103 protein-coding genes (2 of these 103 only partly in view) are annotated in these 111,046 nt (G+C 68.0%); 41 read left to right on the plus strand and 62 right to left on the minus strand.

Annotated features, from left to right (window positions below; translation table 11 throughout):
- Positions 1–299 carry the 3' end of an SDR family NAD(P)-dependent oxidoreductase gene (locus ACIPRI_RS09905; protein WP_446621264.1) on the plus strand. The gene continues 484 nt to the left of window position 1, outside the view, so only the last 299 of its 783 coding nucleotides appear in the window; its start codon lies beyond the left edge, outside the window; it ends in the stop codon at positions 297–299.
- Between the two features lie 12 nt (positions 300–311).
- On the opposite strand, the gene ACIPRI_RS09910 is transcribed toward ACIPRI_RS09905, so the two are convergent.
- From ACIPRI_RS09910 to ACIPRI_RS09960, 11 genes are all read right to left on the minus strand, one after another.
- Positions 312–914 carry an SOS response-associated peptidase family protein gene (locus ACIPRI_RS09910; protein ID WP_446621693.1) on the minus strand — a complete coding sequence of 201 codons (603 nt, stop codon included), beginning with the start codon at positions 912–914 and terminating at the stop codon, positions 312–314.
- Positions 915–985: 71 nt separating this feature from the next.
- A complete protein-coding gene (locus tag ACIPRI_RS09915; RefSeq protein ID WP_446621265.1) occupies positions 986–1,477 on the minus strand; it encodes a MarR family winged helix-turn-helix transcriptional regulator in 492 nt (163 codons plus the stop codon).
- 18 nt (positions 1,478–1,495) lie between these two features.
- A complete protein-coding gene (locus ACIPRI_RS09920; protein WP_446621266.1) occupies positions 1,496–2,299 on the minus strand; it encodes a hypothetical protein in 804 nt (267 codons plus the stop codon).
- Between the two features lies 1 nt (position 2,300).
- Positions 2,301–3,044, minus strand: coding sequence for an ABC transporter ATP-binding protein (locus ACIPRI_RS09925; protein ID WP_446621267.1), 744 nt, complete (start codon positions 3,042–3,044; stop codon positions 2,301–2,303).
- Entirely contained in the window at positions 3,044–4,873 is a 1,830-nt protein-coding gene (locus tag ACIPRI_RS09930; RefSeq protein WP_446621268.1) for a branched-chain amino acid ABC transporter ATP-binding protein/permease, read from the minus strand. The genes ACIPRI_RS09925 and ACIPRI_RS09930 overlap by 1 nt, the downstream gene beginning before the upstream one ends.
- Complete coding sequence (locus tag ACIPRI_RS09935; protein WP_446621269.1) at positions 4,860–5,900, minus strand: branched-chain amino acid ABC transporter permease; 1,041 nt, start codon at positions 5,898–5,900, stop codon at positions 4,860–4,862. The genes ACIPRI_RS09930 and ACIPRI_RS09935 overlap by 14 nt, the downstream gene beginning before the upstream one ends.
- Before the next feature lie 130 nt (positions 5,901–6,030).
- Complete coding sequence (locus tag ACIPRI_RS09940; protein ID WP_446621270.1) at positions 6,031–7,170, minus strand: ABC transporter substrate-binding protein; 1,140 nt, start codon at positions 7,168–7,170, stop codon at positions 6,031–6,033.
- A 31-nt stretch (positions 7,171–7,201) separates the two neighbouring features.
- On the minus strand, positions 7,202–7,966 hold the full coding sequence (locus ACIPRI_RS09945; protein ID WP_446621271.1) for an SDR family NAD(P)-dependent oxidoreductase: 765 nt from the start codon (positions 7,964–7,966) through the stop codon (positions 7,202–7,204).
- Positions 7,967–7,994: 28 nt separating this feature from the next.
- Positions 7,995–8,393 carry a nuclear transport factor 2 family protein gene (locus ACIPRI_RS09950; RefSeq protein WP_446621272.1) on the minus strand — a complete coding sequence of 133 codons (399 nt, stop codon included), beginning with the start codon at positions 8,391–8,393 and terminating at the stop codon, positions 7,995–7,997.
- On the minus strand, positions 8,390–10,261 hold the full coding sequence (locus tag ACIPRI_RS09955) for a feruloyl-CoA synthase (protein ID WP_446621273.1): 1,872 nt from the start codon (positions 10,259–10,261) through the stop codon (positions 8,390–8,392). The genes ACIPRI_RS09950 and ACIPRI_RS09955 overlap by 4 nt, the downstream gene beginning before the upstream one ends.
- Before the next feature lie 5 nt (positions 10,262–10,266).
- A complete protein-coding gene (locus ACIPRI_RS09960; protein ID WP_446621274.1) occupies positions 10,267–11,040 on the minus strand; it encodes a crotonase/enoyl-CoA hydratase family protein in 774 nt (257 codons plus the stop codon).
- Positions 11,041–11,146: 106 nt separating this feature from the next.
- Between ACIPRI_RS09960 and ACIPRI_RS09965 the strand changes: the two genes are divergently transcribed.
- Entirely contained in the window at positions 11,147–12,010 is an 864-nt protein-coding gene (locus tag ACIPRI_RS09965) for an amidohydrolase family protein (RefSeq protein WP_446621275.1), read from the plus strand.
- Positions 12,011–12,024: 14 nt separating this feature from the next.
- On the opposite strand, the gene kefC is transcribed toward ACIPRI_RS09965, so the two are convergent.
- Positions 12,025–13,854, minus strand: a complete 1,830-nt coding sequence (kefC, locus tag ACIPRI_RS09970) for a glutathione-regulated potassium-efflux system protein KefC (RefSeq protein ID WP_446621276.1) — start codon at positions 13,852–13,854, stop codon at positions 12,025–12,027.
- 5 nt (positions 13,855–13,859) lie between these two features.
- On the minus strand, positions 13,860–14,519 hold the full coding sequence (gene kefF, locus ACIPRI_RS09975; protein ID WP_446621277.1) for a glutathione-regulated potassium-efflux system oxidoreductase KefF: 660 nt from the start codon (positions 14,517–14,519) through the stop codon (positions 13,860–13,862).
- Positions 14,520–14,595: 76 nt separating this feature from the next.
- Here kefF and ACIPRI_RS09980 point away from each other — a divergent pair, with 76 nt between their 5' ends.
- Positions 14,596–15,216, plus strand: a complete 621-nt coding sequence (locus tag ACIPRI_RS09980; RefSeq protein ID WP_446621278.1) for a ParA family protein — start codon at positions 14,596–14,598, stop codon at positions 15,214–15,216.
- Positions 15,217–15,276: 60 nt separating this feature from the next.
- Positions 15,277–15,747, plus strand: coding sequence for a MaoC family dehydratase (locus ACIPRI_RS09985; RefSeq protein WP_446621279.1), 471 nt, complete (start codon positions 15,277–15,279; stop codon positions 15,745–15,747).
- An 11-nt stretch (positions 15,748–15,758) separates the two neighbouring features.
- Here the strand turns inward: ACIPRI_RS09985 and ACIPRI_RS09990 are convergent, their stop codons facing one another.
- A complete protein-coding gene (locus ACIPRI_RS09990; RefSeq protein ID WP_446621280.1) occupies positions 15,759–16,508 on the minus strand; it encodes a TerC family protein in 750 nt (249 codons plus the stop codon).
- A gap of 250 nt (positions 16,509–16,758) precedes the next feature.
- On the opposite strand from ACIPRI_RS09990, the gene ACIPRI_RS09995 reads away from it, so the two are divergent.
- The 4 genes from ACIPRI_RS09995 to ACIPRI_RS10010 are packed head-to-tail and all read left to right on the plus strand — an operon-like array spanning position 16,759 to position 20,339.
- Complete coding sequence (locus ACIPRI_RS09995; protein WP_446621281.1) at positions 16,759–17,154, plus strand: response regulator transcription factor; 396 nt, start codon at positions 16,759–16,761, stop codon at positions 17,152–17,154.
- Positions 17,151–17,909, plus strand: coding sequence for a YaiO family outer membrane beta-barrel protein (locus ACIPRI_RS10000; protein ID WP_446621282.1), 759 nt, complete (start codon positions 17,151–17,153; stop codon positions 17,907–17,909). Before ACIPRI_RS09995 ends, ACIPRI_RS10000 begins: the two co-directional genes overlap by 4 nt.
- A gap of 43 nt (positions 17,910–17,952) precedes the next feature.
- The gene (locus tag ACIPRI_RS10005) at positions 17,953–18,939 is read left to right on the plus strand and encodes a HEAT repeat domain-containing protein (protein WP_446621283.1); all 987 of its coding nucleotides are present in this window, start codon (positions 17,953–17,955) and stop codon (positions 18,937–18,939) included.
- Positions 18,939–20,339, plus strand: coding sequence for a glycosyltransferase family 2 protein (locus ACIPRI_RS10010; protein WP_446621284.1), 1,401 nt, complete (start codon positions 18,939–18,941; stop codon positions 20,337–20,339). Before ACIPRI_RS10005 ends, ACIPRI_RS10010 begins: the two co-directional genes overlap by 1 nt.
- 15 nt (positions 20,340–20,354) lie before the next feature.
- Here the strand turns inward: ACIPRI_RS10010 and ACIPRI_RS10015 are convergent, their stop codons facing one another.
- Genes ACIPRI_RS10015 through ACIPRI_RS10025 form a run of 3 tightly spaced genes read right to left on the minus strand, consistent with a single transcriptional unit; the run spans position 20,355 to position 24,317 of the window.
- Positions 20,355–23,078, minus strand: coding sequence for a CHASE domain-containing protein (locus ACIPRI_RS10015; RefSeq protein WP_446621285.1), 2,724 nt, complete (start codon positions 23,076–23,078; stop codon positions 20,355–20,357).
- Between the two features lie 19 nt (positions 23,079–23,097).
- A complete protein-coding gene (gene trmL, locus ACIPRI_RS10020; protein ID WP_446621286.1) occupies positions 23,098–23,580 on the minus strand; it encodes a tRNA (uridine(34)/cytosine(34)/5-carboxymethylaminomethyluridine(34)-2'-O)-methyltransferase TrmL in 483 nt (160 codons plus the stop codon).
- Positions 23,581–23,603: 23 nt separating this feature from the next.
- Complete coding sequence (locus tag ACIPRI_RS10025) at positions 23,604–24,317, minus strand: phosphoribosyltransferase family protein (protein ID WP_446621287.1); 714 nt, start codon at positions 24,315–24,317, stop codon at positions 23,604–23,606.
- A gap of 22 nt (positions 24,318–24,339) precedes the next feature.
- On the opposite strand from ACIPRI_RS10025, the gene ACIPRI_RS10030 reads away from it, so the two are divergent.
- The 8 genes from ACIPRI_RS10030 (at position 24,340) to ACIPRI_RS10065 (ending at position 30,737) form a co-directional block, all read left to right on the plus strand.
- Positions 24,340–25,257: a methyltransferase domain-containing protein gene (locus ACIPRI_RS10030; RefSeq protein WP_446621288.1), complete on the plus strand. Its 918-nt coding sequence runs from the start codon at positions 24,340–24,342 to the stop codon at positions 25,255–25,257.
- Positions 25,258–25,390: 133 nt separating this feature from the next.
- Positions 25,391–25,867: a DUF2244 domain-containing protein gene (locus ACIPRI_RS10035; RefSeq protein ID WP_446621289.1), complete on the plus strand. Its 477-nt coding sequence runs from the start codon at positions 25,391–25,393 to the stop codon at positions 25,865–25,867.
- A gap of 76 nt (positions 25,868–25,943) precedes the next feature.
- Positions 25,944–27,125, plus strand: coding sequence for a cytochrome c oxidase subunit II (coxB, locus tag ACIPRI_RS10040; RefSeq protein WP_446621290.1), 1,182 nt, complete (start codon positions 25,944–25,946; stop codon positions 27,123–27,125).
- Between the two features lie 43 nt (positions 27,126–27,168).
- Entirely contained in the window at positions 27,169–28,797 is a 1,629-nt protein-coding gene (ctaD, locus tag ACIPRI_RS10045) for a cytochrome c oxidase subunit I (protein ID WP_446621291.1), read from the plus strand.
- A gap of 23 nt (positions 28,798–28,820) precedes the next feature.
- Positions 28,821–28,931 carry a cytochrome oxidase small assembly protein gene (locus ACIPRI_RS10050; RefSeq protein ID WP_446621292.1) on the plus strand — a complete coding sequence of 37 codons (111 nt, stop codon included), beginning with the start codon at positions 28,821–28,823 and terminating at the stop codon, positions 28,929–28,931.
- 11 nt (positions 28,932–28,942) lie between these two features.
- Positions 28,943–29,569 carry a cytochrome c oxidase assembly protein gene (locus ACIPRI_RS10055; protein WP_446621293.1) on the plus strand — a complete coding sequence of 209 codons (627 nt, stop codon included), beginning with the start codon at positions 28,943–28,945 and terminating at the stop codon, positions 29,567–29,569.
- Positions 29,569–29,796, plus strand: a complete 228-nt coding sequence (locus ACIPRI_RS10060) for a DUF2970 domain-containing protein (RefSeq protein ID WP_446621294.1) — start codon at positions 29,569–29,571, stop codon at positions 29,794–29,796. Before ACIPRI_RS10055 ends, ACIPRI_RS10060 begins: the two co-directional genes overlap by 1 nt.
- A 59-nt stretch (positions 29,797–29,855) precedes the next feature.
- Positions 29,856–30,737, plus strand: a complete 882-nt coding sequence (locus ACIPRI_RS10065; protein ID WP_446621295.1) for a cytochrome c oxidase subunit 3 — start codon at positions 29,856–29,858, stop codon at positions 30,735–30,737.
- An 86-nt stretch (positions 30,738–30,823) separates the two neighbouring features.
- Here ACIPRI_RS10065 and ACIPRI_RS10070 read toward each other — a convergent pair whose 3' ends face one another.
- On the minus strand, positions 30,824–31,063 hold the full coding sequence (locus ACIPRI_RS10070; RefSeq protein ID WP_446621296.1) for a twin transmembrane helix small protein: 240 nt from the start codon (positions 31,061–31,063) through the stop codon (positions 30,824–30,826).
- 27 nt (positions 31,064–31,090) lie between these two features.
- Here ACIPRI_RS10070 and ACIPRI_RS10075 point away from each other — a divergent pair, with 27 nt between their 5' ends.
- The 6 genes from ACIPRI_RS10075 to ACIPRI_RS10100 are packed head-to-tail and all read left to right on the plus strand — an operon-like array spanning position 31,091 to position 36,201.
- The gene (locus tag ACIPRI_RS10075) at positions 31,091–31,888 is read left to right on the plus strand and encodes an SURF1 family protein (RefSeq protein WP_446621297.1); all 798 of its coding nucleotides are present in this window, start codon (positions 31,091–31,093) and stop codon (positions 31,886–31,888) included.
- Positions 31,881–32,546, plus strand: coding sequence for an SCO family protein (locus ACIPRI_RS10080; RefSeq protein ID WP_446621298.1), 666 nt, complete (start codon positions 31,881–31,883; stop codon positions 32,544–32,546). The genes ACIPRI_RS10075 and ACIPRI_RS10080 overlap by 8 nt, the downstream gene beginning before the upstream one ends.
- Positions 32,547–32,551: 5 nt before the next feature.
- Complete coding sequence (locus tag ACIPRI_RS10085) at positions 32,552–33,847, plus strand: COX15/CtaA family protein (protein ID WP_446621694.1); 1,296 nt, start codon at positions 32,552–32,554, stop codon at positions 33,845–33,847.
- Positions 33,844–34,752 (plus strand): heme o synthase, encoded by a 909-nt coding sequence (gene cyoE, locus ACIPRI_RS10090; protein ID WP_446621299.1) that lies wholly within the window; start codon positions 33,844–33,846, stop codon positions 34,750–34,752. The genes ACIPRI_RS10085 and cyoE overlap by 4 nt, the downstream gene beginning before the upstream one ends.
- Before the next feature lie 20 nt (positions 34,753–34,772).
- Positions 34,773–35,366 (plus strand): SCO family protein, encoded by a 594-nt coding sequence (locus ACIPRI_RS10095; RefSeq protein WP_446621695.1) that lies wholly within the window; start codon positions 34,773–34,775, stop codon positions 35,364–35,366.
- A 7-nt stretch (positions 35,367–35,373) separates the two neighbouring features.
- The gene (locus ACIPRI_RS10100; protein ID WP_446621300.1) at positions 35,374–36,201 is read left to right on the plus strand and encodes a DNA alkylation repair protein; all 828 of its coding nucleotides are present in this window, start codon (positions 35,374–35,376) and stop codon (positions 36,199–36,201) included.
- Between the two features lie 50 nt (positions 36,202–36,251).
- Here ACIPRI_RS10100 and ACIPRI_RS10105 read toward each other — a convergent pair whose 3' ends face one another.
- Positions 36,252–36,980, minus strand: a complete 729-nt coding sequence (locus ACIPRI_RS10105; protein WP_446621301.1) for a glutathione S-transferase family protein — start codon at positions 36,978–36,980, stop codon at positions 36,252–36,254.
- 97 nt (positions 36,981–37,077) lie between these two features.
- Between ACIPRI_RS10105 and ACIPRI_RS10110 the strand changes: the two genes are divergently transcribed.
- Entirely contained in the window at positions 37,078–37,986 is a 909-nt protein-coding gene (locus ACIPRI_RS10110; RefSeq protein WP_446621302.1) for a LysR family transcriptional regulator, read from the plus strand.
- Between the two features lie 56 nt (positions 37,987–38,042).
- On the opposite strand, the gene mdoH is transcribed toward ACIPRI_RS10110, so the two are convergent.
- From mdoH to ACIPRI_RS10145, 7 genes are all read right to left on the minus strand, one after another.
- Entirely contained in the window at positions 38,043–40,061 is a 2,019-nt protein-coding gene (mdoH, locus tag ACIPRI_RS10115) for a glucans biosynthesis glucosyltransferase MdoH (RefSeq protein WP_446621303.1), read from the minus strand.
- A 14-nt stretch (positions 40,062–40,075) separates the two neighbouring features.
- The gene (locus tag ACIPRI_RS10120) at positions 40,076–40,279 is read right to left on the minus strand and encodes a hypothetical protein (protein ID WP_446621304.1); all 204 of its coding nucleotides are present in this window, start codon (positions 40,277–40,279) and stop codon (positions 40,076–40,078) included.
- A 193-nt stretch (positions 40,280–40,472) separates the two neighbouring features.
- Positions 40,473–41,876 carry a sigma 54-interacting transcriptional regulator gene (locus tag ACIPRI_RS10125; protein WP_446621696.1) on the minus strand — a complete coding sequence of 468 codons (1,404 nt, stop codon included), beginning with the start codon at positions 41,874–41,876 and terminating at the stop codon, positions 40,473–40,475.
- Between the two features lie 2 nt (positions 41,877–41,878).
- Positions 41,879–42,499, minus strand: a complete 621-nt coding sequence (locus tag ACIPRI_RS10130; protein ID WP_446621305.1) for a hypothetical protein — start codon at positions 42,497–42,499, stop codon at positions 41,879–41,881.
- A gap of 77 nt (positions 42,500–42,576) precedes the next feature.
- Positions 42,577–44,004, minus strand: a complete 1,428-nt coding sequence (locus tag ACIPRI_RS10135; protein ID WP_446621306.1) for a sensor histidine kinase — start codon at positions 44,002–44,004, stop codon at positions 42,577–42,579.
- Positions 44,004–45,371 carry a tRNA (N6-isopentenyl adenosine(37)-C2)-methylthiotransferase MiaB gene (miaB, locus tag ACIPRI_RS10140; protein WP_446621307.1) on the minus strand — a complete coding sequence of 456 codons (1,368 nt, stop codon included), beginning with the start codon at positions 45,369–45,371 and terminating at the stop codon, positions 44,004–44,006. The genes ACIPRI_RS10135 and miaB overlap by 1 nt, the downstream gene beginning before the upstream one ends.
- Before the next feature lie 131 nt (positions 45,372–45,502).
- On the minus strand, positions 45,503–45,991 hold the full coding sequence (locus tag ACIPRI_RS10145; protein ID WP_446621308.1) for a hypothetical protein: 489 nt from the start codon (positions 45,989–45,991) through the stop codon (positions 45,503–45,505).
- A 192-nt stretch (positions 45,992–46,183) separates the two neighbouring features.
- On the opposite strand from ACIPRI_RS10145, the gene ACIPRI_RS10150 reads away from it, so the two are divergent.
- Complete coding sequence (locus ACIPRI_RS10150; protein ID WP_446621309.1) at positions 46,184–47,434, plus strand: efflux RND transporter periplasmic adaptor subunit; 1,251 nt, start codon at positions 46,184–46,186, stop codon at positions 47,432–47,434.
- A 55-nt stretch (positions 47,435–47,489) separates the two neighbouring features.
- Positions 47,490–50,639 carry an efflux RND transporter permease subunit gene (locus tag ACIPRI_RS10155; protein WP_446621310.1) on the plus strand — a complete coding sequence of 1,050 codons (3,150 nt, stop codon included), beginning with the start codon at positions 47,490–47,492 and terminating at the stop codon, positions 50,637–50,639.
- 14 nt (positions 50,640–50,653) lie between these two features.
- On the opposite strand, the gene ACIPRI_RS10160 is transcribed toward ACIPRI_RS10155, so the two are convergent.
- From ACIPRI_RS10160 to ACIPRI_RS10205, 10 genes are all read right to left on the minus strand, one after another.
- Positions 50,654–51,682, minus strand: a complete 1,029-nt coding sequence (locus ACIPRI_RS10160; protein ID WP_446621311.1) for an alpha/beta fold hydrolase — start codon at positions 51,680–51,682, stop codon at positions 50,654–50,656.
- Positions 51,675–52,502 (minus strand): serine aminopeptidase domain-containing protein, encoded by an 828-nt coding sequence (locus ACIPRI_RS10165; protein WP_446621312.1) that lies wholly within the window; start codon positions 52,500–52,502, stop codon positions 51,675–51,677. Before ACIPRI_RS10165 ends, ACIPRI_RS10160 begins: the two co-directional genes overlap by 8 nt.
- Before the next feature lies 1 nt (position 52,503).
- The gene (locus ACIPRI_RS10170) at positions 52,504–53,253 is read right to left on the minus strand and encodes a 4'-phosphopantetheinyl transferase family protein (RefSeq protein WP_446621313.1); all 750 of its coding nucleotides are present in this window, start codon (positions 53,251–53,253) and stop codon (positions 52,504–52,506) included.
- A 19-nt stretch (positions 53,254–53,272) separates the two neighbouring features.
- On the minus strand, positions 53,273–58,240 hold the full coding sequence (locus tag ACIPRI_RS10175; protein ID WP_446621314.1) for an amino acid adenylation domain-containing protein: 4,968 nt from the start codon (positions 58,238–58,240) through the stop codon (positions 53,273–53,275).
- A gap of 25 nt (positions 58,241–58,265) precedes the next feature.
- Positions 58,266–65,579, minus strand: a complete 7,314-nt coding sequence (locus ACIPRI_RS10180; protein ID WP_446621315.1) for an amino acid adenylation domain-containing protein — start codon at positions 65,577–65,579, stop codon at positions 58,266–58,268.
- A 363-nt stretch (positions 65,580–65,942) separates the two neighbouring features.
- A complete protein-coding gene (locus tag ACIPRI_RS10185; RefSeq protein ID WP_446621316.1) occupies positions 65,943–66,587 on the minus strand; it encodes a histidine phosphatase family protein in 645 nt (214 codons plus the stop codon).
- Between the two features lie 8 nt (positions 66,588–66,595).
- Positions 66,596–67,291 carry a DUF4136 domain-containing protein gene (locus tag ACIPRI_RS10190; RefSeq protein ID WP_446621317.1) on the minus strand — a complete coding sequence of 232 codons (696 nt, stop codon included), beginning with the start codon at positions 67,289–67,291 and terminating at the stop codon, positions 66,596–66,598.
- Positions 67,292–67,323: 32 nt separating this feature from the next.
- Positions 67,324–68,259 carry a tRNA 2-thiocytidine(32) synthetase TtcA gene (ttcA, locus tag ACIPRI_RS10195; protein WP_446621697.1) on the minus strand — a complete coding sequence of 312 codons (936 nt, stop codon included), beginning with the start codon at positions 68,257–68,259 and terminating at the stop codon, positions 67,324–67,326.
- An 80-nt stretch (positions 68,260–68,339) separates the two neighbouring features.
- Positions 68,340–68,741, minus strand: a complete 402-nt coding sequence (locus ACIPRI_RS10200) for a dihydroneopterin aldolase (protein WP_446621318.1) — start codon at positions 68,739–68,741, stop codon at positions 68,340–68,342.
- Positions 68,738–69,529, minus strand: coding sequence for an SDR family oxidoreductase (locus ACIPRI_RS10205; protein ID WP_446621319.1), 792 nt, complete (start codon positions 69,527–69,529; stop codon positions 68,738–68,740). Before ACIPRI_RS10205 ends, ACIPRI_RS10200 begins: the two co-directional genes overlap by 4 nt.
- A gap of 28 nt (positions 69,530–69,557) precedes the next feature.
- Here ACIPRI_RS10205 and ACIPRI_RS10210 point away from each other — a divergent pair, with 28 nt between their 5' ends.
- Positions 69,558–70,661: a class I SAM-dependent methyltransferase gene (locus ACIPRI_RS10210; protein ID WP_446621320.1), complete on the plus strand. Its 1,104-nt coding sequence runs from the start codon at positions 69,558–69,560 to the stop codon at positions 70,659–70,661.
- On the opposite strand, the gene ACIPRI_RS10215 is transcribed toward ACIPRI_RS10210, so the two are convergent.
- Genes ACIPRI_RS10215 through ACIPRI_RS10245 form a run of 7 tightly spaced genes read right to left on the minus strand, consistent with a single transcriptional unit; the run spans position 70,658 to position 74,519 of the window.
- Positions 70,658–70,912 (minus strand): DUF1653 domain-containing protein, encoded by a 255-nt coding sequence (locus ACIPRI_RS10215; protein WP_446621321.1) that lies wholly within the window; start codon positions 70,910–70,912, stop codon positions 70,658–70,660. The genes ACIPRI_RS10210 and ACIPRI_RS10215 overlap by 4 nt on opposite strands.
- Positions 70,905–71,330, minus strand: coding sequence for a VOC family protein (locus ACIPRI_RS10220; RefSeq protein WP_446621322.1), 426 nt, complete (start codon positions 71,328–71,330; stop codon positions 70,905–70,907). The genes ACIPRI_RS10215 and ACIPRI_RS10220 overlap by 8 nt, the downstream gene beginning before the upstream one ends.
- A 7-nt stretch (positions 71,331–71,337) precedes the next feature.
- Positions 71,338–71,793 carry a GNAT family N-acetyltransferase gene (locus tag ACIPRI_RS10225; protein ID WP_446621323.1) on the minus strand — a complete coding sequence of 152 codons (456 nt, stop codon included), beginning with the start codon at positions 71,791–71,793 and terminating at the stop codon, positions 71,338–71,340.
- Positions 71,794–71,798: 5 nt separating this feature from the next.
- Complete coding sequence (locus ACIPRI_RS10230) at positions 71,799–72,191, minus strand: VOC family protein (RefSeq protein ID WP_446621324.1); 393 nt, start codon at positions 72,189–72,191, stop codon at positions 71,799–71,801.
- Positions 72,192–72,214: 23 nt separating this feature from the next.
- A complete protein-coding gene (locus ACIPRI_RS10235) occupies positions 72,215–73,363 on the minus strand; it encodes a BamA/TamA family outer membrane protein (protein WP_446621325.1) in 1,149 nt (382 codons plus the stop codon).
- Positions 73,363–74,067 (minus strand): GNAT family N-acetyltransferase, encoded by a 705-nt coding sequence (locus ACIPRI_RS10240; RefSeq protein ID WP_446621326.1) that lies wholly within the window; start codon positions 74,065–74,067, stop codon positions 73,363–73,365. Before ACIPRI_RS10240 ends, ACIPRI_RS10235 begins: the two co-directional genes overlap by 1 nt.
- Complete coding sequence (locus ACIPRI_RS10245) at positions 74,064–74,519, minus strand: GNAT family N-acetyltransferase (RefSeq protein ID WP_446621698.1); 456 nt, start codon at positions 74,517–74,519, stop codon at positions 74,064–74,066. The genes ACIPRI_RS10240 and ACIPRI_RS10245 overlap by 4 nt, the downstream gene beginning before the upstream one ends.
- Positions 74,520–74,643: 124 nt before the next feature.
- On the opposite strand from ACIPRI_RS10245, the gene hisN reads away from it, so the two are divergent.
- The 3 genes from hisN to ACIPRI_RS10260 are packed head-to-tail and all read left to right on the plus strand — an operon-like array spanning position 74,644 to position 76,582.
- Entirely contained in the window at positions 74,644–75,432 is a 789-nt protein-coding gene (gene hisN, locus ACIPRI_RS10250) for a histidinol-phosphatase (RefSeq protein WP_446621327.1), read from the plus strand.
- Positions 75,433–75,441: 9 nt separating this feature from the next.
- Entirely contained in the window at positions 75,442–75,639 is a 198-nt protein-coding gene (locus ACIPRI_RS10255; protein WP_446621328.1) for a DUF2905 domain-containing protein, read from the plus strand.
- 16 nt (positions 75,640–75,655) lie between these two features.
- Positions 75,656–76,582, plus strand: a complete 927-nt coding sequence (locus ACIPRI_RS10260) for an ROK family protein (protein WP_446621329.1) — start codon at positions 75,656–75,658, stop codon at positions 76,580–76,582.
- A 21-nt stretch (positions 76,583–76,603) separates the two neighbouring features.
- Here the strand turns inward: ACIPRI_RS10260 and ACIPRI_RS10265 are convergent, their stop codons facing one another.
- The 9 genes from ACIPRI_RS10265 to ACIPRI_RS10305 form a co-directional block, all read right to left on the minus strand.
- Positions 76,604–77,497: an alpha/beta fold hydrolase gene (locus ACIPRI_RS10265; RefSeq protein ID WP_446621330.1), complete on the minus strand. Its 894-nt coding sequence runs from the start codon at positions 77,495–77,497 to the stop codon at positions 76,604–76,606.
- 219 nt (positions 77,498–77,716) lie between these two features.
- Entirely contained in the window at positions 77,717–78,319 is a 603-nt protein-coding gene (locus tag ACIPRI_RS10270; protein WP_446621331.1) for a TetR/AcrR family transcriptional regulator, read from the minus strand.
- A 60-nt stretch (positions 78,320–78,379) separates the two neighbouring features.
- Positions 78,380–79,777, minus strand: a complete 1,398-nt coding sequence (locus tag ACIPRI_RS10275; RefSeq protein ID WP_446621332.1) for an alpha,alpha-trehalose-phosphate synthase (UDP-forming) — start codon at positions 79,775–79,777, stop codon at positions 78,380–78,382.
- A complete protein-coding gene (locus ACIPRI_RS10280; RefSeq protein WP_446621699.1) occupies positions 79,774–81,618 on the minus strand; it encodes a glycoside hydrolase family 15 protein in 1,845 nt (614 codons plus the stop codon). The genes ACIPRI_RS10275 and ACIPRI_RS10280 overlap by 4 nt, the downstream gene beginning before the upstream one ends.
- 26 nt (positions 81,619–81,644) lie before the next feature.
- On the minus strand, positions 81,645–82,430 hold the full coding sequence (gene otsB / locus ACIPRI_RS10285) for a trehalose-phosphatase (protein WP_446621333.1): 786 nt from the start codon (positions 82,428–82,430) through the stop codon (positions 81,645–81,647).
- 79 nt (positions 82,431–82,509) lie between these two features.
- On the minus strand, positions 82,510–83,760 hold the full coding sequence (locus tag ACIPRI_RS10290; protein ID WP_446621334.1) for a multifunctional CCA addition/repair protein: 1,251 nt from the start codon (positions 83,758–83,760) through the stop codon (positions 82,510–82,512).
- A gap of 43 nt (positions 83,761–83,803) precedes the next feature.
- Positions 83,804–84,523: a glutathione S-transferase family protein gene (locus ACIPRI_RS10295; protein ID WP_446621335.1), complete on the minus strand. Its 720-nt coding sequence runs from the start codon at positions 84,521–84,523 to the stop codon at positions 83,804–83,806.
- Positions 84,524–84,629: 106 nt separating this feature from the next.
- Entirely contained in the window at positions 84,630–85,175 is a 546-nt protein-coding gene (locus ACIPRI_RS10300; RefSeq protein ID WP_446621336.1) for an MgtC/SapB family protein, read from the minus strand.
- Positions 85,172–87,166: a transglycosylase SLT domain-containing protein gene (locus ACIPRI_RS10305; protein WP_446621337.1), complete on the minus strand. Its 1,995-nt coding sequence runs from the start codon at positions 87,164–87,166 to the stop codon at positions 85,172–85,174. Before ACIPRI_RS10305 ends, ACIPRI_RS10300 begins: the two co-directional genes overlap by 4 nt.
- 9 nt (positions 87,167–87,175) lie before the next feature.
- Between ACIPRI_RS10305 and ACIPRI_RS10310 the strand changes: the two genes are divergently transcribed.
- On the plus strand, positions 87,176–87,793 hold the full coding sequence (locus ACIPRI_RS10310; protein WP_446621338.1) for a 5-formyltetrahydrofolate cyclo-ligase: 618 nt from the start codon (positions 87,176–87,178) through the stop codon (positions 87,791–87,793).
- 12 nt (positions 87,794–87,805) lie between these two features.
- Here ACIPRI_RS10310 and ACIPRI_RS10315 read toward each other — a convergent pair whose 3' ends face one another.
- Positions 87,806–88,786: a LysR substrate-binding domain-containing protein gene (locus ACIPRI_RS10315; protein ID WP_446621339.1), complete on the minus strand. Its 981-nt coding sequence runs from the start codon at positions 88,784–88,786 to the stop codon at positions 87,806–87,808.
- A gap of 141 nt (positions 88,787–88,927) precedes the next feature.
- Between ACIPRI_RS10315 and ACIPRI_RS10320 the strand changes: the two genes are divergently transcribed.
- From ACIPRI_RS10320 to ACIPRI_RS10330, 3 genes are all read left to right on the plus strand, one after another.
- Positions 88,928–89,233 (plus strand): DUF2917 domain-containing protein, encoded by a 306-nt coding sequence (locus tag ACIPRI_RS10320; protein ID WP_446621340.1) that lies wholly within the window; start codon positions 88,928–88,930, stop codon positions 89,231–89,233.
- A 151-nt stretch (positions 89,234–89,384) separates the two neighbouring features.
- Positions 89,385–90,659, plus strand: a complete 1,275-nt coding sequence (locus ACIPRI_RS10325; protein WP_446621341.1) for a hypothetical protein — start codon at positions 89,385–89,387, stop codon at positions 90,657–90,659.
- 97 nt (positions 90,660–90,756) lie between these two features.
- On the plus strand, positions 90,757–91,833 hold the full coding sequence (locus ACIPRI_RS10330) for a hypothetical protein (protein WP_446621342.1): 1,077 nt from the start codon (positions 90,757–90,759) through the stop codon (positions 91,831–91,833).
- Between the two features lie 15 nt (positions 91,834–91,848).
- Here ACIPRI_RS10330 and ACIPRI_RS10335 read toward each other — a convergent pair whose 3' ends face one another.
- Positions 91,849–92,778 (minus strand): hypothetical protein, encoded by a 930-nt coding sequence (locus tag ACIPRI_RS10335; RefSeq protein WP_446621343.1) that lies wholly within the window; start codon positions 92,776–92,778, stop codon positions 91,849–91,851.
- A gap of 105 nt (positions 92,779–92,883) precedes the next feature.
- Positions 92,884–93,783, minus strand: a complete 900-nt coding sequence (locus ACIPRI_RS10340; RefSeq protein ID WP_446621344.1) for a DUF6279 family lipoprotein — start codon at positions 93,781–93,783, stop codon at positions 92,884–92,886.
- Between ACIPRI_RS10340 and glmU the strand changes: the two genes are divergently transcribed.
- On the plus strand, positions 93,782–95,197 hold the full coding sequence (gene glmU, locus ACIPRI_RS10345; protein ID WP_446621345.1) for a bifunctional UDP-N-acetylglucosamine diphosphorylase/glucosamine-1-phosphate N-acetyltransferase GlmU: 1,416 nt from the start codon (positions 93,782–93,784) through the stop codon (positions 95,195–95,197). The genes ACIPRI_RS10340 and glmU overlap by 2 nt on opposite strands.
- A gap of 61 nt (positions 95,198–95,258) precedes the next feature.
- Positions 95,259–95,762, plus strand: coding sequence for a nucleoside deaminase (locus tag ACIPRI_RS10350; RefSeq protein WP_446621346.1), 504 nt, complete (start codon positions 95,259–95,261; stop codon positions 95,760–95,762).
- 9 nt (positions 95,763–95,771) lie between these two features.
- Here the strand turns inward: ACIPRI_RS10350 and ACIPRI_RS10355 are convergent, their stop codons facing one another.
- Complete coding sequence (locus ACIPRI_RS10355; RefSeq protein ID WP_446621347.1) at positions 95,772–96,272, minus strand: Lrp/AsnC family transcriptional regulator; 501 nt, start codon at positions 96,270–96,272, stop codon at positions 95,772–95,774.
- Between the two features lie 147 nt (positions 96,273–96,419).
- On the opposite strand from ACIPRI_RS10355, the gene glmS reads away from it, so the two are divergent.
- Both glmS and ACIPRI_RS10365 read left to right on the plus strand, forming a co-directional pair.
- Positions 96,420–98,300, plus strand: a complete 1,881-nt coding sequence (gene glmS / locus ACIPRI_RS10360; protein WP_446621348.1) for a glutamine--fructose-6-phosphate transaminase (isomerizing) — start codon at positions 96,420–96,422, stop codon at positions 98,298–98,300.
- A 255-nt stretch (positions 98,301–98,555) separates the two neighbouring features.
- Positions 98,556–99,014 (plus strand): hypothetical protein, encoded by a 459-nt coding sequence (locus ACIPRI_RS10365; RefSeq protein ID WP_446621349.1) that lies wholly within the window; start codon positions 98,556–98,558, stop codon positions 99,012–99,014.
- A 99-nt stretch (positions 99,015–99,113) separates the two neighbouring features.
- Here ACIPRI_RS10365 and ACIPRI_RS10370 read toward each other — a convergent pair whose 3' ends face one another.
- From ACIPRI_RS10370 to ACIPRI_RS10390, 5 genes are all read right to left on the minus strand, one after another.
- Complete coding sequence (locus tag ACIPRI_RS10370) at positions 99,114–100,190, minus strand: YeiH family protein (RefSeq protein WP_446621350.1); 1,077 nt, start codon at positions 100,188–100,190, stop codon at positions 99,114–99,116.
- Positions 100,183–102,474, minus strand: a complete 2,292-nt coding sequence (locus ACIPRI_RS10375) for a molybdopterin guanine dinucleotide-containing S/N-oxide reductase (protein WP_446621351.1) — start codon at positions 102,472–102,474, stop codon at positions 100,183–100,185. The genes ACIPRI_RS10370 and ACIPRI_RS10375 overlap by 8 nt, the downstream gene beginning before the upstream one ends.
- Positions 102,475–102,482: 8 nt before the next feature.
- Positions 102,483–103,511 carry a Bug family tripartite tricarboxylate transporter substrate binding protein gene (locus tag ACIPRI_RS10380; RefSeq protein ID WP_446621352.1) on the minus strand — a complete coding sequence of 343 codons (1,029 nt, stop codon included), beginning with the start codon at positions 103,509–103,511 and terminating at the stop codon, positions 102,483–102,485.
- Between the two features lie 77 nt (positions 103,512–103,588).
- Positions 103,589–104,536 carry a M14 family metallopeptidase gene (locus ACIPRI_RS10385; protein WP_446621353.1) on the minus strand — a complete coding sequence of 316 codons (948 nt, stop codon included), beginning with the start codon at positions 104,534–104,536 and terminating at the stop codon, positions 103,589–103,591.
- A gap of 241 nt (positions 104,537–104,777) precedes the next feature.
- Complete coding sequence (locus ACIPRI_RS10390; protein ID WP_446621354.1) at positions 104,778–105,668, minus strand: LysR substrate-binding domain-containing protein; 891 nt, start codon at positions 105,666–105,668, stop codon at positions 104,778–104,780.
- Positions 105,669–105,819: 151 nt separating this feature from the next.
- Here ACIPRI_RS10390 and ACIPRI_RS10395 point away from each other — a divergent pair, with 151 nt between their 5' ends.
- From ACIPRI_RS10395 to metC, 4 genes are all read left to right on the plus strand, one after another.
- Entirely contained in the window at positions 105,820–106,356 is a 537-nt protein-coding gene (locus ACIPRI_RS10395) for a hypothetical protein (RefSeq protein WP_446621700.1), read from the plus strand.
- A 102-nt stretch (positions 106,357–106,458) separates the two neighbouring features.
- Positions 106,459–108,042, plus strand: a complete 1,584-nt coding sequence (locus tag ACIPRI_RS10400) for a rhodanese-like domain-containing protein (protein ID WP_446621355.1) — start codon at positions 106,459–106,461, stop codon at positions 108,040–108,042.
- Positions 108,043–108,166: 124 nt separating this feature from the next.
- Positions 108,167–109,114, plus strand: a complete 948-nt coding sequence (locus ACIPRI_RS10405; RefSeq protein WP_446621701.1) for a Bug family tripartite tricarboxylate transporter substrate binding protein — start codon at positions 108,167–108,169, stop codon at positions 109,112–109,114.
- A gap of 24 nt (positions 109,115–109,138) precedes the next feature.
- Positions 109,139–110,338, plus strand: a complete 1,200-nt coding sequence (metC, locus tag ACIPRI_RS10410) for a cystathionine beta-lyase (RefSeq protein ID WP_446621356.1) — start codon at positions 109,139–109,141, stop codon at positions 110,336–110,338.
- Between the two features lie 47 nt (positions 110,339–110,385).
- On the opposite strand, the gene ACIPRI_RS10415 is transcribed toward metC, so the two are convergent.
- Positions 110,386–111,046, minus strand: the end of a protein-coding gene (locus ACIPRI_RS10415; RefSeq protein WP_446621357.1) for a branched-chain amino acid ABC transporter ATP-binding protein/permease. 1,820 nt of this gene lie beyond the right edge of the window; 661 of the gene's 2,481 nt are visible here — the last part of the coding sequence; its start codon lies off the right edge, out of view — the gene reads right to left on this strand; the stop codon is at positions 110,386–110,388.

The raw sequence follows: 111,046 nt of genomic DNA on the forward strand, positions 1-111,046 counted from the left end.
CGCCGTACTGCGCGGCCAAGGCCGGCATGGACCATTTTTCCCGTGCGCTGGCATTGGAAGAGGCGCCGTTGGCCCATGGCGCACGCGTGGTCTCGCTGGCCCCGGGCGTGATCGACACCGACATGCAGATCGAACTGCGCGGCGGCGATCCGGCCAAGTTTCCAGACCGCGAGCGCTTCACCCGCATGCAGTCCGAAGGGATGCTGGCAACACCGGCCGCCGCGGCTGCGCGGGTGCTGGCCTATCTGGACCGGGCCGATTTCGGCAGCCAGCCAGTGGCCGACGTGCGCGACGCCTAGGCCACACGGACTTCAGGCGACTTCGCGCCTGAGCAGATCCGACGCCGGCACATAGGGCCGCAGGTAGGCGGCGGTTTCCTCCACCGGGCAGGCCAGCCAATCCTCGAGCCAGGCGTCGTGCAACAGGGCCGCATGGCGCTGCCCGTTTTCGGCGCTCACCGTGAAGATGGCAAAGCTCTCGACGCATTGGCCTTGCGGCGAGCGCCAGGCGTTCCACAAGCCGGCAATGGCCAGCACCTTGCCGTCGGCGCGTGAGAGCCGCTGCGTGCTTGCGCCCTCGCCTTGCTCGAACAGCACATCGGCCAGCACCACGCAACGATGGCCGCGCTTCCATGGCTGAAGGTAGTTGCGCTCGCCGGCGGCGCTTTCTGCCGGTGCTTCGAACAGCGGGTCTTCACCGTCTTTGGAGAACAGCGGAATCAGGCCCCAGCGGCCGGTGACCGCCTCGAAGTCGCAGGGGGATTGGAGGTTGCCCAGCTGATCGGCGCGCGGACGGCGCACGAAGACGCCCGGTTGGCCGGGCCGCACTTCCAACTGTGGCCCCGGCTGGAAGGCAATACCAAAGCGCGCTGCATAGGGGTCTGGCTCCCTTGCGCTCTGGTAGTGATGAATCATGGAAGCCACTATACGGCGCGCTCCTACGCGCTGTATGTCGGGCTGGCGGCTTGGAACCGGTTGCAGTAGCGCTAAAGATACAGTTTCTGCAAGAGGCGGATCAGCGTCTCGCGGTCGCGGGCGCTCAGCCGGGCGCTGGCCTCCAGCTCCAGTTCCACCACCGCCTGCTCGGCCTCCCGCGTCAGCTTCTCGCCGGCCGGCGTCAGGTACAGGCCGACGGCGCGGCCGTCGCGCGGGTGCGGGCGGCGTTCGATCAGGCCGCGGCTGTCCAGCGCGGCGATCAGGTTCACCAGGTTGGGCGGCAGGATGTCCAGGGTGGCGCACAGCTGGCGCGAGGTGGCGCCGGGGTTGTGCGCCAAGAGCGAGAGCACCGAGAAATCCACCTGCTTGAGGCCATAGGGCGCCATGCGTTCGGAGAACACGGCGCTGATCTGCGACCAGGCACGCCGGGCGTTGTAGCCCACCAGGGTTTCCAGGAAGCCGTTGTCCAGCCGCTCGCCGGCACGCCCGGTGGCGGGGCCGGCCCGGTCGCTCTTTGCAATCGGCTTGAATTCGCGCGTCATGGCCGTCAGCCTAACGCCTTAACGCGCTGCCGCACTGTCGCAAGCACGCTTGACCATGCCCAGGCGCATCTCGAACTCCGGCAACACGAAGCGCCGGAAGGCCTGCGCCGGCGCCGCCCAGCGCGCATCGCCCGCCGGTGCGGCGCGCTCGATGCGGGCCCAGGCCCAACCGAGCACGGTCAGCATGGCCACCCGCAGGTAGTCGTCGGCCACCTCGTAAGGCAGTTGCGGATCGGCCTTGGCCGCCAGCGCGATCGAGGTGCCCAGGTAGCGCAGCTGCGCCATGCGGCGCTGCGCCTCGGCCTCGTGCTCGCGGGCAGCATCCAGCTCGTCGCGCAGTTCCAGCAGGCAGGCGGCAAAGGCGGCGCCGGCATCGGGCAGCACCTTGCGCACCAGCAGGTCGATCGCCTGGATCTCGCTATCGCCCTCGCTGCCGCCCTGGAAGGCCTGCGGCGTGCGGACGGCTTTCAGCACCGGGGTCATGAAGCTGCACCAGCGCTCGGCTTTCTTGCGCTGCGCTGCGTCCTGTGCATGCCGGGCGACGTCGAGCTGCTGCGCCGTGCGGTAGATCAGCAGGTGTGCGCCGTCGATCCAGGCGCGTCGGGTGTCCCGGATGCGATGCATCGCGAAGCGCCGGCCGGTCTCGTCGTCATCACGATTCAGCGGCGCGATTGCTTCGGCGAACTTGCCGGCTTCCTCGAGCCCCTGCGTCATCAGCGCATCGCCGACTTCCGAAAAGGCCGGCAGTGCGCGCAGTGCGCTTGGGAGCTGCAGCACCTCCTGCTGCAGGAAGCGGAGGTCTTCGGGACGCGCGTAGTCCATGTCAGGCCGCTGCCGTTGTCGAGCGCGCGGCGCCCAGGTAGGTGTCGATCACGCGGGCGTCGCCGGCCAGCGCCTTGGCCGGGCCTTGCAGGCTGACGCCGCCCATCTCCAGCACGTAGCCGTGGTCGGCCACTTCCAGCGCGGCGCGCGCGTTCTGCTCGACCAGCAGGATGGTGACGCCGGTGGCGCGCAGCGCGCTCACCGTGCGGAAGATCTCCTGCACCACCAGCGGTGCCAGGCCCAGGCTGGGCTCGTCCAGCATCAGAAGCTTGGGCCGCGACATCAGTGCGCGGCCCACCGCCAGCATCTGGCGCTCGCCGCCCGACAGCGTGCCGGCCAATTGCGTGCGGCGCTCCTTCAGGCGCGGGAACAGCGCATACACCGTCTCCAGTTCGTCGCGCCAGCGCGCATTGCGCAGGCGAACCTGGCGGAAGGCGCCGAGCACCAGGTTGTCTTCCACCGGCATCGTGCCGAACAGCTCGCGCTTCTCGGGCACCAGGGCGATGCCCAGCATCACCCGTTCTTCCAGCGTCAGCGCGCCGATCGGCTGGCCTTGGAATTCGATGGCGCCGCGCGATGGCAGCACGCCCATCAATGCGTTGAGCAGGGTGGACTTGCCGGCGCCGTTGGGGCCGATCACGGTGATCACGCTGCCTTCGGGCGCGTCCAGCGCGATGCCGTGCAGCACCTCGGCGCGGCCGTAGCCGGCATGCAGGTCCTGGACGCGAAGTAGGAGGCTTGTCATCAGTGTTCCGTTCCCAGGTACGCGGCCCGTACCTTGTCGCTCTGCTGAACTTCGGTCGGCGTGCCTTCCATCAGGTGCGTGCCGAACTCCATCACCACGATGTGCTCGCACACGTCCATCACCAGGCTCATGTCGTGTTCCACCAGGAGGATGCTCATGCCTTCGACGCGCAGGCTGCGCAGCACGTCGGCCAGGGCCTGCTTTTCCTTGTGGCGAAGGCCGGCGGCGGGTTCGTCCAGCAGCAACAGGGCCGGGTCGGCGCACAGCGCCCGCGCGATTTCCAGCAGGCGCTGCTGGCCCATCGCCAGGTTGCCGGCCTGCTCGTGCAGCAGCTCGCCCATGCCGACGCGCTGCAGCTGGCGTTCGGCTTCGCGGAACAGCTGCCTTTCCTCGTTGCGGTCCATGCGCGCCATGGCCGCCAGCGGGCCACGCTGGCCACGCAGGTGCGCGCCCAGCGCGACGTTTTCCAGCACCGTCATCTCGGGCACCAGCTTCACGTGCTGAAAGGTGCGCGACATGCCCTCGCGCGCGATGCGGCGCGACGGCAGGCCGTCGACCCGCTTGCCGCGAAAGCACACCTCGCCGCCCGACAGGCGCAGCACGCCGGTGATCAGGTTGAAGGTGGTGGACTTGCCGGCGCCATTGGGGCCGATCAGGCCGACGATCTGGCCGGCCCGGGTCTGGAAGCTGATGTCGTTCACCGCCACCAGGCCGCCGAAGGTCTTGCGCACGGCCTTCACGTCGAGCACCAGCTCGCCGGCGGCCGGCTTGGGCCGCGCCGGCAGTGGCGCGGCATCTTGCCAGTCGACCACCCGTGGCGCACGCGGCAGGCGCCGGTCGATGAAAGCCCACAGGCCGTCCGGCAGGTACTTGAGCACCAGCACGATCAGGATGCCGAACACGATCACCTCGTAGCTGCCGGCGGTGCCGATCAGCTTGGGCAGGAGCACCTGCAGCTGGTCTTCCAGCAGCTTGACGATTCCCGAGCCGGCGATGGCGCCCCACACGTGCGCTGCGCCGCCGAGCACGACCATGAACAGGTACTCGATGCCCATCTTGATGCCGAAGGGCGAGGGGTTCACCGTGCGCTGGAAATGCGCGAACAGCCAGCCCGAGACCGAGGCCAGCATGGCCGCCAGCACGAAGATGCCAACCTTGTGGCGCAGGGTGTCGATGCCCATCGCCTCGGCCATCTGCGAGCCGCGCGCCAGGGCGCGGATGGCACGCCCGCTGCGCGAATCGAGCAGCCGCAGGAGCGCGAAGGAGGCGGCCAGCACGAAGGCCCAGACCAGGGCGTAGAACACCCGGCGCTGCCCGACCTCCAGGCCGAAGATCGACAAGCCCTTCACGCCCAGGATGCCGTCGTACTTGCCCAGCGCGTCGAGGTTGCCCATCAGGTAGTACAGCGACAGCGCCCAGGCAATGGTGGCCAGCGGCAGGTAGTGGCCCGACATGCGCAGGGTGATGGCGCCGATCACGGCCGCGCTGACGCCGGTGAGCGCCAGGCCGATGAAGAGCGTGATCCAGGGCGAGAGCCCGGTGTTCACCGTGAGGTAGGCGGTGGTGTAGGCGCCGATGCCCACGAAGGCCGCCTGCCCGAAGGAGGTGAGCCCGGCCACGCCGGTGAGCAGCACCAGGCCCAGCACCGGCAGCGCGTACAGGCCGATGTAGTTGAGCTGGATGATCCAGAAGTCGGGCAGCGGCAGCAAAGGCAATGCGATCAGCACCGCGATGAGGGCCAGCGGGCCCCACTGGCGCAAGGCGCTTCCCTTGGCCGCCTGCACGGTGGCAGCGGTTGAAACGATAGCGCTCACTTCAATGTTCCTCATCTGAGTGGCCCGATGCCAGCGAGCGCCACAGCAGCACCGGCAGGATGATGGTGAAGACGATCACTTCCTTGAAGGCGCTGGCCCAGAAGGAGCCGAAGGCCTCGATCACACCCACCGACAGCGCACCGATCAGCGCGCCCGGGTAGCTGGCCAGGCCGCCGATCACGCCGGCCACGAAGCCCTTGAGGCCGATCAGGAAGCCTGAGTCATAGAAGACGGTGGTGGTCGGCCCGATGAGCAGGCCCGAGAGCGCGCCGAGGAATGCCGCCAGCGCAAAGCTCAGGCGGCCGGCGCCCTGGGTCGAGATGCCCATCAGCCGCGCGCCCAGCCGGTTCACCGCGGTGGCGCGCAGTGCCTTGCCGTACAGGCTGCGCTCGAAGAAGAGCCACAGCACCACGATGAGCGCAGCCGACACGCCGAAGATCACCAGGGCCTGGCCGCTGACGTTGAGCGGCCCCAGCGGCATGCGCATGTCCCAGAAGGAGGGATTGCGAAAGCCCTCGGCGCCGAAGAAAAGGAGGCCCAGGCCGGTCATCGCGAAATGCACGCCGACCGAGACGATCAAGAGCACCAGCGTGCTGGCGCCGGCCAGCGACTGGTAGGCCACGCGGTACACCAGCGGCCCGAAGGCGGTGACGATGCACACCGTGAGCAGCGCCTGCACCAGCAGTGGAAAGCCGCGCGGCGCGGCCCATGCCGAGATGCCGGCCACGACGGCGGCCGGCACGAAGGTGCGCAGCGCCGCCACGAAAGCCGGCGCGGCGCGGCCGCGGTGCCGCCACTCGCTGGCCAGTTCCATCAGGGCGGCGGCCGCTGCCAGGATCAGCAGCAGCCACACCGTGCCCGGCACCTGCCCGGTCTGGAAGATGGCGAGCGTGAGCGCGCCGTAGGCCACGAACTCCCCCTGCGGGATGAAGATGACACGGGTCACCGTGAAGACCAGCACGATGCACATGCCCAGCAGGGCATAGATCGCGCCGTTGGTGAGGCCGTCCAGCAACAGGATGCTGGCGATGGAGAAGTCCATTTTCAGCGGCCTTTGAAATGGGCGTGGTACCTAGGTGAACCACCGCGGAACCGGCTTTGCCGGGCCGCTGGTGGTGCCCCCGGTCGGGGGTTGGCGGAGCGACACGAAGTGCGCGAAGCCTGGGGGCGAGTCATGGAATCACCTTGAACTGGCCGTTCACCACTTGCAGCATCACACCGGTCTCGTTGGTGTAGCCCCAGTGGTCTTGCGCGGTCCAGTTGAGCACGCCGTGCGCCAGCACCGTGCGGCCCATGGTCTCGAAGGCGTCGCGCAGCGCGGCGCGGAACTCGGGCGTGCCGGGCTGGCCCTTCTTCAGCGCGATCGGCACCGCCTTTTCCAGCACGATGTAGGCATCGGTGCCGTGGCCGGCGAACTGGTTGCGCGTGCCCGCGCCATAGGCCTTTTCGTACTGCTCGACGAAGGCCAGCGCCGCCTTCTTCGACGGATTGTTCTCGGGCAGCTGGGCGCCGTGCATGGCCGGGCCGGAGACGACGAAGGTGCCTTCGGCGTCCTTGCCGGCGGTGCGCATCAGGTCCGGCGTGGCGGCGGCGTGCGTCTGGTAGATCTTGCCCTTGTAGCCGCGCTCGACGATGGCCTTTTGCGGCATGCCGGCGCCGCTGCCCGAGGCCACGATCAGGATCGCGTCCGGGTTGGCGCCGCTGAGCTTGAGCGCCTGCGCCGTCACGCTGGTGTCGGCGCGGGCGAAGCGCTCGGTGCCCACCACCTTGATGCCGGCCTTGGTGGCCTCCTCGGTGATGGCCTTCAGCCACAGCTCGCCGTAGGCGTCGGTGTAGCCCAGGAAGCCGATGGTCTTCACGCCTTGCTTCTTCATGTGCTCGACGACCGCGTAGGCCATCACGCCGTTCGATTGCGGCAGGCGGAACAGCCACTTGTCCTTGCCGGGCGGCAGGCCGGCCGGCGAGGTGGCCAGCTGCGGCGTGGCGGCCTCGGCCGTGACGTCGGCCATCGGGATCGCGACCGGGGTGGCGGACGAGCCGATGATCAGGTCCACCTTGTCTTCGGTCACCAGGCGCTGCGCTGCCTTGACGCCGGCCGTCGGATCGCTGGCGTCGTCCAGGATCACCAGCTTGATGTTCTGGCCGGCCACCGTCTTGGGCCAGGTCTGGATCGCGTTCTTCACCGGGATGCCCAGGCCGGAGGCCGGGCCGGTGAGGGGCTGCACCACGCCGACGGTGATGTCGGCATGGGCGCTGGTGCCCAGCAGCGCGAACGCGAACAGGCTGGCGAGCATCGTCTTCTTGAATTTCATGGCTTGTCTCCTCGGTCGTTGTTGAAAGGGGTCAGCGCGGCGCCATGCGCAGCGCGCCATCGAGGCGAATGACTTCGCCATTGAGGTGCCCGTTGGTCACGACGTGGCAGGCCAGCTCGGCAAATTCCGAGGGCTTGCCCAGGCGCGGCGGGAAGGGAATGGAGGCGGCCAGCGACTGCTGCACGGCTTCCGGCAGCTCCATCAGGAGCGGCGTGGCAAAGAGGCCCGGCGCAATGGTGCAGACGCGGATGCCGTGCTGCGCCAAGTCGCGCGCCATCGGCAAGGTCATGCCCACCAACCCGCTCTTGGAGGCGCTGTAGGCCTGCTGGCCGACCTGGCCGTCGAAGGCCGCGACGGAGGCGGTGAACAGGATCACGCCGCGTTCGCCGCCTTCGTTGGGTTCCAGCTTGGCGCAAGTGGCGGCGAACAGGCGCGTGACGTTGTAGGCGCCCACCAGGTTGACGTTGACCACGCGCTGGAAGTCTTCCAGCGGCGCCGGATTGCCGTCCTTGCCGACCACGCGCTTGGCCGTGCCGATGCCGGCGACGTTCATCAGGATGCGTGCCGGGCCGTGCGCGGCCGCCGCCTTCTCGAGCGCCGCCGTCACGCTGGCGGTGTCGGTGATGTCGCAGGCGCAGGCCACGCCGCCGATCTCGCTGGCCACCTTCTGCGCCAGCTCGCCATTTCGGTCGAGCACCGCCACCTTGGCACCCAGTCGGGCCAGTTCGCGGGCGGTGGCTTCGCCCAGGCCCGATGCGCCGCCGGTCACGAGGGCGGCTTGTCCGTCGATCTTCATGCTCTGTCTCCTTGGGTATGGGGTTGTGTCAGGCGTACTTGTCGCCCACTTCCTCGCGCAGAGGATGGGTGTCGTAGACGATGCTCATGCTGGCGATGCGTTCGCTGCCGCCTTGAAACTCGAACACGTCGACGCAGGTGAAGGTGACGACCTTGCCGTCCTTCAAGGTCCAGTCGTAGCGAAAGTAGGCCGCCACGCGGTGCACGGCGCCATCGGCTTTTACGCTCTCGAACAGGTCGATGGGTGTGATCACGCTCTGCGTGGAGGCGCCGGCCAGCTTGGGGAAGAAGTCGCGCGCCTTCATGGTGCCCAGGAAGGGCGAATGAACGACGCCCTCGGGCTCGAAGCAGTCCACCAGCCCCGGCACATCGGTCGCATGCAGGCACTTCAGGTAGCGGCGGATGGTGTCGGTATGGGCCCGGCTCATGGTTGCTGCTCCTTGCGCGGAACGATGGTGAAAGGCAGTGCGCCGGCATGCAGCGCCTCGACCAGCGCCGCGCGGTGCTGCAGCACGGAGCGCTGGTTGATCGAGCCCTTGTCGGTGACCTCGCCCTTGTCGATGGAGGGCGGCTCGGCCATCAGGTGGGCGCGGGCGACGCGGCTGGCGCTGCCGGTGGCGCTGGCGGCCAGGCGGTCGACCACGCCCTGGAAATGCGCCTGCACCGGCGCGCTTTCCAGCACCTGGCGCATCGGTGCGTCGGCCGGCAGGCCGGCCAGTTCGCGCACCTTCTGCGTCGGAAAGAGCAGCGCGCCCACCTCCTTCATGTTCAGGCCGGTGAGCACGGCGTCCTGCACGTAGGGCGCGCCGGCCGCAATGATCTTGGCGCGCAGCGGGCCCACGCTGACGAAGGTGCCGGTGGCGAGCTTGAAGTCTTCCGCGATGCGGCCGTCGAAGCGCAGGCCGCGGTGGATGTTGGACGGGTCGATCCAGGTCACCGCGTCGCCGGTGCAAAAGTAACCTTCCTCGTCGAAGGCCTCGGCCGTGGCTTCGGGCGCCCGCCAGTAGCCGGGCGTGACATTGGGGCCGCAGTAGCGCACCTCGGTCTTGCCGCCCGTGTCGACCAGCTTGAGCGACAAGCCGGGCGTCGGCAGGCCGAGGTCGCCGGAGCTGACGTCGGGGCCGGTGATGTACAGCGCGAAGGGGCCCGATTCGGTCATGCCCAGGCCGGTGCCCATCACGATGCGCTCGCCGATCTCGGCTTCCTGCGTGCGGTGCAGGCTGTCCCACACCGGCTGCGGCAGGGCGGCGCCGGCATAGAAGAACATCCTCACGCGCGACAGCAGCGTCTTGCGCAGCTGCGCATCGGTCTGCATGGCGTGGGCGATGGCCTCGAAGCCGGTCGGCACGTTGAAGTAGATGGTGGGCGCGATCTCGCGCAGGTTGCGCAAGGTCTCGGCGATGCCGGCCGGGGTCGGCTTGCCGTCGTCGATGTAGAGCGTGCCGCCGTTGTTGAGCACGAGCCCCACGTTGTGGTTGCCGCCGAAGGTATGGTTCCAGGGCAGCCAGTCGACCAGCACCGGGGGCTCGTCCATCAGCACCGGAATCGACTGGCGCAGCTGCTGCTGGTTGGCGCACCACATGCGGTGCGTGTTGATCACCGCCTTGGGCAGCTTGGTCGAGCCCGAGGTGAAGAGAAACTTGGTGATGGTGTCCGGCCCGGTGGCGCGCATGGCGGCGTCCACCGCGGGCGTGGCCTGCGTGGCCAGCAGTTGCGCGAAGCTGCTGCAGTTCTTGCGGCCTTCGACGTGGCCGTCCACCAGCATCACTTCGCATTGCTGCGGCACGGCCTCGCGGATGGCGCGGCCGTAGCGTGCCTCGTCGCCGGCAAAGACCAGGCCGGGCGTCAGCGTGGCCAGCACGTGGCGCAGCTTCTCGTAGTCCTGGCTGACGATGGAGTAGGGCGGCGAGACGGAGCAATGCGGCACGCCGGCATACAGGCAGCCCAGCACCATCAGCGCATGCTCGAGGCCGTTCTCCGACAGGATGGCAACCGGCCGCTCGGCGCCGAGGCCGCGGTCGAGCAGGCCCTGGCCGATGCGGCGCGCCTGCTCGAGTGCCTGCGCGTAGCTGATGCGGATCCAGTCGCCGGTGCTGCCGTCCGGCATGCGCTGGCGGCGCGCGATGAAGGTGCGCTGGGGCGCGGCCTCGGCCCAGTGCAGCAGGCGCTCGGTGATGCGCTCGCAGTAGGGTTCGAGCGGCGTTTCAGCCTCCAGGTAGCGCACGCCGGGCGCGCCTTCGCGCAGCACGCCCCGTGTGACGCCAAACTTCAATGGGCGATAACGCGCACCAGTCACAGCGTTCACTCCTTGCTCACCTTCGCCGCACGGCCTTCGAGGAAGTCGCGCAGCCGGCCCTTGGCCTCGGGCGCGGCCTGGGCAATGGCGCAGATCAGCGATTCGGTGAAGAAGCCGTGGTCGGCCGGCTGCTCGGCGATGCGCGGCAGCGCGTGCATCAGCGCGTAGTTGGTGAGTGGCGCGTTCTCGGCAACGCGGCGCGCCAGCTCCATCGCCTTGTCGAAGGTGGTGCCCTCGGGCACCAGGTACTGGGCGAAGCCGGCGCGCTCGCCGTCCTCGGCGCCGTAGACGCGGCCTGTGAGCATCATGTCGGTCATGCGCGCCACGCCGATCAGCTTGGGGATGCGCACCGAGCCGCCACCGCCAACGAAGATGCCGCGCGAGCCTTCGGGCAGGGCATAGAAGGTCGACGTGTCGGCCACGCGGATGTGGCAGGCGCTGGCCAGTTCCAGCCCGCCGCCCACCACCGCGCCGTGCAGCGCAGCGATGACCGGCACCGGGCCGTGCTGGATGCGGTCCAGCGCCGCATGCCACATGCGCGAGTGGTGCATGCCCTGGGCGGCGTCGCGCTCCTTCAGTTCGGACAGGTCGAGGCCGGCGCAGAAGTGCGGCCCGTCGCCGTCGATGACGGCGGCGCGCACCGTGGCGGGCAGCTTTTCGAAGACATCGCGCAGGGCCAGAATGAGTCCGTCGGACAAGGCGTTGCGCTTGGCTGCGCGCATCAGGCGAACGACGGCGATTTCGTCCACCAGTTCAATGTGAAGGTCGGGGTAGGTCATGGTTTGCATCCGCGGTATGAATCGATTATGGTTATGAAAAATAACCATTTCAAGAACAGAACAGCCACTTGGGCCTAGTACTTACCCGAAAGCCGGAGACGCCACCATGGACATCGCGAACCTGATCGCCATCGACACCCACACGCACGCCGAAGTGAGCTGCTGGAATCCTTTCGACAACTACGGCGAAGAGTACGACCGCGCGGCCGACAAGTACTTCCGATCGAGCCGGCGTCCGACGATCCAGGAAAGCATCGACTACTACCGTGAACGCAAGATCGGCTTCGTGATGTTCGGCGTCGACGCCGAGGCGAACATGGGCCGCCGCCGCATTCCCAACGAGGAGATCGCCGAGGCGGCGCAGAAGAATCCGGACGTGATGATTGCCTTTGCCAGCATCGATCCGCACAAGGGAAAGATGGGCGCGCGCGAGGCGCGGCGGCTGATCGAGCAGCACGGCGTCAAGGGCTTCAAGTTCCACCCGACGGTGCAGGCCTATCACCCCTACGACCGGATGGCCTGGCCGCTCTATGAAGTGATTGCGGAACACAAGCTGCCGGCCGTGTTCCACACCGGCCACAGCGGCATCGGTTCGGGCATGCGCTGCGGCGGCGGGCTGCGGCTGGAATACAGCAACCCGATGCACCTGGACGACGTGGCGATCGACTTTCCCGACATGCAGATCATCATGGCCCACCCCAGCTTCCCCTGGCAGGATGAAGCGCTGTCGGTGGCCACCCACAAGCCCAACGTCTGGATCGATCTGTCAGGCTGGAGTCCCAAGTATTTTCCCAAGCAGCTGGTGCAGTACGCCAACACCTTGCTGAAGGACCGCATCCTGTTCGGCAGCGACTACCCCCTCATCACGCCGGACCGCTGGATGAAGGATTTCGAAGAGGCCGGCTTCAAGCCGGAGGTGATGCCCGGCATCCTCAAGGGCAACGCGGTGCGGCTGCTCGGCCTGGCCTGACGACGGCCAGGCTCCTAAGACGCGTCGCTCCAGCTCGTGTGAGCGCGCTTCTTGCGCTCCTCCCGCTCCTTCGCCATCTGCTCTTCCATCTGCGCCCGCCCGGCCTTGGCAGCGCTGATGAGTTGTGCGCGGTCCTTGTACATCGGGTGCGATTCCTCCGCGAACTGGATGTTGAGCTGGCGAAAGCGCATGGCGCTCTCGCGCGCCTCGTGCGCCGGCCAGCCCAGCAGCTCCAGCACCTGGCGCGCACTGCGCAGCGATGACTCGAACACCTCGCGCTCGGCCAGGTGCACGTCGCGGTCGCGCAGCTGGTACCAGTGATTGAGGTTGCGCGCGCGGGCTACGATCTTCGTGTCCGGGAAGTGCTCGCGCGCCAGGTCGACGATCTCCAGCGACTGCTCGATGTCGTCCACCGCCACCACCAGCACCTTGGCGGTGGCGGCGCCGGCGGTGCGCAGCAGATCCAGCCGCGTGGCGTCGCCGTAGAACACCCGAAAGCCGAACTGGCGCAGGCCCTCGACCGTGTCGGGGTCATGGTCGAGCACGGTCACCTGCAGGCCCTGGGCGCTCATCATGCGGCCGATGATCTGGCCGTAGCGGCCGAATCCGCAGATCACCACGTTGGCGTTCTGCTGCTCGGAAATCTCTTCCAGCGCGCGCGTGTCGGCGGCGCTCCAGTGGGGCATCACCCACTTGTCGATGGCCACCAGCAAGAGCGGCGACAGCAGCATCGACAAGGCCACCGCACCGATCAGGAAAGACGCCATCTCGCGTGGCAGCACGCTCGGCCCGGCCGCCTGGAACACCACGAAGGCGAACTCGCCGCCCTGGGCCAGCAGCAGGGTGAAGATGGGGCGCTCCTGCACCGGCAGCCCCATCAGCCTGGACAAGCCATAGATGGCAATCGACTTCACCACCATGAAGCCCAGCACCACCAGCGCCATCCGGCCGGGGTTCGCCAGCAGCACGCCGAAGTCGATGCTCATGCCCACCGCGATGAAGAACAGGCCCAGCAAGAGGCCCTTGAAAGGCTCGATGTCGGTTTCCAGCTCGCGCCGGTATTCGCTCTCGGCCAGCAGCACGCCGGCCAGGAAGGCGCCCAGCGCCATCGACAGGCCCACCAACTGCATCAGCGCGGCAATGGCCACCACCAGCAGCAGCGAGGCGGCGGTGAAGATCTCGGGTGTTCTGCTGCGCGCGATCCAGCGCAGCAGCGGGCGCAGCAGCAGGCGGCCGCCGAGCACGATGCCGGCAATCACGCCGATGATCTTCAGCGCCTCGAGGGTGCGGGCCCATCCGCCGGTGGCCTCGGCAGCGTCGGCGCCGGTGGCCAGCAGCGGCAGCAACGCCAGGATCGGGATGGCCGCCACGTCCTGGAACAGCAGGATCGAGAAGCCCGCCTGGCCGCTGTCGGTGCGCATCAGGTTGCGCTCGCCGAAGACCTGCAGCGCGATGGCGGTGGACGACAGCGCCAGCCCCAGCGCCGCCACCAGCGACACGCGCCACGACAGCCCGGCCGCCATGCCCGCGGCCAGCAGCAACGCGGCGCACAGCAGCACCTGCGCCGAACCCCATCCGAAGATCGGCCGGCGCAGGCTCCACAGGCGCTTGGGCTCCAGCTCCAGCCCGACCAGGAACAGCATCAGCACCACGCCGAACTCGGCGAAGTGCAGGATGTCTTCCACGTTGCTCACCAGTCCCAGGCCCCAGGGCCCGATGGCGATGCCGGCGGCCAGGTAGCCGATGATCGAGCCCAGGCCCAGGGCCTTGGAAAGCGGCACCACCAGCACCGCGGCGCCGAGGTAGATGAGCGAGTTGGTGAGCCAGGCGGGTGCGTGTTCCATGATGCTCAGGCCCTCTCGCTCGCGACGATGGCTTCTTCTTCATGCGGCCGGTCGGTCTCCGGCACGATGCAGCGCGGGCAGGGTTCGATCTCGTCCATCTCGGGCCAATGGGGGTAGCTCGCCAGCCGGTCGCAGAAGGTGTTGACGTGCGCCGACACCTCTTCGGCACTGCTGGTGCGCGCGCCGTGCAGCAAGAGCGGCGGCAGAAAGCGCATGCCGCACAGCGCGGCGGTCTGTTCGTAGGGCGGCAGGAAGGCGTCGAAGAAATAGCGGTTGTAGCTTTGCGGGTGGTAGCTCGCCTCGGGCCCGCCGGTGCTGGCCACCAGCCAGAAGTCCTTGCCCTGGAGCGCGGTGCCGTGCGTGCCGTAGGCCCAATCGTAGGCCAGCACCTCGTCGAGCCACAGCTTCTGCAGGGGCGGCATCGAATACCACTGGATCGGATGCATCAGCACCAGCAGGTCGGCCCGCGCCAGGCGCCGCTGCTCGGCCGCGATGTCGATCACGTAGTCGGGGTAGCTCGAATAGAGATCGTTCACGTCCACCTGCGCCACCTCGCGCGCCGCTGCCAGCAGCCGGCGGTTGATGCGCGAATCGCGCCAGTGGGGATGGGCCGCGATCAGGTAGATGCGGGGCGCGGCGTTGTCGTCTTTGGCGGGGCTTGGCATGGCCGCGAACATAGCGCAACTGGTCGCCTGTAACATTTCGCTCGGATTCTCAACACACATACGCGAGGAGCCTCTCATGCCGGTGGTCCTGGTCGCCAATCCCAAGGGCGGTGTCGGAAAGTCAACCCTGGCGACCAACGTCGCCGGCTACTTCGCCAGCCGCGGCCATGCCGTGATGCTGGGCGACGTGGACCGGCAGCAGTCGGCACGTCTCTGGCTGGGCCTGCGGCCGCCGGCCGCGGCGCCGATCTCGACCTGGGAGGCGGTGGGCGAAGGCAGCGTGGTGCGACCGCCCAAGGGCACCACGCACGCGGTGCTCGATTCGCCGGCCGGCCTGCACGGCTGGCGCTTCAAGGACGTGCTGGCGCTGGCCGACAAGGTGATCGTGCCGCTGCAGCCCAGCATCTTCGACATCTACGCCACGCGCGATTTCCTGGATCGGCTGAAGGAGCAGCGCAGTGCCGCGAAGACGCAGATCGGTTTGATCGGCATGCGAGTGGACGCGCGCACGCTCTCGGCGGACCGGCTGCATGAGTTCGTTGCCGGCCTGGGCGTGCCGGTGATCGGCGAGGTGCGCGACACCCAGAACTACGTGCAGCTGGCGGCGCGTGGCCTGACCCTGTTCGACATCGCGCCGGGGCGGGTGGCGCGCGACCTGACGCAGTGGCAGCCGATTTGCCAATGGCTGGAGGCCTGATTAGGGTTAGCGCGAGTTTGTCGCGCGGCCGACACGCTCGCCCCACGCAGCCCGGCTAGAGTGCCGCGCATGACCAAGAAGACTTTTCAGACCCTTCAGGATCTGGCCGCCTGCGTCGGCCAGGAAGTCGCCGTGAGCGACTGGATCACCATCACCCAGCAGCAGGTGAACCAGTTTGCCGAGGCCACCGGCGACCATCAATGGATCCATGTGGACGTCGAGCGGGCCAAGGCCGGCCCCTTCGGCGGGCCGATTGCGCACGGCTTTCTGACTTTGTCGCTGCTGCCCAAGTTCTTCGAGAGCGCCCTCGAAGTGGTCGAGTCGCGCATGGGCGTGAACTACGGACTGAACCGGGTGCGCTTCATGGCACCGGTGCCGGTGGGCAGCCGGCTGCGCGCGCGGATGAAGCTGGTGTCGAGCGAGGCCATCGACAACCAGGGCTTGCAGATGGTGTGGGAGACCACCATCGAGCTGGAAGGGGCGAGCAAGCCGGCCTGCGTGGCGGAGTCGGTGGTGCGGCGCTACCCCTGAGCCGCTGCCGCTCAGGACGCACGCCTGGCGGCCGCCAGCGCCTGACGCTTGGCGCGCGCCCGGATGTTCAGCGCTTCCACCGCCAGCGAGAACGCCATCGCGGCATAGATGTAGCCCTTGGGCACGTGCTGGTCGAAGGCCTCGGCCGTCAGCGCCATGCCGACCATCACCAGGAAGGCCAGCGCCAGCACCTTGACCGAGGGGTGGCGCACGACGAATTCGCCGATCGGCTTGGCTGCCATCAGCATCACGGCCACCGAAGCGACCACGGCCGCCACCATCACCGCGATCTCGTCGACCATGCCGACGGCGGTGATGACCGAGTCGAGCGAGAACACGATGTCGATCATGCCGATCTGCCCGATCACGCCCCAGAACCTGGCGCTGCCTGCGCCAGCCGATGCTTCCGGTGCGTCTTCTTCGCGCGCCTCCACCTCGACAAAGATCTCGCGCGAGGCCTTGTAGAGCAGGAACAGGCCGCCAAGCAGCAGCACGAGGTCGCGCCCGCTGATGCCCTGGCCCACAACGGTGAACAGGTCCGCCGTCAGCCCCATGACCCAGCTCAGCGACATCAGCAGAAGCAGGCGCGTCGCCATGGCAAAGCCGAGCCCCAGCCGGCGCGCCTTGTCGCGCTGCGCCGGCGGAAGGCGCCCCACCAGAATGGAGATGAAGATGATGTTGTCGATGCCCAGGACGATTTCCAGGGCGGTCAGCATCGCAAAGGCGATCCAGACGTTCGGATCCAGAAGCATGGCGGTCATGTGGGCTCCCGGCGCGGGTGGAAGTGCGGCGCAGTGTCCACGATCTTGCAGCTGTGGCGCCATTTGTGGCCAGTCCGGTCCGCTCAGGTATGCGGCGCGGCGAGGGCTTCGGGGCTTGTAACAGAGGTCGTTTGAGTACCTATGCTTGACATACCTTGATTTTCGCCGGCAGATCTTTTTGAGATGATCGCCGGATTCGAATCCGACGCCGCATCGGGATGCCGCATCCCACTGCAGAATCCCCCTTGAGATGAATTCAATCCAGCCGAAGCGCCCCGGGGCGTTGGTCGTCGAGGACGACGAGAACATTGCCTATCTGCTGCAGTTCATGCTCGAACGCGAGCACTATCGCGTCGCGCTGCAACGTGAAGGCCGTAGCGCCGATGCCTTCATTCGAACCCAGCCGCCGGTCGACATCGTGCTCCTCGATGTGATGCTGCCCTTTGTCGATGGCTTTCAACTGGTGGAGCTGATCCGCGCGACGCCGGCGTGGCGCGCCGTTCCGGTAATCATGCTGACCGCCAAGACGCGTGAGCAGGACGCGGTGCGGGCGCTCGATGCCGGCGCGAGCGACTACATCCACAAACCTTTTGCACCGAACGAGCTCATGGCCCGCGTGCGACGCCATACGAAAGCGGCGTCGTGAGGTGTGTCGTTGCGGGCGTCGCGCTGGCACTGAGCACCCCCTTGCTGGCCGGCGCCCAGACCGCCAAGTTGCCGACCTCGCTCGATCTGGGCTACTCACGCGAGTCGCTCAGCAATGATTCGCCCGACTGGCAGGACACGGGCATCGACATCTCGCACCGCTTCGACGCCCGGGAGTATCTGGGTGTGTCGCTCCACGACGTGAAGCGCTTCGGTGTCGAAGACGTCAGCGCTGCCGCCTTCTACCTTCGGCCGCTGACCGAGCGCGTGGCCGCCTCCATCGAAGGCAGCCTGAGTCCCGGTGCCAGTTTTCTGGCGCGCAGTTCACTGGCGGCGGCGCTTCAGTACGAGTTCGCGCCAGCCTGGTTGCTGCATGGAGGGCTGAAGTCGGCGACATACGCGGAGGACCACGTCACCGAAGGCACCCTGAAGCTCGAGCGCTATGTGTCCGACTTCAGCTGGTCGGTGGCCTGGAAGCCCGTGCACGCGCTCGGCAGCTACGCACAGAGCTTTGAAGTGCGGGGAAATTACTACTACGGCGAGCGCAACATGGTTGGCGTCATTGCGGCCTACGGCCGCGAGGCGACGTCGGTGGCGCCCGACGAAGTGGTGCTGGCCGACGTGCGCTCGATCGCCCTCCTGGGGCGCCACCACCTGACCGAGCGCTGGGCGCTGACCTACGCCGTCACCCGGGTCGAGCAAGGCACCTTCTACACGCGCACCGGAGGTCGGCTCGGTGTTCAGTACTCGTTCTGACATCTTCCTGCAGGCTGCACTGGCTTTGGCGGCCACCGACGCCATGCTCACCGTGGCGCTGCTGGGTCTGATCATGGTGCTGCGATGGCGCCGGGCGCACGCGCTGCGGCGTGCCCATGCCTTCGAGCTGCGCTGGCGTCCCGTCCTGATGGCCGCGTCGATGGAGCCCGCCGGCAAGGACCTGCCTGCCCTGGCGGCACGTGACCAGTTCGCATTCCTCAAGCTGTGGAACTACCTGCATGAATCGCTGCACGGCGAGGCTTCCCAGCACCTCAACGGACTGGCGCGCCGCCTGCAATGCGACGAGGCGGCCCGGCGCATGATCGACAGCCGAGTTCGGGCCGCGCGCCTGCTTGCGATCCTCACGCTGGGCCATCTGCGCGAGGTCTCGGCCTGGCAAGCCTTGCGCGGCGCTGCCGCGGCCGCGGACACGGTGCTGTCCTTGTTGGCAGCGCGGGCGCTCATCCAGATCGATGCCCGCGGGGGGGCGGAAAGCCTGTTTCCTCTCATCCTGTCGCGGCGCGACTGGGACATCGCTCGCCTGGCGCGCATCCTCGCGCCCGCTCGCGATGCCTGCCGGACGCTGATCGCCGAGGTGATGCCGCGCCTGGGTTATCCGGCCCGGCTGCGCGCGCTCAAGCTGATCGCAGCCTTGCGTGCCGACCTGCCCGCGCAGCAGCTTGATCTGTTGATACGGCCCGAGCAGCCGCCCGAGGTGATCGCCGCCGCGTTGCGGCTGGTGCGCCATCCCAGGCACCTGCCGGCGATTCGAGGCCTGCTGCGTCACGCCGACTGGCATGTGCGATGCGAAGGCATCGCCGCGGTCGCTCGCCTTGGCGAGGCCGACGACGTTCGCGCGCTGGCGCCGCTGCTGCGGGACGCGCATTGGTGGGTGCGCTACGGGGCTGCGCAGGCGCTGGTGGACTCGCCGCTGCTGGCCCCCGGCGAACTTGACGAATTGCGCGCCGCCGCCAGTCCCGAGGCGAAAGGCATCCTGTCGCATGTGATCGCGGAACGGAGTCTCGCTTGATGTCGACCCTCGTCGACGCCGCGACCTGGTTCGTGCTGGGCTATTTCGTGCTGCTCAATGCGGGCTACTTCGCGCTCAACTGGCTTGCGATCGCCTCGCTCTACCGAAACAACCAGGAACGGTTGCTGGAGGAGCTGCCGCAGGCCTATTCGGGTCTGGAGCCCTCCATCAGCGTGCTCATGCCGGCGTTCAACGAGCAGGCGACGATCGTGGCGTCCGTGCGGTCCATGCTGCAGCTCACCTACGCCGATTTCGAGGTGATCGTGATCAACGACGGCTCGCGCGACGCGACCCTGCGCGTGCTGCGCGAAGCCTTCGCCCTGGCGCCGTTCCCTGAATCCCATGCCGGCCGCCTGCCGACGCAGCCGGTGCATGCCGTCTATCGATCGACCGTGCATCCGAACCTGCGCGTGATCGACAAGGAGAACGGTGGCAAGGCGGACTCGCTGAATGCCGGCATCAACGTGGCGCGCCACCCGCTGTTCTGCGGCGTCGATGCCGATTCGATCCTGGCGCGAGACAGCCTGCAGCGCGTCGTCAAACCCTTTTTGCGTGATCCGGACATGGTGGCCAGCGGCGGCACCGTGCGGGTGGCCAATGGCTGCGTGGTTCGGGATGGCCATCTCCTGAGCGTCGGCTTGCCGAAGAACGGCTGGGCGCTGTTTCAGGTGGTCGAGTATCTGCGTGCCTTCCTGTTCGGCCGACTCGGCTGGTCTCGACTCAATGCCCTGCTGGTCATCTCCGGCGCCTTCGGCCTGTTTCGCACCGAGACGGTGGTGGACGTGGGCGGCTATCGAACGCGCTCCATCGGCGAAGACATGGAGCTGGTGGTGCGGATGCACCATCACCTGCGCATGCAGGGCGTGCCGTACCGCATGGAGTTCGTGCCGGAGCCGGTGTGCTGGACCGAGGTGCCGGAAGACTACGCCAGCCTGCGCAATCAACGGGTTCGCTGGCAACGGGGCTTGGGGGAGAGCCTGGCGGCGCACTGGGGGCTGATGTTCAACCGGGATGGCGGCCCTCCCGGCTGGCTGGCCTTTCCCTTCATGGTGATGTTCGAATGGCTGGGGCCGCTGATCGAGGTGGGGGGCTACCTCTTCATGGTCCTGGCCTTTGCCTACGGTCTGATCTCCTGGGCCGCTTTCTTCGCCCTTCTGCTGGCCGCCATCGGCCTCGGCATTCTTTTTTCCGTCTCGAGCCTGCTGCTCGAGGAGATGTCCTTCCACCTCTATCCGAAGTACCGGCAGCTTGCCGTCCTTGCGCTGGTCGCGGTGGTCGAGAACTTCGGCTATCGCCAGCTCAACAGCCTTTGGCGGCTCAAGGGGCTGTGGCTGTGGGCCAGCGGCCGGCAAAGCCAGTGGGGTGCCATGAAGCGCAGGGGATCGTGGCAGGGGCCCTAGGAAGACGCTGATCGCTCACGGTCTTTCGACGACGGGCAGCTCGAAATAGAACTCGCTGCCTTGCCCCGCGACGCTGACGTAGTCGATGTGCCCGCCATGCTCGGTGATGATGCTGCGGCAGATGTTCAAGCCGAGACCGGTGCCGCCCTTCTGCCGGCGATCGGAGCCGTCGGCCTGTGAAAATCGCTCGAACACCCGCGAGCGGAAGGACTCGGGAATGCCGATCCCGTCGTCGATCACCGAGATCCGCACGCTCGATTCGGTTGCGCTCGTCCGGATCGACACACGCTTGCTCGGCCCCGCGAATTTGACGGCGTTGGAAAGCAGGTTGATGACGACTTGCACAATGCGGTCGGCGTCGGCCAGTATGCGCACGGCATCGTGCTGCGCCCGCAGATCGAATTCGACGCCATGCTGCTGCGCATACGCGCGGGTTGCGTCGATGGCCTGATCGACCAGGGGCGCCAGCGGCTGCGCGGTCATCGTGTAGCGCATCAGCCGCGCCTCGATGCGCTCGACATCGAGCACGTCGTTGATGAGCCGCACCAGCCGTTCGCTGCTTTGATGCGAGCGCGCGACGAGTTCCTGCGCCCCTTCCGGCAGCGGCCCGGCGACGCCGGAGGCCAGCAGGCTCAGGGTGCCGTGGATGGACGTCATCGGCGTTCGCAACTCATGCGTGACGGTCGAGACGAACTCGCTCTTGAGGCGTTCCATGTGGCGCCGCTCGGTGATGTCCATGTAGGTGGTCACGAAGCCGCCGCCGGGCATCGGCGCGCTGCGCACCTCGAGCGCCCGGCCATCGGGCAGCTGGCGTTCCGATCGCATGTGCTTCGGGACCTGCGCGGCCGCCACCAGGCGGTCCACGATCTCGTCGACCGTCCCCGGCCCATAGTCGCCGCGCGCGGCGTTGTGCCGGATGATGGCGGCAAAGGTGGGCTCTGGCCCGAGGACCAGCTCCGGCGGCAGATCCAGCAACTCGCGGTAGGCCGCGTTGTGTGCCGCCAGTTTCAGGTCCGCGTCGAAGACGCTCAGTCCGCAGGGGAGGTTGTCGAGGATGCTGCGCAGCAGGGCATTGCTGCGCCGAAGTTCCTCGCGCACGCGGTGCATCGCGGAGATGTCCTGGCCGATCTCCATGAAGCCGACCAGCTTGCCCTGCTCGTCATGACGCGGCTGGATCTCCAGATCGACCCAGTATTCGCTTCCGTCCTTGGCCCGGTTGACGACCACTACCCGGCAGCTCCGTCCAGCCGCATCGGCGGCGTCGATCGCGGCCAGGGTCGCCGGCTCGGTGCGGCCGCTGCCCAGCAATTGCGCAGGCGTGGCCCCCAGCGCCTCCTCCATGGAATAGCCATAGACGCGGGTGAAGCCTGCGTTCACCCAGACGATCCTGCGCGCCCGGTCGGTGACCACCACCGCGTTCGACGTGTGCCGGACGACCTCCGCCATTCTTCGCAGGTCAGCCGTCATGCGCTGGGCCAGTGCCCGTGCGCGCGCCTCTCCGGACGCCAGCAACCACGCGGCCAGGGCCAACAGGGCCGAGATGCAGATGCCCGTGACGCGAAGCAGGCTCGGCGACCAATAGTCGAGCGCGGGCCAGAAGTCGGCGGCGGGCGCCGCGCGAAGCCAGAATTGCCGGCCCCCGATGACCAACGAATCCAGACTGGGCTCGGCCATGGGCAGCGGTCGCCAGGCCAGGCGGTCGAGCAGGGAAGGCATCGGCGGCTTCCCCGTCGAGAAAAAGGCGTGATCAGGTCCTTCGGCGCCATCGAGCAGGCTGAAGACAAGCTGCGCGTCGATGCTGTCCAGGGTGCCGTGCAACAACTCGGCGACCACGATGGGTGCGTAGACGAGCACGTTCAGCGCGGCTTCGCGCTCCGCAGGCGTGGCGGGAACAGTGCCGCCGCGATACACCGGAACCATGTACAGGAAGCCGGAACCTTGCGCCTTGTCCTGGACGAGCGCGATGCGTTCGCTGAGCGTGGGTTGCCCTGTCCTGACCGCCTGCTCGATGGCGCGGCGCCGGGTCGGCTCGGACCCGGCATCCAGGCCAAGCGCCGACCGGTTGCTGTCCAGGGGTTCGACGTACTTGATGACGTACAGCTCGGCCTCGACCTTTCCGGCCGTGCGCAATTCGAAATCGGGCTGGTCCTCCAGGCGCCGGGCGGCGACAAAGCGATCGATCTCGCTTCGAGGCACGCGCTCGATCACGCCAAAGCCACGGACGCCCGGAAACTCCTCGGTGAGCTTGCGTGATCCGACGTAGCCCTGCCACGCCGCCTTGTCGACCCGTGCACCCGCGGCGTAGACGCCGCGTCCACCCATCATGCCGTAGACCGGCTGCAGGAAGCGTCGCTGAATCTCGGACGCGAGGCGCTCCTTCTGGCGTTCGTACTTGGCTTCGGCGGCCGCGCCGATGGTGCGCTGCAGCCAGTGCGCAGTGAGCATGGTGCACACGATGCCCGCGAGCAATACCAGAAGCGCAAGCGCTTGCGGAGATCGCCCGAAGCGACTCGCTTGAGCGGATGCCGATGCCGCCTTGCGGTCTTGCAAGGCCGCGGATCGCCAGCGAATCCACAGGCCGACTGCGGCGACTTCCAGCGCTGTTTGCCACACGACGTCGAACCACGTCGATCCGCCGCTTCCGCTCAGTGCCATCCAGCCCAGCAGGAGGGCCTCGGTCGCGACGATCAAGAGACCGGCCTCGAGCCCCAGGCGAAGAATTCCAACTCTCGAAGTCATGCTGTCTCCTGGCGGCTCGTCAGGGCGCGGACGGAGCAGCGCCGGCAAAGCCGCATTGCCGCCACGCCTCGAACACTGTCACTGCCACCGCGTTCGACAGATTGAGGCTGCGCTGGCCCTCGCGCATCGGCAGGCGCAGGCGCTGGGCCAGGGGAAAGCTGTCGCGCAGCTCGGGCGCCAGCCCGCGCGTCTCGGCGCCGAAGATGAACCAGTCGCCGGCGGCAAAGTTCAACGCGTGCACCGGCCGGCTGCCACGGGTGGTGAGCGCGAACATGCGCTCATGCGGTGGCTGCTCCGCATCCAGCAGCGCCTGCCAGCTGGCGTGCCGCTTCACCTGCGCAAACTCGTGATAGTCCAGCCCGGCACGGCGCAGCAGCCGGTCTTCCATCGAGAAACCCAGTGGCTCCACCAGGTGCAGCGTGCAGCCGGTGTTGGCGGCCAGGCGGATGACGTTGCCGGTGTTGGGCGGGATTTCCGGTTCGACCAGGACGATGTGAAACATGAGGCGATTGTCGCGGGAGGCGCTCAGGCATCGCGCCAGGGCCGGTCGGTGCGGGCGAAGACGATGGCGGCGATGTGCGCCGCACCCGCGTCGCGCAGCACCTGGGCCGCGGCGAAGAGCGATGCGCCGCTGGTCATCACGTCATCCACCAGCACCACCCGCCGGCCGCGCAGTTCATGGGCGCGCGTCGGCTCCAGGGCGAAGGCGCCGCGCAGGTTCGACAGGCGCTGGGCACGCGGCAGGCCGCTTTGGGCCGGCGTCTCGCGGGTGCGCAGCAGCAGCCGGGCCTGGACCTTGGCGGGCGCCAGGTGGCGTGCCAGTTCCAGTGCCTGGTTGAAGCCGCGTTCGCGCAGGCGTGCCGGTGCCAGCGGCATGGGCAGCACGTGCTGGGCCTGCTCCAGGGTCGGCTCGACCCAGGGCGTGCTGCGCATCAGGGTGGCCAGGGTGGCCGCCCAGCCCGCCTCGCCCTGGAATTTAAAGCGGCCGATGTGGCCGGGCCAGGGCCAGGCGTAGTCGCAACAGGCCATGCAGGCATCCAGCGGCGGCGGGTGCAAGAGGCATTCGCCACACTGCGCCACGCCTTCGGGCACCGGCAGGGCGCAGCTGGCGCAGCGTGGCACCGGCGGGGCGAAGCGGGCCACACAGGCCTCGCACACCGGCCGCGACGGCCAGCTGGCGCAGACCGCGCAGCGGCTGGGCAGGCGCTCGCGCCAGTGCGAGAAGAAGGAGCCGGTCATGGCTCAATATACTGGCCGCCCCATGCCTTCCCACGAGTCCACGCGGCGTCCGCCGACCATCGATGCCGCCGCCGCTGCCCGCTGGGCGCGCACCTTGCCAGCCAGCAACTCGCCCTGGCTGCACGAGGAAGTCGGCCGGCGCATGGAAGACCGGCTTCAGTGGATCAAGGCGCAGCCGCGCAGTTGGGCCGACTGGTCGCCCCTGCGCGGCGGATTGGAGGCGCATGCCCTGGTGGCGCGCCGCTATCGCGAGGCGGCTTCCCATGTCGTCGAGCCGGAGCCCCCGCTGCAGGCCGCCACCGCCCAGGCTCTGGCCGTGCCCTGGTGGAGCGCGCGCCGCTGGAATTCGGCCAAGGCCCGCTTCGGTGCCGAAGCGGTGCCGGAGGAAGGCGTGGACCTGGTCTGGGCCAACATGGCGCTGCACAACGCCGCCGACCCGCAGGGGCTGATCGAGCGCTGGCATCGGCTGGTGGCCACCAACGGCTTCCTGATGTTCTCTTGCCTGGGCCCCGACACCCTGCGCGAGTTGCGCGGCCTCTATGCGCAGCAGGGCTGGGCGCCGGCCGGCCACGAGTTCACCGACATGCACGACTGGGGCGACATGCTGGTGGGCGCCGGATTTGCCGAGCCGGTGATGGACATGGAGCACATCGAGCTCACCTGGAGCACGCCCGAAGCCCTGCTGGCCGAGCTGCGCGGCCTGGGCCGCAACCTGCACCCGGCCCGCTTTGCCGGCCTGCGCGGCCGGGGCTGGCAGGCTGCGCTGCGAAGGGCGCTGGATGCACGCAAGAACCTGGAGGGCCGCATCTCGATGACCTTCGAGATCATCTACGGCCATGCCTTCAAGCCGCAGCCGCGAGTGGCGCTGTCGCCGGAAAGCGCGGTGTCGCTGCGCGACATGCGCAGCATGTTGCAGGGGCGCCGCGATCGGCAGGGTTAGACCGTCTATAGAGACAAACCCGGGCCAACCACACAGCTACAATTCTTCGTTGCGCGAATAGTGTCCACGTTTACAGGCCCGAGCGACAACAGTTTTGAAGGCCGCCAACGCATCGATTGACTGAGCTTCGCCCGTGCCGAATTCCGTGTTTCGTTTTGCCACCGTCTCAGGCCAGGGCATCCGCTGGTTCCTGAGGCGCAACTGCTCGGTCACCCCGAGTCAGCTGGGTTGGCTCTACGCCTCGCTGTGTCTGGTGTCACTGGGGATCGGTGCCGGCTTCTGGCTGCACGGAGCTCCGCTCGTGCTGCCTTTTGCCTGGCTCGAACTGACGGCGGTCGGCGTTGCGTTCCTGATCTATGCCAGGCACGCGACGGACGGCGAGATGATCGAGCTCGCGGCCGGAAGGCTGGTCGTCGAGCTGGAAAACGGGGGGCACTACGAGCGTACGGAGTTTTTGCCGCACCAGGTGCGGGTCGAGCCGGAAGTCAGCGACCGTTCGCTGATCGAGGTCTCGGGTCAGGGTCGTTCGGTGAAGGTGGGCCGCTACGTGCGGCCCGAGCTTCGTGCGGCGCTGGCGCGGGAGATCCGCATGGCGCTGCGCGATGCTTGAAGGGAAGCGTTGCGCGCTGCGCTCCAAGCCGACGGTCTGGCCGATGGGTTAACTGGAAAATGAAGAAGTGAACACGATGAAGAGCAATTGGTATACGCCGGCAAACCTGCTCATGGTGACCGGCACGGCAATTGGCGCGGCATTTTCTGGCGCTGCGCACGCGGTCAACGACCTGGCCGGCGGCCCCGAGGTTCGCCAGCTCAATCTGCCGGTTGGCGTCACCAAGATCGCGCAAGAGCAGTACTTCCTGCACAACGCGATGATGATCCTGTGCACGGTCATCTTCATCGCCGTGTTCTCGGTCATGTTCTATTCCATCTGGAAGCACCGCAAGTCGGTGGGCCACAAGGCCGCCAACTTCCATGAATCGGTGGTCGTCGAAGTGGTCTGGACGATCGTCCCCTTCATCATCGTGATCCTGATGGCGCTGCCCGCCACCAAGGTGCTGGTGGCCCAGAAGGACACCACCAACGCCGACCTGACCATCAAGGCCACCGGCTACCAGTGGAAGTGGGGCTACGACTACATCAAGGGCGAAGGCGAGGGCCTGGGCTTCATCTCCACCCTGAAGGCCGATCACCGCGCCTTCTCCGACGCCGGCGCCAAGGGCGCGGTGCCCGACAACTACCTGTTCGCCGTGGACAACCCGCTGGTGGTGCCGGTCGACCGCAAGATCCGCATCATCACCACGGCCAACGACGTGATCCACGCCTTTGCCGTGCCGCAGTTCGGCATCAAGCAGGACGCCATCCCCGGCTTCGTGCGCGACACCTGGTTCCGCGCCGAGACGGTGGGCGACTACTACGGCCAGTGCCAGGAGCTGTGCGGCAAGGAGCACGCCTACATGCCGATCCACGTGAAGGTGGTCTCGGCGGCCGACTACAGCGCCTGGGTCGACGGCAAGCGCAAGGAAGCCGCCGCCAAGCAGGACGACCCGAACAAGGTCTGGGCTCTGCCCGAAATCCTGGCACGCGGCGAGAAGGTCTATGCCTCCAACTGCGCCGCCTGCCACCAGGCCAACGGCAAGGGCGCCGGCCCGATCAAGCCGCTCGACGGCTCGGCCATCGTGACCGACGCCGACCACAACAAGCAGATCGCCGTGGTGCTCAACGGCGCCGCCAACGGCGCCATGCCGGCCTGGAAGCAGCTGAGCGACACCGACATCGCCGCCGTCGTCAGCTTCACCAAGAACAGCTGGTCGAACAAGACCGGCCAGCTGGTGCAGCCTGCCGAAGTGCTGGCCGCCCGTGGCAAGTAAGCAAGCCCACCCCGAAGAAACCGCGAGAAGAAGGTAGATCGACATGAGTGCAGTCCTCGACAGCCACGGGCACGAACATGCGCACGACGACCATCACGACCACCATGCCCCCACCGGCTGGCGTCGCTGGGTCTTTGCGACCAATCACAAGGACATCGGCACGCTGTACCTGCTGTTTTCCTTCACCATGCTGATGGTCGGCGGCGTCCTGGCGCTGGGCATCCGCGCCGAGCTGTTCCAGCCCGGCCTGCAGCTGGTGAACCCCGAGCTCTTCAACCAGCTCACCACCATGCACGGCCTGATCATGGTGTTCGGCGCCATCATGCCGGCCTTCGTGGGCTTCGCGAACTGGATGATCCCGCTGCAGATCGGCGCATCCGACATGGCCTTCGCGCGCATGAACAACCTGAGCTTCTGGCTCCTGATCCCGGCGGCGCTGATGCTGGCGGGTTCCTTCTTCATGCCCGGCGGCGCGCCCGCGGCCGGCTGGACGCTCTACGCACCGCTCACGCTGCAGATGGGCCCCTCGATGGACGCCGGCATCTTCGCCATGCACATCATGGGCGCCAGCTCGATCATGGGCTCGATCAACATCATCGTCACCATCCTGAACATGCGCGCCCCCGGCATGACCTTGATGAAGATGCCGATGTTCTGCTGGACCTGGCTCATCACCGCCTACCTGCTGATCGCCGTGATGCCTGTGCTGGCCGGCGCCATCACCATGACGCTGACGGATCGCCACTTCGGCACCAGCTTCTTCAACCCCGCCGGCGGCGGCGACCCGGTGATGTACCAGCACATCTTCTGGTTCTTCGGCCACCCCGAGGTCTACATCATGATCTTGCCGGCCTTCGGCATCGTCAGCCAGATCGTGCCGGCCTTTGCCCGCAAGAAGCTGTTCGGCTATGCCTCGATGGTGTATGCCACCAGCTCGATCGCCATCCTGTCCTTCATCGTGTGGGCGCACCACATGTTCTCCACCGGCATGCCGGTGACGGGCCAGCTGTTCTTCATGTACGCGACCATGCTGATCGCGGTGCCCACGGCCGTGAAGATCTTCAACTGGATCGCCACCATGTGGCAGGGCTCGATGACCTTCGAGACGCCGATGCTGTTTGCCGTCGGCTTCATCTTCGTGTTCACCATGGGCGGCTTCACCGGCCTGATCCTGGCCGTGGCGCCGATCGACATCCAGCTGCAGGATACCTACTACGTGGTGGCCCACTTCCACTACGTGCTGGTGGCCGGCTCGCTGTACGCGATGTTCGCCGGCTACTACTACTGGGCGCCGAAGTGGACCGGCGTGATGTATGACGAGATGCGCGGCAAGATCCACTTCTGGTGGTCGCTGATCTCCTTCAACGTCACCTTCTTCCCGATGCACTTCCTGGGCCTGGCCGGCATGCCGCGCCGCTACGCCGACTACCCGATGCAGTTCGCCGACTTCAACGCGATCGCCTCGGTCGGCGCCTTCGCCTTCGGCCTGGCGCAGGTTTACTTCTTCGTCTTCATCGTCTGGCCGGGCATGCGCGGCAAGGGCGAGCCTGCACCGCAGAAGCCCTGGGAAGCGGCTGAGGGCCTGGAATGGGAAGTGCCCTCGCCGGCGCCCTTCCACACCTTCGAGACCCCGCCCAAGCTGGACGCCACCGCGACCAAGGTCATCGGCTGATCCTGCCGCAAGCGATTCGAGACATGACGCCCGAACAGAAGAAGAACAACCGCCGCATGGGCCTCGTCCTGGCCTCCATCGCCGTGGTGTTCTTCATCGGCTTCATCGCCCGCATGCTGCTGCTGCGCGGCTGAAATCAAGAGCCATGGCCCTGCCCGAGCGCACCCGTCGCCACAACCTGCGCATGGTGGGCAAGCTCGCCGTCATCACGGCCGGCATGTTCGCCTTCGGCTATGCGCTGGTGCCGATGTACCGCGCCATCTGCGAAGTGACCGGCATCAACATCCTGTCGCTGTCCGAGCTGCAGGTGCCCGGTGGCGCCGCCGGCGGCAAGGACGTGCGGGTGGACAACACGCAGGTCGACAAGAGCCGCACCATCACGGTGGAGTTCGACGCCAACGTGCGCGGCCTGTGGATGTTCAAGCCGGCGCAGCGCTCGATGCAGGTGCATCCAGGCGAACTGAACACGGTGATGTACGAGTTCCAGAACACGCAGAACCGGCGCATGGCGGCGCAGGCCATTCCCAGCTACGCGCCGCAGCAGGCCGCGCCCTACTTCAACAAGCTGGAGTGCTTCTGCTTCAACCAGTACACGCTGGATGCCGGCGAGAAGAAAGAGTGGCCGGTCGCCTTCGTGATCGATCCAAAGCTGTCCAAGGACGTGAAGACCATCACCTTGTCCTACACCTTCTTCGAGGTGGGCAGCCCGGTGCCGGCGGCGCCGGCCAAGTCGGCGGCAGCACCCGAGAAGGCGGCGCAGCCGCAATCGTGATGAACAACGCTCAGCAATTGCCTCCCGGTGGCCAGCGGCCCAAGCCCTCGCTGTGGCGCACCTTCAAGGCGGTGGCCTGGGGCTTCTTCGGCGTGCGCAAGGACAGCAGCTACAAGGAAGACATCGCCCGGCTGACGCCCCTGCACATCATCGGCGTCGGCCTGGTGGCGGTGGTGCTGTTCGTGGTTGCGCTGATCGTGCTGGTGAAATTCGTGGTGTTGTCCTAGAGGGGCAGGCCATGGAAAGCAAAGAGATTGACGAGAAAGAAGAGAAAGCAGGAGCCCAAATGAGTTCAACCGCCCACGGCGCCACGCCCTACTACTTCGTGCCGGCCCCCTCGGCCTACCCGGTGCTTTCCGCTGCCGGCCTGTTGCTGGTCATCCTGGGCGCCGCCCAGTGGATCAACGGCCACGGCTGGGGCGCCTGGTCGCTCTTGATCGGCATGGTGATGTGGCTGTCGGTCCTGTTCGCCTGGTTCCGCACCGCGGCACGCGAGAGCGAAAGCGGCCAGTACGGCCACAAGGTCGACCTGTCCTACCGCTGGAGCATGAGCTGGTTCATCTTCTCGGAGGTGATGTTCTTCGGCGCCTTCTTCACCGCACTGTGGTGGGCCCGCACCCACTCGCTGCCGGAGCTGGGCAGCCTGGAAAACGCCTTGCTGTGGCCCGACTTCAAGGCCGTCTGGCCCACGGTGGTCGCCGGCGCGACCGCATCGCCGGCCAACATCGTCGAGCCCTTCCAGACCGTGGGTCCCTTCTGGCTGCCCACCATCAATACCGCGCTGCTGCTGAGTTCGGGCGTGACCCTGACGATCGCGCACCACGCGCTGCGCGCCAACCACCGTGCCCAGTGCATCCGCTTCATGTGGCTGACGGTGGTCCTGGGCTTCACCTTCCTGTGCGTGCAGGGCTACGAGTACTACCACCTGTACTCCGACCTGAACCTCAAGCTCAGCTCAGGCACCTACGGCTCGACCTTCTTCATGCTGACCGGCTTCCATGGCCTGCACGTGTTCATCGGCATGCTGATGCTGTTCTTCATCACCCTGCGCCTGCACAACGGACACTTCACGGCCGAGCGCCATTTCGGCTTCGAGGGTGCCGCCTGGTACTGGCACTTCGTCGACGTGGTGTGGCTGGGCCTGTACCTGCTGGTCTACTGGCTTTGAAGAGCGAGCGACATCACGGCCACCCAGAGAAAAAGCGCCGCAAGGCGCTTTTTTCTTGGCTTCTCGGGGAGGACCCGCGGCCGGACCTATTTGCCGAGCGGAAGTCCCCCTGGCTGGATGTAGCCGAGCTTCCAGGCCAGCAGCACGCACAGGAACAAAAGCACCGACAGCCCGATCCGAACCGTCAGCGCCCGCGCCATCCCACCGGACTTGGTGCGGCCCTTCCCTCCGGACGGGCCGTCCTTCAGCATGAAGAACAGGGCAAATCCCAGGCTGACCAGGATGCCCACGAACACCAGGGCAATGACGTATTTCATGACAAGCATTATCGACCTGTGCGGTCAGCGCCTTCCGTGAGCGAAAGAGCCGTCTTCGCGTCGGCGGCGCCCCGCCGCAAGCACCGCGGGCTGTATGCCCTGGTCGCGCTGGCGCTGGTCGCCACCGGCATTGCCCTGGGCAACTGGCAGCTGAGCCGCGCCGCCCAGAAGGAGGCGTTGCAGGCGCAGATCGAGGCCCAGGGCCGGCTGCCGGTGCTCGGGCAGGACGATTTCCTGGCCCTCGCCAAGCCGCTCGAGGCCCTGCACCGGCGCGTGCGGCTGCGCGGCCTCTGGCTGGCCTCGCAGTCGGTCTACCTGGACAACCGCCAGATGCATGGCGTGCCCGGCTTCTACGTGCTGACGCCGCTGGCCCTGGAAGACAGCAACGAGACAGTGATGGTGCAGCGCGGCTGGCTGCAGCGCAATTTCAACGATCGCGCGCAGCTCGGCGCCGTGGAGACGCCGCCCGGCCTGGTGGAGATCGAAGCCGTGATCGCGCCGCCGCCGGCACACCTGCTCGAACTGGGCAAGGAAGCCGCCGCGCCGCCGGCCAGCGAGCCTGCCGCGGGGTCTTCCCCCATCCGGCAGAATCTGGATCTGGAAGCTTTCCGCACGCAAACCGGCTTGCCCTTGCGCACGGAGCTTTCCCTGCAGCAGGTCGGCAGCGCGTCCCAGGGGCTGCAGCGTGACTGGCCGGCCCCGGCGCTGGGCGTCGACAGGCACTACGGCTACGCATTCCAGTGGTTCGGCCTCGCGGCCCTCGTCGCAATTCTCTATGTCTGGTTCCAACTCATCGTCCCCTTCCGCCGCGCAGGCCGTTCGCGCCATGGCTGACGAGCCCCTGGGCTTGACGGTGCATTCGATGCCCTCGCCATCCCAGGGCAGCGCGGAGCGCCGCACCCGCATGGGTCGCGTCAGGATGCTGCTGGTCATGCTGGTGTGCGCGGCGCCGGTGATCGCCTCCTACTTCACCTACTACGTGGTCAAGCCCCAGGGCAGCGCGGCCTACGGGCAGCTGATCGATCCGCAGCGTCCGCTGCCGGCCGTTACCGCGACAGCCGCAGACGGCACGGCCATCGACATGCGCTCGCTCAAGGGCCAGTGGCTGCTGGTGGTGGTGGGCAAGGCCGGTTGCGACAGCGTGTGCGAGCAGCACCTGTACCTGCAGCGCCAGCTGCGCGAGAGCCTGGGCCGCGAGAAGGAGCGGGTGGACCGGGTCTGGCTGGTGAGCGACGAGGCCGCGCTGCCCGATCGCCTGGGCCAGGCCCTGCGCGGCGCTTCGGTGTTGCGCCTGCCGCAAGCCCAGCTGGCCCAGTGGTTGGCGCCGGATGCCGGCCATCAGCTCGACGAGCACATGTACCTGGTCGACCCGCTGGGCAACTGGATGATGCGTTTTCCCGCCCGCATGGACGCGGCCGGCGCCGCCAAGGCCAAGCGCGACGTCGAACGCGTGCTGCGCGCCGCCGCCTCCTGGGACGAAGCCGGACGATGAACGCCATGGATGCGCAGCCGCTCTACGACCTGGCGCCCATCGCCTGGCTGCTGGGCGTTGGCGTGCTGCTGGCACTCGGGCCGCTGGTGTGGGTGTGGCGCCGCCATGTGGGCGAGGGCGCCGGCCGCCGGCTGCAGGCGCTCACCGTGCTGACTCTGTTCCTCACCTTCGACCTCACCTTGTTCGGCGCCTTCACGCGCCTGTCCGATTCCGGCCTCGGCTGCCCCGACTGGCCCGGCTGCTACGGCAATGCCAGCCCCTTCGGCGCCAGCCACGAGATCGCGATGGCAGAGGCGGCGCAGCCCACTGGCCCCGTCACCCACGGCAAGGCCTGGGTCGAGATGGTGCATCGCTACCTGGCCACCGGCGTCGGCTTCCTGATCCTGGTGCTGGCCATCGCCACCTGGGTGGTTCGGCGGCGCGAGCGCCCGGCGCCGCTTGGTGCCGCGCGCGGTCTGGCCTCGCTGAGCGCCGCACGGCCGCCCGAAGACGCGAAAGCCCCCTCGGGGGGCAGCGAACCACACGCAGTGGGTGAGCGTGGGGGCGCAATCAGCGCCTGGTGGCCGGCAGCCACGCTGGTGTGGGTCTGCCTGCAGGGCGCTTTTGGCGCGCTCACCGTCACCTGGCGCCTGTACCCGGCCATCGTCACGCTGCATCTCCTGGGCGCGGTGGTGCTGCTGGCGCTGCTCTGCATCCAGGCCGTGCGCTACGGCCAGGCGGCGCAAGTGCGCACGCCGGTGGCGCTGCCGGGCCCGCCACGTGCGCTCCTGTGGTGGACGGCCGGCGCGCTGCTGCTGCAGATCGCGCTGGGCGGATGGGTCAGCACCAACTATGCGGTGCTGGCCTGCACCCAGTTCCCCACCTGCCAGAACAGCTGGTGGCCGCCGATGAACTTTGCGCAGGGCTTCGAGATCTGGCGCGAGCTGGGCACCGGCGCCAACGGCGCCCCCATCGAATTCGCGGCGCTCACCGCCATCCACTACGCCCACCGCCTGATGGCCTACCTGGTCTTTGCGTCGATCGTCCTCCTGGCCTGGCGCCTGCTGCGCCAGGCGCCGGCGCTGCGCGCCCAGGCTCATTGGCTGATCGGCCTGGCCTTGCTGCAGTTGGCGACGGGCCTGGGCAACGTGCTGCTGGGTTGGCCGCTGGTGGCCGCCCTGCTGCACACCGGCGGTGCCGCTGCACTGGCGGTGGTGCTGACATGGACGCTGTGCGAAAGCCGCCGCGCCCCGGCCTCAGCCCCTGCGGCCGTGCCGGCGCGGCATGCCGCCGGCCTTGCAAATAAGGTTCTTGAACAATGAGCACGCCCTTGTCCGCACAAGGCAACCGCGGCGCCAACGTGCTGCGCCAGTACTACGCCCTTACCAAGCCGCGCGTGGTGCAGCTGATCGTCTTTTGCGCCTTCATCGGCATGGTGTTGGCCGTGCCAGGCCAGCCGAGCTGGATCGACGTGCGCCAGGGTGCGCTGGCCTGCCTGGGCATCTGGCTGGTGGCGGCGGCCGCGGCCGCCTTCAACTGCCTGGTCGAAAAGGGCATCGACGCCAAGATGAAGCGCACCGCCTGGCGCCCGACCGCGCGCGGCGAGCTGAGCGACTGGCAGGCGCTGCTCTTTTCCGCCGTGCTGTGCGCGCTGGGCTCGGCGGTGCTGTGGTTCACGGTGAATCCGCTCACCATGTGGCTCACCTTCGCTACCTTCGTCGGCTATGCGGTGGTCTACACCGTGATCCTCAAGCCGCTGACGCCGCAGAACATCGTGATCGGCGGCGCCTCCGGCGCCATGCCGCCGGTGCTGGGCTGGGCCGCCATGCGCGGCGACGTCGGGCCGGAAGCGCTGATCCTTTTTCTCATCATCTTCCTTTGGACGCCGCCGCATTTCTGGGCGCTGGCCCTGTACCGGGTGGAGGACTACCGCAAGGCCGGCCTGCCGATGCTGCCGGTGACGCACGGCAACGAGTTCACCCGCTTGCAGGTGCTGCTCTACACCTTCATCTTGTTCGCCGCCTGCCTGATGCCTTTCATCTACGGCATGAGCGGCTGGTTCTACCTGGCGGTGGCGGTCGCGGTGAGCGTCGGCTTCTCGGGCTATGCCTTCGCGCTGTGGCGCCAGTACTCCGACACGCTGGCGCGCAAGACCTTCCGCTTTTCCCTCATCCACCTGAGCGTGCTGTTTGCGGCGCTGCTGGTGGACCACTACATCCCCTACTGACCCCCATGACTGCTGCATTGATGAAAAAGCGCGAAATGCTCAAGCTCTTGGCCGCCACTTCCGCGCTGGGCCTGGCCGGCTGCATGCAGGCCAAGCAGAGCTTCAAAGCGGTGGACATCACCGGCGCCGATTACGCCAAGGACTTCTCGCTGAAGGACGCCAATGGCGCCACCCGCACGCTGGCCGATTTCAAGGGCAAGGTGGTGGTGCTGTTCTTCGGCTATGCCCAGTGCCCGGACGTGTGCCCCACCACCATGACCGAGATGACGCAGGTCAAGCAGCAGCTGGGCGCGGACGCCGACAAGCTGCAGGTGGTGTTCGTTACCGTCGATCCGGAGCGCGACACGCCCGAGGTGATGAAGGCCTACATGAGCGCCTTCGACCCGAGCTTCGTCGCTCTCGTCCCGAGCAGCACCGAGCAACTGGCCGCGCTGGCCAAGGACTTCAAGGTCTACTACAAGAAGGTGGAAGGCAAGACGCCGACCAGCTACTCGATGGACCATTCGGCCGCCAGCTTCGTCTACGACCCGCAAGGACGTCTGCGCCTGTACTCGCGCTACGGCTCGGGTGTGCCGGCGATGGTGTCGGACGTGAAGTCGCTGCTGCAGGGCTAGCTTGCCCATGTCGCCCGGCAGCCTTGACCATCTGAAGTCACGCAAGGGCGCCTTTCGCATCGCGCTGATTGCGCCCGAGGTGCTGGAGGGCCTGAACGACGGACTGCTCGAAACCGTCAACCTCAACGAATTCCTGGCGCTCGACCTGCCGCGCCTGGCGCGCCGGGTGGCGCTGCAGGTCGGCCTGGACGGCGGAGCCGAGCGCCTGGCCGACACCCTGGCCATGCTGGGCGCCTTCAAGCCCATGCAGCGGCATGGCCATGTATCGCGCGCCCTGTACGACTTGACCGCATTGCATGCCGAGCGCGACGCGGTGGCGCATCGCTTGGCCACGCACACCAGCGACGTGGCGCGCTGCTGGGCCACGCAATGGATTGCGCTCGCCGATCTGTCGTTGGCGCGGCAGCTCGATGCGGCGCGGCGCTTTGCCGCCGACCCGCATTTCGGCGTGCGCGAATTTGCCTGGATGGCGGTGCGCGATGTCGTCAGTGCGGGGCCGGATGAAGCGTTGGCACTGCTGCAGCCCTGGGCGCAGGATGCCGACCCCAACATCCGCCGCTTTGCCAGCGAACTGACCCGCCCGCGCGGCGTCTGGTGCGCCCAGATCGAAGCCTTCAAGGCTGAGCCGTGGCGCGCGCTGCCGCTCTTGGAAGCCCTGCGCGCCGACCACAGCCGCTATGTGCAGAACTCGGTGGCCAACTGGCTCAACGATGCCAGCAAGACGCAGGGCGAATGGGTGGACCGCCTGTGCGAGCGCTGGCTGGCGCAAAGCGATCTGCCGGCTACGCACTACATCGTGCGGCGCGCCACCCGGACCTTGCGCAAGGGCGCTTAGTCCCAAGCGCCCGGTGATTGCGGCGCGCTCAAAGCACTCCTTTCCGGCTCTCAGGTCGACAGGGCGCCGCTTGTATTGCGCAGCACCTCTTCGAGCGGGACAAGTCCTTGCATCGCGCCGCTGCCGACGGCCGGCTTGCCGTCTTCGACCGCCAATGCGAAGCGAAATGCCGGATCGGCCTCGATGCGCTGGCGCAGCGCGTGAATGCGCGGATAGTCGCGCGAGTCGACCGCCTGGTGGAAGTCCGCCCAGCGCGCCACGCCGACGAACACCGCGTCCGCCAGCGTCGGCTTGTCGCCCAGCAGATAGTCGCTGTCGCCGATCATCGCCTCGAGTTGTTCATGGCGTAGGGCAACGAAGCTGCGGCCGAACTTGCGCAGGGTTTCTTTCTCGCCTTCGGTGGCGTCCTGTGCTTCCAGCGCGACCCACATGGGATAGAAGGCGCCGGTGAAGCCGGTGTTGAGGAAGGCGAGGTACTGATGCAGCCGGTCGGCCTCGGGCGTGCCGGGCGCGAAGCTGATACGGCGCTCGGTATCGCGCGCCTCCAGCCACAGCGCGATCGCCATCGTCTCGGTGAGGACGCGGCCTTCGTCGGTGATCAGCACCGGCGTTTCCACCCTGCCGTTCAAGCGCTTGTAGGCGTCGGTGCGCATCTCCCCGAGCATGTCCACGCGGGTGATGCGATAGGGCTGGCCGAGCCATTCGAAGGCGGTGACGAGCCCTGCCGAGCTGCCGAGCGGGAAGCCGGAAGTGAGGATGGGTTGGGATGTGGATTTCATTTCGTTTCTCCGTTGTTGATGTGATGAATGTATGTTCATGGACTTTGATGCGGAAGTCTGGTAACTTGAGACTCAATGTCCACAATCGTAGACTTTGATGTTGAACCTCAATGACCTGCACTTCTTCGTGCAGGCGGTCGACAGCGGCGGCTTCGCCGCGGCCGCCCGGCATCTCGGCTGCCCGAAATCGACCGTCAGCAAGCGGGTCGCGGCGCTGGAATCAACGCTTCGCGTGCAGTTGCTTCACCGCACCTCGCGCAGCTTCACGCTGACCGACGTGGGGCGCGACGTCTATGACCACGCCCGTGCGGCGATGATCGAGGCCGAGGCGGCCGAAACGGTCGTGCATCGGCGACTGGCGGAGCCGAGCGGCACGGTGCGGATCACGGCGTCGGTGCCAACCGCGCAGTTTCAGCTCGCGGATCGCTTGCCCGTCCTCGCGCGGCAATATCCGAAACTGCGCATCCAATTGCATGTCACCGACCGCTTCATCGATCTGGTGCAGGACGGCTTCGACATCGCGATCCGCAGCCATTTCGCGCCGCTGCCGGATTCCGACCTGATCCAGCGGCGCATGAACGAGGAGCAGATCACGCTGGTGGCCGCGCCGTCCTACGTTGCCCAGCGCGGCGAGCCGCCCACGCCGGAGGCCTTGAGCGACCACGATGGACTGATGACCAACATGACGATGAAGATTTGGCGATTGAGCGATGCGAGTGGCCGCACCGTGGAAGTCGCGCCGCGGCCGCAGCTCTATGCCGATGAATCCGTGTCGCTGATGAAGGCAGCGCAAGCGGGTCTGGGCATTGTTTGCCTGCCGGAAGCGATCTCGGCGCAGGCGGTCGGGGAGGGACGGTTGGTGCGGGTGCTGCCGGCATGGACCGCTGGTCACGTGATGACAACCATCCTGACACCGCACAAGCGTGGACAACTTCCCGCCGTGCGCGCGGTGATCGATTTCCTTGCGCAGAAGGATGCGACCGGCACGCATCTCTCCAGCACCTGACGGATCGGCAAAAAAATGCCCGCATCGAGCGGGCATGTTCTTGAGGCTGGCAGCGCTCAGGCGCTGGCCAGTGCCGCCGGACGCGACAGCCGCAACGCATGCATCCAGGCGCGGCGCAGCACGGCGGGCGAACGCGATTCCTCGGGAATCAGAAGGAAGCCGCGATCGCGCAGGTTGGCGCCCAGGGCCAGTTGGCTGGTCAGCACCGTGAGCGGGATGGCCAACAGCAGCGGCAGGCCCACCGGCATCAGCCAGATCAGCGCGCTGGCGTCGAACATGGCGACCAGCAGGGCGAGCAGGACGACCACGCTGCTCATCGGCGCCAGCGAGGCGGCGGCATCGCGCCAGCCGACAGCAGCGGCTTCCCGCGGCGGCGACTTCCATTCCAGCTTGATGCCGGTCACGGCCACCAGCACGAACAGCGAGTGGGCCAGCATGCGCACCGGCGCCTGCACGATGGCCATGCCGGCCTCCAGCAGCGAGCTCTTGACCAGGCCCCAAAGGCCGCCGTACTGGCGCTGTTCGCCGCGCAGCATGATCGCCGCCACGCCCAGGATGCGCGGCAGGAACAAGAGGCACAGGGTCCAGGCCCACAGGCCGGCCAGTTCGCTCGGCAGCACGTCCCAGTCGGCCACCAGGTTGGAGCCGGCCAGCCACAGGGTGGTGCCCAGGGTCAGGAAGGCCAGCCACAACGGCGCCGACAGATAGGCCATGGTGCCGGTGGCGAACATCGCGCGGTGCACCGGGTGCAGGCCGGGCTCGGCTATCACGCGGGCGTTCTGCAGGTTGCCCTGGCACCAGCGGCGGTCGCGCTGCAGTTCGGCCAGCAGGTCCGGCGGCTGCTGCTCGTAGCTGCCCACCAGGTCGGCCACCAGCCACACGTGGTAGCCGGCGCGGCGCATCAGCGCGGCTTCGACGAAGTCGTGCGACATGATGCCGCCCGACATGCCGCCGGTGCCCTTGATGGGCGCCAGTGCGCAATGCTTCATGAAGGGCTCGATGCGGATGATCGCGTTGTGGCCCCAGTAGTGCGACTCGCCCAGCTGCCAGAACTGCATGCCCAGCGTGAACAGGCGGCCCGTCACGCGCGATGCGAACTGCTGCGCGCGGGCGTGCAGGGTCACGTGGCCGATGGCCTGGGTGGCGGTCTGGATGATGCCGGCCGTGGGGTTGGCTTCCATCAGCTTGACCATGGAGGTCAGGCAGTCGCCGCTCATCACGCTGTCGGCGTCCAGCACCACCATGTAGCGGTAGTCCTTGCCCCAGCGGCGGCAAAAGTCAGCCACATTGCCGGCCTTGCGGTGCGTGCGGCGGGTGCGCAGGCGGTAGTAGACCTCGACCTGCGGCTGGTTCGGGTTTTCGGCCAGCGCGGCGCGCAGGTCTTCCCAGGCGGCGCGCTCGGCGGCGGCTAGTTCGGGCTTGTAGCTGTCGGACAGCACGAACACGTCGAACTGCCTGGCGTGGCCGGTGGCGGCGACCGATTCGCAAGTGGCGCGCAGGCCGGCAAACACCGTGGCCACGTCCTCGTTGCAGATCGGCATGATGATCGCCGTGCGTGCCTCCGGGTTCATCGGATGGCTGGCCACCTTCTTGGCCGACAGCGCATGCTTGTCTCCGCGCACGGACACATAGAAGCCCATCACCGCGGTGATGAAGCCCGTCACGACCCAGCCCGACAAGATGGCGTACAGGGCGAGCTGGCCGTACTGCAGCACGGCGTTGTCATAGTGCGGCTGGATGCGGGCGAACAGGCCGGCGGCGATCACCGTGCTCAGCACGGTGAGCAGCAGGAAGGCCAAGCGGCGCTTGTGGGCGGCGCGCTGCCAGGGTTGCTGCGGGGCCTGCGGCGCGGCCGCTGCAAGCTGGCGGCGGCCACCACCGGCGCCCAGGCTCACCAGGAGGCGGGTGCCGATGCTGTTCCAGAAGCCACGCCAGGGGCGCGGCGCCATGGAGCCGCGATTGAGCGGGGGCGCCGTCACCGAGTTGGGGTGGCGTTCTTCGCGCAGTTGCGGGCGGGAGGCGGCGATGCTGCCATCGCCCAGCACGCGCAGCTGGGAGAATTCGTTGGGCTTCATGTGTCGAAGCCCTTTTAGAAGGCCTGCTTGCTGCGCACCGGCGTGTCGCCAATCGCCGGAAGGCGCTTGAACACGCTGTCGGGTGCCATCCCGCTGCCGGCTTCGAGCGCGCCGGGCAAATGGGTCGCCGCGCGTGGCCGCGAGGGCGAAACGTGCTTGTGGCGCAGGCCGTGTTGCGGCGAGCGCAGAGCGAAAGATGGGCTGGAAAATGCAGTCATGCCGATTACAGGGCAATCCCTGTGCCAGCATGAAAAAACGCTTTCAAATCAAAGGCTTGTGCTGATTTCGAAAAGCTTGGCGGGCATTTTCACCGGCTTTTGGGGGGCAAACCCCGGATTTTGTCGCCAAACCCCGACAAGATACGGAGTGCTGGGATGTGATCCCTTTCAAATCAACGACTTAGCCCTGTCGCTACTCGGCGACGCCCTCGCCCGAGCCCGTTCCACCTTCTGACTTGAAGCTGCCCGGCGTCAGCTCGTGCTTTTGCAAAAGGCGGTAGAACTCGGTGCGGTTGCGGTCGGCCAGGCGGGCGGCGTCGGCCACGTTGCCGTCGGTCAGTTTCAACAGGCCCACCAGGTAGTCGCGCTCGAAGCGCTGCTTGGCCTGGGCGTAGGTCTGCACCTCCACCGTCGGCACCCGCAGGGCCCGCTGCACCAGGGCCAGGGGCACCAGCGGCGAGGTGGACAGGGCGCAGACCTGTTCCACCACGTTGAAGAGCTGGCGCACATTGCCCGGCCAGGGCGCCATGGCCAGCGCCTTCAGGGCCTCTGGCGCAAAGCCCGACAGCCGCTTGCTGTACTTGCCGGCCAGCTTCTGCAGGAAATGGTTGGCCAAGAGGGGAATGTCTTCACGCCGAGCCGCCAGCGAAGGCAGGTTCAGTGTCACGACATTGAGACGGTAGTACAGGTCTTCGCGGAACTGGCCGGCTTCCATGGCGGCGTCGAGGTCGCGATGGGTGGCCGAGATGATGCGCACGTCGACCTGAATCGACTGGCTGCCGCCCAGCGGACGCACCGCGCGCTCCTGCAGCACCCGCAACAGCTTGACCTGCAGGGCCGGCGGCATGTCGCCGATTTCGTCCAGCAGCAGGGTGCCGCCGTCGGCCTGCTGGAACAGGCCCTTGTGGTTGGCCACCGCGTCGGTGAAGGCGCCTTTCATGTGGCCGAACAACTCGGACTCGAGCAGCGCCTCGGGAATGGCGCCGCAATTGACCGCCACGAAGGGCTTGCCGGCCCGCGCGCTGGCCTTGTGGATGGCGCGCGCCAGCACTTCCTTGCCGGCGCCGCTGTCGCCGCGCAGCAGCACGCTGGCGTCGGACTTGGCGACCATGCGGGCCTCGGCCAGCAGCTCGTTCATGCGGTTGCTGCGGCTGACGATCTCGGAGCGCCAGTTCTCGTCGCCGCCGCTCTTGGCCGGCGACGCCGCCGGCGCGCCCAGGGCCAGCGCCTGGCCGATCTTGTCGAGCAGCTCGCGCGCGTCGTAGGGCTTGGTGAGGTAGCCGAAGACACCGCGCGCGGTGGCCTCGACCGCATCCGGAATGGTGCCGTGCGCGGTCAGCAGGATCACCGGCAGGGTGGGGTGCTGCTGGCGGATCTGGTCGAACAGCTGCAGGCCGTCTTGCCCCGGCAGGCGCACGTCGCTCAGCACCAGCTGCGGATGCTCGATCTCCAGCTGCGTGAGCGCCGATTCGGCCGAAGTCACCGCCGTCACCTGGTAGCCGGCGCCGGTCAGGCGCATCGACAGCAGGCGCAGCATGTCCGGGTCGTCGTCGACCACCAGCAGGCGGGCGCCGCGGTGGCCTGGTGCGCTCTCCATGCTCACGGTTTCGCTCCGTTGGCCGGCGGCGGCGCGCTCGGCGCCGGTGGATGGTTGCTCGGACGGGTAAAACTGCGCTCGATGGCGCGCAGTGCTTCCAGCCGGTCGCTCAGCTGGTCGATGCGGCGCTGGCTCTCGCGCAGCTGCTGCGCCTGCTTCTCGCGCTCTTCTTCCAGACGGCGCTGCTCGCCGTAGCGGGCCGCGAGGGTGCGGGCCAGCGGGGCCAATTGCTGCGCTTCCGACACCGTGCTGCTTGCCACGCGCTGCATCAGGCCCTGGGCGCGGGCCAGGTCGGCCGGCACGCGGGTCTGGGCCAGTGCCAGCGCCAATTGCATCTGCGTCAGCGGCACTTCACCGGGTTCGCCCAGGCGGTTGATCTCGCTCGCCAGTTCCGGCTGGCCCAGCGGCCGCACCTTGTCGGCATAGGCCAGCGCCGCGGCCACCGGCCCCGAAGTGGCGGCGATGAAATTGATGGCCGGCTGGGTGGCCGGCGCCGTGGGTTCGGCCTCGACCGGAACCACCGGCGCCATCCGCGGCTGTGCGGAAGGCGCGGGCGCCGACGGGGAGGGCCGGGGCACGACAGGCGTGGAGCATGCGGCCAGCAGCAGTGGCGCGGCGGCCATGGCTGCGGCCCAAAGCGGAACGGTTCTGCGAGCAGAAATGATGGACATGAAAACGGGAACGCTGGAAGGTGGCGGGCTCAGGCAGTGCGCGGCAGTTCGATGCGAAAGCGGGCGCCTGGGCCATCGGCCAGCAGCTCGACACTGCCGCCATGAGCTGCAATGTACTCCTGCACGATGGAAAGGCCGATGCCTGTGCCTTTGACGGCATGCTCGGGCTGGCGCTCGCCGCGAAAAAAGGGCTCGAAGATGCGCTCGCGGTCGCTGTGGGCGATGCCCGGGCCCGCATCGCTGATGTCGATGCGCGCCACGCCGGGCGCGCTGGATACGTTGAGCGTGATGAGCCCGCCGCGCGCCGAGAAGCGGATCGCGTTGGACAGCAGGTTGGCCAGTGCGGTGCCCAGCTTGGTACGGTCCGCGGTGATCTGCAGGTCTTCTCCCTCGGCGCGCACTTCCAGACCCTGGGCCTGCCACTGCAGGCGCTGGGCGTAGACCTGTTCCTCGATCAGCGGCAGCAGGGCCACGCGCTCGCGGTGCAGCTGGCGTGCCTCGAAGGCGGCAGCGTTGAAGCGCAGCAGCGCCTCGATCTGGCCCTGCAACGCCACGGTGTTCTGCTGCAGGATCTGCGCGACCTCGCGCTGGGCCGGGTTGAGCGCGCCGGTGACGCCCTCTTCCAACAGCGACACGCCCTCGCGCAGCGCCGCCAGCGGCGTCTTCAGCTCATGCGAGACATGGCGCAGGAAGCGCGCCTTGTCGGCGTCCAGCTCGGTCAGGCGCAGGCGCAGCCACTCGAGCTGCTCGGACACGCGGCGCACGTCCGAGGGCCCGCGGATGTCGATCGGTTCGTCCAGCCGGTTTTCGCCCATCACGACGATGGCGCGCTCCAGCCGCTTGAATGGGCGTGCCAGCCAGATGCCGAAGGCCAGTGCCAGCGCCACCGCCAGGCCGCTGGCGGCCAGCACCTCGCGCATCAGGCGCGTGCGGGCGCTTTCGATGCGTTCGACCAGCGCCTTGTTCTGCGTTTCGATCAGCGTCTGCGCCTGCTGGGCGATCTGCGTGTTGTGGCCATCCAGGTCGCGAAACTGCAGCGCCATGGTGCTTTCGCGCGCCAGGGCGGTTTCCTGCGGGCCGATCATCTGCGCTTCGATGGCGGCGATCTGCTCGCGCCACTCGTCCGCCGCCTCCACCGTCAGGCCGTTGGCCACCAGCCGGTCGATCACGCCGTGCGCGTCGCGCGCCGCATCCTCGAAGCGGCGCCGCAGCACGGCATCGTTGAGCACCAGCGACTGGCGGCCGGCCCGTTCCATCGCCGCACTGCGCTCGGCCAGCGACTGGGCGGCGCCCGACAGGGTGAGCGCACGCGCGGCCGCGTCGCGGCTTTGCGTCATCAGCCCGTCGTACTGGAACACCGAGCGCAGCGCCACGCCGACCAGAAGGCCGGTGATCAGGAGAAAGGCGAAGAGCAGCAGCTGCTGGAACGAGCCGCGCGCGGCTTTCAGGCGCGCCATCAGGCGGCGAGCACCGCGCTGGAGCCCGCCAGGCCTGCGCCTTCGCGGGTCGGCACTTCACCGCGCAGCGTGTAGGACAGCGAGCGGGTGATGGAAAGGTCGACCATCTGGCCGACCAGGCGTGCATCGCCTTCGAAGTTGACCACCCGATTGCACTCGGTGCGGCCCATCAGCTCGTTCGCGTCCCGGCGCGAGGCGCCTTCCACCAGCACGCGCTGGATCGTGCCGACGCGGCTTTGGCCGATCCGCTTGACGTTGTCGTCGATCACCTTCTGCAGCGTCTGCAGGCGCGCGAGCTTCAGCGCGTGCGGCGTCTCGTCGTGCAGGGCGGCGGCCGGCGTGCCGGGGCGCGGACTGAAGATGAAGGAGAAGCTGGCGTCGAAGCCGACATCGTCGATCAGCTTCATCATCTTGTTGAAGTCCTCATCCGTCTCGCCCGGGAAGCCGACGATGAAGTCGCTGGACAGCGCGATGTCGGGCCGGATGGCGCGCAGCTTGCGCACCGTGCTCTTGTATTCCATGGCGGTGTAGCCGCGCTTCATCGCCATCAGGATGCGGTCGCTGCCGTGCTGCACCGGCAGGTGCAGGTGGTTGGCCAGCTTCGGCACGCGCGCATAGGCCTCGATCAGGCGCGGCGTGAACTCGTTGGGGTGGCTGGTGGTGTAGCGGATGCGTTCGATGCCGGGAATGTCGGCCACGTATTCGATGAGCAGGGCGAAGTCGGCGATCTCGGCCGTGTCCCCCATCTTGCCGCGGTAGGCGTTCACGTTCTGGCCCAGCAGCGTCACTTCGCGCACGCCCTGGGCGGCCAGGCCGGCCACTTCGACCAGCACGTCGTCGAAGGGGCGGCTCACTTCCTCGCCGCGGGTGTAGGGCACCACGCAGTAGCTGCAGTACTTGGAGCAGCCTTCCATGATCGAGACGAAGGCGGTGGGGCCCTCGACCCGCGCCGGCGGCAGGTTGTCGAACTTCTCGATCTCGGGAAAGCTGATGTCCACCTGCGGCCGGTCCAGCCGCTCGCGCTGGGCCAGCAATTCGGGCAGGCGGTGCAGGGTCTGCGGGCCGAACACCACGTCCACATAGGGTGCGCGCCGGATGATGGCCTCGCCCTCCTGGCTGGCCACGCAGCCGCCGACGCCGATCTTCACGCCCTTGGCCTTCAGGTGCTTGATGCGGCCCAGGTCGGAGAACACCTTCTCCTGCGCCTTCTCGCGCACCGAGCAGGTGTTGAACAGGATCAGGTCGGCCTCGTCCACGTTCTGCGTGGGTTCGTAGCCCTGGGCGGCGTTCAGCACGTCGGCCATCTTGTCCGAGTCGTACTCGTTCATCTGGCAGCCGAAGGTTTTGATGAAGACTTTTTTGCTCATGGGGTGCCCGTTCGTGGGTCTTTGGGCGATCGAAAAGAAAAATGCAGCCGGCGCGGGGCATCGTCCGGGCCCTGCGCTTCTGCTGTCATGTTGCCGTGGCCGGCCGCGCCGGCGGGGCCTGCCTTCTCGGCTTATTGGCCGTAGCCCGGCAACTGGTGATAGGGCGTCGTGCCGTTGTCGAGCGGCGCGGAGTTGGCGACGAAGGGCCAGAAATTGAAGAAGGGGCGCGCGGCGCCCTGGCGCTCGGTGCGGGCTTCGTCCGCGCTGAGGATCCACACCTGGTTCACCATGCCCGAGGAGGCTTCCTTGGTGTAGTTCACCACGTAGCTCTGGCCGGCCAAGGATGCCGGCGCCGTCAGCATGCGCTGGGCACTGTGGACGCGCACGCCGGGGGCCAGCCGGGCGGTCTGGCCATCGAGCTGGATCTGCGGCGGCGCGCCAAAGGCGATCTGGCCGCGCAGGGTGCCGATGGGGAAGGTGCGGCCGCCGATGGCGGCTTCGTTCTGCGACTGGACGGGCAGGTCCTGGGCCTGGGCAACCGGAAGTTGCAGCAGCACGAGGGCAGCGGCGGCAGAGAGAAGGAGGGTCTTGCTGGAAGTGATGGCGAGGCAGCGGTTCATGGGGTATATCCAGAGGCTGAAAGAGGATTTTAGCGAGCGGCGCGAAGGCGCGGCGCCGCACGGATTTACTTATCTTTACGGAAGGCATGGACGAGCGAGGCTGGCCGCTGGTCCAATAGTTGCCTTTGGTAACGAATCTCGAGTGTCGGCCAAATCCGCTTTCCCGTTGCCCCGCCTGTTGTTATTTGCCCCATGAAGAAAAAAGTCGTCCTGCCCTTGCTGGCTGTTCTCATGATCGGCGCTGCGGCCTACTGGTGGGCCGTGCCGCGCCAGGCCGCCAAGAGCGCGGCGGCCCAACAAGCCAACGGCGACGGCGGCAATGGCGCAGTGCCCGGCGGCGGCGCGCCGGCACTGGTGACCCTGGCGCAGGCGCGCAAGCAGGACGTGCCGGTGACGGTGCAGGTCAACGGCAGCGTGGTCTCGCTCAACAGCGTCGACCTGCGTCCGCAAATCACCAACACCGTGCGCGAGGTGCACGTCAAGGAAGGCCAATTCGTCAAGGCCGGCCAGTTGCTCTTCTCGCTGGACGAGCGCGCCGACCAGGCCAACCTGGCCAAGGCGCGTGCCCAGCAGCGGAGGGACGAAGCCACCCTGGCCGACCTGGAGCGCCAATACAAGCGCAGCCAGGAACTGCTGGCGCAGAACTTCATTTCCAAGAGCGCGGCCGACGCCACCTTGTCGCAGCTGGATGCGCAGCGCGCCGCCGTGGCAGCCGACCGTGCCGCGGTGCAGGCGGCGCAGGTGTCGCTGGGCTACTCGACCCTGCGCGCGCCCATTGCCGGGCGCATCGGCGCCGTCAACGTCTACCCGGGCAGCCTGGTGCAGCCCACCGCCTCGCTGCTCACCATCACCCAGCTCGACCCGATCGCGGTGAGCTTCCCGGTGCCGGAAGACAAGCTGCAGGACCTGCTGGCGGCAGCGCGCAGCCATACGGCGGTGCGGGCCATCGTGCCGGGCCGCAAGCCCGCGCAGGGCACGCTGGATTTCGTCGACAACACGGTCGATCCGCAGATCGGCACGGTGCGCGCCAAGGCGGTGTTCGACAACGCCGACCAGGGCCTGTGGCCCGGCCAGTTCGTCGAAACCCATGTCACGGTGCGCACCCTGAAAGACGCCACCGTGATCCCGGCCGCAGCCGTCATGCTGCTGGCCGATGGCAGCTCGGTCTTCGTGGTGGATGAAGGCCGCAGCGCGACGCGCCGCAAGGTCGAGCCGCTCTACAACTTCGGTACGCAGGTGGCGGTGAAGGGCCTGGAAGCGGGCGAGCAGGTGGTGCTGGAAGGCAAGCAGAACGTGCGCCCTGGCGGCAAGGTGCGCACCGATACGCCGGCGCCGCAAAGCCCGCCGCCGGCCGCTGCGCCCACCGGTGGCCCGACCGGCCCGGGCGCCGCTTCGGCCACGCCTGAAGGCCTTGGCCCGGTGGCGTCACGGGGCCGAGCATGAGCCGCCGGGCCGCCCCAAGGCGAATACCGCAGCCCGTCAGGGCGGAGGTTGCCGAATGAACCTCTCCGAGCTGTGCATCCGCCGTCCGGCGATGACGGTGCTGCTGTCGGCTGCCGTGGTGGTGATCGGCATCTTTGCCTACCTGCGCATCCCGGTGGCGGCGCTGCCCAGCTACGACACGCCGATCATCAACGTGTCGGCGCAGCTGCCCGGCGCCAGCCCCGAGACCATGGCCTCGTCGGTGGCGCTGCCGTTGGAAAAGCAGTTCTCCACCATCGCCGGCCTCGCGACCATCAGCTCGGTCAACACGCAGGGCAACAGCTCGATCACCCTGGAATTCACCGACGGCCGCGACATCGATGCCGCCGCTGCCGACGTGCAGGCCGCATTGCTGCGCGCGCAGCGCCAGCTGCCGGCGGAGCTGACCCAGCTGCCCTCCTACCGCAAGGTCAATCCGGCCGACGCGCCGGTGCTGTTCGTCGCCATGTTGTCGGACTCGATGACGCCGGCGCAGCTCAACGACTATGCCGAGAACCTGGTGGCGCCCACCCTGTCCACCATCGACGGCGTGGCGCAGGTGGTGGTGTACGGCCAGAAGCGCTTCGCGGTGCGCATCAAGGCCAATGCCGATCTGCTGAATGCGCGCAACATCACGCTCGACGAACTGGCCAGCGCGGTGCGGCTGGCCAACGCCAACACGCCGGTGGGCGTGCTCGACGGCCCGCGCCAGACGCTCACCATCCAGGCCAACCAGCAGCTCTTGAAGGCCGAGGAGTTCAAGAAGCTGATCGTCGGCCAGCGCAGCGGCGCGCCGGTGCGGCTGGAAGAGGTCGCGACCGTTGAGGACAGCTACGAGTCGGTCAAGACCGCGAGCAGCTACAACGGCCGCAGTTCCGTCTCGCTGGCGGTGCAGCGCCAGCCCAATGCCAACACGGTGCAGGTGGTGGACGCGGTGCGTGCGCTGATCCCGCGCTTCCAGTCGCAGCTGCCGCAGTCGGTCGAGATCCACATGGTCAACGACCGCTCGATCTCGATCCGCGAAGCGGTGCACGACGTGCAGCTCACCCTGCTGGGCACCATCGCCTTGGTGGTGCTGGTGATCTTCCTGTTCCTGCATCGTTTGATGGCCACCTTGATTCCTGCCATCACCATTCCGATCTCGCTGGTTGGCGCCGTGGCGCTGCTCTACGCCTTCGGCTACAGCCTGGACAACGTCTCGCTCCTGGGCATCACGCTGGCCGTCGGGCTGGTGGTGGACGACGCCATCGTGGTGCTGGAAAACATCATGCGTTACGTCGAGAAGGGCATGGAGCCGATGGCGGCGGCCCTGCGCGGCGCCCGCGAAGTGGGCTTCACCATCGTCTCGATCTCGATCTCGCTGGTGGCGGTGTTCATTCCCATCTTCTTCATGCCCGGCGTGATCGGCCTCCTGTTCCACGAGTTTGCGGTGGTGGTGGCGCTGGCGGTGCTGGTCTCGGCCATCGTCTCGCTGACCCTGGTGCCGATGATGGCGAGCCGGCTGCTCAAGCATCAACCGCGTGCCGCTGGCGCGGCGCAGGGCGGGCCGGACCACGCCGATCATGAAGAGGCGCACCCCGAGCCCGGCACCGCGATCGGCCGCGCCTTCGAGCAGGGCTACCGCTGGGTGCATGCCGGCTACCTGCGCACGCTGGACTGGACGCTCACGCGCCGCCCGCTGATGCTGTTGCTGGCCGGCGCCACCTTCGTGCTGACTGCCTGGCTGGCGGTCGCGATGCCCAAAGGCTTCTTCCCGGAAGAGGACCTCGGCCAGATCCTGATCACCACCGAAGCCGCCGAAGACATTTCCTTCCCTGCCATGAAGGCGCTGCACGAGCGGGTGGCCGAGGCCGCCCTGGCCGACCCGAACGTGGCCTACGTCAACTCCTTCGTCGGCGTCGGCGGTTCGCTGAGCACGCAGAACAATGGCCGCCTGTTCACCGTGCTCAAGGCGCGCGGCGAGCGGCTGCCGATGGCGCAGGTGCTCGAATCGCTGCGCAAGCGCTTCCGCGACATTCCGGGCATCGCCGTCTACATGCAGCCCACGCAGAACCTGCGCCTGGGCGGGCGCGCCAGCAAGGCGCGCTACCAGTACACCCTGCAGAGCGTCAGCGCCGGATCGATCAACGAATGGGCCGGCAAGCTGATGGATCTCATGCGTGCCGACCCGGCTTTTCGCGACGTCACCAGCGATTCGCAGAACCGCGGCCTGCAAGCCACCCTGGACATCGACCGCGACAAGGCCGGCGTGCTGGGCGTGTCTGTCGGCGACCTGCGCACCGCCCTGTACAACGCCTATGGCGACCGGCAGATCGGCAGCATCTACGGCCCGAGCAACACCTACCAGGTGATCCTGGCGGCCGCCGACGACGACCGGCGCTTCGAGGAAGACATGGCGCGCCTGTCGGTGCGCAACAAGGCGGGCCAGCTGGTACCGCTGTCGGCCTTCTCCACCGTGCGCCGCAGCATCGGACCGACGGCCGTCAATCACCAGGGCCAGCTGCAGGCGGTGACGGTGTCCTTCAACCTGGCGCCCGATGTGCCGCTGGGCGACGCCACCGCCAAGATCGACCGCTTCACGGCGCAATTGAAGATGCCGGCCTCGATGATCACCAGCTACGGCGGCGACGCCGCGGTGTTCCAGAGCTCGCAGGGCCACCAGGCAGCGCTCTTGATCATCGCGGTGCTGGTCATCTACGTACTGCTGGGCGTGCTGTACGAAAGCTATATCCACCCCATCACCATCCTGGCGGGGCTGCCCTCGGCGGCGGTGGGCGCGCTGCTGGCGCTCAAGCTGTTCAACCTGGACCTGACGCTGATCGCCACCATCGGCATCCTGCTTCTGATCGGCATCGTGAAGAAGAACGCGATCATGATGATCGACTTCGCGCTGGAGGCGCAGCGCGCGCAGCACCTGCGTCCGGTCGATGCCATCCGCGAGGCCTGCCGGCTGCGCTTTCGCCCGATCCTGATGACCACGCTGGCCGCCTTGATGGGCGCGCTGCCCCTGGCCCTGGGCCTGGGCGCGGGCGCCGAGCTGCGCCAGCCGCTGGGCATTGCGGTGGTGGGCGGGCTGATCTTCTCGCAGGTGATCACGCTGTACATCACGCCGGCGATCTACCTGGCGCTGGACCGCTACAGCGGCAGCGGGCCGCTGCAGGAGGATCTGGCCGGCGCGCGTGCCTGAGGCCGGCGCAGCCTTCAGGCGCTGCGGCGCGAATCCAGCCGGCGTTCCAATGCCGCCAGTGCAGCCGCTGCGGACGGGCGCTTTGCATCGGGCCCGGGCCCGGGCCCGGTTCCAGGTGCCGGCGCGAGCGGCGGCGACGGCTGCGCGGCGCTGACCCTTTCGGCCCACGCACAGGTCGCGTCCAACAGCTTGCCCTGTGCTGCGAGGGTGGTCGCGGTGTGGTCGACGTCCGGCCAATGCTCGTAGCGGATGCGCGAGAGAAATGGCGGATTGCCAAGGCCCCGGAGCAGGGCGCGGTCATGGTCGACCGCGATCACGGTCGCCGAATACGTCAGGTAGACATCGACGCCGCGCCCTACCAGCGCACTCATGTCGCGTGTGAAGGCGGCTGCCTTGTATTCGCCCGTGTCGGCCGAGAGGATGCCGGTTTGTTCGGTGGTGCGTGGCACGGAGCGGCCGGACATGCGGGCCAGCGCCTTGGCGCGCGCTTGTGCGTCGAGCGGCGCACGCAGCCAGCCCATCCAGTCGTTCCAGGCGCCGAAGCTGCGCCGGATGGAGGGGTTGAAGGCGAAGGCGGCCAGGCGCCTCAGCTTGCGTTCGACTCGCACGCCGCGCGTCAGGAAGATATAGCCGTCGAACATCATGAGGCCGATCACCCGCGGGTCGGCCAGTGCCAGGGCCATGCCGTTGGTGGCGCCGGAGCAGATGCCCAGCACGATGAAGCGCGTCAGGCCGGTGCAGGCCTGCAACTGGTCCAGCGCGGCCTTCATGTCGGCCAGTGCCTGCTGCCTGAAGTCGTTCTGCGCCGCCGAGGCCAGGCTGTCGCCCATGCCGGAGAGGTCGAAGCGCAGGCTGGGAATGCCGGCGGCCGCGAGCCGGCGCGCCGTCTTCACGTTGATGCGCCGGGGCCCGATGCGATGGTTCACGCCTACGTTGAGCAGCAGGCAGCCGATGCGCGGGCGCTCATCGCCCACCACGGTCGGCCGCGTCAGCACGCCGATCAGGCCCTGGTCCGGCCCAAAGCAGAGGGTGGATTCATCCATGTCCATGAAGCTCGCCCAACATGGTCTGCAGCGCCTCGGCCGGCACCATCTCGTTGCTTGCAAAGGGATTGGAAGTCCAGATCAGCGGATGCTTGAATGCCACAAGCGCGATCTGCGTGGCCGGGTTCAGCGCCTGCACCTCACGGGCCCAGCGCGCGGCGGGTGCATCGTGCGGATCGGCAAGCAGCTGCAATGCGAGGCTGCTGGGCAGCTTGCAAGGAGTGGCGGGGGAGAGCGCCAGCAGCTGTTCGCGCAGCCGCGGCGCGATGGCAAAGCCCAGGCTTTCGCCATCAAAGGCCAGCGGGTCGCGCGCCAGGGCGCGGCGCCAGGCGGGGTCGGGAATGTTGTGGCCCAGTTCCAGTTCTTCCAGCTGGGCGCGGCCCAGTTCTTCGAGGTAGCGGCGGCCGTCGAACACCGTGTCCCAAAGCACCAGCTTCTGCACGCCGCCAGCCGCCTGCGGCGCCGCCATCAGCGCCAGCCTGGCGCCCAGGCGGGCACCGAAGCAGCTCAGCAGGCGTGCGCCCGACAGGCGCATCAGCTCGCGTTCGGCTTCCAGGATGTCCTGGGTCCAGCCCTGGAGTTCGCCATCTTCGTCTTCGCCCGGTGAATCGCCGGTGCCGTGGTAGTCGAAGCGCAGCGCCGCCACGCCCTGGCGCGACAGCCGTTCGGCCAGCAGCCGGTAGAAGCGGTGCACGCGCATCGCCTCGTGGCCGAAGGGGTTGCACAGCAGCACGGCCTGGCGCGTGGCACGGCGTTCATCCGCTGGATGAAAGAGGCCGAACAATCGGCGCGAGGTGGGGCCGAAGCGGATGGGGGTCATGTCAGGTCGTTAACGCCGAGCGGGCAGTGGCTGCCGACAGGTGGTGCATGTCGTTTGTACTGGATTGCAGGCGGGCCAGCGCAGCCACGGCCAGGTGTCCGGGCAGCTCGAAAGAGAGCAGGGATGCGCGGTGCGTCGCGCCTGCAGCGCCGACCTTCCAGGCGATGCTGCGCGCATCCATGGCGAGCCCGGTGGCCAGGTGGGCGGGGCCGGAGAAGCCGCTGCCCAGCGCCTTCAGGCAGGCCTCCTTGCGCGTCCAGCCGATCAGGAAAGCCTGGCTGCGTGCCGGCTCGCACAGCTGGATGAGCGTTTCGCATTCCTCGGGCTCGAAGTTGGCGGCGGCCAGCTCCGGCGCGTCGGGCAGGGCGCGCAGCAGCTCGACATCCACACCGATGGCGCCGGTCGTTGCTTCGCGGTCTTCGTCGTCCAGCGCAATGAGGCCGATGCCCTCGCTGTGGCTCATGTTGAAGGCGGGCGCGGATGCGCCTCGCAGGAAGGGTTTGCCGTGCGGGCCGTAGTCGAATGCCAGCGCGGCGGGCGGCTGGCTGGTGCGGCGGGCCAGCAGCTGGCGCAGGGCGGCGCGGCCGGCCAGGAAGCGGTCGCGGTGCCTGGCAAAAGTGAAGCGCTTGGCGCGCGCCAGTTCGTCGGCTGACAGGCAATCGAACTCGTGCGGCGCGCCAGGCGTGTCCAGGTCTGCCAGCCACAGCTGACAGCCTTGCATCGGGGTGAGCTGGCGCAGGCGTTGCATCATGCTGCCCGCGACGCTGCGTCTACTTGCGGCCAAAAGCCGAAATCACACGGCCGAACAGGCCGCGCCGCGCCGGATCGGCTTGCTGCTGCACGGACGCGGCCTGCGCCATCAGCATGCCGACGCCCGAGGACAACTGCGCCAGGCTTTCGAACACGTAGCGGCGCGCCTCGACCCGAAAGCCCAGCATCTGCTCGGCCTGCTGCAGCGCGCGCATCGCCAGCAGCGAATCGCCGCCCAGGTCGAAGAAGTTGTCGGTCGGATGGATATCGTTGACGTCGATGCCCAGCACGCCGGCCCAGACCTGCGCGAGCTGCGCCTGCTCGGGCATCAGGAGTTGCTGGCTGCCGGACGGGCGCTGGGCTGCCAGGCGCGCCTGCTGCGTCTCCAGTGCCTTGCTGCCGTCGGCCTTCAAGCGTGCCAGCACCTGGGCTGCAGCGGAGCCGGCCGGGTCGGCCAGCTCGGCCACCGAGGCCTCTGGCGCCCTTGCCACCTTCTGCAAGAGCTCGAGGAAGCGGTCGCGGAAGGCCTCGCCGGTCTCGGGCAGGTAGATGTCGGCGTTGTAGATGATGGCGCCCTCCATGCCGTGCGGCTTGTCCATCAGCCACAGGCCCAGGTCGTCGGTGGCGCCGCGCTGGCGCAGGTGGATCTGCCGGTGCGTCAGGCCGGCGCCGAAGTCGCTGGGGCGCTCGCGCGCATCCTGGAAGGAGAAGAGCGCGTGATAGGGACCGGCGCCGGTGGTGCGCGCGCTCACCTCCGGCTCGGCCACCACGCGCTCGAAGGGAATCTGCTGGTGGCTGGTGACGGCCAGCAGTTCCTGCTTGACGTAGCGCGCATAGTCGACGAAGCGCTGACTGCGGTCGATCTGCAATTGCACCAGCAGGAGGTTGGTGAAGAAGCCCATCACCTTCTCCAGCTCCGGCGCCTCTCTGCCGCGCACCGGTACCGCGATGACCACCGAATCGGTGTCGATGGCGCGGCCCATCATCAGGCTGTAGACGGCCATCATCAGCATGTTGAGGGTGAGGTCGGCGTCACGTGCCAGGGCGCGCAGCTGCTCCGAGGTTTCGCGCTCGATGCGGATCCAGTGCGGCCGGCCTTCGCCGGTGGCGCCGATGCCGCGCGGCTTGTCGGTCTGCGCGGCCACCGGCACGGGCGCCGTGGCGAAGCGCTCCTTCCAGAAGTGCAGCTGGGCGGCGCATTCCTCCTGGCTCAGCCAGCCCTGGTACCACTGGGCGTAGTCGCCATAGCTCACGGGCAATGCCGGCAGTTGCGGCGATTCGCCGCGCACCAGCGCGCCGTAGATCGCCGCCAGTTCCATCTGCAGCAGGTCGAAGGACCAGCCGTCCCAGATCAGGTGATGCGGCACGAAGGCAAGGGCATGCTCCTCGTCGCTCACCTTGAACAGCGCCACGCGGAACAGCGGCGCCTGGTGGATGTCCATGGAGACGTCGGCGACGCGCTGCATCTCTTCCATCAGCCGGTCTTCGCGCTGCGCTTCCGGCACGCCGGACAGGTCGACCAGCGGCATCTCGTAATCCACCTGGTCGGCGATGGCCTGGATGCCCATGCCGTCCTCGTCGTTGGACATGCAGGTGCGCAGCGTCGGCTGGCGGTGCACCACCTGCGCAAAGGCGGCGCGGAACTTGTCGACCTGAAGCGGCCCGGTGAAGCGGTGGCCGGAGGGCGCGTTGTAGACCGGCCGGCCCGGATGCAGCTCTTCCATGAAGCGGATGCGTTCCTGCATCGGCGTCATCGGCGCGCTGCGGCGGCCGGCCTGGTGCACCAGCGGCTCGCGGCGCGGCGCGTCGGAAGCGCGCGCCGCAGCCAGCGCGCGCGCCAGCTTCTCGGGCGTGGGCGCCTCGAACAGGGTGCGGAAAGGCAGCTGAAGGTGCAACTCCCGGTTCAGGCGCGCCGTCAGCCGCGCGGCGAGCAGCGAGTGGCCGCCCAGCGCGAAAAAGTCATCGTCGACGCTGAGCCCGGGCAGGTTCAGCACCTCCTCCATCGCCGCGAGCGCAATGCGCTCGTCTTCGTCGCGCGGTGCGATGCGCTCGCCGCGGCTCTTGGCCGCCTGGCCGGCGTCCGGCGCCGGCAGCGACTGGCGGTCGAACTTGCCGCTGGCGAACAAGGGCAGCGCCGTCATCGGAACGAAGTGCTGCGGGATCATGTAGCTGGGCAGCATGCGGGCCAGGTGCTCGCGCAGCTCGGCCACGTCGGGCATGGGACCGCGCGGCACCACGTAGGCCACGATGCGCACGTCGCCCGGGTTGTCTTCGCGCGTGATCACCACCACCCGCTCCAGCGCGGGATGGGTCGCCAGGTTGGCCTCGATCTCGCCCAGCTCGATGCGGTAGCCGCGGATCTTGATCTGCTGGTCGGTGCGGCCCTTGCATTCCACCAGGCCATCGGCGCGCCAGCGGCCCAGGTCGCCGCTGCGATACCAGCGGCGCTGCGGGTCCTGGGCCGTGGGCGCGTCGAGGAAGCGCTCGGCGGTCAGTTCGGGGCGGTTCAGATAGCCCTGCGTCACGCCGGCGCCGGAGATGAAGATCTCGCCCATCACGCCGATCGGCAGCGGACGCTGCTTCGCATCGAGGATGTGCACCTGCGCATTGGCCACCGGCTTGCCGATGGGCACCAGCGGCGGCACCGGTTCCGAAAGCAGGTGGAAGTTGGAGAACACGGTGGTCTCGGTCGGGCCGTAGCCGTTCCAGAGCTGGCCCACGCGCGGCAGCAGCTCGCGCCCCAGCTCCGGCGGCAGCGGTTCGCCGCAGCACACGGCCAGCAGGTCGCTGCGTCCCTGCCAGCCGGTGGCCAGCAGCAGTCGCCAGGTGGAGGGCGTGGCGCCCATGCACGTGACCTCTTCGCGCTCGATCAGCTCGCGCAGCTTGTCGCCGTCCTTGGTGGTGGGACGGTCGGCGATGACGATGCGCGCGCCCAGGGTCAGCGGCAGGATGTCCTCGAACACCGAAAGGTCGAAGGACAGCGTGGTCACCGCCAGCATGACATGGTGCTGCTGCACGCCGGGCATCACCCGCAGGCCGGCCAGCAGGCTTTGCACCGTGTGGTGCGGCACCTTCACGCCCTTGGGCCGGCCGGTCGAGCCGGAGGTATAGATCACGTAGGCCACGTGGTCGGCGTTGCCTGCCGGGGGCGGGGCCTCGGCGCTGGGCGTGACCTGCGCGGCATCGACGGTGGCACGGCCGGTGGCTTGCCAGCGCGCGAGCGTGCTCTCGTCGCCCACGATGTGGCGCAGGCCGGCGTCCTCGGCCATGAAGGCGAGTCGCTCGAAGGGGAAGGTGGCATCCAGCGGCACGAAGCCGGCGCCCGACTTCAGGATGCCGTAGAGCGCCACGATCATGTGTTCGCTGCGGTCGCAGCAAAGGCCCACCAGGTCGCCGGCGCCGGCGCCCAGCGCGCGCAGCTGGGTGGCCACCGCGTTGGCGCGCTGCTGCAGCTCGCCATAGGACATGCGGCGGCCGCCGCAAGAAAGGGCAATGGCGTCGGGCCGGGCCTGGGCTTGCGCGTCGATGAGCGACTCGATGCGCGCCTTTGCATCGAAGTCGACGCGGGCGCTGTTGAAGGCGGCCAGCATGGCCTCTTCCTGCGCGGTCGGGGCGAAGGCGCTGGCGGCGCTGATCGCCGGATCGGCGGCGCAGCGGTCCAGCGCCGCGCAGTACAGATCGAGCCAGCGCCGGATCGTCTCTTGATCGAACAGGTCGCTGTTGTACTGGCACTCCAGCACCAGGCTGCCGTCGGCCTGGACGATGTTGAGGAAGATCTCGGCGTTCTCGAAGCGCCGCGGATTGGAATGCACCCGCACCTTCAGCTTTTCATCCGACATCTCCGGGGAAGCGATGCCGGCTTCGACGTTGAACATCACCGGCACCAGCGGCACCCGGCTCGGGTCGCGCGCGACCTGCAGGCGCGCCAGCAGGCTGCCGAAGGTCATCTTCGAATGCTCGAAGCCGTCCAGCAGGCCGGTGCTGGCATTGCGCACCAGGGCGCCGGCGTCTTCGTCCATGTCCACCGCCAGGCGGATCGGCAGCAGGTTCACGCAGTGGCCCACCAGGCCTTCCTGCCCCTCGGCCAGCTGGCCCGCGACCGGCACGCCGAGCGCCAGGTCGTTGTGGCCGCCCAGGCGGCCGATCAGGCCGGCGAACAGGCCCAGCAAGGTGGCGAACAGGGTGGCGCCCTGGCTGGCGCCGAAGCGGCGCACCCGGTCCAGGCAATCGGCGCCGAACACCACGTCTTCGCGGCGCGCGGCAAAGGTACGCAGCGGCGCGCGGGCACGGTCGGTGGGCAGGTCGATGGTGGGCACCGAGCGGTCGTATTTGGCGACCCAGTAGGCCTCGTCCTGCGCCTGTTCGCGCAACGCCTCCGGCTGCGAAAGGGCGAAGGCGTAGTCGGCAAAACCCGGCGCCGGCGGCAGGGCGGTCGCCTGGCCGTCGCGGTAGAGCTGCATCAGCTCGCTGGCGATGACGCCGAAGGACCAGCCATCGCAGACGATGTGGTGCGTCGTCAGGATCAGCTCATGGCTGTCGGGGCCCAGCGTCACCAGGGTGGCGCGGATCAGCACGTCGGTGCCCAGGTCGAAGTGCCGCGTGACGGCTTGCGCGCGCTGGGCCAGCAGGCCGGCGGCACGCGCATCGGCATCCAGCGCGGACAGGTCGACCGCCTGCAGCGGTAGCGCCACCTGGGCCGCGACGTAGAGCTCGGTGCCCTCGGGGCCGATGTTGGAGCGCAGCACCTCGTGCCGATCGACCAGCAGCTGCAGCGCACGCGCGAGCGCGGCCGTATCGAGCGTGCCCTCCATCGCCAGCGAGATCGACTCGTTGTAGGCCAGCGAGGCATCGGGCGACAGCCGGTCGGCCAGCCAGATCTCGCGCTGTGCCTCGGTGGTAGGCACGACGCGCAGGACCTCGGCGGCGCCGAAGGGGTCGTAGTCCACGGATTCGGATGCGCTCAGCGATGGCAGGGTCATGTCGTTCATGGGGTTGCTCTGCACGATGGACTTTTCAGCGCACCAGCATGTACTTGCCAGGCTGCTGCGGGTTCGGCACGAACCACGCCGCCTTGCCGTTGGCGTCGCGGCCCAGGCGGGCGCCCGGCACCGGCGGCTTGGAGCTGTCGAGCACCTCGGCGTCGTTGCGCGCCAGGCGCGGCAGGAACTCGGCCTCCTGCATCTCGGCCACCGATTCCTTGAAGGCCGACTTGATGAGGGCGATGTCCTGCTGCGTGTGCGCGGTGGTCATGAAGCAGGGGAAGTTGTCCAGGATGTGCACGCCGCGGCTGCGCATCATGGCGAACAGCAGGTCTTGCAGCGGGTGGTCTTCCAGCCAGGTCACGCGCCACAGCGACGAGAAGTAGCGGATCTCGATCGGCGCGCCCACCTCGCGGCAGAAGGCTGAGAGCTCATCGGCCATCGCCGCCGTGTGCAGGTTCAACGTGGTCTGCAGTGCCTCGCCGGCGTTCTTGAGATGCGTGAGCGAGGCCTTGCAGGCGGCCAGCGCCAGCGGATGGCGCACGAAGGTGCCGGCGAAGTAGGTGACGCCCACCGTGGGCACCGAGTCGTCGCCGTACTGCCAGGCGCCGCCGTCCAGCGCATCCATGTACTCGCGCTTGCCGGCGATCACGCCCACCGGAAAGCCGCCGCCGATCACCTTGCCGTAGCAGGCCAGGTCGGCGCGGATGCCGAAGACGGCCTGGGCGCCCCGCAGGTGCGAACGAAAGCCCGTGATCACCTCGTCGAAGATCAGGCAGCTGCCGGCGTTTTCGGTGATGGCGCGCACCTCGCGCAGAAACTCGCGCGGCTGGAAATCGGGCCGGCGGCTTTGCACCGACTCGACCAGCACGGCCGCCAGGTCGTCGGCGTTGGCGCGGATGAACTCCAGCGCCTCGGGCGTGCCGTAGTCCAGCACCCGCACGTCGCCGAACATGCCGTTCATGATGCCGGGCGCCGCCGGCATGCCCTTGGCGTTGCGGCCGGCGCGCACCAGCACTTCGTCGAAGGTTCCATGGTAGGAGCCGGTGAACAGCACCACCGTGTTGCGGCCGGTCACAGTGCGGGCAATGCGGACAGCCGCCATCACCGATTCGGAACCGGTGTTGCACAGGGCGGCGCGGTCGAAGCCGGTCATCTCGCAGATCAGCTGCGTCACCTCGGCCGCCAGCGGATGCTGCGGGCCGATCTCGTAGCCCAGCTCGAGCTGCTCGCGCACCGCCTCCTGCACGAAGTCGGGCTGCCAGCCGAACAGGTTCATGCCGAAGCCGTTGAGCACGTCCACGTACTCGTTGCCGTCAAGGTCCCAGACGCGCGAGCCCTTGGAGCGCTCCACCACGATCTGGTAGACGATCTCCTTGGTGGCGGGCCGGAAGCCGTTCACCACGCGCGGGTCGGCCATGTGCGGGCGATTGGCGGCGGTGAACGCCTTGCTCTTGCGCGTGCGTTCCACGTAGCGGCGCTGGAAGGCTGCGAGGCGCGCCTTCTGCCGCTCCGTCATCTCCTTGCTCTGGGTATGGATGCGGGCGATGGCGCCGAAGGCCTTCTTCACGTCGTACTTCATCGGGCCTTGGGCATCGGTGGGCTCGATGGCGGCTGGCGCGGCTGGCGTGGCCTGCGCGGCGACAGGCGCTGCGGCCGGCGAGGCGCTGACGGCTTGCACTTGCACCGGCGCGGCTGTTGCTGCTGCCGCACCGGACAGCAAGGCGAGTTGCTGCTGCATCAGCTGCATCTGCTGCGCGATGACCTGCTGCACCAGCGAGCCTTCGCCCGCCGGCATGGCGATGGCGGCGGGCAAGGCCGGCGCGGCCATCACGGGGATCGCCTGTGCCTGCGCGGCCGGCACGGCAACGGGCGCGGGCTGCGCCACCGCTGCAACCGGTGCCGCCACGGCCGGCTCGGGCGGCAGCGTGGCATCGAGGAAGCTGCCGAGCGCATCGAAGCTGCGGTAGTTCTCCATCAGCTGGCGGAAGGTGAGATTGACCTTGAAGCTCTTCTTCACCTGCAGCGCGGCCTGCGTGAGGGTGAGCGAATCCAGCCCCATCTCGACAAAGGGCGTGGCGCCTTCGGCATCCGCCAGGTCGAGGCCCGAGATGTCCTCGAACAGCGTGCGCAGGCGTTGTGCGAGGGCGGGGCGTCGGTCGGCATTGGTGGCTGGGGGGGCGGCAGTCATGGTCGGCTCCGGGATGGCAGGGGTCGGCGGGGTGATCGCTGTGACGGGTGCAGGCGCGGCGGTGGTGGCGATGTCCACCCACAGGCGCTTGCGTTCGAAGGGATAGGTGGGCAGGCACAGGCGCCGCTTGTGGCTGCGCGCATCCAGCGCGGCCAGGTCGATCTCGGCGCCCAGCGTCCACAGGCGCCCGGCCGCCAGCCGCCAGGCGCGCGCTTCCTCTTCGGGCTTGTCGGCCAGCACCGAGATGGCGTTGGCCGGCTGCGCCTTCGTGCCGTGCTGGCGCACCAGTAGGCCCAAGGTGTTGCGCGGGCCGAGCTCGATGAAGAGCGGGTCGGTGATGTTCGCCATCAGCGCGCGCACGGCGGGCGAGAAGCGGACCGTTTCGCGCAGGTGGCGTGCCCAGTAGTGCGGGTCGGTCGCTTCCTGCACGCTCAGCAGGCGGCCGGTCAGGGTGGAGTAGATGGGGCGCTGCGGCGGACTCAGTTCGATCTGGTGCACCAGGGCCTCGAAGGGCGGCACCGCCGCTTCCATCATCGCTGAGTGGAAGGCATGCGAGGTCTGCAGCAGCCTGGCCACCACGCCATCGGCTTCCAGCGCGCCGCGCAGGCGCTCGATTTCTTCGTGCGGCCCCGCCGCCACGCACGCGCCGGGGCCGTTGTCGGCCGCCAGCGAGAGCGTGGGGGGCAAGCGTGACAGCAACTGCTCCGCGGAAAGGCGAACCGACAGCATGGCGCCGGCCGGTTGTGCCTGCATCAACTCGCCGCGTCGCGCCACCAGGCGCGCGGCATCCCGAAGGCGCATCACGCCGGCCAACACGGCGGCGGCGAACTCGCCCACGCTGTGGCCGACCAGTGCCACCGGCTGCACGCCCAGCGACAGCATCTGCGTCGCAAGAACGTACTCCAGCGTGAAGGTCGCCGGTTGGGTGACGGAGGTTGGCGCCAGCGCCGCGGGGTCGGGCGAGAACATGCGCTCGCGCAGATCGAAGGACAGAAGTCCCTCGAAGCTTTGCAAGCATTCATCGAACGCCGCGCGAGGTGCGCGGCCGCTGGCATAAAGGGCCTGTCCCATGCCGGCGTACTGCGCGCCCTGGCCGGGGAACATGAAGACGGGTTGCGGCACGCGCGCGCCGGTGGCACCGCTGGCGCGCGCGGGTGAGTCGGCGCTGCGCAGGGCCTGCGCGGCCTGCGCCGGGCTTTCGGCCACCACGCAGGCGCGCTGTGCAAACTGCGTGCGGCCGACGCGCAGGGTGTGGGCCACGTCGGCCAGCGAGATGTCCGGATGCGCATCCAGATGGTCCGCCAGCCGGCTGCAGGCCGCCGCCAGCGCGCTCGGCGTGCGGGCCGACAGCTGCAGCAGTTGCGGGCCTTCACCTGGCTCGGAAGCTGCAGGCTCGGGCGCCTCTTGCACGATCACATGCGCATTGGTGCCGCCGACGCCGAAGGCGCTGACGCCGGCCAGGCGCGGCGTGCCGGCGCGCGGCCAGTCGATCAGCTTGTCGTTGACCCGGAACGGCGTGGCCTCGAAGTCGATCGCCGGATTCGGCGCCTCGAAATGCAGCGAGGCCGGCAACTTCCCGGTGTGAAGCGCGAGCGCGGTCTTGATCAGACCGGCCGCGCCCGCCGCCGTCACCATGTGGCCGACGTTGCTCTTGAGCGAACCGATGGCGCAGAAACCCCGTTCCTGCGTGTGCGGGGCAAAGGCGCGGCGAAGCCCTTCGACCTCGACCGGGTCGCCCATAGGCGTGGCCGTGCCGTGCGTCTCCACGTAGCTGATGTCGCGGGCGTTGACGCCGGCGGCCGCCAGGGCGGCGCCGATCACCTGGGCCTGGCCGGCGACGCTGGGTGCGGTGAAGCTGGCCTTGCTGGCGCCGTCGTTGTTGGCCGCGACGCCGCGCAGCACGGCATAGATGGTGTCGCCATCGGCCTGGGCGTCGCAGAGGCGTTTGAGCAGCACGACGGCCGCGCCGTCCGAGAAAACCGTGCCCTGCGCGCCCGCATCGAAGGTGCGGGTGCGGCCATCGGGCGAGAGCATCGAGCCTTCCTGGTACAGGTAGCCGCTGCGCGGCGGGCAGGTGACGGAGGCGCCGCCTGCCAGGGCCATGTCGCACTGGCCGGCGCGAAGTGCGTTGAAAGCCTGCGTCACCGCCACCAGCGAAGTCGAACAGGCGGTATGGACGCTGATTGCCGGCCCGGAAAGGCCCAGCCGGTGCGCCACGCGGGTGGTGATGTAGTCCTTCTCGTTGGCCAGCATCACCTGGAACTCGCCCAGCGCTTCCACCAGGTCGGGCCGCGTGCTCAGATGGCGCTGAAAGTAGCTGGCGTTGTACATGCCGCCCCAGACGCCGATGACCGCTGGGTTGCCCTGCGGCGCATGCCCGGCGCGCTCCAGGCATTCCCAGCAGATTTCCAGGAACAGCCGATGCTGCGGGTCCGTCAGCGCCGCTTCCTTGGGCGAGATGCCGAACAGGGCGGCATCGAAATCTTCCACGCCGTCGACGACCCCGCGAGCGCGCACATAGGCCGGGTCCGCGCGCAGCGCGGCAGGCACGCCCGGGTCCAGCTCGGCTTCGCTGAAGTGGCTGATGGTGTCGCGCCCCGCCAGCAAGTTGTCCCAGAACTGCTCGACGTCGCCGGCACCCGGAAAGCGGCCGGCCATGCCGATGATCGCGATGGGTTCCTGCGCGGCGGCGCCGATAGTCGCGATCGGCGCCTGCGCACGCTCCGCCGACGGCTCCTGCGGGTGCAGCTGTGCGGCCAGAGCGGCAGGCGTGGGCTGGTCGAACAGCAGTTGCGGCTGCAGCTTGTGGCTGGCCAGCGGCTGCAGCGCGCTCAAGAGGCGAAGCACGCGCAGCGAATCGCCGCCCAGGTCGAAGAAGTTGTCGTTGCGCCCGACCCCGTCGATCTCGAGCACACGCTCGAAGGCCGCGCACACGGCGGACTCCTGCGCACCGCGCGGGGCCTCGAAAGATTGCGTCAACTCCGGACGCGTGCGCGGCGGCACCGGCAGCGCGGCCCGGTCCAGCTTGCCATTGCGCGTACGCGGCAGCGCCTCCAGCCAGACGCAGGCGCTGGGCAGCATGGGCTCGGGCAATTGCGTGGCCAGGTGGGCGCGCAGCTCGCCCCAGACCAGGGGCGCCTCCCGTGCCACCAGATAGGCGACCAGCCGGGGCTGGCCCTGGGCATCGGGCCGCGCCACCACCGCGGCGGCGCGCAGGCCGCGATGGCTCAGCAGCCGGGCCTCGATCTCGCCGCATTCGACGCGGTGGCCGCGGATCTTGATCTGGCCGTCGATGCGGCCCAGGTAGTCGATGCTGCCGTCCTCCAGCCAGCGCGCCATGTCGCCGCTGCGGTACAGGCGGTCACCGGGCGCGCCATGCGGATCGGCCACGAAGCGCTCGGCATCGAGTTCGGGGCGGCGCACATAGCCGCGTGCCAGGCCGGCGCCGCCGATGCAAAGCTCTCCGACAAAACCGGTGGGCAGCGGCGCCAGCGCCGGCCCGAGCACGCGCAAGGTGGTGTCGTTGATGGGCCTGCCGATCGGGACCGAGCGCGCGTCAGCCGGCCATTCGCGCGGCAGGCGCAGGCTGGCGGCGAAGGTCGTGCATTCGGTCGGGCCGTAGCCGTTGATGATCTGGGTCTGGGGCAGCGCCTGCTGCGCGCGCTGCACATGGGGGAGCGACAGCGCCTCGCCGCCCGTGAGCAGCTGCCTGAGGCCTCGCAGCTGCGCCGGGTCCTCGTCGACCACCGCGTTGAACAGCGCCGCGGTGAGCCATGCGGTGGTAACGCCATGCGCGCCAATGCTGCGCGAAAGGCCCGCGCCGGTCGGCAGCGGCTCGTCGTGCACCGCGCACACGCCGCCATTGAGCAAGGGCCCCCAGATCTCGAAGGTGGAGGCATCGAAGCCCAGCGGCGCCGCGTGCAGCACCACCTCGCCCACCGGCAGCTCGACATAGTTGGGCGCGCTCACCAGCCGCAGGATGGCGCGATGGCTGATCTCGATGCCCTTGGGCTCGCCGGTGGAGCCGGAGGTGTACATGACATAGGCCGGCGCCTGCCCGTCGACGGCGGGCCAGTCGGGTAGGGCGCTGGTCTCTTCCTGCGCGTGCTCGAAGCGGGCCAGCGGCAGCTGCCGGATGCCATCGGGCAAAGAAGGGGCGGCGTCGCGCAGCATGACCCGATGAATCCCGGCGTCCCTCAGCATGAAGGCGATGCGCTCGGCCGGGAAGTCCGCTTGCAGCGGCACGTAGGCGGCACCCGCCTGCAGGCTGCCCAGCAGCGCGGCCACCGCCAGCGGCGAGCGCTCCATCAGCAGCCCGACCGGCTCGCCGGGCTGCACGCCCTGCTCGATCAGGTGACTGGCGATGGCCTGGGCGCGCGCCTGCAGTTGCGCGTAGCTCCAGCGCGTGCTGCCATGCACCAGCGCGACGGCATCCGGGCGCAGGCGCACCTGCTGGGCGAAGGCCGCGTGCACCGTGGGGAAGGGCGCAGCGGCTGCATGCGGGGGATTCCACTGGCGCCATTGCCGGTCGCGATCCTGCGCCGTCAGCGTCGGCACCTCGGCGAGCGGCGCCTCGGGCTGTTGCCACAAGGCGAGCGCCGCGGCCGCCAGCGTCTCGAGCCATCGCCGGGCGCCTTCCGGGGCGCAGTGCTGCCCGGCACCGGCCAGGCGCAGCAGGCCGTCGGACGTCATGCCCAACTGCGGAATGCCGCGGGCCGCGGCAGCCGTGCCCCAGAGCAGTTCCGGTTCGGAGCCGGAGAGGGTCGGCGCAGTGGCGCTTCGGCGGGCCCGATCCACCCGATCGACCCAATCGCCGGCGCGCATCGTGCCTTCAGGGCGGACCCAGGTCTCGGTCCAGCGCTCTTGCCCATCGGCCGGCGCATGGAGGGCTGCCGCTGGCCGGCCCAGCCAGCGCGACTGCAGCCAGGCCCAGGCGGCCGCGGCGTGCGCATCGGGCAGCAGTCCGCGCGACAGGGCGTGCGCGGTCATCTGCGCCGCCATTTCCAGCGGATGCTCGACGACTTCCGGGCCAGAGGAGGGCGGCGAGAACAGTTCCCACAGGCCGTGGTCGTAGGCGGGCGCCGCGCAAGCGCTTGCTGCGCCAGACGAATCAGCGGGGTCGCCTCCAGGCGCGGGCTCGAAAGCCGTATGTTCCATTGCGATGCACCCCCTAGTGGCTGCTGTGCGCTCGCCCACAACAGCCGCAACATGATGTTTCGGTCGCCACGTCGGGAGTCGAGAACCTTCTCCGCGCAGACACCTCCATGCTGCTCTTCGGCAAGGCGCCCTGCCATTTGTCAAACGCGATGCCAAAAGGCATACGAAAGACATAGTTGACAGCAACAGACCGAATCATTTCGTTGCGAATGACCGGTTGACATGCCGAGTCAGCGTGCGGTGATTCTGCTCCGGATTCGCAAAAAATGAATACAAAAAGCTGACAAAAATATGGTGACTGTTACCAAAAGGTAGTTACCATGCCTCCGCGTTGCGCGAAGGCCTTTCCCTGCCGGGCGTGCCTTAAGCGGCGGCTCGCTCGTCCAGGCTGTCGTCGTCCAGGTGCGCGACGTCGGCCCAACCCACCAAAGTGAGTCCTTGCTCTGTCCACAGCATCCGGTTGATGCCGGCATTGCCCAACTGCCAAGTACGCGGCGCCTGCAGTTCCTGGCGGGTTGCGGCGCGGTAGAGCAGGTCCATCACGCCGCCGTGGGCGACCAGCAGCAGCAATTCGCCCGGGTGCCGGTCGGTCAGTTCGGCCACGGCCTGCGTCACCCGCGCGCGAAACGCAAGCAGGCTCTCGCCGCCGCCCGCGGGGGCGAACTCGGGGTCGCGGCGGCGCCAGCGATCGGCCTGCTCGGGCAGTTCGCGTTCGATGTCGACAAAGGTGCGGCCCTCGAAATGACCGAAGGCGCGTTCGCGCAGGCGCGGCTCCGGATGGACCGGCAGCGCATGGCCACGGGCGATTTCTTGCGCCGTCTGCCAGGCCCGCGCGAGGTCGCTCGAATAGACGGCGGCAATGGGCTCATGGGCCAGCGCCTGCGCCAGTCGCCGGGCCTGCCACAGGCCCTTGTCGTTCAGCGCGATGTCCAGGTGCCCCTGCAGGCGGGTGTCCACGTTCCAGGCGGTTTCGCCATGGCGTACGGCAATGATGCGGGTGGCGTCCATTCAGGGCGTCAGGGCGTTGTCTTGGGCGCAGCCGGGGTGGCGGCGGGCGCCTGCGCGGTTTCTGCGGCTTTGCCGGTGGGAATGACGACGTCGATGCGCCGCACGCCGGCCGGCGGATGCGGGTAGCCCTGCATCGCGGCCTGGAACAGGGCGGCGAACACCGGCCCGTTGGCGTTGTAAGGGCCGTCGTTGCTGGCGCGGGTTTCGTAGACCACCTGGTTGCCGGGCAGTTCGCGCAGCACCACGCTGACCTCGCGCAGATACCAGGGGTTGTAGGCGGGTGCGCCGTACCAGCCGCCGCCATACCAGCCACGGCCGTAGCCGTAGTAGGGCCAGGGCCGGCCGTAGTAGCCATAGCCGGGCCAGGCCGAATAGACCCAGGGGTCGGCCCAGGGCGACACCTGCACCGACACCCGCGCATTGATCTGCGCCGCATAGCGCGGCGCGGCATCGTTGCGCGTGAGGCCGACACTGGCCATGGCCATGGACGCCATCGCCTCCAGCTCGAGCTGCATGGCCTCCTGCGCCTGCTGGGAAGGCAGGCGCTCGAAGCGGTAGGTGGCCGGCGCCTTGGGACCGGGCGGACGCGAGAAGCTGGTGACGTTGCTGTCCACGGTCCAGCTGGTGGCGCAACCCGACAGGGCGGCGACCAGGGCCCACGGCCCCAGCCAGGTGATGCAGTTGTTCAAGATGGGCTCGTTCATGCGTTCTCCCAAACCGGGGCGCCGCGCCTTGTTCAGCCTTGCGGCACGATGCGCATGACCTGGCTTGGCGCCGACAACGGCGTCGGCAACGACGCCGGTATTGGCGGCGGGTCGAAAGCCAGGTCGCCGTCCGCATCCGGCACGCCCGTGGCCTTGAGACCCTTGAAGTCGTGCAGCGTTCCGTCCAGCAGGTGCGAAGGTGTCACGTTCTGCAAGGCGGTGAACATGTTCTCCAGCCGGCCCGGCTGCTTCTTTTCCCATTCGCGCAGCATCTCGCCCACCTGCTTGCGCTGCAGGTTCTCCTGGCTGCCGCACAGGGTGCAGGGAATGATGGGGAATTCGCGGTGCTGGGCCCAGCGCACCAGGTCTTTCTCGGCGACGTAGGCCAGCGGGCGGATCACGATGTGCCTGCCGTCGTCGCTCACCAGCTTGGGCGGCATGCTCTTGAGCTTGCCGGCGAAGAACATGTTGAGGAAGAAGGTCTGCAGCATGTCGTCACGGTGATGGCCCAGGGCCACCTTGGTCGCGCCCAGCTCGTCGGCCACCCGGTACAGGATGCCGCGGCGCAGCCGGCTGCACAGGCCGCAGGTGGTCTTGCCTTCGGGGATCACGCGCTTGACGATCGAATAGGTGTCCTGGTTCTCGATGTGGAAGTCGACGCCCAGCGCGCTCAGGTAGCGGGGCAAGACCTCTTCCGGGAAGCCCGGCTGCTTCTGGTCGAGGTTGACCGCGACGATGTCGAAATGGATGGGCGCACGGGCCTTGAGCTTGAGCAGCACGTCCAGGAGGCCGTAGCTGTCCTTGCCGCCCGAGACGCACACCATGACCTTGTCGCCCTCTTCGATCATGTTGTAGTCGACGATGGCCTGGCCCACCTGGCGGCACAGGCGCTTCTCGAGCTTGTGCGTCTCGCGCTCGATCTTCAGCGTGTTGACCGGCGGCACGTCGTCAATCCAGACGGCACTCATGGCCCCCACGCTTGCCACTTCGTGTGCTTCGCTGCCCCCCGAGGGGGCGCGAGCTTGTTCGGGGCGGCCCATCACGGCGCTCATTTCACTTGCTCCTTGCAGCGGAAGACCTCGACGCCCACGGCGTCGCAGTCGGGATACACGTCGGGCTTGGCAGTGGACACCCGCGCCGCCATCACCTTGGGGTGCGCCATCACCTGGGTCAGGATGTCGTCACACAGCGTCTCCTGCAGGTGCACATGGCCCTTGGAAAGGCGCGCCGCCACCGTGCGGCGGATGAAGTCGTAGTCCACCACTTCGTCCAGCTCGTCGGCCTTGGGGGTGGAAACGGCCAGCGGCACGTACAGATCGACGTTGATGATCACGCGCTGCTCGGCGCGCTTCTCGAAATCGTGCACGCCGATGTTGATCCAGACCTCGTAGTCGCGCAGGAACACGCGGCGGCAGGAGATCAAAAGAGGGTCGAGGGCGGCGGTGGTCATGGTTTGTTGTCTTGAAGCAGCTCGTCGACGACGAACATGATGTCGCGCGGCAAGGGCACCAGGTGCTGGCCGTTGTCAACGCTGAGGGTGGTGCCGGTGATGCTGCGCGTTTCGGCCAGGAACACGCAGGAGCGTGCCACGTCGGCCGGATCGATGGGGCGGCGCAGCAGGTTGGCCTTGGCGGCAAGGGCGAAATTCTCGTCCTTTTGAGGGCCACTCACATAAAGAATGCCCGGCGCCACGCCGCACACGCGCAGCTGCGGCGCCAGCGACTGCGCCTGCAGCGCCACGGCACGCTCCAGCGCGAGCTTGGAGACGGTGTAGGAAAAGTAGTCCGGGTTCAGGTTGAAGACCTTCTGGTCCAGGATGTGGATGGCCGAGCGGTCGGCGCCGTGTGCCCCCGCTTGCTGCGCCAGCAGGCGTGCCAGGGAAAGGGGCGCGATCAGGTTCACGCCCAGCTGGCGCGCGGCAGCGTCGGCATCGAAATCGAGGCCGCTGTCCGCCTCGAAGGCCGAGGCGTTGTTGATGACGCAATCGAGCGGCGCGTCGGCCATCACCTGCGCCATCAGGGCACGGCGCCCTGCTTCCTGGGTGATGTCGGCCTCGATCGCGTTGGCGGTCAAACCCTGGCCGCGCAGCGATTCGCACAGCGCCAGGGCTTCGGCCCGGGAGGCGCGATACTGGCACCACACCTGCCAGCCGGCGCGCGCGAAGGCCTCGCAGATGGCGGCGCCCAGCCGCCGTCCGCCGCCCGTCACGAGTACCTGCCTGCGTGTGCTTTGCGTCACCTGATAGATTTCCTTCTTGCCTTCAAAAATGAACCCGGAACCGGGCGCCGCGCGCGCCAATCCCCTGGACCGAATTATCGACGCCGCGCTGCAACGTGCCGGCGGCTGGCTGCCTTTCGACCGTTTCATGGCCCTGGCGCTGTATTCGCCCGGGCTGGGCTACTACGCCAATGCATCGGCCAAGTTCGGCCACATGCCGGCCTCGGGCAGCGACTTCGTCACCGCGCCGGAACTGTCGCCGCTGTTCGGCCAGACCCTGGCGGTGGCGGTGGACGACGCGCTCGCCCACACCGGCAGCCGCGAAATCTGGGAGTTCGGCGCCGGGTCCGGCGCGCTGGCGCTGCAGCTGCTGACCGCCCTGGGCGATCGCATCGAGCGCTACACCATCGTCGACCTGTCCGGCACCTTGCGCGCGCGCCAGCAGCAGGCGTTGGCACCCTGGGGCGACAAGGTGCAGTGGCTCAGCGAACTGCCGGAGGCGATGCAGGGCGTGGTGGTCGGCAACGAGGTGCTGGACGCCATGCCGGTGAAGTTGCTGGCGCGCGCTGGCGGCCAGTGGTTCGAGCGCGGCGTGGTGCGCGGGCCCGATGGCGCCCTGGCCCATGCCGACCAGCCGACCGACTTGCGCCCACCGCTGGAAGTGGAAGGCGCGCACGACTACCTCACCGAGATTCATCCGCAGGCGCAAGCTTTCATCGCCACCCTGGCCGACCGCCTGAAGCGCGGCGCCGCCTTCTTCCTGGACTACGGCTTCCCCGAGGCGGAGTACTACCACCCGCAGCGCCACATGGGCACCGTCATGTGCCACCAGGGACACCGCGCCGACGGCAACCCGCTGGCCGATGTGGGCGCCAAGGACATCACCGCCCACGTCAACTTCACCGGTGCGGCGCTGGCCGGCCAGGAGGCGGGTCTTTCAGTGCTGGGCTACTGCAACCAGGCGCGCTTCCTGATCAACTGCGGCCTGGTGGACAAGCTGGAAGCCGCCAGCGTGCAGCAGCGCGCATTGGCCGCGCGGCTGATCCACGAGCACGAAATGGGCGAGCTGTTCAAGGTGATCGGCTTTTGCGCCGGCGTCCAGGCCTGGGACAGCGTGGGCTTTCGCGAAGGCGACCGCAGCCACACGCTCTAGTCAGGTCGCTCGCGCGGCGCGACGAAGGCAAAGCGCGGCTGGCGCCGGCCCTCGAACGCGATCTCTTCGAAGAACATGGCATGCGGGCGCACCCACAGGCCGCTGGCGTTGTAGAGCGGGCGGTACACCACCAGCGGCTCCAGGGTTTCGCTGTGGCGGGCGACGCCGATCACCTCGTAGTCCCGGCCCTTGTAGTGGCGATAGCGGCCCAGCGGCGTGACCGGCAGCGGGGGCAGGTCTTGTTCACGCATGGCGCGGCGCAGGCACGGTGGGCGGCCCCTTGAGCTCCACCACATTGCCCTCCGGGTCCGACAGGTAGATGGACGGGCCTTCGCCCCGCGCGCCGTAGCGCGACACCGTGGGGCCAGCCTGCACCCCATGCGCCTCCAGGTGCGCGCGGATGGCGGCTTCGTCGAAGGGCTCCACGGCCAGGCAGAAGTGGTCGAGGTTGCGGCCTTCGGGGCCGGGCGCAGCGCCGCCGGCGCGGCCCAGCGGCCCGTCGATGGGCACCAGGTCGATCAGCGCGCTGCCGGCGCGCAGCTGGATGAGGCCGATGTCTTCCTGGCGCTTTTCCAGCGTGCAGCCCAGCACATCGCCATAGAAGCGCAGCATGGCGTCCGGATTGCTGACGCGCAGCACCAGGTGATCGAGGCCGAGAATGGAAATCATGTGGTGCTCAGAGTGACCGGGTCATGAAGACGCTGCAAGGGTCCTCGATGTAGTTGGCAAAGGGCCCGCACTCGGCAAAACCGAAGCTGGCATAGAGCCGGCGTGCCGGTTCGAAGGCCGGCTGCGAGCCGGTTTCCAGACTCAGGCGCAGCAGGCCGCGCTGGCGCGCCTCGTCGACGATGTGATGCAGCATGGCGCGCCCGGCGCCGGTGCGCCGATGCAGGTTGGACACGCGCATCGACTTGATCTCGCCATGCGCCTCATCCAGCATCTTGAGCGCGCCGCAACCCATCAGATCGGTGCCGGACCAGGCGGTCCAGAAGGTGATCTCGGGCTTGCGCAGGGCGTCCAGGTCCAGCGCATGCACGCTCTCGGGCGGCGAGATGCGGCGCATGTCCGCGAGGTGTTCTTCCAGCAGCGCGTGGATGTCGGGGCCGGACAGGTCGTCGATTCGAATGTGCATGCGTTTCACAGCTTGGGTGGACGAGCGTAGCTCACCGTGAGGATCTCCCACTGGTGGCCTTCCGGCACGTTCCAGTAGACCAGGCGGCCGCCCAGGTAGTTGTTGATCTGGTGGTCGACCGGCCCTTGCACATTGCTGCGGTAGTCGATGCCGGCCGCTTGCAATCGGCCCAGGATGCGGTCGAAGTCTTCCTCGCTCACGCGAAAGCAGAAATGCTGGACGGGAAAGTCCTCATCCGTCTCGATGAAGTCCAGTGTCAGGCCGTCGTTGACGTAGACGGCATAAAAAGGGCCGGCGGCGGCCGGGCCGCTGGGCACGCCCAGCAGCTTTGCCAGCTGGCGCGCCGAGGCATCGCGCGTGCGCGCCGACACGATGGAATGGTCCAGTTCGATCGTCATGGCGGATCTCCTTGCCTTGAACTCTAGCGCCAGGCATTGCCCACTTGGATGTACCAGACATCGTCTTCCGGCCCCTTGGCGTAGTCCAGGCCGACCCACAGGCCGAGCTGTCTGGCGATCAGGTAGCGAAAGCCCACGCCTTTGGACACCGCGCTGCTGCTCTCGCCGAAATCGGTGCGACGTCCCCAGGCCCACCCGACGCCGAGAAAGCCGATGGCGGCCCAGCGCGGCGTGACGTTCCAGCGCAGCTCGGCTTCGGCGACGGCCGTGTTTTCGTCCTGGTAGCGTCCTGCCGGGATGCCGCGCAGGTCGACAAAGGGCAACTGGTAGAAGGGCACCTGGCCGCGTGCGGCGCGGCCGTCCAGGCGGGTGCCCAGCACCGCGGTCTTGGCCACCGGCCAGTAGGCGAAGACATGGCCACGATAGGCCTGAAAGCGCGTGTCGCTGCCCCAGTCCGGGTCGTAGAAGGTGGCATCCAGCGCGCCGGTCCAGCCCTTGTTGGGGGTGAAGATGTTGTCGCGCGAATCGTGCTCCAGCGTCAGCCCGAGGCCGGAGTTGCGCTTGGACTGTTCGTCCGGCTGAAGGCGCGCAAGGGGGTTGTCGATGTCCAGCTTGCTGTTCAGGTCCAGGAAGATCCAGCGCACGCCCAGCCAGTTGTTGCTGTCGCCCAGGCGGCGCAGCACCTGCTGGCTCGACATCCAGCCGTCCAGGGTATAGGCGATGCTGCGCGTGCCGCCGCCGAGCGGCCCGCCGATGCCGTAGAACTCCAGATTGACGTCGGTGCGGGCAATGCCGCCGCGCCAGCGCCAGCGGTCGTCGTCGAAGCTCATCATGCCGCCGGCAAAGGCGGCGCGGGTTCCGTTCTCGGTGGCTGCGGCGCCGATGCCGAAGACGTCGGGCGGGGTCATGTGGCCGGTCTCCTTGGCCTTCTCGGCGCTCTCACGAATCGAGTTGCGCACGAACATCAAGGCCAGGCCACCGCCGTAGCCCACCGCCGGTTCGGTGATCACGATGGGAACGGGGAGGAAGCCCTTGCGGTTCACCATCCAGTCCGACACGTCGAGGTGGCCGTCTTCCTGGTCGATGAAGCCTTCCATGAACGCGTGCCCGGCGGGGCAGAAGGCCGCCAGCATCAGTGCGGTGGCGGCGGCGGGCAGAACGCGCTTCATCATCAACGCCGAGAGATCACGCGCACCACCGATTCGCGGTGATCGGCGAAGCCCATGGAAAGGTACAGCCGGTGCGCACTTTGGTTGGCGCTCATGACGTGCAGCACCGGCGTCTCGCCACGCTGCAGCTGGCGCCGGATCAGCTTGCGCATCAGGCGGCGCGCCAGGCCGCGGCCCTGGAAGTCCGGGTGCGTGCACACGCCGCTGATCTCGCGCAGGCTGCCGGCGGCGCAGCGCTCGCCGGCCATGGCCATCAGACGGCCGCTCGGCGCGTCGAAGAGGCCGAAGTACTCGCCCAGTTCGATGGTGCGCGGGCCGAAAGGGCCGGGGCGGGTGAGGGCCACCAGGTCGAGGATCTGCGGCAGGTGATCGAGCGTGAGGCGCCGGGCTTCGGGCGCCTCGTCTTCGGCGGGCATGGGTGCGCGCCAGATCATCTTGCGCATGAATGTTTCGGCGTGGATCTGCCACGCCTGCGGCGGCGGGCCGGACCAGCCGTCGCAGTAGAACTGTTCGCCCGCGGCGCAATAGGGCAGCAGCGCATCCAGCCGCGGCTGCCGTGCATCGGCGAAGCCGACGATGGGCGAGAAGCCCGGCGCAAAGCGGCGCACCTCGCCGTCGCCAATCGCAAAGTGCGCCTGCGGCCCGTTCAGGGCATGCCAGAAGAGGTTGTCGAGCAGGTCATGCTGCATCGCTGTTGCCGAAGTCACGCGTTCTCACCCTTTCGCGGCGCAGCTTGCAGGTAGCCGCGCGCCACGGCCTGCTGCTGGTTCTGGAAGATCGCCATCGCCGTGTTCATGCGGGCAAAGCCCAGCTTTTCGTAAAAAGCCTCCTTGCCCGGCACCGCGTAAAGAATGATCTTGCGATGGCCGCGCGAGGCCTCGACGAGGCGCGCGACGATCTCCTTGCCCAGGCCCGTGCCCTGGTGGCTGGGCAGCACCGCCACGTCGCAGATGTAGGAACAGTCGACGCCGTCGGCCAAAGCGCGGCCGGCGCCCACCAGCTTGCCGCCTTCCTCATGCACCAGGAACTTGAACATGCTGTGGTTGAAAGCGGTCTTCAGGCCCTGGGGACTCTTGTCGCCCAGCGGCGCGGCGCGGTAGAGGGCGGCGAGTTCGTCCCAGTCGAGCTGATCGGTGGCGCTGGTCCAGTGCAGGGGCATGTCGCTGGCGGTGTGGTCGAGCATGGTGCGCTTCCTTCTTCGCTGAAGGCTTCGGATTCAACCGCATCCGCCCGCTTGCGGCAAGAACGAAACCGGGGCCTTGCACTTCGCGTCTAATTCGGGGATGCCGACCCAGAATTCGCTCGAACTCCTCGCCGTTGCCAACGCGCTCGCCGATGCCGCCGCTGCGCAGTCCATGCGCTATTTCCGCACGCCGCTGGAGATCATCGACAAGGACGACCAGAGCCCGGTTACCCTGGCCGACCGCGCCGCCGAAACCGCCATGCGCGAGATCCTGGCGGCGCAGTGCGCGCAGGACGGAATCTTTGGCGAAGAGCATGGCCGCGAGCGCCTGGACGCCGCCCGCGTCTGGGTGCTGGACCCGATCGACGGCACCCGCAGCTTCATCACCGGATCACCGCTGTGGGGCACCCTCATCGCCGTGCTGGAGGCCGGTGGCGTGCGCCTGGGCATGGTCGACATGCCGGTGCTGGGCGAGCGCTGGTGGGGCCTGTCGGACGCCGCAGGCCGGCTGGCCCTGCGCAACGGTCGGCCGGTGCGCACGAGCGAGGTGCGGGCCATCGAGCAGGCGCGCATCGTCACCACCTCGCCCGACATCTTCAACGCGGCCGACTGGCAGGCCTTCGATGGGCTCAGCCGACGCTGTGCCATGCGCCGCTTCGGCGGCGATTGCTACGGCTACGCGCAGCTGGCTGGCGGCACCATCGACCTGGTGGTGGAGACCGACCTGCAGCCTTATGACTACCTGGGCCCGGCCGGCCTGATCGAGGCGGCCGGCGGCGTCATCACCGACTGGGAAGGGCGCCCCCTGGGCCTGGAATCCGACGGCCGCGTGGTGGCGGCAGCCACGCCTGAACTGCACCGCGCTGCGCTGGCCGCGCTCTCGGTCTAGACTGAAACAATGATTCGCTGGCTGCTCGTCGTCGTGCTCGCGCTGCTCCTGTTCCAGGGGCTGGCCGCGTGGCTGCGCCGGCATTTCGGCTTCGGACGGCTGCCGGGTGATTTCAGCTTCCGCGCCTTTGGCCGCGACTGGGATTTGCCGCTGGGCAGCACGGTTGCGCTGAGCGTCGTCGCCGCGCTGGTGGCGCACTGGATTTGAAGGAAATGGAACCCGCATGAGAGTCTGCGTCGACATCGGCGGAACGAAGGTGGCGGTGAGCCTGTCGGCTGACAGCGAATCGCCCCTGATCGGCCGCCGCACCGAGCCCACCGCCAAGACCGGTAACAACGATGCGGTGGCGCTGCAGATCCTGCGGCTGATCGACGAGGCCTGCGCCGAGCAGAGGGTCGATCCGCAAAGCATCGATTGCGTGGGGGTGTCGACCTGCGGCCCCTTCGAACTCAACGGCGGCATGGTGGAACTGGCCACGCCCAACATCTGCGGCGGCATTGCCGGCCCGGCGCGCGGCCTGCCCAACCAGTGGCGAACCGCGATCGTCGAGGCGCCCCTGACGCAGCGCTTTGCCCGCGTGCGGGTCGAGAACGACGGCGTCGCGGCGCTGGAGGCCGAGCGCCGCTGGGGCGCCTTGCAGGGCATGGACCACTGCGCCTACGTGACCTGGAGCACCGGCGTGGGCGTGGGCCTGTGCGTGGACGGCCGCATCCTGCGCGGCAAGAACGGCAACGCCGGCCATGCCGGACACAGCTTCGTGGTGGACGATGCCAGCGGCGCGCTGTGCGGCTGCGGCAACATCGGCGACGTCGAGGCGCTCATTGCAGGCAACTCGATGGCACGCCGTTTCGGCCAATCGCCGGCCGACCTGTTCGTCGCCGCCGCGGCCGGCGAGCCGCATGCCTTGAGCATCACCGACGCGCTGTGCCGCGTGATGGGCCGCATGCTCTACAACCTGATCGCCACCCTGGACCTGCAGCGCATCAGCCTGGGCGGCAGCGTGTTCTGGCACAACCGCGACTTCCTCTTGCCGCGCCTGCAGTCGCAGATCGACGGCCAGCTGCCGCCGCTCACGCGCGGCGTGGCGCTGGTGCCGGCCGGGCTGGGGGATCGGGTGGGGGACTACGCGGCGCTGGCGCTGCTGGATTGAGCGAGATCTCCGCGCGTGCGCTCAATCGTGCGCAGTCGCGAAGTCGCTAACCTGTCGCAGAACCTGCGCATCCTGCAGCAGCTTGCGATGGCCCAGGCCCTCGGTGGCGATCAATCTGGCATTGGCAATCACACGGGCAAAGGCCTCGCCGTCGGCAAAGCGATTGACCGCATCGCCCCGGTCGTGCACCACGAGGGTGGGCGCGCCGATGCGCGGTCCGACCGTGGCTGGCTCGAAGCGCTTCATCAGGATGCCTTCGCGCGCCTCGATGCGCCGCTGCATCGAGGCACGCACGCTTTCCTTCAAGCCGAAAACCTGGGCGAACATGCGCGTGAACTCGAAGGGCGAGGCCGGCGGCGCCAGCAGCACCAGGCGGGGCACGTCCAGCCCGCGGCTGGCGGCCTGCGCCAGGGCGTTGGCGCCGAGCGAGTGCGCCGCCGCCAACTGCAGGACGTGTCCCTCGTGATGCAACCGGGCGCATACGTATTCGATGGCCCGGGTGAATTGCGGCAAGGTGCTGCTGGACCCGGCGCTGCGTCCGTGCGCAGGCATTTCCAGAATCACCGGGCGCAGGCCTCGTTCGAGCAGGGCATCGGCCAGTGGCCGCATCTGGCCTGCATGGCCGCCCCAACCGTGCACCAGCAGCGCGGTGGGCGCATCGCTTGCACCCATGGGCGAGTAGAGCGTGAGACCCGCCGACTCGAAGGGCCAGGATTCGATACGCCAGTCGCTCCCCCAGCGGGTGCGCGCCCGCAGCAGGCGCAGCGGCAGCGGCGTGGCAAACAGGCGGTAGGCCGCGCGAACAGCCAACGCGGGCCATAGACGCTGAACCGCAGCCAGGCCCAGGCGGAACAATCGGATGCCGGGGCGCGCGTCGTAGTAGCGCGTGGCGGCATGCAAGGCGGGTTGAGTCATCGGGGCTCCATTCGTTTCAGTAGAAGAACCAGTCGTCATTGCTGCGGGGCAGGCTGTCGAGGATGCTGAACAGAGCCCGCAGCACCGGGACCACGACCAACAGCAAGAAGGCCAGCAGGCTGAGGAAGATCCACATGGGGAATCCTTTCTTCGCACGAGTGTGCGAAATATGGGTGAGCGAAAGCGGCGAGAAGGGGCATGAAGTCGCAGGGCTGGATGTCAGGCGCGGTAGCTTTGCAGCAGTCGCTGCCAAGTGGCCATGGCGCGCTCGGCGGCCCGCGTGTCGCGCAGGAAGCGGGCGTCGTGCAGCAGCCCGATGGCCAGGCTGCTGACTTCGCTGACCAACTGCTCAGGGTCGGTGTCCGGCTTGAGGTCGCCGGCCTCGACCGCCTGCGCCACCGTGCGGCGCAGGGCGGCACGCCAGCGCATGACTTCCGAATGCAGCAGGTCGCGCAGTTCGCCCTCGCGGTCGTCGAGCTCGAAGGCCCCTGCCGTGTACAGGCAACCCGAGTGCACTTCGACGTCGCGCATGCGGACGATCCAGCGCTGCACGATCTCGTCGAGGCGAGGCAATCCCTTGGGCTTTTGCATGGCCGGCACGAACACGTCGGCCAGGAAGCGCCGGCCGAACTCCTCGATCACCGCCTTTTGCAGCGCCTCCCGCGAACCCACGCGGGAGAACACGCCACTCTTGGACAGGCCAATGCGGTCGGCCACCGCCTGCAGTGAAATGGATTCGAGCCCTTGGGCCGACGCCAAGTCCAGCGCCGCGCCGACGATGGCGGCGCGGGTGAGTTCGCTTTTCTGGGTCTTGGCATCCATGATGCGCGGACTTTAGCACGAGTGTGCGAAAGCGCAAGCGACGCCTTGCTGCGTCGCCCTTCAGGTCACGAGGGTCCGCTCGCTCGGCGCCGTCCGCAGCGCCTCCAGAAAGCTGTTGCGCCACCAGTGCACGTCGTGCTCGCGCACGCGGTTGAGCAGCACCTGGTGGCGTTCGCGCCGTTCTTCCAGCGGCATGCGCAGGGCGTGCTGCAGCACTTGCGCGGTGCCGTGGATGTCGTAGGGGTTCACCAGCAGCGCTTCCTTCAGCTGCTCGGCAGCACCGGCAAAGCGTGACAGCACCAGCACGCCGGGATCGGCCGGGTCCTGTGCCGCCACGTATTCCTTGGCCACCAGGTTCATGCCGTCGCGCAGCGGCGTGACCAGGCCGACGGCGGCGGCGCGGCACAGGCCGGGCACGCGGCGGCGCGCCACGACGCGATGGATGTAGCGCACCGGCATCCAGTCGAGCTCGCCGAAGTCGCCGTTGATGGCGCCGCACAGTGATTCCAGTTCGCGTCGGATGTCGGCGTACGCGTCCACCGTCTCGCGCGTGGGCGAGGCGATCTGGATCAGGGTGGCGCTGCGGCGGTTTTCCGGGTAGTTGGCCAAGAGCTCGCGAAAGGCGCGCACGCGCTGCGGGATGCCCTTGGAATAGTCCAGCCGGTCGATGCCCAGCAGCAGGCGCCGGCTCGAGTACTCGCGCTTCATCGTCTCGTACATCTCGCGCGCTTCCTTGGCGTGGGTGAGCGCGGCGAACTCGTCCACGTCGATGCCGATCGGGAAGGCGCCGGCACGCACCGTGTGGCCATAGGCGCGGAACAGGTCGTCGCCCAGCACTTCGCCGTGCGCCTCGGTGCTCACGTAGTGCTCGAAATGCTGCAGATCCTGCTTGGCCTGCAGGCCGATCAGGTCGTAGGCGAACAGCGAGCGCATCAGCCAGTCGTGCTGCGGGATGGCCGCGAAGATGATCTGCGGCGGCAAAGGAATGTGCAGGAAGAAGCCGATGCGGTTCTTGCAGCCCATGGCGCGCAGCTCGGCCGCCAGCGGGATCAGGTGGTAGTCGTGCACCCAGATGATGTCGTCCTTGTGCAGGAGCGGCATCAGCTTGCGCGCAAAGAGCTGGTTGACGCGCCGGTAGCCGCCGATGAAGCCGGCATCGAAGTGCGCCAGGTCCAGCCGGTTGTGGAACACGGGCCACAGCACGTCGTTGCTGTAGCCCAGGTAGTAGCTGTCGTGGTCGTCGCGGGAGAGGTCGATGGTCGCCAGCAGCACCTTGCCGGCCTGCTGCTTGTGCAGCTCGCCCTCGCCGGTCGGGCCGCCCTCCACCACCGCGCCGCTCCAGCCGAACCACATGCCGCCGCTTTGCTGCAGCGATTCGCCCAGGGCCACCGCCAGGCCGCCGGCGGCCGCCTTGCGCGGGTCGGCCACGCGGTTGGAGACGACGACGAGCCTGCTCATATGGCCGAGTCCCATGGCGCGGACAGGCGCACGGCGGCGTTGATGATGCCGACCATCGAATAGGTCTGCGGAAAGTTGCCCCACATCTCGCCGGTAACCGGATGGGTGTCTTCGGACAGCAGCCCCAGCGGGTTGCGCGCGGCCAGCATGGTCTCGAAGATCTGGCGCGCCTCGGCCTTGCGGCCGATCTTGGCCAGGGCGTCGATGCGCCAGAAGGTGCAGATGTTGAAGGCGGTTTCTGGCTTGCCGAAGTCGTCCGCAGCCTCGTAGCGGCGCATGTAGGGGCCGTCGCACAAGGCCTTTTCCATGGCGTCCACGGTCGAGACGAAGCGCGGGTCCCGCGCCTCGATCAGGCCCACTTCCGCCATCAGGAGGATGCTGGCGTCCAGTTCATGGCCGCCGAAGCTTTCGGCAAAGGCCTGGCGCTCCTCGCACCAGGACTTGGCCAGGATTTCCTCGCGCATGCGTGCCGCGTGGCCGTGCCAGTAGGCGGCGCGCTCGGGCTTGCCGATGGCACGCGCGATCTTGGCCAGCCGGTCGCAGGCGGCCCAGCTCATCAGCGCCGAGCTGGTGTGGATGCGGGCGCGTGTGCGCAGCTCCCACATGCCGGCATCCGGCGTGCCATAGACGCGGATGGCATGCTCGCCCACTGCCTCCAGGTGCGGAAACTCGGCCGCACCGGCGCGCCGCAAGAGGCGGTGGTCATGAAAGGCCTGCGCGGCGCCCAGCACGATGTTGCCGTACACGTCGTGCTGGAAGTGCTCCTGCGCCTGGTTGCCAACCCGCACCGGTCCCATGCCCCGATAGCCCGGCAGGCATTCCACGAAGGATTCGGGTAGATGGCGCTCCAGTCCGATGCCGTACAGCGGCTGGATGTGTTCGCCGCGCGAGCCCACCACCACGTTGTTGAGCCAGCGCAGGTAGTCCTCCATGGTTCCCACTTCCGACAGGCTGTTGAGCGCGCGCACCACGAAGAAGGCGTCGCGCAGCCAGCAGAAGCGGTAGTCCCAGTTGCGCTGGCTGCCCGGCGCCTCGGGGATGCTGGTGGTCATGGCCGCCACGATGGCGCCGGTGTCCTCGTAGAGCGAGAGTTTGAGCGTGATGGCGGCGCGGATCACCGCGTCCTGCCATTCGAAGGGAATGGCCAGGCGCTTGCTCCAGGTGCGCCAGTAGGAGAGGGTCTCCTGCTCGAAGTGGCGCGCCGTGTCGGAGATGCCCTCGGTCAGCGTCTCGTCGGCGCCCAGGAGGAAGTTGTAGTCGCGCGCCATCACGAAAGGCTGGCGCGACAGGATGTGCGAAACCGGCGCGTCGGTGGTCAGGCGCAGCGTGAAGTCCGGGCCCACGTAGCGGATGTGGTTGCTGCCGCGGGTGAGGGTGGGCTTGACCTGGCCCCACTGGAAGCGCGGGTCGAGCGCGATGCGCACGCGCGGCGCGCCGGCGATGGGACGCACCCGCCGCACGATGGACAGGGGCCGGAAATAGCGCGAGCGGCTGAAGAAGCGCGGCGCGAAATCGGTGATCTCGATACCCTGGCCGGCGCTGTCGAACAGGCGGGTGCGCAGCACCGCGGTATTGGGTTCATAGGACTGCTCCGCGCTGGCGAAGTCTTCCAGCTCGAAGGCCCAGGCGCTGGCCTCTTCGCTTGGATCGAGAAGCGCGTTGAACACCGGCTCGCCGTCGAAGCGCGGCAGGCAGCACCAGACGATTCGGGCGCGCTGGTCGACCAGTGCGCTGAAGGCGCAATTGCCGATGATGCCAAGCGACAGCGAGCAGCCGGCCGGCTCGGCAAACTGCAGAGGCGATGCAGCGGGCTGCGCGATCGCCTCCTCGTCGACCGGCATCGTGCCCAGCTCGTTGACTTCGTCGTTCATTCAGGCCTCCTGGGCGCGTTCTTGCTGTTCTTGCCGTTCCTGGATGTGGGGCGCGCTGGCACCGCCGGCCGGGCGCCGGCGAGCCATTCGAAGACGGCGCGCGGTGATTCGAGCCGATGCCGCGCCAGGCTGGGGCCGGCGCCCACCTTGATGGCCACGCCGCCGAGCGGCTGCACCACGGCAAAGCCGCTCTCGTCGGTCGTGTCGTCGCCGGCAAAGACGGGCAGGCGGCCGGCAAAGGGCGCCTCGCGCAAGAAGGCATCGATGGCAATGCCTTTGTTGACACCCGCCGGCTTGACCTCGAACACCGCCTTGCCATGCAGCAGCTCGAGCTGCGGATCCTTGGCGATGATGCCCAGCAGCGTGTTGCGACACAGCACTTCCAGCTCGGGTGCGCGCCGGTAGTGCAGGGCGACGGCGGCGTGCTTGCGCTCCACCAGCAGGTCGGGATGCGCGCCGGCCAGGTGGTTGGCCACGTCCAGCACGGCCTCCAGGTCGGGCGGCGCCTGCTCGCTCATCTCGCCGCTCGCATCGCGCCGCTGCACGCCATGCTCACCGGCGGCAGGCAGTCGCAAGGGCGCGAGGAAGCGATCGAGCACGTCGATCTGGCGGCCCGACACGACCGCCAGCGCGCCACCCAGCCAATCGTGCAGATCGGTCAGCAGGGCGACCAGGCCCTGCGGCACCTCGATCGCCTCCGGTGTCTCGGCGATGCCGACCAGGGTGCCGTCGAAGTCCAGGAACAACGCGGCGTCGGGTGTGAGTCGAGGAGGCGTCTGCATGGGCGCAAACCTTAGCAGACTCGCGCGTCACAGCGCGTCGGCCAATGCCTACGACGCGCACGTGGGCTCGGCCGAGGGCCTAGCCGAGTGCCTGCGCAATGGCCACCGCGCGCGCCTTGCCGATGGCGGCGCCGATCTCCGGACCTTTGGCACCGCGCTGCTGGGCAGCCTGCGCGATCGGTTCCGTCTCGACCGCCAGCGCCGCCTGCAGCGCCGTGCGCAGGCGCGCGCGCTGCGGGTAGGGCCGCGCTTCCAGGCCCAACCGTCCGCGCGCATCGCATTCGCAAGCCAGCAGCGCCGCATCGAATCGCTCGGGCTTTCGAATGGCATCGCAGCGCTCGAGCAGGCGCAGCACGGCCTGCGCCTTCAGTTCGCCGCTCCTGTGGATGTTGCCGTGCTCGCGCGCCACCACCTCGGCCAGCTCGCGGATCTCCACCGGCACGCGCCAGCGCTCGCACAGCCCGCGCAAGAGCCTGGCGCTGCGCTGCTCGTGGCCGATATGGCGCGGCAGCACGTCGGGGGCCGTCGTGCCCTTGCCAAGGTCGTGCGTGAGGCAGGCGAAGCGCACGGCCAGAGGCGCCTTCAGCTGCGCCGCCATGTCGAGCACCATCATCAGGTGCACGCCGGTGTCGACCTCGGGGTGATGCGCCTCAGGCTGCGGCACGCCCCACAGGCGCTCCACCTCGGGCAGCAGCTTGCCCAGCGCGCCGCAGCCGCGCAGCACCTCGAACATGCGCGAGGGTTGGGCTTCCATGAGGCCGCGCGACAGTTCCTGCCAGACGCGCTCGGGCACCAGGGCATCGACTTCGCCGGCATCCACCATCTCGCGCATCAACCGCGCGGTATCCGGTGCCACGGAGAACTCGGTGAAGCGGGCGGCAAAGCGCGCCACGCGCAGGATGCGCACCGGGTCTTCGCGAAAGGCCTCGGTCACGTGGCGCAACTGCCGGGCGAGCAGGTCGCGCTGGCCGCCGAAGGGGTCGATCAGGTCCGCGGCTGCGAGGGGATCCTTGTCGGCCAGCGCCTGCGGCAGGGCGATGGCGTTGATGGTCAGGTCGCGCCGCGCCAGGTCTTCTTCCAGGGTGACGCCAGGGTCGGCATGCACCACGAAGCCGCGGTAGCCCTTGCCGCTCTTGCGCTCGGTGCGGGCCAGCGCGTATTCCTCGCGCGTCTGGGGATGCAGGAACACGGGGAAGTCGCGGCCCACGGGCAGGAAGCCCTGGGCCGTCATCTCTTGCGGGCTCGCGCCCACCACGACCCAGTCGCGGTCCGAGCCCGGCAGGCCGAGCAAGCGGTCGCGCACCGCGCCGCCAACCAAGTAGCTTTGCATGCGCCGAGTTTAGGGTCTGTTAACAGACCCTAAGCGCGTGCTGTCAGGCAGGGTTCGACACGCGTGCGATGCGGTAGGGCTCGTCGGAGACGACGAAGTCCTTTTCGGCCAGCGCGCCATCGATCCACGCCTTGATGCCCGGCAGGGCCTGCACGCGCTGCATATAGGCGCGGATCGGCTCCGGCACCGGCAGCGCATAGCGCGCAAGGCGCATCACCACGGGTGTGAAGTAAGCGTCGGCGATGGTGAAGCGGCCAAACAGCATGCCGTCGGCATGGCTGGCGGCATGGGCGGCCAAGAGCTCGCTCCACATGAGGGCGATGCGCTGCACGTCGGCGCGCACGGCGGCGTTGTCGCGCCAGACGATCGCGCCCTGCGTTGCCAGCTCGGCCTCGATGTTCATGGGGCAGGCGCCGCGCAGCGCGCGAAAGCCGCCATGCATCTCGGCGCAGATGCTGCGCGCATGGGCGCGCTGCGCCGCGGCCTCGGGCCACAGCTTCTTGTCGGGGCAGGTCTCGGCCAGGTACTCGACGATGGACAGCGTGTCCCACACCTTGATGTCGCCATCCGCCAGCAGCGGCACCAGCGCAGTGGGCGAGAGCGGCGCCATGGTGCGCTTGAACTGCGAGTCGGGGCTGAAGGTGTCGACGCTGTCGAAGCGCACCATCACTTCCTCGAAGTCGATGCCGGCCTGCGTCATCAGCACCCAGGGGCGCATCGACCAGGACGAGTAGTTCTTGTTGCCGATATAGAGCTTGCGCATGTTCAATTTCTCTTTTTTGCTGTCGAACCCGGCATGCTAAGGGCGCAGCGGTCGGACAGTGATGCGGATTGGACCGCGGATTGATGCGCGGGTGCGTGCGACGGCGCTACGAGCGCGGCGGCGTCTTGTCCTGATCGTCCTGTTCCTGGCGCCGGCCGTTGCCCATCACACCTTCCAGCCCGCGCGAAAAATGCGGCACCAGCGCCAGCACCACCAGCGCGAGCACCGTGCTGATGATGGCGGTGACTTCGCGCCCCAGCCCGCAGGCCATGCCGATGGCCGCCGTCATCCACATGCCTGCCGCGGTGGTCAGGCCCCGGACATCCTGTTCCTTGTTGCTGTTCTTGAGGATGGCGCCGGCGCACAGGAAGCCGACGCCCGCCACCAGCCCCTGGATCACCCGGCTCATGTCGGCCAGCTCGGCGCCCGAGAGCTGCGGCACCAGCACGAACAGCGCCGAGCCCAGCGCCACCAGCATGTGGGTGCGCGCGCCGGCGGCCTTGCCCTGGGTTTCCCGTTCGAAGCCCAGCGCAAAGCCCAGGATGCCGGCCAAGAGCAGGCGCACCGCCACGCGCGTGAAGTGCTCGACATCGTCGATGTCGGTGAACTCTTTCGCGACGGTGTCGAGGACCGCGGTCCAAACACTGCTCACGGCAGATCTTTGTTGGGTTCCGGAATGCGTTCGTCGCGCGGGCCCACGCTGCCCAGCCGCGCCTTGATGGACTGCGGCTTGCCGCTGATGATGGCCGCGTAGTTGGTGGTGTTGGCCAGTACCTTCTTGACGTAGTCGCGCGTCTCGTTGAAGGGCACGTTCTCGGCCCAGATCGCGGCCTCGATCACCGGGCCGTTGCGCCAGGCGCGTGGGCGGCCCGGGCCGGCGTTGTAGGCGGCGGCGGCCAGCGGCATGGAGCCGTCGAAGTCGTCCAGCGCCAGCTTGAGGTAGTTGGTGCCGATGGTGATGTTGGTCTCACGGTCGTAGATCTGGTCGGGCGTGAAGCCTGGCAGGCCGATCTTGCGCGCCGTCCAGCGCGCCGTGGCCGGCATCACCTGCATCAGGCCGGAGGCGCCGACGCCGGAGCGCGCATCCATGATGAAGCGGCTTTCCTGGCGGATCAGGCCGTAGACGTAGGCCGGGTCGAGGCCGATGTCCTGGCTCTTGCGGACCACGGTGTCGTGAAAGGGCATGGGAAAGCGCTGCTCCACGTCGATGAAGCCCTTGGTGCGCTCGCTGGTGTTGATGCAGCGGTCCCATACCTCGCGCTGGCAGGCGAAGTCGGCCGCGGCCAGCAGGTCCCGGTCGCCCATGCCGCCCTTGAAGTGCAGGTTGATGGCGTAGTTCCATTCGCGCACGCCTTCCGAGCGCAGGCCCATGCCGATGGCCAGCAGCGCGCGCTGCAGCGCGGGGTTGTTGCGGGCCGCCGCCTTCTCTTCGGGCGTGAGCGGCGCGGGTCGGGTCGGCACGCTGGCTTGCTGGCCCAGCTCTTCCAGGGCCAGCAGTTCGTAGAAGCCGCGCGTGCCGGCAATGCCCTCGTACAGGGCGCGGGCCTCGGCACGGCGCTCGTCGCCGCCGCGCTGCGCCAGGGCGCGTGCCTTCCAATAGACCCAGGTCGAATCCTCCTGTGCTTCTTCGCTCATGGCGTCGATGCTGGCCTGCACCTCTTTCCATTGGCCCATGCGCAATGCCGCGCGGGTCTTCCAGGCCAGCATGTCGTCGCTCAGGTCCTTGGCCTTCGTGACGTTGCCGAAGTAGCCGCTGGCCATGGGCGAGAGCTTCATGGCCGACTGCCGGCCGATCACGCCCCAGAGCCAGTTGCGCTCTTCGGCCGTCAGCATCGGGCCCCATTTGCCATCCAGCTGCACGGCCGCCATGTCGGGGTCGGACATGGCGATCTTGATGAGCGCCAGCACCACCATCTCCTTGCGCGACTTGGCCGCGACCACGGCGCGGCCGGCCAGGAACTTGGGCGCGCTGGCGTTGACCTGGTCGAACAGCGCCAGGTCGTCGGGTGCCACCAGGTTGACGGCGTCGCGCGCGGCGCGCGGGCGATTGCTTTCCATCGCCAGACGCGCCTTCTTCCAGGCGTCGTTGGCAGACATCAGGTCGGCGGCGATGAGCCGCTCGGCCGCGGCCAGGCAGCCGTCGTCGGCATCGCGCTGCGCGAGCCAGTCGCGCCGCACTTCGCGCGCCTGCTCCTTGGTCACGCCGTTGCGTTGCGCGCCGGCCAGCACGGCATAGCAGCGCACTTCGCGGTCGTCGCCCATTCGATAGGCGGGATGCAGGGCGGCGAAGTTGTCCCAGTCGCGCTGCTTGCCCAGCTGCAGCAGCCAGTCGTTGCGCAGCCGGTCTTCCTGGTAGGTGCCGGCATAGCGCGCGAGAAAGTCCTGCACCTCGAGCGGGCTGGCTTCCTGCAAGCGGGCCTTGAGTTCCCAATAGGCGGCCCAGGGTTCCAGCGCATGGCCGCGGGCTTGCGGCAAGAGGGCCGTGAGGCGCGCCTTGTCGCCGCGCTGGAAGGCCTGTTTCATCTGCAGCAGGAGGTCGTCGCCGTTGCCTTGGGCCGACGCGCTTTGGCACAGTGCCGCTGTCAATGCAAGAAGGGAGAGGAGGCGGGCACGCCGGGGTGCCAAAATGCTTGGGAACTGCATCGGGGGATTATGGACAAGGCACGAGAACCAAAGTCGTCGGACACCGCAAGTTTCCTCAAGCAACAGCTGCGCGCTGCGCTGGTGGAGCAGCGCCTGCAGATGAACGATCGGCATGTGCGATCCGACCTGCTGCAGCGGGTGATGCGCATCTGGCTGGTGGGCCGGCCCGACACGGTGATCGGTGCCTACTGGCCGATCAAGGGCGAGTTCGATCCACTGCCGGCCCTGCATCGCTGGAAGGAAGACGGCGAGCTGCAGTCCAAGCCGACGCAGCGGCGCATTGCCCTGCCGGTGATCAACAAGGTGCACAAGACCTTGAGCTTCCACGCCTGGTATCCCGGCTGCCCGATGGAAGAAGACGCCTTCGGCATTCCCAAGCCGAAGGACACCGAACTGATCGTGCCCACGCTGCTGTTCGTGCCCTGCGTGGGCTACACCGATGGCGGCTATCGGCTGGGCTATGGCGGCGGCTTCTACGACCGCACATTGGCCGCGCTGGAGCCGCGCCCCTTCACGGTGGGCCTGGGCTTTGCCAACGGACTGCTGGCCAGCCATGAGCCCGAAGCCCACGATGTGCCGCTGGACGCCATCCTGAATGAAGACGGCGTCGTCTGGCCGGTGGGGTAGGTCCCCAGCCCCTCAGTCCAGATCTTCGAGATCGGGGTCCTTGCCTTCGCCGATGGTCTGGCGGGTTGCGGTGGCCTGCGCTTGCAGCCAGTCGGAAAAGGCCTGCACCTCGGGCCGCAGGGTGCTGCGCGGGCCCGCAAGCAGCCAGTAGGCCATGGGCGAGTCCATGCGGTGCTGCGGCAGCACCTCGATCAGGTCGCCGCTGGCCAGGCTGTCGGAGATGAGCGAGCTGCGCGCCAGCACCACGCCCTGGCCGGTGAGGGCGGCCTGCACCATCTGGTAGGCGTAGTTGAAATAGAGCCAGCGCTTGGGCTGCGCCTTGCTCTGGCCATGCAGCTCGAACCAGCGCCGCCAGGTCAGCCATTCCAGGTGCGTGCGGTGCGCGTCGCCGGCCTCGATCAGGGTGAAGTTGGCGATGTCGGCCGGCTTGCCGATCGACGGGTTGCTCTTCATCAGCCAGGGGCTGGCCACCGGCGTCAAGGTTTCGCCGAACAGGCGTATCGCGCCGGCCGGCATGCTGGCCGCCGGGCCGTAGCGCAGCGCCAGGTCGACGTCGGCCACGTCCAGGTCGACCGCCATGTCGCTGGCGTCGATGCGGATGTCGATCTCGGGGTTGTCGCGCTGGAAGGCCTCCAGCCGCGGGATCAGCCACATCGAGGCAAAGGACGCGAAGGTCGTGACCGCCACGCTCTTGCGCCCGGCGCTCTGGCGAATCTGCCGCACCGCGCCGTCGATGCGCGGCAGCGACTGCTGCACCGCCAGCAGCAACTGGGCGCCGGCGCTGGTGAGCTCCACCGCGCGGGTGTGGCGCAGGAACAGCGAGACGCCGATTTCTTCTTCGAGCGCCTGGATCTGCCGGCTCACCGCCGACTGCGTCAGGGCCATCTCTTCCGAGGCCGCGCGAAAGTTGAGATGGCGGGCCACCGCCTCGAAGGCCCGCAGATGGCCGGCGGAGATGGGGCGGGAGCGAAGGTGTGTCTGGGAATGCTGCACTTTAGGGTTTCCCTGATTGATGCGAAAAGCGAATCAGTAGGCTACCGCGTTTTCATTGGACCCGGAAGGCGGCCGGCGAGATCATTCATTCCTGAAACGCGCAACTGCCCCTTTTGCAGCAGCTACGCCAAGGAGAACACCATGACCGCTACCGTCCTCTCGTCGTCGATCCCCCGCCTGACCCGGCCCGTGCCGGTACCGCCGGCCGTGCGCCGCGGCGCCTGGCAGCTGGCGGCTGGACAGGCCATGTCCCTGCGTGCCCAAAGCGCCAGCGTGCTCAAGGTCCGGCAAGGCCGGGTCTGGGTGACGCGCGACGCCAGCGCCCAACGGGGCAGCGAAGACCTGGTGCTCAGCCCCGGCGACAGCCTGCAGCTGGCCAAGGGCGAGCGCCTGGTGATGGAGCCCTGGGACGGCTTCGGCGCCACCTACACCTGGGACGCCATCTGAGCCTGGTCATTCCAAAGGCCCGGTAACGGGCCATCGCCAGCGGCCATTTCGATGGCGCTGGTTGCGGCGCGCCACCAAGCAGTCGCCCGCATCGCGTATCGTCGGCACTTCCAAGCGAGTTCGATCCGACCACACGCCCGCCCATCCCTCCATGAGCCTCTATGCCCGCATCCGCCAGGTCCTGATGGTCGGCGGCGTCGAGACTTTCGGGGTGGCGGTGGGCGGCATTGCCGGGCTGCTGATCGTCAACCTGCTGCCCAAGGACCAGTACGCGGTCTATACCTTCCTCATGGCCTGCATGAGCCTGATGATCGGCATCGGCGATCTGGGCCTGGGCCAGTGCGTGCTGCCCGTGGTCGGCCGGCGCGCCAGTGATTCGCATTGGGTGATGGGCGTGTGCCGCCAGATCTTCCGCTGGCGCTGGATCCTGATGGCGCTGGCCCTGGCGATCGTGCTGCCCTATTGGCTGAACGCATCGACCCAGCACGCCTGGATCGCGCCGGCCTACCTGGCGGCAACCGGCGCGATGCTGGTCGTGCTGCCGCTGACCTTGAGTGCCAGCTTCTCGCACATGGTGCTGCTGGTCCTCGGCCAGGTGGGCGCCCTCAACCGCGCCGCGCTGGCCATGCACAGCACGCGCTTCCTGCTGGTGGCGGCCGTGCTGCTGGCGCCCTTTGGCGAATGGCAGACCAGCGCCCTGTTTGCCGCCACCGCGCTTTCGCTGGTGGTCGACATCCGGCTGCAGCAGCGCTCGCTGAACGCACTGGCCATCGAGAACCGGGAGTTCAATGGCGAAGAGCGCGACTGGGTGAAGCGCGAGACGCTGCGAATCGCCCTGCCGCTGGTTCCGTCGTCCATCTTCTTTCAGGTGCAGAGCGTCATCACGGTGCTGATCGTCTCCCTCTTCGGCACCACCGACATGCTGGCCGAGGTGGGCGCGCTGGGCCGCCTGGCCATGATCCTGGTGGTGCTGGACCGGGTCACCAACATGCTGCTGTTCCCGGCCATTGCGCGCTCGGCCGGTGGGCCGACCTTCGTCAAGCGGCTGCTGCAGGTGCACGGCGCCTACCTGGGCCTGATGCTGCTGATCTTTCTGACCGCGGTGATCTGGCCGCAGTACTGGATGCTGTTGCTGGGCCGCCAGTACGAGGCGCAGCAACCCTACCTGTGGCTGGCCATCGGCGCCTACGTGCTGATCAGCGGCTCCGGCTTCGCCTTCAGGACACTGACCGGCCGCGGGGCGACCGCGCGCCAGTGGTTCACGATCCCGCTGGTCCTGGTGGTCCAAGCCGCATTCGTGGCCCTGGCCGGGGTGAACACGCTGCCCCTGGTGCTCGCCTTCAACCTGGTCACCAGCCTGACCCATTTCATCTACCAGTACGCGCTGGTGCTGGCACGCCTGCCGGAGTGGCGCAGGACGGCTTGATTCGCCGGGCTCGCCGATCGGGCAGGGGCCCGCCGTGGCGGAGAAGTAGCAAAAAAGTTCTAAAACGAGAATTTTTGAACTAGACTGACCTGACGCCATGCGATCCGCCCACAGAAACCTCGATCTCTTTCTCAGCCTGGGCGATCGGCTTGGGCGGGGCGTTGTCTTCATTTCGGAAGAAACGGCGAGCCGTGGCAAGAGCTATGAGTGGATCCCGTCGCGCGCCCTGCGCCAGATCGCCTTCCAGTTGCTCACGATGTGGGAGATGACGCGCGAGGCCTGGCGCTCCAAGCGCACCGACCTGGTCTTCGTCTTCGAGCACAAGCCCTGGTACGCCTACCCGCTCTATGCCGTGTGCCTGCTACGGCGGCAGACGGTGTTCTTCATCGTGCACGGCATCCAGCAGACGCACGGCCAGAGCCCGTTTCACCGCCTGGGCCTGCAGGTGCTGCGCACCATCGAGAAGCATTGCGATGTGTGGCCGATCCACCTGGAGATCAGCGACCGGGAGGTGCAGGGCGTGCCCCGCTTCACCAAATCGATCGTGGTGCCCTTGCCCCTGCCGCGCGAGGCGCCCATCGAGCGTGCGCGCATCCGGCCTGGCGGGCCGCTTCGAATCGGCATCCTGGGCATCCTGCGCGCGGACAAGCCGGTCGAGCCGCTGCTCGACATCCTGCAGGCCTGTGCCAAGGCCCATCCTGACGTACAGCTGGCCTTCGGCTCGCCCAAGTGGCAGGTGCCGGAACGCCTGCAGCAGGCGCTGGCCGAGCGGGGTATCGACTACGCGGACACCGACGAGCCCGAGCACTACAACGTGTTCGTCCATTCGCTGGACATCGTCGTCGCCTGGTTCGAGCGTGACTCGTTCTACTTTCGGCCCAGCGGCATCCTCAATGACGCGATTGCGGGCGGCTGCTTCGTGGTCGCACCGGACTACCCCGTGCTGTCGGTGCAGATGGGCGTCCCGGCCTGCTGCGGCGAACCTTGCGCGAGCCTGGCCGAACTTCCGCAAGCGCTGGAGCGCGCCATCGACCAGGTGCTGCACGCCGGCGACCTTGCAAGCCGGTTCGACGCCTGGCGCGCCTGGCGCGCCGACGAACGGGTCATGCAGACGCTGTGCGCCGGCATCCAGGACGCGCTGGCCCAGACCAGCCGGAGCTTCAGCCGCGCCTGAGCAAGCCGTCCGGTTTCAGGCCTTGCGATAGAAGCGGCCGATGGCCGAGGCCAGGCCCAGGCTCATGCGGCGCAGCGCGAACTGCATCGGCGAATAGAGCTGGATCGGATGGTTGGCGTAGCGGTAGTAGGCCTTGGTGGGGCGCGAGGGCGGACGGCCCTTCAGGGCGCGCCGCACATGGCGGCCCAGCCATGGCTTGGCCGCGCCGATGGCATGCGAGAAGTAGTAGCCGCCATCCAGGAAGTCCATGGCGTCGGCGCCGGCGGTATTGAGCGGTGCGTCGTGCGCGGTCAGGGCGTAGTTCATCGCGTCCTGGTCGGTCGAATGGAACAAGGTGGACGCCTCGCCCGACTTGATGTGCTTCTGGCCGTTGTTGTAGTCGGCCACCAGGCCGCACATCCAGCCCCACAGCGCGAGGAAGTCGGCATGCTCGCGCGGCACGCTGATGAAGCCCGAGTTGTAGTAGCGGCTGAGCGTGCGGCGTTCCACCACGCCGTGCGGCGCGAACCAGGCGCTCCACATCAGGCGCTTGGGGTGCCGGGGCGGAAGGTTCCAGTTGACGTCTTCGATCAGGCCGATGCCGCCCTCGAACCAGGCGCTGATGTCGGACCAGGCGGACTGGAGCACGATGTCCGGGTCGATGTAGGCCACCGCGTCGGCGTCCGGCGCGTGCTGGTCCAGCACCTCGCGCATGAAGGTGGGCTTGTAGTAGGCGAAGAACAGCGGCGTGTCCAGCCGCACCAGGCGCAGGCTGAAGCTGTCGGAAAGGCGCAACTGGCCGCAAGTGGCGTCGTAGCCGCTGTGCTGGGTGATCCAGTCCGCCAAGCCGCCCCTGTAGCCGGCCCAGAGCTCGCCGCGATAGCCGTTGGCCATGAGCGAATTCGACAGCGCCGCCACGCCATAGTGGTAGTGACCTTCGAACAGGGTGCAGAGGGTGGTTTTCATTCGCCTGGTTGCCGAGTGGGGCGCCCGCGCGCCGGCATGCGAGTGTAATCAGATAGAACTACAGGTAACAACTGGACACATGGCCGATGGCGCGTCTTTCTCTTTCTATTGGGCGCTGAGCTCGCGCAGTTCCGTCTCGTAGCTGTGCAGCCGGCGCACCGCCTGCTCGCGCTGGGCCGGGTTGGTCATGTTGTGCAGCGCGGCGAAGTTGCGGCAGCCTTCCAGCCAGAGTGCCTGCTGCTGCTCGCGCCAGCGGCCGGCCGGCGGCTCGGTCACCGAACGCAGATAGGTGTGCACCACGCGCTGCGCCTCGGCCGGCGGCGCGTTTCGCTCGGCGCCAGGGCCGCCGAGACCGCGCAGAGTGGCAAGCAGCACGCCCTGGCGGCGCTTGCGCTCGGCGTCGAACAGGGCGGCGCTGAAGATCGATTCGGCCGCCATCTGGCGCAGGGCGCGGCGCTGGCTGTTGTCCAGGGTGCCGTAGAAGTCCTCGCTGCGGTCCAGCCACTGCTCGTAGCGTTTGGTCTGCTGCGCCTCGCGGCTCTTGCCGAGCCAGTCGGCGCGGTAGTCGTCGTTCTGCTTGGCGTACTTGCGCTGCAGTTGATCGAGCTGGGCGGGCGCGAGGCTCAGCGCCAGCTCGGCGCCGGCCGGCTCGGCGTGCTCGGCCATTGCCAAGAGGCGCGTGCGCACTGCCTCGCCCAACTCGCAGGCCTGCGCCGGCGTGATGTCCTGGGGTGCCAGCACCTGCGCCTTCTGCACAAGGGCGATCCATTGCGGCAGCTCGTTGCGGCGGTGCCAGGCCAGCAGGCGATCCAGCTCGTCGCGCACGCGCGGGGTCTGGCTGCCGTCGAAGTCCAGGTAGCTGTCCAGCCACCAGTAGCCCAATTCGGGCAGGTTGTTGTAGGCCAGCTTCAGGGTGCTGCAGGCGGCCAGGCCGGCGGCAAGCAGCAGCGCGCCGATAATTCGAGCCCAGTTCGAGCAACGGTTTGCATTGAAGAAAGAAGGCATGGCACAGATTCCGCAAGACGATTACGGGCCGGTCGACGTCGTCATCATGGCGGCCGGCAAGGGCACGCGCATGAAGAGCAGCTTGCCCAAAGTGTTGCATCGATTGGCCGGGCGCGCTTTGGTGTCGCACGTGGTGGACACGGCCCTCTCCATCCAGGCGCGCAAGGTGGTGGTGATCACCGGCCACGGCGCCAACGAGGTGGAAGCCGCGCTGGCCGTCGCCGCGCCGCAGGCCCCCCTGGAATTTGCCCGCCAGGTGCCGCAGCTGGGCACCGGCCACGCGGTGCAGCAGGCCCAGGCCCACCTGGAGGACGACGGCACGGCCGTCATCCTGTCGGGCGACGTGCCGCTGATCGGCGAAGAAACCTTGCGCGGGCTGATCGCCGCCAGTGCCGGCCGCCGCCTGGCGCTGCTCACCATCGAGTTTGAGGACCCGACCGGCTACGGCCGCATCGTGCGCGAGGGCGAGAGCGTGCAAGCCATCGTCGAGCACAAGGACGCCACGCCGGCGCAGCGCGAGATCCGCGAGGTCTACAGCGGTGTGATGGCGGTGCCCGTGCGCCTGCTCAAGCCCTGGCTGGCCCGGCTGGACAACAAGAACGCCCAGGGCGAGTACTACCTGACCGACATCGTTCGCCTGGCCACCGTGGATGGCGTGGCGGTGGTGGCGCATCGCACCAACGACGCGCTGCAGGTGGCCGGCGTGAACGACCCGCTGCAGCTGGCCCAGCTGGAGCGCGCCTACCAGCTGCGCCAGGCGCAGGCGCTGATGCGCCAGGGCGTGCGCATGGCCGACCCGGCCCGCTTCGACCTGCGCGGCAGCCTGGCCTGCGAGGCCGACGTCGAGATCGACGTCAACTGCGTGTTCGAGGGCGCAGTGTCGCTGGGCGCGGGCGTGCGCATCGGCGCCAACTGCGTGATCGCCAATGCGCGCATCGAGAACGGTGCGGTGATCCATCCCTTCACCCACATCGATGGCGAAAAAGCCGGCGTGACGGTCGGCCCGGCGGCGCTGGTCGGCCCCTTTGCCCGGCTGCGGCCCGGCGCGCGCCTGGGCGCCGAGGTGCACATCGGCAATTTCGTCGAAGTGAAGAACTCGACCCTGGGCGAAGGCGCCAAGGCCAACCACCTGGCCTACCTGGGCGATGCCTCGGTGGGCGCGCGCGTCAACTACGGCGCGGGCAGCATCACCGCCAACTACGACGGCGCCAATAAGCACCGCACCCTGATCGGCGACGACGTGCACATCGGCAGCAACTGCGTGCTGGTGGCGCCCATCAGCATCGGGGCCGGCGGCACGATCGGGGGCGGCTCCACGGTCAGCAAGAGCACCGAGCCCGGAGGCCTCACGGTGGCACGGGCGCGGCAGGCCAGCTATCCGAACTGGCAGCGGCCGGTGAAGAAGAAGTCATGAGCCCCCGCCCGGCCGCTCCGAAGGGGGCTCGCACCGCAGCGCGTCGCGCGGAGGCTGCCTAATGAGCAACACCAGCACTCCCCCGCTCAGCCCGCGCGAGCTCGAGCTGCTGCGCCTGACCATCCGCCTGTCGGAAGAATCGAAGGCGCGCGGCCGTCATCCTTTTGCGGCACTGGTGGCCGACGAGCACGGCAACGTCGTCTCGCAGGCCGGCAACAACTCGATGCCGCCGGAAGGCGACCCGACGCAGCATGCCGAGCTGGTGGCCGCCGCGCTGGCGGCGCGCAAGCTCAGCCCCGAAGAACTGGCGCGCTGCACCCTTTACACCAGCGCCGAACCCTGCTGCATGTGCGCGGGCGCCGTCTACTGGACCGGCATCGGGCGCGTGGTCTACGCGTTGTCGGAGCACAGCTTGCTGGGCCTCACCGGCGACCATCCCGAGAACCCGACCTTCTCGCTGCCATGCCGAGAAGTGTTTGCCCGCGGCCAGCGCAAGGTGCAGGTGCTGGGGCCGTTGATCGAGGACGAGGCGGCCGCGCCGCACCGGGGCTTCTGGGGTCGCTGACCTTTCGCCTCAGGCCGACGACGCGGTCTGCGCCAAAGGCAGCCGCGGCTGGAACTTGGCCCGCTTGACGCTGAAGAAGGCCTTCACGTTGCGCACGTTGGCATCCGCCGTGAACAGGCGCTGCGCCAGCGCCAGGTAGTCGGGCATGTCGCGCGCGCCGACGACCAGCACGAAGTCCGGCCCGGGCGAGACGCGGTAGCACTGCTGCACGGCATCGTCCTTCACCACCCGCGCTTCGAAGTCCTCCAGCGCCTGCGCGTCCTGCCGGTCCAGCGACACCTCCACCACCGCTTGCAAGCCGTGGCCGATGAGGGGTGCGAGCTTGTCCGGCGACAGCAGCGCAACCTGGCGCTCGATCACCCCGGCCTGGCGCAGCCGCTGCACGCGGCGCAGGCAGGTGGGCGGCGAGACATGGACCAGCGCGGCCAGTTGCTGGTTGGTGCGCGAGGCGTCTTCCTGAAGGGCTTGCAGAAGGCGCAGGTCGACCGAGTCGATGGACAAGGATTCCATAAATCAGTTGTTGATGGAATAAATGAAAAATTCGGGAGATCAATGGAAGATTATTCCATTCAGCCGCCGAACAAGAAAGCATTGTTCTCCTGGTCGCGCCTACGATGCCGCCTTCTCTCGAAACAACTAACTCCCAAAGGCCATCCCATGTGCGGCATCGTCGGCGCAGCCTCCCATCGCAACATCGTTCCCGTCCTGGTGCAGGGCCTGCAGCGGCTCGAGTACCGCGGCTATGACTCCTGCGGCGTGGCGGTGCATGCGGGCGGCCTCACCCGCACCCGCACCACCTCGCGCGTGGCCGACCTGGTCGCGCAGGTGCAGGAAGACAAGGTCGAAGGCCTGACCGGCATCGCCCACACCCGCTGGGCCACGCATGGTGCGCCGGCGGTGCACAACGCGCATCCGCATTTCAGCCGCGGGCCGGGCGAAGGCCCCGACAGCGCCAAGCCCGCGCGGGTGGCGCTGGTGCACAACGGCATCATCGAGAACCACGAGGCGCTGCGCGAAGCGCTGCAGGCGCGCGGTTACGTGTTTGCCAGCCAGACCGACACCGAGGTCATCGCGCACCTGATCGACAGCCACTACGACGGCGACCTGTTCGAAGCGGTGAAGGCCACCGTGAAGCAGCTGCAGGGCGCCTACGCCATTGCCGCCATCTGCCGCGACGAGCCGCACCGCGTGGTGGGCGCGCGCGCCGGCTCGCCGCTGATCCTGGGCGTGGGGCAGGGCGGGCAAGAGAACTTCCTGGCCAGCGACGCGATGGCGCTGGCCGGCGTGACCGACCAGATCGTGTACCTGGAAGAAGGCGACGTGGTCGACCTGCAGCCGGGCAAGTACTGGATCGTCGACCGCGCGCACAAGAGCGTGACGCGTCCGGTGCGCCAGGTGCACGCCCACAGCGGCGCGGCCGAACTGGGTCCGTACCGCCACTACATGCAAAAGGAAATCTTCGAGCAGCCGCGCGCCATTGCCGACACGCTGGAAGGCGTGGAGGGCGTGGTGCCCGAGCTCTTCGATGGCGTGGCCACCGATGGCGCCCCAGCCGCCAGCGCGCACCGCGTCTTCAAGAAGATCGACAAGGTGCTGATCCTGGCCTGCGGCACCAGCTACTACAGCGGCTGCGCCGCCAAGTACTGGCTGGAAGCCATCGCCAGGATCCCGGCGCAGGTGGAGATCGCCAGCGAGTACCGCTACCGCGAATCGGTGCCCGACCCCAAGACCTTGGTGGTGACGATTTCGCAATCGGGCGAAACCGCCGACACCCTGGCCGCCCTGAAGCATGCGCGCAGCCTGGGCATGGAAGAGACGCTGACCATCTGCAACGTGGCGACCAGCGCCATGGTGCGCGAATGCAAGCTGGCCTACATCACCCGCGCCGGCGTCGAGATCGGCGTGGCGTCGACCAAGGCCTTCACCACGCAGCTGGCCGGCCTGTTCCTCCTGACCCTGGCGCTGGCGCAAGCCAAGGACCGGCTCAGTGCAGAGGAAGAGGCGCAATACCTGAAGCAGATGCGGCACCTGCCGGTGGCGCTGCAGTCGGTGCTGGCGCTCGAACCCCAGATCATCAGCTGGGCCGAAGATTTCGCGCGCAAGGAGAACGCCTTGTTCCTGGGCCGCGGCCTGCACTACCCGATCGCGCTGGAAGGCGCGCTCAAGCTCAAGGAAGTGACCTACATCCACGCCGAGGCCTACGCCGCCGGTGAACTCAAGCACGGCCCGCTGGCCCTGGTGACCAGCGAGATGCCGGTGGTCACCGTCGCGCCCAACGACGCCTTGCTGGAAAAGCTGAAGAGCAACATGCAGGAAGTGCGCGCCCGCGGCGGCGTGCTGTATGTGCTGGCCGACGCAGACACGCACATCGAGAGCAGCGACGGCATCCACGTGATCCGCATGCCCGAGCACTACGGGCCCTTGAGCCCGCTGCTGCATGTGGTGCCGCTGCAGCTCTTGGCCTATCACACGGCTTGCGCGCGCGGGACGGACGTGGACAAGCCGCGCAATCTGGCGAAGAGCGTGACGGTGGAGTAGCGAGAGATAAAACCTGTCGGGTGGTTGGTGGTGGTGCGTGCGAAAGAATAGTTGTCGAAGTGCAAGGCCTCGGCGAGCCCTGTTACTGACGTGCGGTTGGCGCCCCTTCTTGACCCGGGCTTCCCCTTGGCCAACTCAAGGGCGAAGCTTTTCGCGTCGGACAGGGTTTGCGCTGACAAGATGAGGGTCAAACCCTGTTCCCGAGCGCTGTAAGAATTGCGTAAGATTCGCGCCCACGCCCCAACCGAGGTGCCCATGCTCGACATCGACTTGCCAGCGCCCACTGCGGCCATTCGTGACCTTCTTGTCATCCGCGGGATCGTCCCGGCGCTGGCCATGCTCAACGACAGGACGCCCTATCGGTTCACGGCGATCTACAAACTGAACGGCGAGGTGATGCACGCGGCGCACGCCTTCGACCGCGACTCGGAATACCGCACCTGGCTGAAGGTGGTGCCTCTGGGCAAGAGCTTTTGCCAGTACGCGATCGAGCAAGGCGAATTCGTGACCAGCCATGCCTCCGAGGATCGACGCCTGACGAGCCGCCCCTATGCCGGCATGGTCGAGTCGTACTACGGCCGGCTGCTGACGCGAGAGTGCGGCACGCCCTATGGCACTTTCATCCATTTCGACCTGGAGCCGCGCAGCATTCCCACGGAGGAAATTCACTTCCTGCGTGAAGTGATCCCGCAGTTCATCGACTACCTGGAATGAACAGGCGACTAGGCGCCCTGGACGGTGTCGCCGCAGGGCTCGGGCGCAAGATTCGCATTGGAGGGCTGTCTCAGACCTTATTTGCCTGGAACACCTGCGCTACCTCATCGCCAGAGCGCAGCCCAGTACCAGCAATGCCAGCCAGAGCGTTTCGACAACGATAAGCAAAAGGGGCTGCCAACCCGCTTGGGCCAGTTGGGCGAACGACGTCTTCATGCCCAGTGCGGCAATCGCGATCACAAGGCAGGCACGGGACACATGGTTCAGTGACTCTTGCACTGGTGGACTGATCAGCCCGAAAGAGTTCACTGCCACCATCACGATGAACAGCCAGAGAAACCACGGCACAAGAGTCTGGCGAACGGGAGCGCTGTCGTCGGGAGACAGATCACCCGCTGCACGGGCGCGCTTGAACGCGGCCGATACCACGACGACGACGAGTGTCAGCATGGCAACGCGAAAGAGCTTCACGACGGTGGCGATGTCGCCCGTTTGGTGATCGATCGTGTAGCCGGCACCCACCACTTGCGCGACGTCATGGATCGTGCCGCCGAGAAACAGGCCGGCAAGTTCGGGCGAGAGGTGAAGGAACTTGGCGACCAGCGGATAGACCACCATTGCGATGGTCGACAGCACGGTCACCGTGACCACGACCATCAGCGTGAATCGGTCGCTGTCCTTGTCACGGGGCAGCACGGCCGAAATCGCCAGGGCCGCCGAGGCGCCGCATATGGCGACCGCGCCGCCGGAGAGCGTGGATTGGGCGTTGCTCATGCCGAAGCGACGACCGATGAGGACCGCCATCGAAATGGTTGTCACGACGCCCAGGCCGACCACTGCGGCGGTCATCCAGCCAAGTCCGGCGATCTGCGCAGCCGTGATCCGGGCGCCCAGGAGGCCGACGCCAAGACGCAGCAGGGTTCTCGAGCAGAAGTCGATGCCTGGCTTGCTCTTCGCATCGTTGCTCAGATGATGCAGTGCCACACCGAAGAACAGGGCGTACAGCAGTTGAGGTCCGCCATGCATGGTGGCCATGAACGTCGCTGCCATGGCGAGCAGGCCGGACAGGCCGAAGCCCGGCCACAACCGCGAGACATGACCCGCTCCATCGCTGCAACGCGCGACAAGGCCAGTGGAAATCAGCGACGCAGGTGACATCCCAATCCGGTCACGCATGCGCGATGGGAGGATCGAATGCGGTGATGGGCGGGAGGGCGCCATCGAAGCGCTCCATCTGCACCGTCGCGAGTTGACCTGCGCATCCCTGGGCCAGCGACGATGTGCCGATGTCTCGCGTGAGCACGTTGGGATTGCCGTGCACGCACATCGGCCGGCCCCGCTCGTCGATCGCGGGGTCGTACCACGCGCCAGTGGGAAGTTGAATCACGTCTTCGCGCATGCCTGCATCCAGATGGGCGCTCGCCAGGCAGGCGCCGATCTCGTTGTACAGGCGAACGATGTCGCCTTCGGCAATGCCGCGCGCGGCAGCTGCCTTCGGATGCATGGTGCACACCTCGCGGCCCCGGCGCTTGCTGGCCTGGCTGTGGCCGCCGAAGTCCAGTTGGCTGTGAAGCTTGGTGTGCGGCTGATTGGCCACCAGCCAGAGCGGGTGTTCGGCGGTGGGCGCGTACTTGAAGGGGAGCCAGACGGGGTGGCCCGGACAGTCGGCATAGTCGAAGGCGGCCACAGTGGGTGAGCTGATCTGAACCTTGCCGCTGGGCGTGGGCAAGGGGTTCCTCCGTGGATCCCGGCGGAAAGCGCGCAGCACGCCGCCATCGTCCGCCTGTTGCGGCAGGGTGATCTCGCCGCGCTCCCAGAAGGTCTCGAAGCTCGGGGCCTGCAGGCCCATGTCCTGCAGGCCCGTGCGGGTGCGTTCGAAGAGATGGGCCAGCCATTCCCGCGCAGTGCGGTCTTCGCTGAACTCGCTGCGCTTGCCCATGCGTTCGGCCAGATCGCAGAAGATGTCGTAGTCGTCTTTCGCCAGCCCATGGGGTTCTGCGATGCGATGCATCGCCACCATCAGCGGGTCTGTCGGCGTCGCGCCGATGTCCTCGCGCTCGAGGGTCATTGTGCACGGCAGCACGATGTCGGCATGGCGCGCGGTGGCAGTCCAGGCGCTCTCGTGGACGATGAATGTGTCCAGCCTTCGAAAGGCTTCGGCCAAGCGATTGAGATTCTGATGGTGATGAAAAGGATTGCCGCCGGCCCAATACGCCAGGCGGATGTGCGGATACCGGCGCCGCACGCCGTTGTAGTCGAAGGGCTCGCCGGGGTGGAGCAGCATGTCCGAGACGCGTGCGACCGGAATGAAGTCGCTGACGCCATTCGTGCCCTGGGGCAGTGCAGCCGCTGCCACCGCGTTGTTGCGCTTGCCGTAGTGGGCCAGTGTGCCGAGTGCATAGTTGTAGCCGCCGCCGGGCAGGCCGATCTGGCCGAGCGCTGCGGCCAGAACGACACCCATCCACACGGGCTGCTCGCCATGTTCCGCGCGTTGAAGCGAATGCGAGACGACCACGAGCACGCGCTTGCCCGCGAGTGCCCGTGCCAGGCTGACGATGCGCTGCTGGTCGATGCCGCACAGCGGAGCCGCCCAGGCCGCCGACTTCGGCGTGCCATCGCTGCGGCCCATCAGGTAGTCTTCGAACGTGTCCCAGCCATCGCAGTAGCGATCGATGAAGTCGGTGTCATGCAGGCCGCTCTCGACAAGCGTATGGACCAGGGCCAGCATGAGGGCGGTGTCCGTTCCCGGCGTCACGGGCAGCCAGTCAAAGGCGGCCTCGTCGGGAAGGTCGCTCTTTTGCGGGCTGATCGAGACAAAGCGGCAGCCACGTTCGGCCGCTGCTCGCATGGCGTCGCGCTCGATGTGTCGGCTGATGCCGCCCGACGCCACGCGCGAGTTCTTCAATGCCATGCCGCCGAAGCACAGGACAAAGTCCGAGTGCTCGACGATCTGTTCCCAGGTCACGTTGCGTCGGGCGACTTCCTCCATGCTTGCGATCACATGGGGCAGCAAGGGCAGGGCCGCGCCCGCGCTGTAGTTGTTGACCGAGCGCACATAGCCGCCCAGAGTCACGTTCAAAAAGCGATGAACCTGGCTTTGCGCGTGATGGAAGCGGCCGGCGCTCGACCAGCCATAGCTGCCGCCGAACACCCCCTGCGGACCGTGTTTGTCCTTCACACGCTGAAGTTCCTTGGCCAGCAGGTCCAGCACCTCGTGCCAGCTCATCGGGACGAAGGTGTCGCTTCCGCGGCGCGTGTCGGGCCAGGGGCCCTGTTCCAGCCAGCCTTTGCGAACCATGGGGGATGCCACCCGCACCTTGTGGCGCAGCGCACCCGGAAAGTTGTCGATGAGCGGATTCGGGTCGGGGTCGCCGGGGTGCGGCTTCACGGACAGCGTCTTCCCATCCCAGGCCGCAGAGAAGACGCCCCAATGTGCGCTGTGTGGCTTGTAGCCTGCCATGCCCGCGCTCACTCGGCGCGGATCTTGGCCTTGGCGATCAAGGCCGCCCACTTGGCGCGCTCGGTGGCCATGTGGTTGCCGAATTCCGCCGGGGTGCTCGATGCCGCATCCATGCCCGCACCCGCCAGTTGCTTGCGCACTTCGGGCCGGGCCATGACCTTGGCCAGCGCGCCATTGAGCTTGCCGACGATGGCCGATGGCGTCGACGCCGGTGCGACCATGCCGTACCAGTTGGACAGGTCGTAGCCGGGCACACCCGACTCGGCCATCGTCGGTGTATCGGGGAACAGGCGAGAGCGCTTGGCACTGGTTTGCGCGAGCAGGCGCAGCTTGCCGCCTTCGACCAGTGACATGGCGGACGGATCAGAGAAGGTGACCGGCACCACACCGCCGATCACGTCGGTGAGCAGTGGGGCGGTCCCCTTGTAGGGCGCGTGAGTGAGGTGGATGCCCGCCAGGATGTTGAGCTGCTCCGCCGCGATCTGCCCGATGGTGCCGACGCCGCCGGATGCGTAGTCGATCTGGGCGTTCGGTGCCTTGGCTGCGGCCAGCAGGCTGGCGACGTTCGTGTAGGGCGTGCTCATGCCGGTGACCAGCAGATTGGGCATGGTGACCATCAAGCTGACGGGCGCGAAGTCCTTGGCAGGCTCGTAGTTGAGCTTGCGCAGAGAGGGCCAGATCGTGAAGGAGCCAGGCGTCGCGAGGTACACGGTGTAGCCGTCGGACGGCTGCTTTGCCACGTATTCGGTGGCCAGCAGGCCACCCGCACCGGGCCGGTTTTCCACGATCACGGTGCCGCCCAGTTCCTTGGCCAGCGGCACGGATACAGCCCGGGCAAGCACATCCGCGCCACCACCGGGCGGGAAACCCACGACGATGCGGATGGGCTTGCCGGCTTCGGGCCAGCCTTGCGCATGCGCAGCGCCGCTTGGCAGAAGAACCCAGGCCGCGGCGACGCAGCAAAGACCCGCAGCCAGCAGCGGCCGGCGACCGGTTCGTGGAATGGACGTCGAGGAGAGGCTTGGAACAGTGTTCATGGCAATTTGGGACAGTGGAGCGGCCGCGGGTGCCGCTGGAGCTTCAAAAAAGCGGAGGCCTGGAAAGCGGAACCAGGTCAGGCGACGCGGGGCAATTGGCGGTCGGCCCATTCCCATGCGACAAATGCAAGGCGCTCGCCGGTGTGCACCACGGGGTCGCTGCGCAGACCGATCAGGATGCCGTCGCGCTCGAAGGCGGGCACCGGTGTGGCACTGCCGTCCATCCCCAACAGTTCACCCATCGATTGGCCCTTCTTCACCAGCTCACCGGCTTGGCAGCGCGGCACGAACAGGCCACCTTCCTGTGCCGTGACCCAGCCGCGGCGACTGACGGTGCGCAAACCGGCAGGGCTTGGCGCCTGCGTGCCGGGCAGGATGCCCATCTGCTGCGCAAGTGCGGCGAAGCCGCGCTCGGCCAGCGCCACATTGGCCGGTTGAAGGCGACTGCCGCTGCCAAGTTCCAGCATGAAGGCCAGCGTGCCTGCAGCCAGGCACTGGTAGTCGAGCGCGCCGGAGATGTTGCCGGGCAGCTCGCCCTTGCCCCCCACGTCCTGGCGGCATGCCAGATGAGGGTGAAAACAGGCCATCGCAGCAAGCAACTGCTCCTCGGTGATGCCGCTTTCGGGGTGATGCTTGTAGACGGTGTAGGGCTGTGCGTCGAACAACGGGTTCATCGTGTGCAGATTGATCAGCACATCGGCCACGCCCTTCACCTCGGTCATGAGTGCATGCGCCACGCGCTCCGTGATCAGTCCGTTGCCGTTGCCTGGATAGCTCTGATCAAGGTCAAGTTCGTCATAAGGGTTGCGCTTGCGTCGCGCATCCAGCGCCTGCGGATTGCCGGTCGGCGTCACGACCAGGTTGCCCGCCATGCGCGCGGGGTCCAGCCCGCGGGCAAAGCGCAGCGCAGCGACCATGCCGTTGATCTCGTCGCCATGCACCTGCCCGTGCAGCCAGAGCGTGCGCCCGGGGTGCGCCCCACGCAGCGCAACATAAGGCAGGGACACCTCGGCACCAGAGGCCATCGATCCGACACGCAACCGACCCGAGGTGCGCGCGGCACCGTCCCCGGACTTCAACCAATCACCCACGATGCCCATGAAGCAATCCCCTCGCAAGAAACAGCGGCCAGGCCGGAAGTTGCGCGGCCCGCAATCAAGGGCTGGGCCGCGTCGATGTCATCGTAGGGTCCGCAGGAGCCTGGTTCCAATTAGCTTGCAACAGCAATCCATTAAGGACGCTGATGCATTCGTCGAAGGCGTGCGCTCAGACGCGGGGCGGACGCTCGCGGTGGGCGTCGGTGCGCAGCAGACGCATCTGGCTTTTCAGGCTCTCGAACACCTCCCGCGTCACGGGGTTCACGACGTGGCTGCGCACGTACAGGTGGTAGGTGAGGTCGGGCAGGCGCGGCATGCCGTCGTTCAGGCCCAGCACGCGCAGGCCCGCGTCGAGCTGTTCCACCCCACGCGCCGTCACCCCCAGGCCAGCGCGCAGCGCGGCCTTGATGCCGATCAGGCTGCTCGAGGTGTAGCGCGGAGTCCAGGCGATGCCCACGGCGTCGAGCGCCTCGCGCCCCATGCGCCGGAAGATGCTCGGCCCGTCGGCTTCGATCAGCGGGATCGGCGCGGCCTGATCGTGCAGATAGCTCGCGCTGCACAGCCACACGGTCGGCGAGGTGCGCAGCACGACGCCTTCGAGTTCGGGATCGACGCGGTTGGAGATCGCCATGTCGATCTCGCCGCGCTTGAGCGATTCCATCAGGAAGGGACTGCGCCCGACGTGGATGTCGAGCTGCAGCAGCGGCGAACTGCGCGCCACCTCGGTCAGCAGGGGCGGCAGCATGGTGTCGGCGACGTCGTGCGGAGCGCCGATGCGCAGCACGCCCTCGAGCCGACCCTGCTGGAAATTGCGGATCGCCTCGTCGTTGATGGCCAGCAGGTGGCGCGCATAGGTCAGCAGCCGCTGACCGTGGTCTGTCAGCTTCTTTTGCCGGCCCTGCTTCTCGAAGAGCGGGTGACCGATCTGTTCTTCCAGGCGCTGCATCTGCTGCGTCACCGCGGACTGTGTGCGTTCGAGGTGGACCGCCGCGGCGGCAAAGCTTTCGTGCGAGACGATCGCGTCGAGCGATCGCAGCAGTTCGAGGTCCAGGGTCTTCATCCATTAATCTTATTGATGGATTCGCTGCCCGCGCTGGATTGTTCGCAATTCCCGACCTGCCTAAAGTGTCAGCTCGCAAGTCAACGCAGGAGATCCCTTGAGCAACCCATCCCCCCAACGAGACGAGGCCGTGGTCGCGTCGATCGACCGCATGAAGCAGGCCACGCGCGCGGGCGAGCCGACACGCGAGAAGCTTGCGGACGTGCTGGACACGCTCGTGGCGCTGGCCGCGCGGCGAGAGCTCTGGTCCGAGGCTGATTTCCCCGCGCCCGAGGCGGGCGAGCACCAGGCGCGCTACCTGATCGCCGAGGATCCCGACCAGAGCTACGCGCTCTACCTGAACGTGATGCGCCCGGGCAAGCGCATCGTGCCGCACAACCACACCACCTGGGCCTGCATCGCCGCCGTGGAGGGCACCGAGCACAACCGCGTCTACGAGCGCCTCGACGACGGCAGCGTGCCAGGCGTCGCGAAGCTCGCCGAGACGGGCTGCGTGGTGGTCGCCCCTGGCACCGGGATCGCGCTCATGCCCGAGGACATCCACTCGGTCGAGATCCAGGGCGACCAGGTGATCCGCCACCTGCACATGTACGGCCGCGCGCTCGAGACCCTCGACCAGCGAACCGGCTACGACCTCGAGAAGGGCACCTGCCAGACCATGGGCATTGGCGTGCAGACCCGCCGCTGACGCCTCCCTGCTGATCGCGGCAAGTCGTGTGCACGGCCAGTCCGGGTCGTGCACTGCATGGCCGCGGCCGAGACCCTTCCATCTTCACGTCCCTTCGTTCCCATGCATCCACAGATTGACGCCCGAACCCTCAAGACCTGGTCACACGACGGCGCCGAACTGGCGCTGCTCGATGTCCGCGAGCACGGCCAGTACGGCGAATCCCACCTGTTCCATGGCACGCCGCTACCCTACAGCGTGCTCGAGACCGAGGTGGCGCGACTGGTGCCGCGGCGCTCGACGCGCATCGTGGTGTACGACGACGCGGGCGAAGCCAGCGGCGTCGCGCAGCGCGCTGCCGCGCGCCTGGCCTCCCTGGGCTATGCCGACGTGTCGGTCCTTCGCGGTGGCACGCAGGGCTGGACGGCCGCCGGCTACCCGCTGTTCGCGGGCGTCAACCTGCCTTCGAAGACCTTCGGAGAGCTGGCCGAACAGGTCTACCACACGCCGCGCGTGAGCGCCGACCGGCTGGCCGCCATGCTCGAGCGCGGCGAGCCGGTGGTCGTCCTCGACGGACGTCCGGTGAACGAGTTCCGCAAGATGAACATCCCGACCGCGATCTGCTGTCCCAACGGCGAGTTGCCCTACCGGATCCGGCACCTCGTGCCCGACGACGCGACACCCATCGTGGTCAACTGCGCGGGCCGCACACGCAGCATCATCGGCGCGCAGACCCTGATCAACCTTGGCCTTCCCAATCCAGTCTATGCACTGGAGAACGGCACCCAGGGCTGGTACCTGGCGGACCACGCCCTCGAGCACGGCGGCCTGCGCCGCTACGACGACGCGAGCGGCAGCGCCGTGCTGAAAGAACAGGCGGTGGCCCTGGCACGGCGCTTCGAGGTGCCGTTCGTCGACGCCGGCACGGTGGCGCGCTGGGCCGACGATCCGCAGCGCACGCTGTTCCTCTGCGATGTCCGGACGCCGGAAGAATTTGCGCGCGGCAGCTTGCGGGGAGCGCAACACACGCCCGGCGGGCAGCTGATGCAGGCCACCGACCAGTTCGTCGGCGTGCGTGGCGCGAGGCTCGTGCTGCTGGACGACGACGGCGTGCGTGCGCCCACGGTGGCAAGCTGGCTGCGGCAGATGGGCCACGACGCCTCGGTGCTTGTCGACGGCCTCGACAGCGGCCTGGCGATTGGCCCGACCGTCATCCCCGGGCCACCGCCGCTCGCGACGATCGGCGTCCAAGCACTGGCGCAGCTTCTTCGCGACGGCGAAGCCGCGGTGCTCGACCTGCGGTCGAGCATGCAGTTCCGCGCCGCGCATATCGCGGGCGCGCGCTGGTCGATCCGTCCACGGCTGAACGATGCGCTGGCGGGCGAGACCCGGCGTTTGGTGCTGGTCGCCGACCGGCCGCAGGCAGCTGGATGGGCGGCCGCCTCGGACTGGCCCGCGACCCTGCCCGCGCCCGTGCTGCTCGAGGGCGGCATGAATGCCTGGCAGGACGCCGGCCTGCCGATCGAGCAGAGCCCTGCGCTTCCGACCGATACCGAGTGCATCGACTTCCTGTTCTTCGTGCACGACCGGCACGACGGCAACAAGGAAGCCGCGCGCCGCTACCTGGCTTGGGAAACCGGCCTGGTCGCGCAACTCGATGCGCAGGAGCTCGCGGCATTCCGCTTGCCTGCAACCGTCCTGTCCTGATTCACCGGAGCTCATGATGACCCTTGCCGCATTGCCCCGCCCCCTCTCGTTGTCGCTGCACCCGTCCCGGTCGACGCCCCTGCGCCGACTCGCAGCCTTCGCCGTCTTCTCGGGTGCCCTCGCGATGACCGGCGCACCGCCCGCCGTCGCCGAAGTGCTCGCCGCACGCGACGGCTTTCCGGCCCAGCCGATCCGGTTCATTTCGCCGTTCCCGGCCGGCGGCGGCAACGATGCCACGACCCGCTTCGTCACCACGCGCCTGCCCGAGGTGACCGGCCAGCCGGCGCTGGTCGAGAACCGAGGTGGCGCGGGAGGCAACATCGGGGCCAAGGCGGTCGCCGACGCACGTCCCGACGGCTACACGCTGCTCACCGCGCAGGTCTCGCTGATGGCGGTGAACCCGACGCTCTATGCGTCGGCAGGCTTCGATCCGCTGAAGAACTTCGTGCCGGTCACGCAGATCAACGCGGCGCCGCTCGCGATCGTGGTGCCGGCCGATTCGCCGCTCAAGGACTTCGACGAACTGGTCCGGCGCAGCAAGGCCGAGCCAGGCCGCCTGACCTACGCTTCGCCGGGCAACGGCACCCTGTCCCATCTGGTCGGCGTGGTGCTGCAGAAAGAAGCTGGTGCGCAGATGACGCACGTGCCCTACAAGGGCGCGGCGCCCGCCATCACGGACCTGATGGGACATCAGGTGGACGTGCTGGTGACCTCGACCGCCTCGGTGGCCGGCATGGTCCAGAACGGCAAGCTGCGCGTGCTGGCGGTGACCAGCCCGCGCCGCATCGGCGTGTTCGCCAAGGTGCCGACACTCGAGGAGCTCGGCTACAAGAACACGCGCTTCGAGGACTGGTACGGTGTCTTCGCGCCCGCCGGCACGCCGCGCGAACGCGTGGCCTACCTCCATGAGGCGATCGTGCGGACGCTGCGCATGCCGGAGGTCACGCGGCTGATCACCGATGGTGGCAGCGAAGTGGTCGGCAACTCGCCTGAGGAGTTCGGGGCGCTGCTGCGCCGGGACATCGATCGGTGGTCCAGCGTGGTGAAGCTCTCGGGCGCACGGGTGGACTGAAGGACGCGACGCAGGATCGACCCCATGCCTATCCCTCACCTCGCCCGCCCGGACCTGCAATTGCAGACCCGCCTCCTGCACGCCGGACACGCCCCGGTCTTCGACGGCGGCCACGCCGTCAACCCGCCCCTGGTCCGCGCCAGCACCGTGCTGTTCGACAACGTCGCGCAGCAGCGCGAGATGCGCGCGCGCCGCGCAGACGAGCGCCTCTTCACCTACGGCGCGCGCGGCACGCCCACCACCTTCGCGCTCGAGGACATCGTGAGTGAACTCGAAGGCGCTTATCGTACGAAGCTGTTTCCCACGGGCCTGGCCGCGATCGGCATGACGCTGCTGGCCTACCTGAAGCCCGGCGACCATGTTCTGATGTCCGACAGCGTCTACGGGCCTGCGCGCGCGCTGACGGAGAGTTTCCTCAAGCCGTACAACATCGACTGCACCTTCTTCGCCGCCGACGGCAGCGATGTCGAAGGCAAGTTCCGTCCGGAAACGCGCTTGGTCTATGCCGAGTGCCCGGGCTCGCTGGTCTACGAGATGTGCGACCTGCCGCGCATCGTCGAACTCGCACACGCGCGTGGCGCGCTGGTGGCGGCGGACAACACCTGGGGCTCGGGTGTGCAGTACCGGCCGCTCGCATTGGGGGCAAACATCTCGGTGATGGCCGCCACCAAGTACCTTTCGGGCCATTCGGACGTCATGATGGGCACCGTGGCCACCACGCGTGAGGCCTGGGAGCCCCTCGCTACCCGTAGCGATGGTTTCGGCATGACGGTCAGTCCGGACGATGCATGGCTCGTCATGCGCGGTACGCGCACGCTCGCCGCACGCCTGCAGATGCACGAGCGCCACGCAATGGTCGTTGCCCAATGGCTTCAGGGTCGACCCGAGGTGAAGACTGTTTTCTGTCCGGCATTGCGCGAGCACCCAGGGCACGAAATCTGGCAACGGGATTGCACCGGCACGAACGGACTGCTGTCCTTTGAACTCATGCCGGGTACCAACGCGCAATCGGTTGACGGCTTCATCGACAGCTTGCGGCTTTTCGGCCTGGGCGCCTCATGGGGCGGCTATGAGAGCCTGGTGACCGAAGCGCATATGCAGCGCGCACGGAGCGTTGCGGATTGGAGCCAACGAGGGCCGGTGATACGTCTGCACATCGGCTTGGAGGATCCCCAAGACTTGCTGGAGGACCTGTGCAATGGCTTCTCCGCGCTGCAGCCGTAGCGTTTGGAAGTCCCTCCGTTCGTTAACGGAGGGGACGACCATGATGTCTAGGCCTGCCCGAGGTAGGCGCGCTCCAGCGCCGGGTCGTCGCGCAAGGCCTCGGCCGTGTCCGCATGGACGATCTCGCCGGACTCCATCACGTAGCCGCGGTCGGCCACCGCCAACGCCAGCGCCGCCATCTGGTCCACCAGCAAGATGGTCATGCCCTGGTCGCGCAGGTCGGCCAGCACCTTGAACAACTCGTTGATCAAGGCCGGCGCGAGCCCCAGCGAGGGCTCGTCCAGCAGCAGCACCTTCGGCTTGGCGATCAGGCCGCGCGCGATCGCCAGCATCTGCTGCTCGCCGCCCGACAGCAGGCCGGCGCGGCCATGCATGCGCCGCGCGATCGACGGGAAGCGCTGCACCATCGCCTCCACCTCGCCGGGCTCGAGGTCGGTGCGGGTGTAGGCGCCCATGCGCACGTTGTCCAGCACCGAGAGCTCGGGGAACACCTGCCGTCCCTCGGGCACCAGCACCAGCCCCTCGCGGGCGATGCGGTGCGGCGCGAGCTTGCCGAGCTCTTTGCCGACGAACATCACGCTGCCCGCCGAAGGCTTGAGCAGCCCCGACAGCGATTTCATCAGCGTCGACTTGCCCGCGCCGTTGGCGCCCAGCACCGCGACCAGCTCCCCCTGGTCGAGCGCCAGCCCCACGTCATGCAGCACCTGC

The organism is Variovorax sp. LARHSF232, assembly GCF_052871435.1.

What these genes read in the sequence shown, in the direction of transcription:
- cyoE (WP_446621299.1), top strand. Translation starts at nt 33,844, where the DNA reads ATGAGCACGCCCTTGTCCGCACAAGGCAACCGCGGCGCCAACGTGCTG.
- ACIPRI_RS10385 (WP_446621353.1), bottom strand. Translation starts at nt 104,536, where the DNA reads ATGGCCTCTGGTGCCGAGGTGTCCCTGCCTTATGTTGCGCTGCGTGGG.
- ACIPRI_RS10295 (WP_446621335.1), bottom strand. Translation starts at nt 84,523, where the DNA reads ATGCGCAAGCTCTATATCGGCAACAAGAACTACTCGTCCTGGTCGATG.
- ACIPRI_RS10400 (WP_446621355.1), top strand. Translation starts at nt 106,459, where the DNA reads ATGCATCCACAGATTGACGCCCGAACCCTCAAGACCTGGTCACACGAC.
- ACIPRI_RS10190 (WP_446621317.1), bottom strand. Translation starts at nt 67,291, where the DNA reads ATGAACGAGCCCATCTTGAACAACTGCATCACCTGGCTGGGGCCGTGG.
- ACIPRI_RS09980 (WP_446621278.1), top strand. Translation starts at nt 14,596, where the DNA reads ATGCCGGTGGTCCTGGTCGCCAATCCCAAGGGCGGTGTCGGAAAGTCA.
- coxB (WP_446621290.1), top strand. Translation starts at nt 25,944, where the DNA reads ATGAAGAGCAATTGGTATACGCCGGCAAACCTGCTCATGGTGACCGGC.
- ACIPRI_RS10165 (WP_446621312.1), bottom strand. Translation starts at nt 52,502, where the DNA reads ATGACCCCCATCCGCTTCGGCCCCACCTCGCGCCGATTGTTCGGCCTC.
- ACIPRI_RS10175 (WP_446621314.1), bottom strand. Translation starts at nt 58,240, where the DNA reads ATGAACGACATGACCCTGCCATCGCTGAGCGCATCCGAATCCGTGGAC.
- ACIPRI_RS10255 (WP_446621328.1), top strand. Translation starts at nt 75,442, where the DNA reads ATGATTCGCTGGCTGCTCGTCGTCGTGCTCGCGCTGCTCCTGTTCCAG.
- ACIPRI_RS10135 (WP_446621306.1), bottom strand. Translation starts at nt 44,004, where the DNA reads ATGGCGCGCCTGAAAGCCGCGCGCGGCTCGTTCCAGCAGCTGCTGCTC.
- ACIPRI_RS10405 (WP_446621701.1), top strand. Translation starts at nt 108,167, where the DNA reads ATGACCGGCGCACCGCCCGCCGTCGCCGAAGTGCTCGCCGCACGCGAC.
- ACIPRI_RS10050 (WP_446621292.1), top strand. Translation starts at nt 28,821, where the DNA reads ATGACGCCCGAACAGAAGAAGAACAACCGCCGCATGGGCCTCGTCCTG.
- ACIPRI_RS09950 (WP_446621272.1), bottom strand. Translation starts at nt 8,393, where the DNA reads ATGAGCCGGGCCCATACCGACACCATCCGCCGCTACCTGAAGTGCCTG.
- ACIPRI_RS10340 (WP_446621344.1), bottom strand. Translation starts at nt 93,783, where the DNA reads ATGCCTTCTTTCTTCAATGCAAACCGTTGCTCGAACTGGGCTCGAATT.
- ACIPRI_RS10010 (WP_446621284.1), top strand. Translation starts at nt 18,939, where the DNA reads ATGTCGACCCTCGTCGACGCCGCGACCTGGTTCGTGCTGGGCTATTTC.
- ACIPRI_RS10290 (WP_446621334.1), bottom strand. Translation starts at nt 83,760, where the DNA reads ATGCAAAGCTACTTGGTTGGCGGCGCGGTGCGCGACCGCTTGCTCGGC.
- ACIPRI_RS10025 (WP_446621287.1), bottom strand. Translation starts at nt 24,317, where the DNA reads ATGACCGGCTCCTTCTTCTCGCACTGGCGCGAGCGCCTGCCCAGCCGC.
- ACIPRI_RS10395 (WP_446621700.1), top strand. Translation starts at nt 105,820, where the DNA reads ATGAAGCAGGCCACGCGCGCGGGCGAGCCGACACGCGAGAAGCTTGCG.
- ACIPRI_RS09935 (WP_446621269.1), bottom strand. Translation starts at nt 5,900, where the DNA reads ATGGACTTCTCCATCGCCAGCATCCTGTTGCTGGACGGCCTCACCAAC.
- ACIPRI_RS10055 (WP_446621293.1), top strand. Translation starts at nt 28,943, where the DNA reads ATGGCCCTGCCCGAGCGCACCCGTCGCCACAACCTGCGCATGGTGGGC.
- otsB (WP_446621333.1), bottom strand. Translation starts at nt 82,430, where the DNA reads ATGCAGACGCCTCCTCGACTCACACCCGACGCCGCGTTGTTCCTGGAC.
- ACIPRI_RS09915 (WP_446621265.1), bottom strand. Translation starts at nt 1,477, where the DNA reads ATGACGCGCGAATTCAAGCCGATTGCAAAGAGCGACCGGGCCGGCCCC.
- glmS (WP_446621348.1), top strand. Translation starts at nt 96,420, where the DNA reads ATGTGCGGCATCGTCGGCGCAGCCTCCCATCGCAACATCGTTCCCGTC.
- ACIPRI_RS10095 (WP_446621695.1), top strand. Translation starts at nt 34,773, where the DNA reads ATGAAAAAGCGCGAAATGCTCAAGCTCTTGGCCGCCACTTCCGCGCTG.
- ctaD (WP_446621291.1), top strand. Translation starts at nt 27,169, where the DNA reads ATGAGTGCAGTCCTCGACAGCCACGGGCACGAACATGCGCACGACGAC.
- ACIPRI_RS09945 (WP_446621271.1), bottom strand. Translation starts at nt 7,966, where the DNA reads ATGAAGATCGACGGACAAGCCGCCCTCGTGACCGGCGGCGCATCGGGC.
- ttcA (WP_446621697.1), bottom strand. Translation starts at nt 68,259, where the DNA reads ATGAGTGCCGTCTGGATTGACGACGTGCCGCCGGTCAACACGCTGAAG.
- ACIPRI_RS10110 (WP_446621302.1), top strand. Translation starts at nt 37,078, where the DNA reads ATGTTGAACCTCAATGACCTGCACTTCTTCGTGCAGGCGGTCGACAGC.
- ACIPRI_RS10030 (WP_446621288.1), top strand. Translation starts at nt 24,340, where the DNA reads ATGCCTTCCCACGAGTCCACGCGGCGTCCGCCGACCATCGATGCCGCC.
- ACIPRI_RS10275 (WP_446621332.1), bottom strand. Translation starts at nt 79,777, where the DNA reads ATGAGCAGGCTCGTCGTCGTCTCCAACCGCGTGGCCGACCCGCGCAAG.
- ACIPRI_RS10160 (WP_446621311.1), bottom strand. Translation starts at nt 51,682, where the DNA reads ATGGATGAATCCACCCTCTGCTTTGGGCCGGACCAGGGCCTGATCGGC.
- hisN (WP_446621327.1), top strand. Translation starts at nt 74,644, where the DNA reads ATGCCGACCCAGAATTCGCTCGAACTCCTCGCCGTTGCCAACGCGCTC.
- ACIPRI_RS10325 (WP_446621341.1), top strand. Translation starts at nt 89,385, where the DNA reads ATGAGCCTCTATGCCCGCATCCGCCAGGTCCTGATGGTCGGCGGCGTC.
- ACIPRI_RS10070 (WP_446621296.1), bottom strand. Translation starts at nt 31,063, where the DNA reads ATGCTTGTCATGAAATACGTCATTGCCCTGGTGTTCGTGGGCATCCTG.
- ACIPRI_RS10280 (WP_446621699.1), bottom strand. Translation starts at nt 81,618, where the DNA reads ATGCCGGTCGACGAGGAGGCGATCGCGCAGCCCGCTGCATCGCCTCTG.
- ACIPRI_RS10125 (WP_446621696.1), bottom strand. Translation starts at nt 41,876, where the DNA reads ATGGAGAGCGCACCAGGCCACCGCGGCGCCCGCCTGCTGGTGGTCGAC.
- ACIPRI_RS10080 (WP_446621298.1), top strand. Translation starts at nt 31,881, where the DNA reads ATGGCTGACGAGCCCCTGGGCTTGACGGTGCATTCGATGCCCTCGCCA.
- ACIPRI_RS10145 (WP_446621308.1), bottom strand. Translation starts at nt 45,991, where the DNA reads ATGAACCGCTGCCTCGCCATCACTTCCAGCAAGACCCTCCTTCTCTCT.
- mdoH (WP_446621303.1), bottom strand. Translation starts at nt 40,061, where the DNA reads ATGAAGCCCAACGAATTCTCCCAGCTGCGCGTGCTGGGCGATGGCAGC.
- ACIPRI_RS10355 (WP_446621347.1), bottom strand. Translation starts at nt 96,272, where the DNA reads ATGGAATCCTTGTCCATCGACTCGGTCGACCTGCGCCTTCTGCAAGCC.
- ACIPRI_RS10215 (WP_446621321.1), bottom strand. Translation starts at nt 70,912, where the DNA reads ATGCGTGAACAAGACCTGCCCCCGCTGCCGGTCACGCCGCTGGGCCGC.
- ACIPRI_RS10200 (WP_446621318.1), bottom strand. Translation starts at nt 68,741, where the DNA reads ATGACCACCGCCGCCCTCGACCCTCTTTTGATCTCCTGCCGCCGCGTG.
- ACIPRI_RS09940 (WP_446621270.1), bottom strand. Translation starts at nt 7,170, where the DNA reads ATGAAATTCAAGAAGACGATGCTCGCCAGCCTGTTCGCGTTCGCGCTG.
- ACIPRI_RS09910 (WP_446621693.1), bottom strand. Translation starts at nt 914, where the DNA reads ATGATTCATCACTACCAGAGCGCAAGGGAGCCAGACCCCTATGCAGCG.
- ACIPRI_RS10370 (WP_446621350.1), bottom strand. Translation starts at nt 100,190, where the DNA reads ATGCGTGACCGGATTGGGATGTCACCTGCGTCGCTGATTTCCACTGGC.
- ACIPRI_RS10230 (WP_446621324.1), bottom strand. Translation starts at nt 72,191, where the DNA reads ATGACGATCGAACTGGACCATTCCATCGTGTCGGCGCGCACGCGCGAT.
- kefC (WP_446621276.1), bottom strand. Translation starts at nt 13,854, where the DNA reads ATGGAACACGCACCCGCCTGGCTCACCAACTCGCTCATCTACCTCGGC.
- ACIPRI_RS10155 (WP_446621310.1), top strand. Translation starts at nt 47,490, where the DNA reads ATGAACCTCTCCGAGCTGTGCATCCGCCGTCCGGCGATGACGGTGCTG.
- ACIPRI_RS10170 (WP_446621313.1), bottom strand. Translation starts at nt 53,253, where the DNA reads ATGATGCAACGCCTGCGCCAGCTCACCCCGATGCAAGGCTGTCAGCTG.
- ACIPRI_RS10270 (WP_446621331.1), bottom strand. Translation starts at nt 78,319, where the DNA reads ATGGATGCCAAGACCCAGAAAAGCGAACTCACCCGCGCCGCCATCGTC.
- ACIPRI_RS10310 (WP_446621338.1), top strand. Translation starts at nt 87,176, where the DNA reads ATGGACAAGGCACGAGAACCAAAGTCGTCGGACACCGCAAGTTTCCTC.
- ACIPRI_RS10130 (WP_446621305.1), bottom strand. Translation starts at nt 42,499, where the DNA reads ATGGCCGCCGCGCCACTGCTGCTGGCCGCATGCTCCACGCCTGTCGTG.
- ACIPRI_RS10065 (WP_446621295.1), top strand. Translation starts at nt 29,856, where the DNA reads ATGAGTTCAACCGCCCACGGCGCCACGCCCTACTACTTCGTGCCGGCC.
- ACIPRI_RS10305 (WP_446621337.1), bottom strand. Translation starts at nt 87,166, where the DNA reads ATGCAGTTCCCAAGCATTTTGGCACCCCGGCGTGCCCGCCTCCTCTCC.
- ACIPRI_RS10225 (WP_446621323.1), bottom strand. Translation starts at nt 71,793, where the DNA reads ATGCACATTCGAATCGACGACCTGTCCGGCCCCGACATCCACGCGCTG.
- ACIPRI_RS10265 (WP_446621330.1), bottom strand. Translation starts at nt 77,497, where the DNA reads ATGACTCAACCCGCCTTGCATGCCGCCACGCGCTACTACGACGCGCGC.
- ACIPRI_RS10365 (WP_446621349.1), top strand. Translation starts at nt 98,556, where the DNA reads ATGCTCGACATCGACTTGCCAGCGCCCACTGCGGCCATTCGTGACCTT.
- miaB (WP_446621307.1), bottom strand. Translation starts at nt 45,371, where the DNA reads ATGAGCAAAAAAGTCTTCATCAAAACCTTCGGCTGCCAGATGAACGAG.
- metC (WP_446621356.1), top strand. Translation starts at nt 109,139, where the DNA reads ATGCCTATCCCTCACCTCGCCCGCCCGGACCTGCAATTGCAGACCCGC.
- ACIPRI_RS09990 (WP_446621280.1), bottom strand. Translation starts at nt 16,508, where the DNA reads ATGACCGCCATGCTTCTGGATCCGAACGTCTGGATCGCCTTTGCGATG.
- ACIPRI_RS10120 (WP_446621304.1), bottom strand. Translation starts at nt 40,279, where the DNA reads ATGACTGCATTTTCCAGCCCATCTTTCGCTCTGCGCTCGCCGCAACAC.
- ACIPRI_RS09965 (WP_446621275.1), top strand. Translation starts at nt 11,147, where the DNA reads ATGGACATCGCGAACCTGATCGCCATCGACACCCACACGCACGCCGAA.
- ACIPRI_RS09930 (WP_446621268.1), bottom strand. Translation starts at nt 4,873, where the DNA reads ATGAGGAACATTGAAGTGAGCGCTATCGTTTCAACCGCTGCCACCGTG.
- ACIPRI_RS10390 (WP_446621354.1), bottom strand. Translation starts at nt 105,668, where the DNA reads ATGAAGACCCTGGACCTCGAACTGCTGCGATCGCTCGACGCGATCGTC.
- glmU (WP_446621345.1), top strand. Translation starts at nt 93,782, where the DNA reads ATGGCACAGATTCCGCAAGACGATTACGGGCCGGTCGACGTCGTCATC.
- ACIPRI_RS10375 (WP_446621351.1), bottom strand. Translation starts at nt 102,474, where the DNA reads ATGGCAGGCTACAAGCCACACAGCGCACATTGGGGCGTCTTCTCTGCG.
- kefF (WP_446621277.1), bottom strand. Translation starts at nt 14,519, where the DNA reads ATGCCAAGCCCCGCCAAAGACGACAACGCCGCGCCCCGCATCTACCTG.
- ACIPRI_RS10150 (WP_446621309.1), top strand. Translation starts at nt 46,184, where the DNA reads ATGAAGAAAAAAGTCGTCCTGCCCTTGCTGGCTGTTCTCATGATCGGC.
- ACIPRI_RS10100 (WP_446621300.1), top strand. Translation starts at nt 35,374, where the DNA reads ATGTCGCCCGGCAGCCTTGACCATCTGAAGTCACGCAAGGGCGCCTTT.
- ACIPRI_RS10060 (WP_446621294.1), top strand. Translation starts at nt 29,569, where the DNA reads ATGAACAACGCTCAGCAATTGCCTCCCGGTGGCCAGCGGCCCAAGCCC.
- ACIPRI_RS09960 (WP_446621274.1), bottom strand. Translation starts at nt 11,040, where the DNA reads ATGACCTACCCCGACCTTCACATTGAACTGGTGGACGAAATCGCCGTC.
- ACIPRI_RS10005 (WP_446621283.1), top strand. Translation starts at nt 17,953, where the DNA reads ATGCTCACCGTGGCGCTGCTGGGTCTGATCATGGTGCTGCGATGGCGC.
- ACIPRI_RS10185 (WP_446621316.1), bottom strand. Translation starts at nt 66,587, where the DNA reads ATGGACGCCACCCGCATCATTGCCGTACGCCATGGCGAAACCGCCTGG.
- ACIPRI_RS09920 (WP_446621266.1), bottom strand. Translation starts at nt 2,299, where the DNA reads ATGGACTACGCGCGTCCCGAAGACCTCCGCTTCCTGCAGCAGGAGGTG.
- ACIPRI_RS10330 (WP_446621342.1), top strand. Translation starts at nt 90,757, where the DNA reads ATGCGATCCGCCCACAGAAACCTCGATCTCTTTCTCAGCCTGGGCGAT.
- ACIPRI_RS10245 (WP_446621698.1), bottom strand. Translation starts at nt 74,519, where the DNA reads ATGCCCCTGCACTGGACCAGCGCCACCGATCAGCTCGACTGGGACGAA.
- ACIPRI_RS10260 (WP_446621329.1), top strand. Translation starts at nt 75,656, where the DNA reads ATGAGAGTCTGCGTCGACATCGGCGGAACGAAGGTGGCGGTGAGCCTG.
- ACIPRI_RS10210 (WP_446621320.1), top strand. Translation starts at nt 69,558, where the DNA reads ATGAACCCGGAACCGGGCGCCGCGCGCGCCAATCCCCTGGACCGAATT.
- ACIPRI_RS09925 (WP_446621267.1), bottom strand. Translation starts at nt 3,044, where the DNA reads ATGACAAGCCTCCTACTTCGCGTCCAGGACCTGCATGCCGGCTACGGC.
- trmL (WP_446621286.1), bottom strand. Translation starts at nt 23,580, where the DNA reads ATGTTTCACATCGTCCTGGTCGAACCGGAAATCCCGCCCAACACCGGC.
- ACIPRI_RS09995 (WP_446621281.1), top strand. Translation starts at nt 16,759, where the DNA reads ATGAATTCAATCCAGCCGAAGCGCCCCGGGGCGTTGGTCGTCGAGGAC.
- ACIPRI_RS10105 (WP_446621301.1), bottom strand. Translation starts at nt 36,980, where the DNA reads ATGAAATCCACATCCCAACCCATCCTCACTTCCGGCTTCCCGCTCGGC.
- ACIPRI_RS10180 (WP_446621315.1), bottom strand. Translation starts at nt 65,579, where the DNA reads ATGGAACATACGGCTTTCGAGCCCGCGCCTGGAGGCGACCCCGCTGAT.
- ACIPRI_RS10380 (WP_446621352.1), bottom strand. Translation starts at nt 103,511, where the DNA reads ATGAACACTGTTCCAAGCCTCTCCTCGACGTCCATTCCACGAACCGGT.
- ACIPRI_RS10220 (WP_446621322.1), bottom strand. Translation starts at nt 71,330, where the DNA reads ATGATTTCCATTCTCGGCCTCGATCACCTGGTGCTGCGCGTCAGCAAT.
- ACIPRI_RS10085 (WP_446621694.1), top strand. Translation starts at nt 32,552, where the DNA reads ATGGATGCGCAGCCGCTCTACGACCTGGCGCCCATCGCCTGGCTGCTG.
- ACIPRI_RS10335 (WP_446621343.1), bottom strand. Translation starts at nt 92,778, where the DNA reads ATGAAAACCACCCTCTGCACCCTGTTCGAAGGTCACTACCACTATGGC.
- ACIPRI_RS10015 (WP_446621285.1), bottom strand. Translation starts at nt 23,078, where the DNA reads ATGACTTCGAGAGTTGGAATTCTTCGCCTGGGGCTCGAGGCCGGTCTC.
- ACIPRI_RS10320 (WP_446621340.1), top strand. Translation starts at nt 88,928, where the DNA reads ATGACCGCTACCGTCCTCTCGTCGTCGATCCCCCGCCTGACCCGGCCC.
- ACIPRI_RS10350 (WP_446621346.1), top strand. Translation starts at nt 95,259, where the DNA reads ATGAGCAACACCAGCACTCCCCCGCTCAGCCCGCGCGAGCTCGAGCTG.
- ACIPRI_RS10235 (WP_446621325.1), bottom strand. Translation starts at nt 73,363, where the DNA reads ATGATGAAGCGCGTTCTGCCCGCCGCCGCCACCGCACTGATGCTGGCG.